At 34.9% G+C, this 115,343-nt stretch carries 105 protein-coding genes and 4 pseudogenes (1 of these 109 running past the window's edge); 63 read left to right on the top strand and 46 right to left on the bottom strand.

Features of this window, described 5'->3' with window-relative positions; translation table 11 throughout:
- The first annotated feature begins 210 nt into the window (after window positions 1-210).
- From GHD00_RS05780 to GHD00_RS05810, 6 genes are all read left to right on the top strand, one after another.
- Entirely contained in the window at window positions 211-549 is a 339-nt protein-coding gene (locus tag GHD00_RS05780) for a hypothetical protein (RefSeq protein WP_163537212.1), read from the top strand.
- Window positions 550-1,109: 560 nt separating this feature from the next.
- A complete protein-coding gene (locus GHD00_RS05785) occupies window positions 1,110-1,841 on the top strand; it encodes a hypothetical protein (protein ID WP_163537213.1) in 732 nt (243 codons plus the stop codon).
- A gap of 602 nt (window positions 1,842-2,443) precedes the next feature.
- On the top strand, window positions 2,444-2,938 hold the full coding sequence (locus GHD00_RS05795) for a hypothetical protein (RefSeq protein ID WP_163537215.1): 495 nt from the start codon (window positions 2,444-2,446) through the stop codon (window positions 2,936-2,938).
- A gap of 193 nt (window positions 2,939-3,131) precedes the next feature.
- A complete protein-coding gene (locus tag GHD00_RS05800; protein WP_163537216.1) occupies window positions 3,132-3,458 on the top strand; it encodes a hypothetical protein in 327 nt (108 codons plus the stop codon).
- Between the two features lie 363 nt (window positions 3,459-3,821).
- A complete protein-coding gene (locus GHD00_RS05805) occupies window positions 3,822-4,256 on the top strand; it encodes a CBS domain-containing protein (RefSeq protein WP_163537217.1) in 435 nt (144 codons plus the stop codon).
- 205 nt (window positions 4,257-4,461) lie between these two features.
- Entirely contained in the window at window positions 4,462-5,739 is a 1,278-nt protein-coding gene (locus GHD00_RS05810) for an MFS transporter (RefSeq protein WP_163537218.1), read from the top strand.
- 188 nt (window positions 5,740-5,927) lie between these two features.
- Here GHD00_RS05810 and GHD00_RS05815 read toward each other — a convergent pair.
- Together GHD00_RS05815 and GHD00_RS05820 are read right to left on the bottom strand one after the other, a co-directional pair.
- A protein-coding gene (locus GHD00_RS05815) for an IS1182 family transposase (protein ID WP_163537401.1) occupies window positions 5,928-7,285 on the bottom strand; the annotation gives its coding sequence in 2 pieces (ribosomal slippage) (window positions 5,928-6,730 and window positions 6,730-7,285; 1,359 coding nt in all).
- A gap of 203 nt (window positions 7,286-7,488) precedes the next feature.
- Entirely contained in the window at window positions 7,489-7,671 is a 183-nt protein-coding gene (locus tag GHD00_RS05820; protein ID WP_163537219.1) for a helix-turn-helix domain-containing protein, read from the bottom strand.
- Window positions 7,672-8,060: 389 nt separating this feature from the next.
- Between GHD00_RS05820 and GHD00_RS05825 the strand changes: the two genes are divergently transcribed.
- From GHD00_RS05825 to GHD00_RS05840, 4 genes are all read left to right on the top strand, one after another.
- On the top strand, window positions 8,061-9,521 hold the full coding sequence (locus tag GHD00_RS05825; RefSeq protein WP_163537220.1) for a SulP family inorganic anion transporter: 1,461 nt from the start codon (window positions 8,061-8,063) through the stop codon (window positions 9,519-9,521).
- A 37-nt stretch (window positions 9,522-9,558) separates the two neighbouring features.
- The gene (locus GHD00_RS05830) at window positions 9,559-9,975 is read left to right on the top strand and encodes a universal stress protein (protein ID WP_163537221.1); all 417 of its coding nucleotides are present in this window, start codon (window positions 9,559-9,561) and stop codon (window positions 9,973-9,975) included.
- A 120-nt stretch (window positions 9,976-10,095) separates the two neighbouring features.
- The gene (locus tag GHD00_RS05835) at window positions 10,096-10,518 is read left to right on the top strand and encodes a DUF1641 domain-containing protein (RefSeq protein ID WP_163537222.1); all 423 of its coding nucleotides are present in this window, start codon (window positions 10,096-10,098) and stop codon (window positions 10,516-10,518) included.
- Between the two features lie 34 nt (window positions 10,519-10,552).
- A complete protein-coding gene (locus GHD00_RS05840; protein WP_163537223.1) occupies window positions 10,553-11,734 on the top strand; it encodes an NAD(P)/FAD-dependent oxidoreductase in 1,182 nt (393 codons plus the stop codon).
- A 71-nt stretch (window positions 11,735-11,805) separates the two neighbouring features.
- Here GHD00_RS05840 and helD read toward each other — a convergent pair whose 3' ends face one another.
- A complete protein-coding gene (gene helD, locus GHD00_RS05845; protein ID WP_163537224.1) occupies window positions 11,806-14,097 on the bottom strand; it encodes an RNA polymerase recycling motor HelD in 2,292 nt (763 codons plus the stop codon).
- Window positions 14,098-14,260: 163 nt separating this feature from the next.
- On the opposite strand from helD, the gene GHD00_RS05850 reads away from it, so the two are divergent.
- The 7 genes and pseudogenes from GHD00_RS05850 to GHD00_RS05880 all read left to right on the top strand — a co-directional run.
- Entirely contained in the window at window positions 14,261-14,458 is a 198-nt protein-coding gene (locus GHD00_RS05850; protein WP_163537225.1) for a helix-turn-helix domain-containing protein, read from the top strand.
- 5 nt (window positions 14,459-14,463) lie between these two features.
- Window positions 14,464-15,081 (top strand): class I SAM-dependent methyltransferase, encoded by a 618-nt coding sequence (locus GHD00_RS05855; RefSeq protein WP_163537226.1) that lies wholly within the window; start codon window positions 14,464-14,466, stop codon window positions 15,079-15,081.
- Window positions 15,082-15,680: 599 nt separating this feature from the next.
- Window positions 15,681-16,727: pseudogene (locus GHD00_RS05860) on the top strand (SulP family inorganic anion transporter).
- Between the two features lie 17 nt (window positions 16,728-16,744).
- Window positions 16,745-17,164: a universal stress protein gene (locus tag GHD00_RS05865; protein ID WP_163537227.1), complete on the top strand. Its 420-nt coding sequence runs from the start codon at window positions 16,745-16,747 to the stop codon at window positions 17,162-17,164.
- Window positions 17,165-18,041: 877 nt separating this feature from the next.
- Window positions 18,042-18,254, top strand: coding sequence for an RNA polymerase epsilon subunit (locus GHD00_RS05870; protein WP_163537228.1), 213 nt, complete (start codon window positions 18,042-18,044; stop codon window positions 18,252-18,254).
- Entirely contained in the window at window positions 18,251-19,921 is a 1,671-nt protein-coding gene (gene rnjA, locus GHD00_RS05875) for a ribonuclease J1 (RefSeq protein ID WP_163537229.1), read from the top strand. The genes GHD00_RS05870 and rnjA overlap by 4 nt, the downstream gene beginning before the upstream one ends.
- Before the next feature lie 261 nt (window positions 19,922-20,182).
- Window positions 20,183-20,440: pseudogene (locus tag GHD00_RS05880) on the top strand (IS110 family transposase); the annotation flags it as partial.
- Here GHD00_RS05880 and GHD00_RS05885 read toward each other — a convergent pair.
- Window positions 20,439-20,951: pseudogene (locus tag GHD00_RS05885) on the bottom strand (IS110 family transposase); the annotation flags it as partial. The pseudogenes GHD00_RS05880 and GHD00_RS05885 sit on opposite strands and share 2 nt — an antisense overlap.
- Window positions 20,952-21,294: 343 nt before the next feature.
- A complete protein-coding gene (locus GHD00_RS21405) occupies window positions 21,295-21,669 on the bottom strand; it encodes an excalibur calcium-binding domain-containing protein (protein WP_481810377.1) in 375 nt (124 codons plus the stop codon).
- Window positions 21,670-21,845: 176 nt separating this feature from the next.
- Between GHD00_RS21405 and GHD00_RS05895 the strand changes: the two genes are divergently transcribed.
- The 6 genes from GHD00_RS05895 to xerS all read left to right on the top strand — a co-directional run bounded on the left by GHD00_RS05895 (window position 21,846) and on the right by xerS (window position 28,130).
- Window positions 21,846-22,376 carry a GNAT family N-acetyltransferase gene (locus GHD00_RS05895; RefSeq protein ID WP_205600718.1) on the top strand — a complete coding sequence of 177 codons (531 nt, stop codon included), beginning with the start codon at window positions 21,846-21,848 and terminating at the stop codon, window positions 22,374-22,376.
- A 1,014-nt stretch (window positions 22,377-23,390) separates the two neighbouring features.
- A complete protein-coding gene (gene xerA / locus GHD00_RS05900) occupies window positions 23,391-24,284 on the top strand; it encodes a site-specific tyrosine recombinase/integron integrase (RefSeq protein ID WP_163537230.1) in 894 nt (297 codons plus the stop codon).
- Window positions 24,285-24,289: 5 nt separating this feature from the next.
- The gene (gene xerA / locus GHD00_RS05905; RefSeq protein WP_163537231.1) at window positions 24,290-25,120 is read left to right on the top strand and encodes a site-specific tyrosine recombinase/integron integrase; all 831 of its coding nucleotides are present in this window, start codon (window positions 24,290-24,292) and stop codon (window positions 25,118-25,120) included.
- An 18-nt stretch (window positions 25,121-25,138) separates the two neighbouring features.
- Window positions 25,139-26,020 carry a tyrosine-type recombinase/integrase gene (locus GHD00_RS05910; protein WP_163537232.1) on the top strand — a complete coding sequence of 294 codons (882 nt, stop codon included), beginning with the start codon at window positions 25,139-25,141 and terminating at the stop codon, window positions 26,018-26,020.
- A 12-nt stretch (window positions 26,021-26,032) separates the two neighbouring features.
- Window positions 26,033-26,872, top strand: coding sequence for a tyrosine-type recombinase/integrase (locus GHD00_RS05915; RefSeq protein ID WP_240468612.1), 840 nt, complete (start codon window positions 26,033-26,035; stop codon window positions 26,870-26,872).
- A 94-nt stretch (window positions 26,873-26,966) separates the two neighbouring features.
- A complete protein-coding gene (gene xerS / locus GHD00_RS05920; RefSeq protein ID WP_163537233.1) occupies window positions 26,967-28,130 on the top strand; it encodes a tyrosine recombinase XerS in 1,164 nt (387 codons plus the stop codon).
- A 237-nt stretch (window positions 28,131-28,367) separates the two neighbouring features.
- Here xerS and GHD00_RS05925 read toward each other — a convergent pair whose 3' ends face one another.
- From GHD00_RS05925 to GHD00_RS05995, 15 genes are all read right to left on the bottom strand, one after another.
- Entirely contained in the window at window positions 28,368-28,718 is a 351-nt protein-coding gene (locus GHD00_RS05925) for a hypothetical protein (protein ID WP_163537234.1), read from the bottom strand.
- Between the two features lie 116 nt (window positions 28,719-28,834).
- Window positions 28,835-29,770, bottom strand: coding sequence for a HEPN domain-containing protein (locus GHD00_RS05930; RefSeq protein ID WP_163537235.1), 936 nt, complete (start codon window positions 29,768-29,770; stop codon window positions 28,835-28,837).
- Window positions 29,771-29,912: 142 nt separating this feature from the next.
- Window positions 29,913-30,299 carry a hypothetical protein gene (locus GHD00_RS05935; RefSeq protein WP_163537236.1) on the bottom strand — a complete coding sequence of 129 codons (387 nt, stop codon included), beginning with the start codon at window positions 30,297-30,299 and terminating at the stop codon, window positions 29,913-29,915.
- Window positions 30,300-30,544: 245 nt separating this feature from the next.
- Complete coding sequence (locus tag GHD00_RS05940) at window positions 30,545-30,712, bottom strand: aspartyl-phosphate phosphatase Spo0E family protein (protein WP_163537237.1); 168 nt, start codon at window positions 30,710-30,712, stop codon at window positions 30,545-30,547.
- Between the two features lie 89 nt (window positions 30,713-30,801).
- Window positions 30,802-31,815: a DNA (cytosine-5-)-methyltransferase gene (gene dcm / locus GHD00_RS05945; protein ID WP_163537238.1), complete on the bottom strand. Its 1,014-nt coding sequence runs from the start codon at window positions 31,813-31,815 to the stop codon at window positions 30,802-30,804.
- A gap of 178 nt (window positions 31,816-31,993) precedes the next feature.
- On the bottom strand, window positions 31,994-32,320 hold the full coding sequence (locus GHD00_RS05950; protein WP_163537239.1) for a hypothetical protein: 327 nt from the start codon (window positions 32,318-32,320) through the stop codon (window positions 31,994-31,996).
- A gap of 79 nt (window positions 32,321-32,399) precedes the next feature.
- Window positions 32,400-32,672 carry a hypothetical protein gene (locus GHD00_RS05955; RefSeq protein WP_163537240.1) on the bottom strand — a complete coding sequence of 91 codons (273 nt, stop codon included), beginning with the start codon at window positions 32,670-32,672 and terminating at the stop codon, window positions 32,400-32,402.
- A gap of 203 nt (window positions 32,673-32,875) precedes the next feature.
- Complete coding sequence (locus tag GHD00_RS05960) at window positions 32,876-33,040, bottom strand: DUF3797 domain-containing protein (protein WP_163537241.1); 165 nt, start codon at window positions 33,038-33,040, stop codon at window positions 32,876-32,878.
- A 245-nt stretch (window positions 33,041-33,285) separates the two neighbouring features.
- Window positions 33,286-34,152, bottom strand: a complete 867-nt coding sequence (locus tag GHD00_RS05965) for a hypothetical protein (protein ID WP_163537242.1) — start codon at window positions 34,150-34,152, stop codon at window positions 33,286-33,288.
- Window positions 34,153-34,793: 641 nt separating this feature from the next.
- A complete protein-coding gene (locus GHD00_RS21410) occupies window positions 34,794-34,925 on the bottom strand; it encodes a Spo0E family sporulation regulatory protein-aspartic acid phosphatase (protein ID WP_481810378.1) in 132 nt (43 codons plus the stop codon).
- Between the two features lie 369 nt (window positions 34,926-35,294).
- Window positions 35,295-35,534: a hypothetical protein gene (locus tag GHD00_RS05975; protein WP_205600711.1), complete on the bottom strand. Its 240-nt coding sequence runs from the start codon at window positions 35,532-35,534 to the stop codon at window positions 35,295-35,297.
- Window positions 35,521-36,111 carry a thermonuclease family protein gene (locus GHD00_RS05980; RefSeq protein ID WP_163537245.1) on the bottom strand — a complete coding sequence of 197 codons (591 nt, stop codon included), beginning with the start codon at window positions 36,109-36,111 and terminating at the stop codon, window positions 35,521-35,523. Before GHD00_RS05980 ends, GHD00_RS05975 begins: the two co-directional genes overlap by 14 nt.
- Window positions 36,104-36,430, bottom strand: a complete 327-nt coding sequence (locus tag GHD00_RS05985; protein WP_163537246.1) for a hypothetical protein — start codon at window positions 36,428-36,430, stop codon at window positions 36,104-36,106. The genes GHD00_RS05980 and GHD00_RS05985 overlap by 8 nt, the downstream gene beginning before the upstream one ends.
- A gap of 611 nt (window positions 36,431-37,041) precedes the next feature.
- Window positions 37,042-37,443 carry a phosphoribosylaminoimidazole synthetase gene (locus GHD00_RS05990; RefSeq protein WP_163537247.1) on the bottom strand — a complete coding sequence of 134 codons (402 nt, stop codon included), beginning with the start codon at window positions 37,441-37,443 and terminating at the stop codon, window positions 37,042-37,044.
- Between the two features lie 13 nt (window positions 37,444-37,456).
- Window positions 37,457-44,491 (bottom strand): DNRLRE domain-containing protein, encoded by a 7,035-nt coding sequence (locus tag GHD00_RS05995; RefSeq protein ID WP_163537248.1) that lies wholly within the window; start codon window positions 44,489-44,491, stop codon window positions 37,457-37,459.
- A 544-nt stretch (window positions 44,492-45,035) separates the two neighbouring features.
- Here GHD00_RS05995 and GHD00_RS06000 point away from each other — a divergent pair.
- Together GHD00_RS06000 and GHD00_RS06005 are read left to right on the top strand one after the other, a co-directional pair.
- Complete coding sequence (locus GHD00_RS06000) at window positions 45,036-46,172, top strand: hypothetical protein (protein ID WP_163537249.1); 1,137 nt, start codon at window positions 45,036-45,038, stop codon at window positions 46,170-46,172.
- An 11-nt stretch (window positions 46,173-46,183) separates the two neighbouring features.
- Window positions 46,184-46,930, top strand: coding sequence for a hypothetical protein (locus tag GHD00_RS06005; protein ID WP_163537250.1), 747 nt, complete (start codon window positions 46,184-46,186; stop codon window positions 46,928-46,930).
- Window positions 46,931-46,945: 15 nt separating this feature from the next.
- Here GHD00_RS06005 and GHD00_RS06010 read toward each other — a convergent pair whose 3' ends face one another.
- The 7 genes from GHD00_RS06010 to GHD00_RS06040 all read right to left on the bottom strand — a co-directional run bounded on the left by GHD00_RS06010 (window position 46,946) and on the right by GHD00_RS06040 (window position 57,473).
- Window positions 46,946-47,506 (bottom strand): hypothetical protein, encoded by a 561-nt coding sequence (locus tag GHD00_RS06010; protein WP_163537251.1) that lies wholly within the window; start codon window positions 47,504-47,506, stop codon window positions 46,946-46,948.
- 149 nt (window positions 47,507-47,655) lie between these two features.
- Window positions 47,656-49,827 carry a peptidoglycan DD-metalloendopeptidase family protein gene (locus tag GHD00_RS06015; protein ID WP_163537252.1) on the bottom strand — a complete coding sequence of 724 codons (2,172 nt, stop codon included), beginning with the start codon at window positions 49,825-49,827 and terminating at the stop codon, window positions 47,656-47,658.
- On the bottom strand, window positions 49,827-53,717 hold the full coding sequence (locus GHD00_RS06020; RefSeq protein ID WP_163537253.1) for a TrbL/VirB6 family protein: 3,891 nt from the start codon (window positions 53,715-53,717) through the stop codon (window positions 49,827-49,829). The genes GHD00_RS06015 and GHD00_RS06020 overlap by 1 nt, the downstream gene beginning before the upstream one ends.
- Window positions 53,718-53,722: 5 nt before the next feature.
- The gene (locus GHD00_RS06025) at window positions 53,723-55,849 is read right to left on the bottom strand and encodes a VirB4 family type IV secretion system protein (protein WP_163537254.1); all 2,127 of its coding nucleotides are present in this window, start codon (window positions 55,847-55,849) and stop codon (window positions 53,723-53,725) included.
- On the bottom strand, window positions 55,761-56,708 hold the full coding sequence (locus tag GHD00_RS06030; RefSeq protein ID WP_163537255.1) for a hypothetical protein: 948 nt from the start codon (window positions 56,706-56,708) through the stop codon (window positions 55,761-55,763). Before GHD00_RS06030 ends, GHD00_RS06025 begins: the two co-directional genes overlap by 89 nt.
- 15 nt (window positions 56,709-56,723) lie before the next feature.
- Window positions 56,724-57,044: a PrgI family mobile element protein gene (locus GHD00_RS06035; protein WP_163537256.1), complete on the bottom strand. Its 321-nt coding sequence runs from the start codon at window positions 57,042-57,044 to the stop codon at window positions 56,724-56,726.
- 66 nt (window positions 57,045-57,110) lie between these two features.
- Entirely contained in the window at window positions 57,111-57,473 is a 363-nt protein-coding gene (locus GHD00_RS06040) for a hypothetical protein (RefSeq protein ID WP_163537257.1), read from the bottom strand.
- Between the two features lie 571 nt (window positions 57,474-58,044).
- On the opposite strand from GHD00_RS06040, the gene GHD00_RS06045 reads away from it, so the two are divergent.
- The 5 genes from GHD00_RS06045 to GHD00_RS06065 all read left to right on the top strand — a co-directional run bounded on the left by GHD00_RS06045 (window position 58,045) and on the right by GHD00_RS06065 (window position 60,868).
- Window positions 58,045-58,545 (top strand): HIT family protein, encoded by a 501-nt coding sequence (locus GHD00_RS06045; protein WP_240468613.1) that lies wholly within the window; start codon window positions 58,045-58,047, stop codon window positions 58,543-58,545.
- Between the two features lie 299 nt (window positions 58,546-58,844).
- Window positions 58,845-59,087, top strand: a complete 243-nt coding sequence (locus tag GHD00_RS06050) for an NUDIX hydrolase (protein ID WP_240468615.1) — start codon at window positions 58,845-58,847, stop codon at window positions 59,085-59,087.
- Between the two features lie 42 nt (window positions 59,088-59,129).
- A complete protein-coding gene (locus GHD00_RS06055) occupies window positions 59,130-59,642 on the top strand; it encodes a DUF2199 domain-containing protein (RefSeq protein WP_163537258.1) in 513 nt (170 codons plus the stop codon).
- A 151-nt stretch (window positions 59,643-59,793) separates the two neighbouring features.
- Entirely contained in the window at window positions 59,794-60,129 is a 336-nt protein-coding gene (locus GHD00_RS06060; protein WP_163537259.1) for a hypothetical protein, read from the top strand.
- 220 nt (window positions 60,130-60,349) lie between these two features.
- Entirely contained in the window at window positions 60,350-60,868 is a 519-nt protein-coding gene (locus GHD00_RS06065; protein WP_163537260.1) for a hypothetical protein, read from the top strand.
- 237 nt (window positions 60,869-61,105) lie between these two features.
- Here the strand turns inward: GHD00_RS06065 and GHD00_RS06070 are convergent, their stop codons facing one another.
- From GHD00_RS06070 to GHD00_RS06085, 4 genes are all read right to left on the bottom strand, one after another.
- A complete protein-coding gene (locus GHD00_RS06070; RefSeq protein WP_163537261.1) occupies window positions 61,106-62,368 on the bottom strand; it encodes a DUF3854 domain-containing protein in 1,263 nt (420 codons plus the stop codon).
- A 12-nt stretch (window positions 62,369-62,380) separates the two neighbouring features.
- Window positions 62,381-62,758, bottom strand: coding sequence for a DUF4258 domain-containing protein (locus tag GHD00_RS06075; RefSeq protein WP_240468616.1), 378 nt, complete (start codon window positions 62,756-62,758; stop codon window positions 62,381-62,383).
- A gap of 190 nt (window positions 62,759-62,948) precedes the next feature.
- Entirely contained in the window at window positions 62,949-64,520 is a 1,572-nt protein-coding gene (locus GHD00_RS06080) for a hypothetical protein (protein ID WP_163537262.1), read from the bottom strand.
- A complete protein-coding gene (locus GHD00_RS06085; RefSeq protein ID WP_163537263.1) occupies window positions 64,489-64,731 on the bottom strand; it encodes a helix-turn-helix domain-containing protein in 243 nt (80 codons plus the stop codon). The genes GHD00_RS06080 and GHD00_RS06085 overlap by 32 nt, the downstream gene beginning before the upstream one ends.
- Before the next feature lie 411 nt (window positions 64,732-65,142).
- Here GHD00_RS06085 and GHD00_RS06090 point away from each other — a divergent pair, with 411 nt between their 5' ends.
- The 7 genes and pseudogenes from GHD00_RS06090 to GHD00_RS06120 all read left to right on the top strand — a co-directional run bounded on the left by GHD00_RS06090 (window position 65,143) and on the right by GHD00_RS06120 (window position 72,879).
- Window positions 65,143-66,114, top strand: coding sequence for a Rad52/Rad22 family DNA repair protein (locus tag GHD00_RS06090; protein ID WP_163537264.1), 972 nt, complete (start codon window positions 65,143-65,145; stop codon window positions 66,112-66,114).
- 105 nt (window positions 66,115-66,219) lie between these two features.
- Entirely contained in the window at window positions 66,220-67,335 is a 1,116-nt protein-coding gene (dnaN, locus tag GHD00_RS06095) for a DNA polymerase III subunit beta (protein ID WP_163537265.1), read from the top strand.
- 64 nt (window positions 67,336-67,399) lie between these two features.
- Window positions 67,400-67,729 carry a hypothetical protein gene (locus GHD00_RS06100; RefSeq protein WP_163537266.1) on the top strand — a complete coding sequence of 110 codons (330 nt, stop codon included), beginning with the start codon at window positions 67,400-67,402 and terminating at the stop codon, window positions 67,727-67,729.
- Between the two features lie 12 nt (window positions 67,730-67,741).
- On the top strand, window positions 67,742-68,026 hold the full coding sequence (locus GHD00_RS06105; RefSeq protein ID WP_163537267.1) for a hypothetical protein: 285 nt from the start codon (window positions 67,742-67,744) through the stop codon (window positions 68,024-68,026).
- Window positions 68,027-69,304: 1,278 nt separating this feature from the next.
- Window positions 69,305-70,985 (top strand): annotated as a pseudogene (gene ltrA, locus GHD00_RS06110) (group II intron reverse transcriptase/maturase).
- 254 nt (window positions 70,986-71,239) lie between these two features.
- Window positions 71,240-72,013, top strand: coding sequence for a Mov34/MPN/PAD-1 family protein (locus GHD00_RS06115; protein WP_240468628.1), 774 nt, complete (start codon window positions 71,240-71,242; stop codon window positions 72,011-72,013).
- Window positions 72,010-72,879, top strand: a complete 870-nt coding sequence (locus tag GHD00_RS06120) for a ThiF family adenylyltransferase (protein ID WP_163537269.1) — start codon at window positions 72,010-72,012, stop codon at window positions 72,877-72,879. The genes GHD00_RS06115 and GHD00_RS06120 overlap by 4 nt, the downstream gene beginning before the upstream one ends.
- 1,421 nt (window positions 72,880-74,300) lie before the next feature.
- Here GHD00_RS06120 and GHD00_RS06125 read toward each other — a convergent pair.
- The 12 genes from GHD00_RS06125 to GHD00_RS06175 form a co-directional block, all read right to left on the bottom strand.
- The gene (locus GHD00_RS06125) at window positions 74,301-74,888 is read right to left on the bottom strand and encodes a hypothetical protein (protein ID WP_163537270.1); all 588 of its coding nucleotides are present in this window, start codon (window positions 74,886-74,888) and stop codon (window positions 74,301-74,303) included.
- Between the two features lie 15 nt (window positions 74,889-74,903).
- Window positions 74,904-75,491: a matrixin family metalloprotease gene (locus GHD00_RS06130; RefSeq protein WP_163537271.1), complete on the bottom strand. Its 588-nt coding sequence runs from the start codon at window positions 75,489-75,491 to the stop codon at window positions 74,904-74,906.
- A gap of 504 nt (window positions 75,492-75,995) precedes the next feature.
- Window positions 75,996-76,229: a hypothetical protein gene (locus tag GHD00_RS06135; protein ID WP_163537272.1), complete on the bottom strand. Its 234-nt coding sequence runs from the start codon at window positions 76,227-76,229 to the stop codon at window positions 75,996-75,998.
- A 279-nt stretch (window positions 76,230-76,508) separates the two neighbouring features.
- The gene (locus GHD00_RS06140; protein WP_163537273.1) at window positions 76,509-76,898 is read right to left on the bottom strand and encodes a hypothetical protein; all 390 of its coding nucleotides are present in this window, start codon (window positions 76,896-76,898) and stop codon (window positions 76,509-76,511) included.
- An 877-nt stretch (window positions 76,899-77,775) separates the two neighbouring features.
- Complete coding sequence (locus GHD00_RS06145; protein ID WP_163537274.1) at window positions 77,776-78,639, bottom strand: hypothetical protein; 864 nt, start codon at window positions 78,637-78,639, stop codon at window positions 77,776-77,778.
- Complete coding sequence (locus tag GHD00_RS06150) at window positions 78,636-79,343, bottom strand: hypothetical protein (RefSeq protein WP_163537275.1); 708 nt, start codon at window positions 79,341-79,343, stop codon at window positions 78,636-78,638. Before GHD00_RS06150 ends, GHD00_RS06145 begins: the two co-directional genes overlap by 4 nt.
- 1 nt (window position 79,344) lies before the next feature.
- Window positions 79,345-79,947 (bottom strand): hypothetical protein, encoded by a 603-nt coding sequence (locus GHD00_RS06155; protein ID WP_163537276.1) that lies wholly within the window; start codon window positions 79,945-79,947, stop codon window positions 79,345-79,347.
- A 111-nt stretch (window positions 79,948-80,058) separates the two neighbouring features.
- Entirely contained in the window at window positions 80,059-80,949 is an 891-nt protein-coding gene (locus GHD00_RS06160) for a tyrosine-type recombinase/integrase (protein WP_163537277.1), read from the bottom strand.
- A 301-nt stretch (window positions 80,950-81,250) separates the two neighbouring features.
- Window positions 81,251-81,373, bottom strand: a complete 123-nt coding sequence (locus GHD00_RS21230; protein WP_276208255.1) for a hypothetical protein — start codon at window positions 81,371-81,373, stop codon at window positions 81,251-81,253.
- A gap of 91 nt (window positions 81,374-81,464) precedes the next feature.
- Window positions 81,465-82,406, bottom strand: a complete 942-nt coding sequence (locus GHD00_RS06165; RefSeq protein ID WP_163537278.1) for a hypothetical protein — start codon at window positions 82,404-82,406, stop codon at window positions 81,465-81,467.
- A gap of 675 nt (window positions 82,407-83,081) precedes the next feature.
- Window positions 83,082-84,398: an FtsZ/tubulin family protein gene (locus GHD00_RS06170; RefSeq protein ID WP_163537279.1), complete on the bottom strand. Its 1,317-nt coding sequence runs from the start codon at window positions 84,396-84,398 to the stop codon at window positions 83,082-83,084.
- A gap of 20 nt (window positions 84,399-84,418) precedes the next feature.
- Window positions 84,419-84,736: a hypothetical protein gene (locus GHD00_RS06175; protein ID WP_163537280.1), complete on the bottom strand. Its 318-nt coding sequence runs from the start codon at window positions 84,734-84,736 to the stop codon at window positions 84,419-84,421.
- 1,255 nt (window positions 84,737-85,991) lie between these two features.
- Here GHD00_RS06175 and GHD00_RS06180 point away from each other — a divergent pair.
- The 5 genes from GHD00_RS06180 (at window position 85,992) to GHD00_RS06200 (ending at window position 94,020) form a co-directional block, all read left to right on the top strand.
- Window positions 85,992-87,308 carry a replication-relaxation family protein gene (locus tag GHD00_RS06180; protein ID WP_163537281.1) on the top strand — a complete coding sequence of 439 codons (1,317 nt, stop codon included), beginning with the start codon at window positions 85,992-85,994 and terminating at the stop codon, window positions 87,306-87,308.
- Entirely contained in the window at window positions 87,308-90,172 is a 2,865-nt protein-coding gene (locus GHD00_RS06185; RefSeq protein WP_163537282.1) for a type IV secretory system conjugative DNA transfer family protein, read from the top strand. Before GHD00_RS06180 ends, GHD00_RS06185 begins: the two co-directional genes overlap by 1 nt.
- A 181-nt stretch (window positions 90,173-90,353) precedes the next feature.
- Complete coding sequence (locus GHD00_RS06190; RefSeq protein ID WP_163537283.1) at window positions 90,354-91,247, top strand: hypothetical protein; 894 nt, start codon at window positions 90,354-90,356, stop codon at window positions 91,245-91,247.
- Window positions 91,247-92,221, top strand: coding sequence for a replication-relaxation family protein (locus tag GHD00_RS06195; protein WP_240468617.1), 975 nt, complete (start codon window positions 91,247-91,249; stop codon window positions 92,219-92,221). The genes GHD00_RS06190 and GHD00_RS06195 overlap by 1 nt, the downstream gene beginning before the upstream one ends.
- 365 nt (window positions 92,222-92,586) lie before the next feature.
- Window positions 92,587-94,020, top strand: a complete 1,434-nt coding sequence (locus GHD00_RS06200) for a hypothetical protein (protein ID WP_163537285.1) — start codon at window positions 92,587-92,589, stop codon at window positions 94,018-94,020.
- Between the two features lie 437 nt (window positions 94,021-94,457).
- Here the strand turns inward: GHD00_RS06200 and GHD00_RS06205 are convergent, their stop codons facing one another.
- Complete coding sequence (locus tag GHD00_RS06205; protein WP_163537286.1) at window positions 94,458-95,462, bottom strand: amidase domain-containing protein; 1,005 nt, start codon at window positions 95,460-95,462, stop codon at window positions 94,458-94,460.
- A gap of 358 nt (window positions 95,463-95,820) precedes the next feature.
- Between GHD00_RS06205 and GHD00_RS06210 the strand changes: the two genes are divergently transcribed.
- The 19 genes from GHD00_RS06210 to GHD00_RS06300 all read left to right on the top strand — a co-directional run bounded on the left by GHD00_RS06210 (window position 95,821) and on the right by GHD00_RS06300 (window position 112,229).
- Window positions 95,821-96,222, top strand: coding sequence for a PH domain-containing protein (locus GHD00_RS06210; RefSeq protein WP_163537287.1), 402 nt, complete (start codon window positions 95,821-95,823; stop codon window positions 96,220-96,222).
- Between the two features lie 179 nt (window positions 96,223-96,401).
- The gene (locus tag GHD00_RS06215; protein ID WP_163537288.1) at window positions 96,402-97,634 is read left to right on the top strand and encodes an S-layer homology domain-containing protein; all 1,233 of its coding nucleotides are present in this window, start codon (window positions 96,402-96,404) and stop codon (window positions 97,632-97,634) included.
- A gap of 202 nt (window positions 97,635-97,836) precedes the next feature.
- Entirely contained in the window at window positions 97,837-98,082 is a 246-nt protein-coding gene (locus GHD00_RS06220) for a hypothetical protein (RefSeq protein WP_163537289.1), read from the top strand.
- Window positions 98,083-98,887: 805 nt separating this feature from the next.
- Entirely contained in the window at window positions 98,888-100,423 is a 1,536-nt protein-coding gene (locus GHD00_RS06225) for a hypothetical protein (protein ID WP_163537290.1), read from the top strand.
- Window positions 100,424-101,166: 743 nt separating this feature from the next.
- The gene (locus tag GHD00_RS06230) at window positions 101,167-102,714 is read left to right on the top strand and encodes a hypothetical protein (RefSeq protein WP_163537291.1); all 1,548 of its coding nucleotides are present in this window, start codon (window positions 101,167-101,169) and stop codon (window positions 102,712-102,714) included.
- Window positions 102,715-102,725: 11 nt separating this feature from the next.
- Window positions 102,726-103,496: a hypothetical protein gene (locus GHD00_RS06235; RefSeq protein ID WP_163537292.1), complete on the top strand. Its 771-nt coding sequence runs from the start codon at window positions 102,726-102,728 to the stop codon at window positions 103,494-103,496.
- Between the two features lie 28 nt (window positions 103,497-103,524).
- On the top strand, window positions 103,525-104,715 hold the full coding sequence (locus tag GHD00_RS06240; RefSeq protein WP_163537293.1) for a CpaE/TadZ family protein: 1,191 nt from the start codon (window positions 103,525-103,527) through the stop codon (window positions 104,713-104,715).
- Complete coding sequence (locus GHD00_RS06245) at window positions 104,709-106,220, top strand: ATPase, T2SS/T4P/T4SS family (protein WP_163537294.1); 1,512 nt, start codon at window positions 104,709-104,711, stop codon at window positions 106,218-106,220. The genes GHD00_RS06240 and GHD00_RS06245 overlap by 7 nt, the downstream gene beginning before the upstream one ends.
- Before the next feature lie 2 nt (window positions 106,221-106,222).
- A complete protein-coding gene (locus tag GHD00_RS06250) occupies window positions 106,223-107,203 on the top strand; it encodes a hypothetical protein (protein ID WP_163537295.1) in 981 nt (326 codons plus the stop codon).
- A gap of 12 nt (window positions 107,204-107,215) precedes the next feature.
- Window positions 107,216-108,121, top strand: coding sequence for a hypothetical protein (locus tag GHD00_RS06255; protein WP_163537296.1), 906 nt, complete (start codon window positions 107,216-107,218; stop codon window positions 108,119-108,121).
- A gap of 16 nt (window positions 108,122-108,137) precedes the next feature.
- On the top strand, window positions 108,138-108,284 hold the full coding sequence (locus tag GHD00_RS06260; RefSeq protein WP_163537297.1) for a hypothetical protein: 147 nt from the start codon (window positions 108,138-108,140) through the stop codon (window positions 108,282-108,284).
- A 1-nt stretch (window position 108,285) separates the two neighbouring features.
- Window positions 108,286-108,423: a hypothetical protein gene (locus GHD00_RS06265; protein ID WP_163537298.1), complete on the top strand. Its 138-nt coding sequence runs from the start codon at window positions 108,286-108,288 to the stop codon at window positions 108,421-108,423.
- Between the two features lie 17 nt (window positions 108,424-108,440).
- Window positions 108,441-108,593, top strand: a complete 153-nt coding sequence (locus GHD00_RS06270; protein WP_163537299.1) for a hypothetical protein — start codon at window positions 108,441-108,443, stop codon at window positions 108,591-108,593.
- Between the two features lie 96 nt (window positions 108,594-108,689).
- Window positions 108,690-108,860: a hypothetical protein gene (locus tag GHD00_RS06275; RefSeq protein ID WP_163537300.1), complete on the top strand. Its 171-nt coding sequence runs from the start codon at window positions 108,690-108,692 to the stop codon at window positions 108,858-108,860.
- Between the two features lie 56 nt (window positions 108,861-108,916).
- On the top strand, window positions 108,917-109,087 hold the full coding sequence (locus GHD00_RS06280; RefSeq protein ID WP_163537301.1) for a hypothetical protein: 171 nt from the start codon (window positions 108,917-108,919) through the stop codon (window positions 109,085-109,087).
- Window positions 109,088-109,160: 73 nt separating this feature from the next.
- Window positions 109,161-109,538: a hypothetical protein gene (locus GHD00_RS06285; RefSeq protein WP_163537302.1), complete on the top strand. Its 378-nt coding sequence runs from the start codon at window positions 109,161-109,163 to the stop codon at window positions 109,536-109,538.
- A 21-nt stretch (window positions 109,539-109,559) separates the two neighbouring features.
- Window positions 109,560-110,066, top strand: coding sequence for a peptidase M23 (locus GHD00_RS06290; protein ID WP_163537303.1), 507 nt, complete (start codon window positions 109,560-109,562; stop codon window positions 110,064-110,066).
- 309 nt (window positions 110,067-110,375) lie between these two features.
- Window positions 110,376-111,119, top strand: a complete 744-nt coding sequence (locus GHD00_RS06295; protein ID WP_163537304.1) for a DUF4145 domain-containing protein — start codon at window positions 110,376-110,378, stop codon at window positions 111,117-111,119.
- Window positions 111,120-111,278: 159 nt separating this feature from the next.
- The gene (locus GHD00_RS06300) at window positions 111,279-112,229 is read left to right on the top strand and encodes a hypothetical protein (RefSeq protein WP_163537305.1); all 951 of its coding nucleotides are present in this window, start codon (window positions 111,279-111,281) and stop codon (window positions 112,227-112,229) included.
- 682 nt (window positions 112,230-112,911) lie between these two features.
- On the opposite strand, the gene GHD00_RS06305 is transcribed toward GHD00_RS06300, so the two are convergent.
- Together GHD00_RS06305 and GHD00_RS06310 are read right to left on the bottom strand one after the other, a co-directional pair.
- Complete coding sequence (locus tag GHD00_RS06305; protein WP_163537306.1) at window positions 112,912-114,171, bottom strand: sensor histidine kinase; 1,260 nt, start codon at window positions 114,169-114,171, stop codon at window positions 112,912-112,914.
- The gene (locus tag GHD00_RS06310) at window positions 114,171-114,851 is read right to left on the bottom strand and encodes a response regulator transcription factor (RefSeq protein ID WP_163537307.1); all 681 of its coding nucleotides are present in this window, start codon (window positions 114,849-114,851) and stop codon (window positions 114,171-114,173) included. The genes GHD00_RS06305 and GHD00_RS06310 overlap by 1 nt, the downstream gene beginning before the upstream one ends.
- A gap of 189 nt (window positions 114,852-115,040) precedes the next feature.
- On the opposite strand from GHD00_RS06310, the gene GHD00_RS06315 reads away from it, so the two are divergent.
- Window positions 115,041-115,310, top strand: coding sequence for a hypothetical protein (locus GHD00_RS06315; RefSeq protein WP_163537308.1), 270 nt, complete (start codon window positions 115,041-115,043; stop codon window positions 115,308-115,310).
- A gap of 32 nt (window positions 115,311-115,342) precedes the next feature.
- Window position 115,343, top strand: a 1-nt sliver of a protein-coding gene (locus GHD00_RS06320) for a hypothetical protein (RefSeq protein WP_163537309.1). 929 nt of this gene lie beyond the right edge of the window; only 1 of the gene's 930 nt is visible here; its start codon straddles the right edge of the window (only 1 of its three bases is visible, at window position 115,343); the stop codon falls past the right edge of the window.

Consider the following 115,343-nt stretch of genomic DNA (forward strand, 5'->3'; position numbering starts at 1 on the left):
TTCATTTTTATGAATATGTACTCTAAATAGCTTGTATGTCTATATTTAATCAACTAACTGGAGCAAGAGTTTAACAAGAAGATTGTCAATCGTGGCAATCTTTTTCTTTTAAATTTAAAAAGGCTTATTGGAATATTATGTTAAAATCAAAGTAATGAAAATCTTGTGGGAAATGGCAGGATTGTGGAATAAGGAAAAGGGGGGAGTAACTTGAAAAAAGTTATCATAGGACTGGTAATAATACTTATTATTATATTTGCATACGAGTACCAAAAACCAGTAATGACCAGCGGTGAAATAATAGAAAAAGGGGTGGCTTGTTTAAATGATACAAAAAATTATTATAAAGAATCGCACAATGGTACTATCGCTATAGAGCATATTAAATCAGTGACTACATCAATCGATGACAAGAGTGGCTATTTCAATGAAGTGACTAATAAACGTGAGTTGAGTGTAAAATTCAAGTTTGATGGCGGAGGAGAACCAACAGTAAAAATGATTGCTTATAATGGGAAATGTTTAGGTATTACAGGTCCATTGCATTAAATATTTCTCTTCTGCTAACGGGAGCAGATGTTAAACAAGACATATCGTAAAAGGTGATTAGATTGAAAAAGAACATAGCATTTAATATTGTTGCAAACCACATTAACAAGTGGGATGCTTGGGGACTGTTATCAGGTGGGGCTCCATTAGACGAATATATTATAGAAACTCGTTGATGCTTTGCCACAAATAAAAAGTCAAATGGATTTAGCTAATACAATTAAAGTTGTATTTGAAAGCATTTGGAAAAGAACATAATCTTGAAAACTGCATTAAGGTTGCAGAGGATATTTGGGTTGAACTAAAGCGAGAAGAAGATAGTACCTTCTTCAATTAAAGGGAGCGTTTCTTCAAAAAGAAGAAGCGCTTTTTTACTACTTCCCACCGTTAACAGGAGAATAATGTTAAAATAGTATTGTTGAAAATGGATTTTGTTCAAGTAAAGAAGCAGTAATATGGAATTAGGTGTTTTTTTAGGTATATAGTTGACGGGATTGAAACCTTTATAAAGTTTTTCCGTCTAAACTAATAAAGAGTGTTTATACAGGGGGGCTATTCTTTTGCATAAGATTTCTGCATTGATTTTAATTTCAATCATTCTAATTATTTCTGGATGTGAACAAAACCAATCTAAACCTAAAGACTTTGAAGTGAAAGATGAAGATATTCAAGTGCAATTCGATGGAATTATTGACGGAATAAATGTTAAATACGATGAAGAAGCAAAGGCGTTATGGGTATTAAATTCATTTAAGTGGAATGATGACAAACTTACCTTCAATGCTAATTTCCGTTCAGAAACGATTAAACCAACAGAACTAAAGTTTATCGACTCTGTTGTATTTTTAAGTTTAGAAGGTCTATACCCTTCTAAACCAATAGGGAATGGTGCTGATGGAGGGATTGCGCATAAATCAATAAACGATAATATTCCAAATATTATTCCAATTAAATGTGAGGAAGCACAAAAAGGTCATTGTTCTTTTCAATTTGAAGTAAATTTGGAAAAAATACCCCGTAAGACTGAAGAGCAATATTTAGATGACTTATCTTTAAGAATTGGTTGGGTGCAAATTTTTAAAGATGAAGAAAATCAAATAAAATATTACCAATGGTCACAGGCTGATAATAGAAATGTAAAACCAGAAGTAGTTGGTTTTAAGGAAACATACGAAAAAATCTCAGGTGAATTTTTATCTTATAAGCCACTAGAAGAAAGCGAGACTACTGATTTAAATGAATTCAATAATTTTGATTATATTGAATGGATTAAGAAAAACATTTTTAGATAAACCACCGACAATCAGAGTTTTTTGCTAATTCTAAGGGTTCTTGTTCCACTAACGGGATGCGAATTCACAACAAGGTAAAATGGGATCAGTTGCTGCTGTTCTTTTTTTGTAAAGTGTAGGATTATTCAATAAGGACTACCTCAAGTTCTGAATTAAACGGAAAAGTATATTTGATACGATTGTACTTAGGTAGGTGACAAAATAATGAACAGAACAGATAAATTTGTCCTAATATTAATAGTGTTTGTTGGTTTATTTGTAGAAGATAAGGTTTCAAGTCTTTTGAATTACCATTGGAGTTTAAGTATATTGATTGCCATTCCAGTAGTTGTAATACTGATGGCGATATACAATAAAACAAAACAAGATGATAACAATGAAAGTTAGCGAAATTCACTAACGGAGTGCGTTGATTCAATATGAAGTGAAGTTATTTTTTTATTTGCAAATTGGGAACAAACTAAGGGGAGTGATAGAAGAAATAGTAATTAGGCAGTTTTCTTGAATAAAGATAAGTTTAAGGATGAGTAATATTGAAAGTAAATAAAGAAAATGAATAATCTCTTTATTATTTGAAAAATTAAATAAAGAGGTGAAGTACATTGAAAAAATATCTTATTGTAATGATTGGTATAGTTTCTATCTTTAATGCTTATCCACATAATACCATTGCTAAAGAATCTAAACTCTCTCCTGATTGTAAATATAAAACTGAACAAAAGTATAATCAATTTGTCGATAATGTTTTCGATGACGTATTAACTACTTACGAGTATTTGAATAAGGAAAATGACGATAGCAATAAATTCTATTTTACTTTAGAAGAACTATTCAATGTGCAAATTTTAGTAGGAAGTAATGAAAGCGTTGATAGTTTGAAGCAATTTTTCACTGGTGGGAGTACAGGAGAACGTCGACTATACTTAATCAATGGTGAACCTAAATATTCCTATTTATTGTACAAAGATACATCACATAACAACGTAATGATAAAACTAAAAAAATTAGATGGCGAATGGGTAGAAGTTGATAAAAAAGTTAAGAAAGGGAAGAAAATTGAATTAACCCAGCCAAGATGCTATCAAGATTATAACTAAATTTATCAAGTTAAATGTTTTTAGTGCTTCTTACAACAACGATGATATTGTGAAATAATGCACTTAAAGTAAAGGGAGGCTTTAACACAACTACGGAGATCGTCATTTGACGGTCTTTTTCAGTTAAATGGCAGTTATGTTGAAGAAGGTTATATTGAATTTTATGGTAAAATAACTGGAGGGAGGGGTTACTTTGTGGAGTTGTCGTCTTTTTCTTATTTCATTAGTTATTGGTGTTATGGGAGTTTCAATTTCTCCAATGTTTGACACTGTTATGGTGACGGAGAATTATAATTTAACTCAGCATAGACTGGGTTTTCCCATGCCTATAATTGAACAACATACCTGGTTAACTCCTATGGAGGATGCTTTCCCTTTCGAATTAGGGTTAGTCAATCCCCAAGAACATCCAACAGAGATACTGTTTATAAATTATGTCTTATCAATAGCAATAGTTACAGTAATAATTTATATCTTTTTATTAGCCATAAAACTTATAAGGAAATCAAAAAAAGTTTAACTTGGGTATTGTTGTGTTAACGGGAGCTTTAGTTGAAGAAGGAATGATTTTAAAAGGCTTCCTTTGTTGCGCAGTACAACGATACTGTTCAATAAAAAAAAGAAATTCAATAATCGGGTGCAATCTTATAAGAATGGGGTTGCGTTATATTTATGTTTTTTGCCATATTGTGTAGAAAAAAATACCAACGTGATAAGAATAATTTTGTTAGCTAATTTATTCCGTGAATCTGTATTCTATAGGATTATACGATGACTATTATAGCAATTTAAGTATTATAAATTTTTAGTAATGTTCTTCAGAAAAAACTTCCAAAAATAAAAATAAAAAAAAGCGATAACCTATTTTTGAGGAGGTTATATTATGCAACAACAACTAAGAGAGATTATGACATCAAATGTGTTTACTGTTAATGAATCTCAATCTGTACAAGAGGCGGCTGCATTAATGAGTCAACACAATGTTGGTGCGATTCCTGTGGTTAACAATAGTGGACAAATGACAGGGATAGTAACAGATCGTGATATTACACTTCGAACAACTGCTAAAGGTGGGGCTGCACAAACTCCTGTGTCACAGGTGATGAGTTCCCAAAATATGATTCAAGGGACACCAGAGATGGATGTACACCAAGCAGTTCAATTGTTAGCAGAAAAACAAGTTCGTAGGCTTCCGGTAGTGGAGAACGGACAAATTGTTGGAATGGTGGCGTTAGGGGACTTAGCTGCAAACCACCAGTTTGAGCATGAAGCGGAACAAGCATTGGCAAATATTTCAACTCCAGCTAAGCCACAATAGTTCTATATTAAAATAGGGTTGTCCTACATTTTGTAGGACAACCCTTCTTTTTGTGTTTTAAAAGTTAAAACCAAATAATTTTTTTAATTACATAATAATGTTATATTTCTATGTGTGTAAAAATGCCTCTTCTCAATAAATAAATCCCCATATTTCTCTAATTTTTTTATAAATATATTATTTCAACAAAGGTGGTGTTACTAAGATGAAAAAGGCTAAGGTTTTTCAACAATTTTACTATGGTTGGGTTATTGTTTTTATAGCCGGATTGGGAGTCTTTTTTTCAGGACCTGGACAAACGTATTCTAATTCTCAATTTATTGATCAATATATAAGAGATTTTGGATGGTCAAGGTCACAAGTGTCTGGTTTATATTCTGCAGCAACATTAGTTGCGGGTTTAATAATGGTCTTTGTAGGTCGGTTTATTGATCGCTTCGGCCAACGTACTATGATGGTAACTGTTGGGTCATTATTTGGTTTCGCTTGTTTTTTTAACAGTATAGTCTCCAGTTTGTGGATGCTTGCAATTGGATTCTTCCTAGTTAGACTATTAGGACAAGGGAGTATGTCTCTTATTCCCAATACACTTGTTGTACAATGGTTTGTAAAGAAACGCGGGATAGCATTTAGTATTATGACATTAGGTAGTTTTGCTAGTGCTATGTCGTTCCCGTTAATTAACACTTGGTTAATTGGAGAATGGGGTTGGCAATTTGCTTGGAGGTTTTGGGGTATTTTATTGCTTGTTTTATTTGTTCCAATTGCTTTTTTTGGTGTTAGAAATAAGCCAGAATTTATGGGATTAGAGCCTGATGGCTTTTCAAAAAAAAAAAACAATAGACCTAAGCTGATAATGGGTAGTAAGATCATAACATCAGATGAGGATTGGACCTTGAGAGAAGCGATGAGAACCAAAACATTTTGGGCTATTTTGATTTGTGTTGGGATACCAGCAATGATTAATACAGGAATTACCTTTCATATCATTTCAATTCTTGGGACAAATGAACTTTCTCCGGAAATTGCTGCAATGGTATTAAGTTTAATGGCTGTAGTTGGGATACCGATGTCTCTTATCTCTGGATATCTGACAGAAAAAGTAAAAACAAATTACTTATTATTAGGTATATTTATAATTGAATTTGTTCTTTTATTAATGTTACTAGTGACCAATAATTTACTTGTGGCTATTATATTTGGAACACTTTGGGGAGTAGCCAATGGTTTTGAACGTATTGCATTAAATGTCATTTGGCCAAATTACTTTGGGCGAAAATATATTGGTAGTATTAATGGATTTGGAGTAACTATGGGAGTGCTTGGTTCTGCATTTGGCCCATTACCTTTTGGGGTTGGTTTTGATATCTTCCATAGCTATACACCTATTCTGCTAATCGCATTAATATTTCCTTTGATTGGGATTGTATGCTCTTTAATTGCTAAGAAGCCAGATAAAACTCAATTACCTCAAATAGGATAATAATTAACTTGGTTATTAAAAAAGAGGTTCCGTTATAAGGAAAAACAGATTACTAACAGTAAAAAACGTAGAGGATCCTCTACGCAGCTTGTAGAGAAAGTGGGTGTTTTTTCTCTACAAGCTTTTTTTATTGGTAAAGAGATTTAGTTTAGTTTGGTTATTTTTCTTAGAAATAGACTCCCACACACCTAACTAATCCTAGCTAGGTGTGTGGCAATCTTCTTCATGTTCTGGCAGACTGCGGTGAGTAAGACCTGCTCACTCGCATTTGGTAATCCGCGCAACCTGCAATAGCGAAGCGCATGCAGCTGTTTCGAATCTGCAAAGCTTCGCTCAATCTTTTCTTTTCGATATTTGTAGAGCATTTTGCCAGAGGGGGAAAGGCGGTTCTGACGGACCTTCTCCTTATGTTCCTCCCAAACATGCCGGGTTACCACCTTTTGATGATTCCTCGACCTGGTGCACTGATCCAATAATGGACATGTTGCACACTTCTTGGGATTGGACTTATATTCTCGGTAACCTTCTCGAGTAGTGGTGGAATAAGTTAACGTGTCACCGTTGGGACATACATATAAATCATCTTTTGGATTATACTTAAACTTCCATTTTGGGAACAAACCTTTTGTAGGATGGTATCTTCTATGAGCAATCACACCAAATATTCCACGGTCGGACAACCCTTTACAGATAGGGACTGTTAAGTAACCAGAGTCCAATGCGACAGCCTCTACATCGAAGCCGAATCGCTTTATCTGATGATCCAACCGATTAAGATAAGTGACAGAATCATGGACATTTCCCGGGGTGACGAAGGCATCCGTAATTATATTGTATTTCCTATCAGTGGTTCGGTGGTCCAAGTAACAAAACATTTCCTGTTTTCGGTCGCGGGACATAAAACCGCTGTCTGGATCAGTAGTACTTTTGCGGACTGTTTTTTTATTTATCACGTCCTCTCTTTCCTTTAATGGCTTTTTTCCGTATCGTGCCTATCTTTCTCAATTGCTTGGTTGAGGTCGTGTATGTAACCTTTGGTTTCTACCTCAACTTCTTCTCTGGTGAATTTATGTTTCTTCGCATTAGGCTTTAGGTGAGTAGAATCTGTGAAGAGGGCCCTGCCTCCAACCATTCTGTAGTTGATCGCTTGGAGCAGGATTTCATCAAAAATCTCCTGGAAAATGTCCGTATCGTTAAATCTTTTGCGGCGGTTCCAACTAATTGTTGTGTGGTCGGGAACTGGATCTGATAATCTCAATCCCAAAAACCACCGGTAAGCTACATTCAACTGTATTTCCTTCTCCAGTTGGCGTTCGGAACGAATGCCATAAAAATATCCGATAAACATCATTTTGAAGAGTACCAAAGGATCCAAGGAGGGACGACCGTTATCCTCACTGTAGTAGGGTTTTACCTTCTCCAAAATGAAAGTGAAATCGATATATTTATCAATTTTACGAAGTAAATGATCTTGGGGCACTAAGTCTTCAAGGCAAACAAATTCGACTTCATTTTGCGTGTTATCTCTTGTATGAAACACCTTAATCACCACCCATGATTATTACTCTTATTATAACAAATTAGAGTGGTGAATTGGTAAAGTTATCCTACAAAAAACAAGGCTGTCGAGGGTTTCTCGACAGCCTGCGTAGAGGATCCTCTACGTTTTTTAGGCGTATTCTTTCATTCGATGATGTTAAATAATAGAAGTTAATAAACTCCCCAATTCAGAATTAGAAACTTTTTTTACTATAATCTCTCTCCATTTTTTAGTCGTTCGATGAATTCATTTAAATCGTCTTTTTTAACCCGCCAATGTCTCCCTATTTTAAATCCAGGAATCTTTCCTTCTTGTACTAGCTTATATGTTGTCATTTCACTTAACTGCAAGTATTCTGCAACTTGTGAAACCGTCATTATTTCTTTTTCCATATTTGTTGCCCCCCAATTTATCAATTATATGTATCATACCATATAACATTGAGTTTTTATAAAAATACACAAATAAATATAGATAATTATAAAGTATTATACTCAAATATACTTTTTACACCTTTTTGTTAAAACAAGTACCATTTTAGAGAAAAACAGAGAATGTTTGAGTAAAAGACAAATGTTCGCGTTTCCATTGGGTTTTGGATTTTAGAATAGATATGATATTATTCGTTTTGTTGATGATGGGATTAGCTTTTGTTAGAGAAAAGGGGGAATTATATATTTACAATCATGGGGATGGTTGCGAGTTTTTATTTCTCTAACAAAAGTTAATATATAAAAAATAATGTATAAAACTTAATATAAAAATTGGAGAGGTGAAAAATTTGAATTTACAAAATATAAAGGAAACATGGTTTGGTAATGTTCGTGGTGATGTGCTAGCTGGTATAGTTGTAGCATTAGCTCTTATTCCTGAGGCAATTGCATTCTCAATTATAGCTGGTGTAGACCCAATGGTTGGACTATACGCATCGTTTTGTATTGCAGTTGTTATCGCGTTAGTAGGTGGAAGACCAGGGATGATATCAGGAGCAACTGGTGCTATGGCCTTGCTCATGATTACATTGGTTGCAGATCACGGTCTTCAATATCTATTAGCAGCTACAATTTTAACAGGCATCATACAAATATTATTTGGTGTATTTAAGCTTGCGAGTGTGATGAAGTTTGTTCCTAGATCTGTAATGGTAGGATTCGTCAATGCCCTTGCTATATTGATTTTCACTTCACAGTTACAACACTTTGAGGGTGAAGGATGGATAATGTATGCCCTTGTTGGCTTAACTCTTGCTATCATTTATTTATTTCCAAGAATAACTAAAGCTGTTCCCTCTACTCTTGTTGCTATTATTGTAGTAACAGCTGTTACGATTTTTGGTAACATCGGTATAAGAACAGTCGGAGATTTAGGTGAATTAACACAACAGTTACCTGTTTTCTTAATTCCATCTATCCCTTTAAACTTTGAAACGCTGATGATTATTTTCCCTTATTCCTTAGCACTAGCAATTGTAGGTTTACTAGAGTCTCTATTAACATCTAACATTGTTGACGATATGACAGATACTGAGAGTGATAAAAACAAAGAAAGTCGCGGTCAAGGTATTGCTAATGTCGTAACAGGTTTCTTTGGTGGTATGGCTGGTTGTGCAATGATTGGTCAATCGGTTATCAACGTTAAATCAGGAGGAAATGGTAGATTATCTTCCCTTGTTGCAGGTGTTTTCCTAATGTTTTTAATTATTGTTTTAGGTGGAGTTGTTGTTCAAATTCCTATGGCAGCATTAGCGGGAGTTATGATTATGGTATCAATTGGTACTTTTGATTGGTCATCTTTAAAAAGTCTTCACAAGGTACCGAGAACGGATGCAGCGGTTATGATTGTTACGGTTCTCACAGTGGTTCTAACGCATGATTTATCTAAAGGTGTACTTGCTGGAGTGTTACTAAGTGCGATTTTCTTTGCTGCTAAAATCTCTAAAGTAAAAGTAACTCAAATTGTTGCTCTAGAAGGCAAGAAGAAAGTATACAAGGTTCATGGTCAGATCTTTTTTGCATCCGTCAATGATTTACTTGAGAAATTTAATTTTAACGATTCAATTAAAGAAGTGGAAATTGACTTATCTAGTGCTCACCTTTGGGATGATTCAGCAATTGGAGCATTAGATAAAATTGAGATGAAATTTGAACAAAATAATATTGAAGTTCATTATTCTGGGTTGAATGAAGAGAGTAAGCATTTGAAAAAACGAATTGGTGGATTATCTAAGGCATCAGGTCATTAAAATAAATAATAATAGTTACTACTATGAGGTGAAGTACTTGTTTAAAAAAATCTTATTGGCAACGGATGGTTCAGAACACTCCATTCGTTCCGCAGATCATGCAATAAAGCTTGCAGAAAATTTTAATGGAACAGTTGAAGCTGTTTATGTTGTGGACAGTCAAAAGTCGAAGGAAGATGTGTTACACAGTGTAGATAAGTATGAAGTAAAACGTGAAAGAAATGAGAAAATAGAAGTAGTGAAAGATTTGCTCGACCAATCCGGTGTAGAGTACAATACTAATATTTTACATGGAGAACCAGGACCTACAATTGTTGAGTATGCAAACAAGAATAACTTTGATTGTGTTGTAGTAGGTAGCCGTGGTTTAAACAACTTACAAACTATGATATTAGGTAGTGTAAGCCATAAAGTAGCGAAGCGAGTAAATTGTCCAGTTTTAATCGTAAAGTAATTGCGCTCTAGAAATAGTTAAATGTTTTACTAAAAAGTCTTTGCGTAATTTTAAGAAGGATAGGGTTAAGCTACCCTATCCTTTTTACATAAAATAATTTTTCAAAAGGAGGAAAAGGTTATGTCAGATTCCATTCAACAAGAAATAGAAAAACAAACTAGAGCTTCTGAACATGAATTGCTTGAACAACTCTTAGATCCCAAGGTGCAGGAGTCATTATCAATATTAGTCAAAGAGCTTCCTAAATTAACTGAATTACTAACACTTCTCTCTGATTCTTATGACACGGTTAAATCGCTTGCTACTGATGAGGTGCTAAAGAGTGACACAGTTGAAGCTATTACAGAAATGATAGAGCCTATTAAGTCTTCTGTGAAAAATGTTGCAGCTACTGCTATTGAAGCAAAAGATGAGGCTGAAGAGAGTACAGAAGTGATAGGTATTTTTGGACTTCTAAGAATTTTAAAAGATCCAGAAGCACAAAAGCTATTCCGGTTCGTTAATGCTTACCTTAAAGTTGCAGCAGAACGTAACAATCAATAGAGCTCTTTATTTCGAAAAGAATGGAGGAGAAAGTATGTCAAAAAAAATTGTTGTTTTAGGTGGAGGTTATGGAGGACTTCTTGCTGCTTTATCTGTTCGAGAACATTTAAGTAATGATAAAGCGGAAGTTACATTAGTTAATCAGACACCAACACACCAAATAATAACAGAACTGCATCGTTTAGCAGCTGGAAATGTTACTGAGCAAGCTGTAGCTATGCCATTAGAAAAACTAACAAAAGGGAAAGAAATTACACTAAGGGTTGCTACAGTAAAGTCTTTTTCTGTTGATAACAAAGAAGTAGTACTTAGTGATGGTTCTTACCTTACATATGATGCATTAGTAGTTGCTTTAGGTAGTAAGACAGCATATTTTGGTATTTCAGGTCTTGAAGAAAATAGTCTCGTTTTAAAATCAGCTAAGGAAGCAAATAAAATTAAAAATCATGTGGAAGAGCGCATTCGTGAGTATGCTAATACGAGACAGCCAGAAGATGCTACAATATTAATTGGTGGTGGAGGATTAACCGGTGTGGAATTAGTTGGGGAACTTGCTGATGAATTACCGACAATGGCCAAAAAGTATGGTGTTAATCCTACTGAAATAAAACTATTATTAGTAGAAGCCGGTCCTAAGATTCTCGCTATGTTATCAGATGAATTAATTCAGCGAGCTACTGAAAGTTTAGAGGCTCGAGGAGTTCAATTTTTAACTGGACTCCCTGTAACAAATGTAGAAGGTAATGTTGTAAATTTAAAAGATGGACAACAGATTAAAACAAACACTTTTGTTTGGACTGGCGGAGTTCAAGGAAACCCATTAGTAGGGGAATCTGGTCTTGAAGTTAATCGAGGTCGTGCTACAGTTAATCAATATTTACAGTCTACATCGCATGAAGATGTATTTGTTGCTGGTGATAGTGCTGTCTATTTTAAACTTGGTGATGAAAGACCACAACCGCCAACGGCACAAATTGCTTGGCAAATGGGAGAATTAATAGGACATAATTTATATGCATACCTTGAGGGGAAAGATTTTGAAAAATTCAGCCTTATAAATTCAGGAACTCTTGCAAGTCTTGGAAGAAAGGATGCAGTTGCGACTGTTGGGGCCAATGGTACCCAATTAAAAGGAACGCCAGCCTCTTTGATGAAAGAAGCAAGTAATGTAAGGTACTTATCACATATTAAAGGGTTATTTAGTTTGGCCTATTAAATATATATTGTTTATTAAAAAGGAGTAAATTCCAATTTGGTATTTACTCCTTTTTAATCATTTAGATGAATTTACTTCAAAGATTTAACCTTTAAATCCGTTTCGTTTAACTGAAAACCCTTAAGGTTGTTTCCGATTAAATCAAGACAATGCATCCCTCTGGTCATTGCAACATATAACAATTTTAATTCTGTTTCATTATTTTCAAATTCCTCATCAAAAGAAACGATTGTTACAGCATCGAATTCCAGTCCTTTTGCTAAATAAGATGGAACAATAATCACATTTTTTTCTATTTCATCATTTTCTTTAAGATACTGTACTTCCACCCCGGTGCGTTTTTTTAACCCTTTATAAATCCATTTACATTCTTTTTCTGTCTTACCTAAAACCGCTATGGAAGAGTAACCTTGATTCTGGTACGACTCTATTTTCTGTATTAGTTGCTCACAAGTTTCTTCTTTTGTATTTGTTTGAGTGAAAGTTGGAGTTTCTCCATGACGAACTACTGGTTCTGCAGTTGGTAATTTATTATTAAGTTTTTCTAGTAAGCCATTTGCTAGGTTCATTATTTCAATCGTTGTCCTATAGCTTTTTTGAAGAGTTAAATAGTTTGCTTTAGGAAGGGCAGATTTTATAATGGTTTTCCAGTTATTCGTACCACGGTAGGCATGAATTCCTTGAGATAAATCCCCTAAAATTGTAAAAAGTTGTGTTCCTGTAGCCTTACTTAAAGCTCTTATTTGAAAAAGGCTATAGTCTTGCCCCTCATCTATTACGATATATTTCATTTTTAAATTGTCTTCAATACCGTAAATGTATGACTGGAGATAAAGTAAAGCTGCTAAGTCTTCTACTTCATACATGTTTTGGCTAAGTAGTTCAGTAGAGTGCTGTATGATTGAATTAACATCATGATCAGTAAGGTCTTCACCCGCATATTTTTTTAATAACTTTTCATCGGTTAAGAGAGCTTTATAATAGTCAGTAGCCTTTTTCTTCGGAAACAATTTAATATAGTCGTTCACAATACGATTGGTTTGATTTTTGACTTCTTTTGATCGAATTTCTTTATTGTCTATTAACTTGGCTGCTTTCTTTCGTCTTGTTTCTGGGTCCTTATATTTATAAACAATTCGATCATATTTTTCTTCAAATTGTTCCTCGATCTTTTCTAAAATATCTTTTTTTCTTTTTTTGAAATTATCCTTTAATAATTGATTTATTTTTTCCTTTCTTTTATTAAATGGTAAATAATTATAATCCTTAATAAATAATTTTTTTATTTTCTTTGAACTATAGAAGCGAAATTTGCCGATAAAAAGTTCTTGGTCGGGAACGTAGTGATTTCGGATATCCTTTAAATACCTTTTTAATATGGTTTCAAACAGTTTGGATCCTTTAAACGTTGAAATCCATTGAATGGTCTTTTTGTTTTCTGTGTTAGGGTCTATCAATTGTTTTAGCTTTTTATCCGAATCTGCTATCTTCAATTTCTTACCTAAACAAGCGATAACATAGTCAACAAATGTTGTCTGGTTAATTCTCTCAACACCTAATTCTGGTAAAGATTCAGAAATATAATTTATAAACATTTTGTTTGGAGCTAGGATCATCAGTTGTTCCGGTGAAATTTTATCTGTATAGTTATAAATAAAATAAGATAGTCGATGCAGAGCGATGGTGGTTTTACCACTTCCTGCTACACCTTGAACAATTATGGGCTTTTGTAAATTTGCGCGGATAACTTGGTTTTGCTCTTCTTGAATGGTAGCAACTATATCATTTAGTCGATTATCTGCTTTCTCGGAAAGAGACTTTTGTAATAGCTCATCTCTTGTTGTAATATCAATGTCTCTTATTTCATTCAAGGCTCCTTCCTCGATTATGTATTGTCGTTTTAGGTCTAGACTTCCGCTATGCTCACCATCTTCAGCTTGGTAAGACACCTCTCCGAGTCTACCTTCATAATAAATATTAGCAACAGGAGATCTCCAGTCAACAATGATTGGCTCCTGGTTATCTTTACGATAAAGAGATACTTTTCCAATATAATATTTTTCCGTATGATTGGTTCCATACCGTGTAAAATCAACCCTACCAAAATACGGTTTATCTTTTACTTTTTCTAAATTTCTTCTATCCCCCTGAACCATTTCTAATAGTCGCGCATTCGTTAGAATATTAATATAACTTAAACTACTATCTAAATAATCTAAATTAACAAATGCATCCTTAATGTTATCTTGGTAGCTCGCTTGGGATAATTCAGCTACTTCCAGAATCGATTGTATATAATCCTTTGTGTATTCTAATCGTTCTTTTTCGTCAAGATAGTCTGGGTGATTATTTGGTGAATTCAAAAATGTTACTCCTCTCTTTTTTATTCCCTATAAGGTGAAAAATTTGATTAATGATTAACATTCAACTGTATTTAGTATAATTAATTATAATATACTATAAATAGATTAAATATTCACTTATATGGTATAATTAATTTGTATTTAAATAAAAGAGGTGGATTCAGTGCATAAAGACATAGAAATTTTGACGATTGCACAAATTCCTGAATATCTACAAGTCAACGAAGTTACTATATATAAATATGTTAAAGAAGGAACCTTACCAGCGTTTAAGATTGCTAGACAATGGCGGATTAAAAGAGAAGACTTATATCAATTTATCGAGCATCAAAAGAGTGCTAAATTTATGAATAAGCGGTGAATAAAGTGCTAAAGGATACAGGAGAAAGAGTTATACCAGAGAAAATGAAAATAACAAATGAGTTGTTAATAGAACATATTGCAAGGTACCATTTTGCGGTCAATTATGCCAATGGTAGAGTGTTAGATTTTGCGAGTGGATCGGGGTACGGTACTCATATAACTGCAAAGAAGTGTAAAAAAAGAGTTAGTGAGGTAATTGGCGTAGACATTGATTTAGAGGTCGTTGAATATGCTCGGAAGACATACTATCACCCTCTTACCACCTATCTCCAAGAAGATGTAACAGATCCGAATTTACCAAAAAAATTAGGTCAATTTGATACAATTTTAAGCTTTGAAACAATAGAGCATGTGGAAGAAGAAGAGCAATTTTTATCAAATATATATAATCTGTTAAAGCCTGGAGGTAAGTTAGTATTATCCACTCCATTTGGACAAGGGCGGGGAAAACCATGTGGGTCACCTTTTCATGTCCATCAGTTAACAGAAGAAGAGTTTAATAATTTATTCAATGAATATTCAGAGACTCATTTTTACTACCAAAAAGGTGCTTTAATAGAACCTGCGGGGGTAGAGACAAATGGCAATAAACCACTTGGACTCGTAGTTTGCCAAAAATAATAAAACAGTAAAGGGATTGGGTTATCGGTGAAGTTATATACAATCTGTAAACGATGCAGTGGCGAAGGTAAAATTAAAAGGAAATTTTTAATGTTACATTATAAGTCAAAATGTCCAGATTGTAAGGGTAAGGGAAGCGTGAGGAATTATTATGAGTATATAAATAAATATAAATGATTGTATTTTAAAATTGATACGCTCCCAAATATTTTTCTTCCCGAAAAGGTCACTTATAAGAGTGATCTTTTCATACATATTAATGTCGCATTATCGAACGGGTTTGGGGTTGGTAGTTACAATACTTTGTTAGGAAATATAGATAGTTAAAGGGGACAAGGAGACTTGTCCCTTTTTCTGTTCTAAAAGAATTAATTTTTAATTAATTATAATTAGTTATAGAATATGATATTTTGTTGTATTCAATTATAAAATATAATAAAATTTAAATACCTCCTAATTTTCTCTTTGTAGAATTCACTCGTAGATGTGGTCTACTTCTCTATACTTTTATATAGAATAGATAGTAGCCATTAATTTACAGTATTCTTCCTTTCCATTTAGAGAAAATAATACTAAATGTGAAGGGAGGATGATTTTAATTGAATCAACTAACTTATGGACATACGTGGTTCGGTAATATTAAAGGGGATATATTATCTGGATTAGTAGTAGCGCTCGCCTTGATACCAGAAGCAATTGCCTTTTCAATTATTGCCGGTGTCGATCCTATGGTCGGTTTGTATGCATCTTTTATGATAGCTGTAACAATTGCATTTGTAGGTGGACGACCTGGAATGATTTCAGGAGCTACTGGGGCCATGGCGTTATTGTTTATAGATTTAGTAGCAGGGTACGGTCTAGAATATTTATTAGCAGCATCAATATTAACCGGAATTATTCAAATTCTGTTTGGTATATTTAAACTTGCTAGGTACATGAAATTCATCCCTCGTTCAGTAATGGTAGGGTTTGTAAACGCATTAGCTATAATGATCTTTACATCTCAACTGCAACACTTTGAAGGGGAAACATGGAATATGTATGTGTTAGTCGCGATAACGTTAGCGATTATTTACTTATTCCCTTATGTATCTAAGACGATTCCAGCTACTTTAGTTGCAATTGTCGTACATAGTAGTACAAATTCCAATGGCGGCGTTAGCTGGAGTTATGATAATGGTTGCAATTAGTACATTTGATTGGAATTCATTACGGACAATACTCTTAGTTCCGAAAAGTGATGCAGTTGTTATGGTTGTAACCGTGTTATCAGTAGTTTTAACACACAACCTAGCAATAGGTGTTTTTACTGGAATACTTTTAAGCTCAATCTTTTTTATTTCAAAAATTTCACACGTACGATTAGAAACGTCAATAAATGGAAATAAACGGTTTTATAAGATTAAAGGTGAACTTTTTTTGCATCTGTAACAGAGCTTCTAACTAAGTTTGATTATGAAGAAGAAGTCAAAGAGATAGAAATTAATCTAAGCCTTTCTCACATTTGGGATGATTCCGGAGTTGTTGCAGTTGAAAAAATTGTCTCCAAGTTCGAGGAGAATGGAAAACATGTAGAAGTAACAGGTATGAATGAGGATAGTACTGAGTTGATTAGGAAATTAGCAAATAAATTGGGATCACATTAACAAAGGGAGGTAACACCATGTATCAAAAAATTTTACTTGCCACAGATGGTTCAGAACACTCAAAAAGGGCTGCGGAAAATGCATTTCATATTGCACAGTGTAGTTCAGGGTCTCAACTTGAGGTTGTATATGTAGTAGGTGCCGATAAGGCGAAATCAGATGTACTGAATAACTGGAATTCTGTAGACTTAAATGATTCACGAAAAGAGCAACTAGGTGAAGCAGAGCGGCTATCTAAGGAAACTGGAATTGATTATCAAGTTAAAGTTTTACATGGTGATCCTGGTCCTTCTATTGTAGACTATGCGAATAAAAATAACTTTGATGTTGTTATTCTTGGTAGTCGTGGCCTTAATGGATTACAAGAATTTGTATTAGGAAGTGTTAGTCATAAGGTTGCGAAACGGGCTAACTGTCCTGTGCTTATTGTGAAATAAAAGTTCTAAACAGCCTCTTATTGATAATTGTGTCTGTTTGTTCTGGGGGAATTAATATAGATGTTACAAGAAAAATCCCCCTCATAATGAGGGGGAAAACCTCAACCTCTTTCCTAATTAGGTATATTATAACCTTGGAGGTTTTCTAAAAAACCTCTTTAAGGGAGACTATTAGTTCCCTTTATAAAATGTTCAAATTAAAAGATAGGATTAAGTTATTGCGTATGTTAACACTCTTATTCTGGTTACTTTTTTCGCAAAATAGTAAAACATAAATAATTGGATTCTAAAATAAAAATCATAATTGACATAAGGATAGTTCAATTCAATTTTAGACTTAGTTTAATTCATTTATCAACACCAACAGCCTTTAAGCCCCCTTTAGTATAACCTCACAGGAATATTCATGTACTGAACATACTTCATTGTTTAAAAATCCAAAATTCCTCAACGTAGACGAGCTATGTCGATTACCATTTTTAATTACTATTAAGAATTTTTTGATTTCCAACACCCAATTATAAAAAAATATAGATCATTGTAATAAATTATATTTAAATTAATAATATTAACACATTTTTATTTTAAAGTTGACCAATTAATACTATACTATAAGTAATGAGGATTGGATCGGTTAAATGTTTTATTTTTTTCTTTAGTTTACAGAAAGGAGCTATCAGAAAATAATGTTAAAACGTTTAAGGAAAAAAATTAAGAAACGTTGGAAAGAATTATTAGGTCGTAATAAGCGTATTCCGAGTGCTTATAAAGATAATTATCGCTAATCCTACCACAAATGACAAACTAAATTATTTGATAAACTTTAATGCTATTTTTAACAAAACAACAACTTATACAACAAGTTAGGAGAATTTTTATGAAGAAAATGCTACATCAGGAGTTTCCAAAAAAAGTTCCTGTTCGAGAACGCACAACAAGCTTTTATTATGAAGCTGCTTCAGAAAGGCAAGTACGAAGAAAATTCACAACTCGCAAACTCAATATTGAACACATCCAGCAATTAAATGAGGCTCATCTGGGATATGAAAAAGAATCTGAAGGATTCGCCATGGAGATGCTTAAACGATGAAATTTGTGAAAAATGATGAAACTGCAGTTTTTGCCTTAGGTGGAATGGGTGAAATTGGTAAAAATATGTATGCTGTGCAGTTTCAAGATGAAATAGTGCTTATAGATGCTGGGATTAAATTTCCTGAAGATGAGTTACTTGGAATAGATTATGTAATTCCTGATTACACTTACCTAGTGCAAAATCAAGATAAAATAAAAGGTTTATTTATTACTCATGGTCACGAGGACCATATTGGAGGTATCCCATACCTCTTAAGAGAAATCAACATCCCGATTTATGCTGGAAAACTTGCGATTGAACTTATTAAAAGTAAATTAGATGAACATGGTCTTTTACGAAATGCGGAACTTCACACTTATTATGAGGACGACGTTATAAAATTTCGTAAAACATCAGTTGCATTTTTTAAAACAACACATAGCACCCCTGACTCATACGGTATAAGTGTAAAAACTCCACCAGGTAATGTCGTTCATACTGGAGATTTTAAATTCGATTTTACACCTGTTGGTGAACCAGCCAATCTAGCTAAAATGGCTGAGATTGGTAAAGAGGGAGTACTGTGTTTATTATCAGATAGTACAAATAGTGAAGTTCCTGTATTTACACTGTCTGAACGAGTGGTAGGCGAAAGTATTAACGACATTTTTACTCGCGATGATACAGGGAGATTAATTTTTGCAACCTTTGCATCAAACATTTATCGACTTCAACAAGTTGTAGAGGCTGCGGTAAAACATAACCGAAAAGTAGCTGTGTTTGGTAGGAGCATGGAAAAATCTATTACAATTGGACAAGAATTAGGTTATATTAGTGCACCCAAAGATACGTTTATTGATCACCAGCAAATAAATCGTCTCCCTGCGCATGAGGTAACAATTCTATGTACAGGATCCCAAGGTGAGCCAATGGCTGCACTTTCTAGAATAGCTAACGGTACACACCGACAGATCCAAACTATTCCTGGCGATACTGTTGTGTTCTCTTCCTCACCTATTCCTGGGAACAAGGTTAGTGTGAGCAGGATTATCGATAAACTTTACCGAGCAGGAGCAGAGGTAATACACGGTCCTTTAAATGATATTCACACATCAGGTCATGGTGGACAACAAGAACAAAAGCTGATGTTACGATTAATGAACCCGAAATTCTTCATGCCAATTCATGGGGAATATCGAATGTTAAAAGAGCATACTAAACTAGCCGGGTTGTGTGATATTGATCCCGGTAATTGTTTTATAATGGATAACGGTGATGTACTTGCCCTCGGAACAGATAACGCATCTATTGCAGGCAAAATACCATCAGGATCCATCTATGTAGATGGAAGTGGTATAGGTGATATAGGAAATATCGTGTTAAGAGATAGAAGAATCCTATCTCAACAAGGGTTAGTAATGGTTGTGGTAAGTATTAACATGAGGGAATTTAAGATTGCCTCAGGCCCCGACATTATTTCAAGAGGTTTTGTATATATGAGAGAATCTGGTGATCTTATAAATGAGGCTCAGAAAATCGTCTCTGCACATCTAGAAAAAGTAATGGAAAGACGTACAACACAGTGGTCTGAAATTAAAAATGAAATTACAGATACAATCGCACCTTTCTTATATCACAAAACAAAACGTAAGCCGATGATTTTACCGATTATAATGGAAATTTAACGAGAACCCCGGTAACCATCTGTTGAACCCTATAGAGTAGACACTTTAAAAAGGTCTGCCCTATGGGGTTCTTTTAAGTATCATACCTCAACAGAGGTCAGGAGTTATAAGGAAGAGTCAAAAGATATAACGGCAGAAGGATAGGCTTTTACAGAGGTCGAAATTGATGTAATACTGGATGATGATATGAAAGTAACCAGCTAATAGTTTGTCAACATTTTTCAATAAAAAAACCAAAATTAATGTGATATACTAAATTTGGTAACGGGAATGTATGTACAAACAAAGCTACAATTCCAAGCAGTGCTTGATCAGGAGTTTTCTCAATACAGAGGTGTGTTTGGTGACTTATATTCCGTTGTATCATTGCTCACTCTTAAAGAGTTTCCATCATCTGAAGATATATTAAATGCTGGTGAAAGTCATTTAACTAACAAGATTGTAGAGTACTGTACCAGTCGTTCCGAAAAGTGGGCAAAAGAAAAAGCTATTAAACTGAAAGATGCGGCAGCACGAAATCAGCCTTCAACTTTGATAGATGCTCTTTATATTGAAGAAGCAAGTGAATATACATACCAAGGCTTAGAATGTGACTTTGATAGAGTGCCTCATGTTGTCTTGTTAGGTTACGTAGGTTTAGTAACTGGATTCCACGCTTTTTATAAGGATCTAATTCCTCTTTATAGTACAACTCACAGAGGTGAACGGCATCTATTGCATCCGTCTTTACTTTACGCAAACTTGAACTTTTCGCTTTATAAGCTATCAGTGGATTTACGATAATCAACAAATATTGAAACTGTTCTAGATGTTGAACGACAGGTATGTGATAATGACCTGTAGCTTCAAGCACCACAGGTGGTTTTTGCCCAGTGTGATTCTCAACCTCTCTAAGAAATTTAACTAATAACTCAAGACCGTCAAGGTCGTGTGTAATACTAAAACTCTTACGATAAGGCATTCCTTTTTCTAAATACGCTTGGACCTGGCTTTCCCCTTTTGATACATCCAGACCTATGACTGGATTCATAGAATATCTCCTCCCAAATAAATTTTGCCGGTACCCCTAATCCTTCTTGTATTTTCATAGCTTCGCTTGTTATACGAGATCTAGGTCCCAACCAGCCTCAAACAGGTTTATACAAGTAGGGGGCGAACTGTTTACTTTACGGGGTCAATACCCCACCGGTGCGGACGTTCTGCCCTGGCTACCGTAATGATAAAACCTAAAAAAATAAGGTCAACCAGTAATTTCTGGCTAACCTTATAATACGAAGGGGGCGATAGTTTAATAAAATCAGAAAAATACCTGTATCACTGATTACTTGGTAATCTAAGATACAGGCTTTAATTCTGTCTTGTTTTAATGAATTCTATGGTAAACTCTCACAAGCTACACCATTACCATCACCATCTAAACGGTGAGGATCATCTTTTGGACCACCAGCTGCTTCAAAAAACGCTTGTGCATCATCATGTGTATCAAAATCACTGCAGTTACGATCTTCTCCACGTGGATCGTAAGGTCCATCATAACTAGACGAAACATCATTAGAAGTGTCCTCTTCTTGTTGTTCCTCTTGGCTCTGTTCATCTTTTGGTTCTTCATAATAGAAACCATCTGATTGAACGTATCCTTCAATACTCCAAATACCAATACCGGCATTTGCAGCTCTTGTTTGTGCTTTTACAAATGCATCATAATGCGTATAAGGTGGATCATAAACGTATGCTAAACCCTCAAACAGCTAGTTAGTAGCTGGGCAATCTTACTGCGTTAACGGGTGCGTTGGTCTAAGAAGGATTAACGCTTTGTGGAATTATTGTATTAAAAAATCAGGATGGTTTAACAGCTCATTAGAAGAATTATCTCTTAATGAAGCGAATTTTTAAATAGTGTTTTAAATTGAAAGTGGGGATTATCATATTATTTCAAAATGGAAATTTAAAAGTTCGAAATTTAAAAGAAAAAGATAATTACCTGTTAGCAAAATGGCTTTCAAACCCGTCGGTTCTTGAGTTTTATGAAGGAAGGGATAATCCTTTTGATCTAGATAAAGTTAATAAAGTTTTTTATACTCCTAAAGATGATAAAGTTAAATGTATTGTAGAATTTGATGGTAATGAAATTGGATATATTCAATTCTATCAGTTAAATGATGAAACAAAAAAAGAATATGGGTACTTTAACGAAAAGGTTTATGGCACAGACCAATTTATTGGTGAAGTAGAATATTGGAATAAAGGAATTGGAACATTACTTGTTACAACTATGGTCAAATATTTAATCGAACATGAAAAAGCAGACCGAGTAGTTATGGACCCTCAAACAAGAAATACAAGGGCTATTAAATGTTATGAGAAATCTGGTTTTAAAAAAGTGAAAATACTCCCAAATCGTGAGCTTCACGAGGGGAAATATCAAGATTGTTGGTTGATTGAGTATCATAAATGAATATCTCTTCTTCAAGTAAAGGGGGCGCATGACAAGTTCTGTTATAAGCGCTTTTTAGCGTGAAAATACAGGAAGTTTACTAGAACAGCTTCAACTTTACAACGGAAGATTGGAATGATGGAACCAAGTTTCCTGAAACAATCCCATCAAGACTCCTGCGTGCGTCATGAATGACAGTTCATGGGGTTCGAAGCACAGGTAGAGTCGGCAGAAGGAAGACTAGAGCCATTCCAGTGGAAAAGGTATGTTAATCTGATATGCCGGATGGCTGAAAAACTAGATATGGTGAGAATGTCCCACTCAAAAGGAACTGACAAACTTCCGAATTTAAGGGTCTAAAGTTAGAACATAGTGTAATGCTATGTCCCACCATACGGTGGGGCGAGTGGTGTAGAGTAAAACGGCTCCTTCTGAAATACGCTATACCGAACAATGGCGGTATCAAGCTCGCAGGCTTAAGGTAGGGGCAAGACTGAAGAATCTCCTAAGGGGAGTGGAGGAACAGCCCCTTTTTCGTAGTGCGAGCTCTCAATAAGGAGACTTTAACAAAATATATAAAGATGTAAAAGAACTTACCAAGTTTGAGAACAAATTTTATAAAAAATAGCTGAAGATTTTTGGTGTGCTTTTTCTCTTATTAGTGACTTTACTTTTTTTACCCATATACCTCTCAACCCTTACAACACCTTTGAAGGTTGTAAGGGTTATTTACGATTTTTAGGAAAAATTTAGAAAAGGAATTTTATGGTGGATATTATAACTCATGGTACAGATATCCTTATACCACAAGTTTATTTACAAACTATTTAAGTTTTTCGAAAAGTGTTACCGTTCCTTTTGGTTTTTAACCAAATAATATTGTCTCTACATGGCTTTTTCTTTTCAATAATAGGTTAATAATCAACCAGATTATTAAAAAATTAATCTTTGAAGATGGAGGTATAAAAAGGAAATATCAGTTAACACTTATTAAAAATAATATATTCAAAGATTATAGAAAAGGAGAGAACATAGATGAATTCGTCAAAATACTATTGGAAAAGTACTAATGAATTTATTCCGAAGGGAGCTAGAAATATACTGAATGAATATCTATTAAGTTTAAAACTAGAAAATAAAGCAGAAGCAACCATTAAAAAATATCGAAGGATATTAGAGCGATTTCTTCAAGAGTGTACCGTTCCTTTAGAAACAATAACTTCAGAGGATGTTTTACATTGGTTAAACCAATTCTCATTGGATAAAAAGCCAAAAACAGTGGATATTGTCCTTTCTTCCTTATCATCGTTTTTTAAATTCTGTCTTGCTGAGGATTATATCAATACGATGGTGATAAAAAAACGTTGGCGTCCCAAGATACCACAATCATTACCTCGATATCTCAGTGAACAAGAATTTGCACGTGTTAAGTTAGCCGCAGAAAAGTTACCCATTCGGGACCGCGCTCTAGTTCTTTTTTTATTTTCTTCGGGCTGTCGCAGCTCAGAGGTTTCACAAATAAAAATGAAAGATATTGATTTGCACCGGCGTACAGCTGAAGTAAAAGGAAAAGGGAAAAAAATTCGACATGTTCATTTCTCGGAAGAGTGTGCATGTGTATTAAGAGACTATCTACAATCTCGATCAGCTGAATCAACAGAACCGTTATTTATGAATAAGTTTGGACAATCGCTTCAAAAATCAGGAATCTACAAAATCACAACAGAATTAGGGAAAAAAGCAGGTCTTAAGCAATCTTTATATCCGCACTGTTGTCGTCATACCTTTGCAACCAATATGTTATCCAAAGGAGCAGACCTCGAATTTATCGCGGACGAAATGGGACATGCGGATTTAAATACGACACGTGTCTATGCCCGTATACCAAGCGAAGACATGATGTTAGCATATCAAAATAAAATGGGGTGATAGGAATGAATACGAAAATGGAACAATCTTTCTTTCAAGATCATCAAGCTCGTTTTAGTTCTGAAACCATTCGGGTTTACCGAATCGCACTAAGTCAATTCTTTACCTTTTGTGATAAGCACTATGACAGTGTCAAAGCAACGGATGTCCGTGTCTGGCTCGCTTCGCTGGAAGAAAAAGGACTGAAGCCACGCACGGTTCACTTAAAACTATCTGCCCTAAAATCATTCTATCATTATTGTATGGAAGAAAATAAACTTCAAAAAAATCCAACACTTACCGTAAATACACCGCAAATTGATGATTCCCTCCCATATTATCTCAGTAAACGACAAGTCACGCTGCTTCAGGAACTTACGAGAGAAAATGTAAGAGACAGGGCCATCATCGAGGCATTATATGCAACGGGGGTAAGGATAAGCGAGTTGCTCAATATCAAGTTGGAGGATGTGAAATGGGAGACCAGACAAATCTGGATACGAGAAGGAAAAGGAAATAAGGAACGCTTTGTATTATTCACCTATGAATGTGCGGTACGGCTGAAAGCCTATCTGGAAGAAAGAGAGGTGGATAGCGAGTTTCTGTTTTGTAGACAACGAGGAGGACCCTTACATCGTGATTTTATCGAGAAACAATTCCGGGATTTTTCTGAATTATTAGGTTTTAAAGTAACACCACATACCTTGCGTCATACATTTGCTGCTCATTTGGCAGAAAAAAACATGCCGCAAAGTTATATTCAGGAATTACTTGGACACGTCAATATCAACAGCACACGCATTTATACCCGTCTGATGGAACATGCACGGAAGAAATTATATGACCAATATCAATAAAGGGAAGGTGTGGGGGATATGGAAAAATATTGGGAGTTAACAAAGGTACTACCGAACACAACCAATCAGGAAATGATAGAAGAATATTTACTTAGTTTGAAACTATTGAATCGAAGTGAAGGAACCGTGATTCAATATCGTCGTTTTTTAGAACAGTTTTTTAATGATGTCTCCGAATCGTTTGCAACGATGTCTCCGAATACCATTCAACAGTGGTTTGAAAACCATCAAGCACAGGTGAAAGAGCCAACGTTAAAGATGCGATTAAGTATTCTGTCTTCTTTTTATACATTTTGTGTTCAAGAAGGCTATATCGATCGCTCTCCGATAAAAACTCGTTGGTTTCCTCGCTTGCCTCAATCCGTTCCTAAATATCTAGAAAAAGAAGGGATTGCGAAAACACGGAAACAATCCGAAAAAACCACTCTTCGAAATCGTGTCTTAATTGAATTGTTTTTAAGTTCTGGATGTCGTGTTGGCGAGATATACACATTAAATAAGGAAGACATTGATATCGAAAATCGGATTGCCCATGTGATTGGGAAAGGAAGGAAAATTCGTCAAGTACATTTTTCGGAAAAATGTGCGGTTCTCCTCGAACGATATCTAAACAATCATCCCACTAAAAAAAATGCTCTATTCTTGAGTCATTTTGGAGAACGGCTGAGTATTCGGTCCATGCAATACATTGTAGAAAAGATTGGAGAAGAAGCAGGGCTTGATACGCGTTTACACCCTCACCGTTTTCGACATACCTTTGCAACGGAGCTATTAGCCAAAGGAGCGGACCTTGCGTTTATAAGCGATGAATTGGGTCATACCAGTATAAATACCACGCAAATTTATGCCAGACTACCGAAACGGGAGATTATTAGCCTTTATCGAAAATATATGGGGTGAAGGAGGAATATTATGACAAACTCACGTAATATGGTACAATCCTTTGTAGATGATTATTCGTTTCGATTACACCCCAAAACCATCGCCCTTTATCAAAAAGCCGTGAAACAATTACTGACGTATTGTCATAAAGCATTTGATACGATTACAGCAAGGGACATTCGTCACTGGTTGGTTCATTTAGAAACCAGAGGGTATCATCCATCGACAAGAAACACCCGACTGGCTGGGATCACCTTATTTTATCGTTACTGCCAAGAGGAAGGGGCACTTATGGAGAATCCTACGAGATCGGTTCCCCCTTCCAAAGTGGATGAAAAATTACCGTATTATTTAACGACTAATCAATTAGAACAATTACGAAAGCTCGTGGAAAGGAAGGGGCAAGATCGAGTCATCATGGAGATGTTATATGCGACTGGGGTACGAGTGGGAGAATTGGCCGCTATGAAAAAAGAAGATGTGAATTGGTCTGAACGCTCGATTCATATCCCAAAAGGAAAACGTAAGAAGGCACGAATTGTTTTATTTACACGCCATTGCAAGGAGATCCTCGAAGCCTATTTAGCGGAACGAACGGATGATCTTTCCGCTCTTTTTGTCAACCCGTATGGGACGAAACCCATCGCCATTCGTACCATCCAATCTCGATTTACATCGTACATGGAGCAACTGGATTTCTCCCTTACTCCGCACACCTTACGGCATACGTTTGCGGCCCATTTGGCACAAAAAGGAATGCCTTTGGAATGTATTCAGGTATTGTTGGGCCATGAGGAACCCAAGCAAACGCAGTATTATGCACGGCTATATGACCATGCACGAAAACAGCTGTATGATGAGTGGATGTAACCCGTTCCTTTAAGGAATAGGGAGTTTACGTTAAAATTGTATTTAACGCAAACTTATTAGATTGATAATTTACTAGAATAAAAGGATGATTTTCATGCCTAAACAATCACGAGAAAAAATTATATACGAAAAACGATTGGATTCCCTTCTCCCCCAGCTACCTGATTATGTGCAAGAATACATTGCAAACAAAAGACGAAAAACATACGCTGCAGCAACTTTACTTGGCTATACGCATGAATTCATTAAATTTTTTACTTGGCTTCAACAAGAAGGCGTTATAGACGTGGATACTATTCATCAGATCCCTTATACTACCCTGGAATCTTTACGAAAAGATACAGTGGAATATTATATCGAATTTCTACAAAACGAAGACATAAGGACGGAATCAGAACGTAAAAAGGATCCGGAAAATGCACAAATGAAAATACGTTCTAAATCTGCAGTAGATCGTAATATTAATGCTTTAAAATCCCTTTTTAAGTATCTCACACAGGAAACAGAGGATGAAGAAGGAGAATGTTACTTTTACCGCAATGTATTTTCTAAGATCACCACAAATAAAGCTAAAGAAACTGCTAATCGGCGAGCAAAAAAAATCAATGCTAGTATTCTTAATGGAGATGAAATTAGAGAGTTTATAGACTTTCTTAAACATGAATACCAGGAAACACTGGACGGTCGAAAAAAACAAGATTTTATTAAACGTAAAGAACGTGATGTGGCCATTATCAGTTTACTATTAGGTACAGGGATACGGGTTAGTGAAGTTGCCACTATTACTCTAGAGGATATCGATTTTAAAGAAATGCAAGTAGATATTATTCGTAAAGGCGATAAAGATGATACCGTTGATATTCTGCCCTCTTCCCTAAAGGATTTGGAGGAATATCTACGAGTTAGAAAAGAGAAATTCCATGTACCAGATGGTGAACAATATGTGTTTGTTACTAAATACCAGGGAAAACACCGACCTATATCAGTACGAACCATTCAAAACATGGTGATTAAATATACAAAAGCATTCAAATCACAGGGGATGTTTCAAACAGGGAAAGGTTTAAGTCCACATAAACTCCGTCATACGTTTGCTACAGATTGGATTAAAAATGGCGGAGAATTAGTGATGCTACGAGATCAATTGGGGCACAGTGATATCTCTACTACGTCTCTCTATACCAACCTTTCAACGGAACAAAGAAAAGAAATTATGAGTGAAATGGATAAATCACGGCAAGACAAAAGGGAAAGTTAATATTACTTTCCTCTTGTCTCTCTCCTTCACCACTTTCTCTACAACAAAAATCCAATTGGTGTATCCACAGCTTCCGAGGTATTTGGCATTTTGAAATGATATTATATTTTTTGCATACAAATAACCCCACGATATACAACTAATGAATAAAAATCTGTATATTATGAGGTTTTTTTTAATACTGTCTTTTTTAACATAAGACTTCCATTAGTTTTAATAATAACTTCAATACCTTAATTAATAATCTTTAAATGTCTTGACAAACGATATTCCATTAGCTACAGAGAAAAAAATGAAAAACAGAAAAGCAAAAATCATAACTATGATAAGAAGATTAATAACAATTGGAGGTATTTTCCCCCTAAGTTTGTCAATTGAAAATAGACATACAAAGACCAAAACTGTTATTCCTAAAAATATAATCATTATAACCAAAAATGACATTGCTACTTGCATTAAATTAACACCATTAAGAGCACTAAAAATAGCAAATAATGAAACTCCTGAAATTGTAAAAAGGTTGGATACCGTATCAAATTTTTTCAATGCTGAATTTTCCATAAATTCTTCTATAATTTTTTTTAACATAATATTACCCCCTTAAGTAAACTCTACTACGTTTTATAAGGGGGGGCTATTATAAGTACAACTTTTATTTTAATTATTGACTTCCGCTACCTAAATACCCTCTAATAATGATGATGTTAACATTTCTTTAAATCAGCCATTAGTTTTGGCTCCTTCAGTGATAGTTTTATAACAGATTTTAAAGTATTGTGAATAACTACCGAGACAAGCCTAGGATTTTTTAAGGTTTGTAATTTACCATTGAAATCCGTATTATTTCCATGAGCAATATCACTTCTATATTGGTATAGTAATGAGATTACCTTTTCATATTTTACATCCCCAAAGAATTCAGAAAAATTAACCTGCTCTTCAAAAAGATTATTATTTAATAAATTTAACTTGTTTTTTATTTGATGTGTAATTGACACTTTTTCGCTCCTATGGGTCAACAAAGTTTCCAAAATAGTAAACATACCTAAAGTATAAAAAGGTGACCGACTTGGGATTTCCCTTAAATGTCTGTAATCATCAACAGCCTTTTTAATTTCTCCATACTTTTCTCCATCAAGATTCTCCAATAAATAGTAAATCTCTTGAATTTCACTTATGTCTTGAGTACTCAAATTTTTCTCCTTATGCACACCAGTGTTTTCTGAAAGAAAATTTTGGTATGCAAACTGTTGAAATGTTCTTCCCACAATTGGCAAGTTCTCAAACAAAACATATAAATCACATTTTGCAATTAGTAATGCCATCTGAATGCTAAATTTAGCCTGTGACTCATCATGCTCGATCACAAAGTATTTCCAGTCATCATAATTGTCAGAAGGAGTATAATCGACATGGCCATCTATCAATCTAGCTATAGATTCAAATTTCGTCTTATAATAAGTTTCATGACCCGAATCCTTTACGAATCTCCTTATAATTTCTATTTGATCAATACTTGGTTTTTTAAAAAAATAACCTGGTACAATTTCCACTTCAGTAATTCCTTCTGGTAAATTAATAATATCTCCTAAAAATATAAATCCTTTTGGTTTTTTATCTATGTTTTCTACGTAATTCATAGTATATTTTCCTCCTGTTTATTAAGTTTATAACATAACTAACAACAAAAGAAATTGCAATTGTTTTAGTATATCTTAAATGCCATATACAGCTGCCGAAAAACGTGAATGGAATTATGGTGGAAGAGAAAGTTGGTACTAATCAACCAATTTTCTTTTGTTGGATTGATTTTTTGTACTTTTGAACTTTAGCAGCAGGGATCAATTTATGCTTTTGGTTGATCCATACAAGCTCATAAGTTGATGGATCAATAAAATAATGCGGATGAGTCCGTTCATATTCCCATAAATCCTTAGCAAGCTGTTCCTGGCCACCATCTTTGTTATCTATTTGATAGGTTTTAAACAGGAAAGCATTGCCTTCCTGATCCATCTTGTAAATAGAATATTTACGTAACCCCTGATCACTCTTCCTTGTTTGGTTCACTATTAGTAAACTACCAATTTGAATATAATCGCCCTTCATGATAGTTTTCTCTCTCATCACTTTTGCTAACCACCAAATATTTTCTTTCGTTGCTTTAACCAACGTCCCTCTCTCCTTTTGGTATTTTTTCTAAGTAGCATAAATAATGTTTATTTAATAAACAGAATCAAAAAAACGCCCCGAGAATAAAATTAGATGACTCTAATTCATTCTACAGGACGTTTGTTTCATGCAATATGCGACTCCTTTTATCTATTTTATTACTTTATTCATAAGTTTGATACCTCTATTATATAGTAAAGACCCTTTTAATTGTAGTAATATCTTATAACAACTAAACATACAATCTACGAGATTTTTTGAAAATCTTTTATTAAAATGTCTAGCTGTTTACTATATGCAATAGTCGTGTCAGCATTTAATCCATCTCGCATACCAATACGGATTAATTCATTGCGCATGTACTCAATGCGTTCTGATAAACGCTCTTGGTCTGTATATTTCTGTTCATCCATCTTTATATCCTCCTATAAGCTATACCATAGCAAATTAAATTACGTGTGAAAATAGGAAAAAGTTAGCATTTATATTCCTCTACATTGCATTAGCAGATAAACTGCAACTGACCTCTTTTACCAAAGACCATATCTTGTGATGGCTCTGCAAATTCTTCCTCTTGTAATGCTTTAAATATGGCTTCTAGTACATCTACCACAATACTATTACCCGCTAACCGATAGAGTGTCGCATTTCTTTTCCCCTTTTTGGACGGGAAAGCTTGTAATGCTGCTTCAAAATCTCCATCGCTAAATCCCATTAATCGCCAACATTCTCTTTCTGTTAAATAACGGTATTGCGGTGCATCCTTTTTACGAATAATTCCTGCATTTGGACAACGATCTTGCCTTTCTGTTATGGTCCAGCAGCTATCATCAATAACATCTAACCGTCTTTTATAAGTATCTGTTTCCTTAACGGGATTAAATTCCTCAATTTTATTCAACATTGATGGTACTGTAATCATATATTGAGAAGCGGTCACATCACTCTCTAAAAACTCACGAATATGACGCATCGGCTTTTTAACTAACTTAGTAAAGTCGAAAGCTTTATCCCCTAAAATACTGACCGTAAACACTCTTTCACGCTTTTGTGGAATTCCAAAATCTGTTGCTTTTAACACGTCAAAAGAATTTGTATAACCTAAGTCATTCATACGTGTTAAATACTTGTTGAAATTATGGATCATATCTTTATCCAAAACACCTGTGACGTTTTCCCATATCACGTACTTTGGTTTCCATTTCCCCATGTTTTCAATAATTCGTAGGGTTTCCCACATCAATGAGCTTCGGGTTTTATCTTCATCATTGCCACCTAATCTTTTCCCCGACCGACTGAAATCCTGACAAGGCGAACCATGTACCAAAATGTCTGGTTGTAAGGTATAACCTACAACGGTTTGCTGTTTATAGCGATTGTCATATAAAGCGTTATACGCTCTTACCGCTTGTTCATTAATCTCTACATAATCAATGGCTTTGTGATCGATCCCTAGATTCACTAATGCTTTCCTCGGGGCACCAATGCCACCAAATAATTCTAATGTTTTAATCATGGTATCCTCTCCTTTGATATACAAAAAGAGAGAAGAAACAATAAAGTTTCTTCCCTCTCGCTTTTGTTGAGTTTATATTATCCTCTCGAGTTTACTTATATAATTTTTCGTCCTACAAAAGGATACTTTGTCCTCACCACATCTTCTTCATGAAAATGATTTATATTTAATATTTTATTTACACGTCAAAATGGAGTCGACGACGAACGACATATCGACCTTGGCATAGTAGCTTGATGATCGCCGGATCACCAAACGCTTGTCCAGTGCAGTCAAACATCGAAGGTACATTTTCTATCCCGTCTAATGATGCATGGATAAGGATTTCTCGTACTTCTTTTTCATCCATTGCTTTCAACAACCAAAAATCATCTTGATGGTCTATGTCTCCATCTACATGGTGTAATAAAATGCGATTATCCTTCTCATGTCTCTTCTTATTCTCTGTTATTCGTCGATAAGTCCTTTTAATGCTTCTTTTTTGTCTTTTAGTAAATATTTGCATCTTCTTCTCTCCTAGTATATGGTATTGTATGGTATTGCTCCATTTTTGTTTATTCCATACCTTTAAATGCACTTCATCTTTAAAATAAAGACAATTGATCGAAGTCGGTTAAAGTAATTTGATCATCCTCTTGATTTTTGCCTTTTCCAGCTTCTTTATTCTTCACCAATAATGGTTTCTCTTTACTTTTTTGATTCTGATAAGCTTGACAATTCTTCATTGTTTCGGGATCAGATTGAGCATACACACATTTATGTGCTTTTCTTCCCATATCACAAATAGAGAAATTACCACAACACCCAAACGGTTTTTTAAACCCCATTTTTGTAAACCCTACACGCTGCTTGGTCATCTTTGTTCCTCCGTTTAACTTTTTTAGATCAGCTCTTCCCTCAAAGTAGCATTGATATCATCTATTGATCGACTAAAGATTGATCTTTTCATTAAAGTCCTCACTATCTACGCAGGTATCCTCTAACTTACATAGCAATTGGTATAAATCATGTAGCAATTTTTCCTCATTCATTTACAACGTCTCCTTCATGTTTTGTGAAATTACTCTGGGATTTTGATTGTTTTTTGGAAACCACACTCACAGGTGCGAGTAAATTGATCCTCCGTAATATTAATAGAACCTGTTCCATTACCCACGAACTGATTACCGCAATCCGGGCAATAAAGATATTGTTCCATTAATTGAAAAACCTTTTCGGCATACATGTACCTCATCCTTTCCTGAAATTTTTTGAACAAAACAAAAAAAGCGACCTTTGGAAAGGACCTATTGTCACTCATAAAAGAGTGCATAAATCCGACCAAAAGTCGCTTGCGTTTTGTGAAATCCCGCTAACCTAAAAAGGTTGCTTAAATAAAATCTAAAAGATTACATTTTTATTATACATGTTTAGCGATGAAAATAAAAGACGAATACAGTTATTGCACTATATTCGTCACATCCTTCCACTCTATTTTGTTTTGCAACTACGCCTTATTACCCTCTTATTCCGACGCCCATTACGTAATTTAATGTTTCGTTGTATATCTATATTAGTGATTTCCATATCTGGTGTCGGCTGTTGCTTCAGCTTTTCCTCTATATTATTAAGTTGCTTTTGCAACTCAAAAGTACCATTCTTTTGATCCTGTCGTTCTTCCATTGAAATATCTAAAGCTATTTCATTTAATATTCTAATTACATGTAGGTATTTTTTTCGTTTATAAAAATTAGGGAAAAACCACTCATTTAAAATAGAATGTAAGAACAGGTTCCCAATTAATATAATAGAAATGACAATCCATATCATTACTAGGTAATAACCTACGGTGAATGATAATGAATCATTATTAATAAACATAACCGAATCATAAATTTTATTTATGGAATACATGAACAAAGAAATCATCATAGCGTTAATTACAGTTCCTAATAAGGTAGAGTAGAATGGTTTTACTAAGTTATTCGCTTCATCTTTTAATTCTGAAATAAGGATACAATATTGATTTGATTGATTAATTTTTTTATTAGTTAACCAATATCGAATATCAAACTGTAAACTTATCGCTTTATTAGGACTTACATGGAATTGATACTTACGAATTCTATCCCACCCTGTAATGAGAAAAAATGCGCTAACACAAAATAAAATAATGATGATTTGAAATTCCATGGACATGGTAACCACGTTATTGTTAATAGATCGCAAAATAAGGAAAATTGCAACCCCCATTAAAAGAGGATAAAGAAATACAATGACCTTATCTTTTTTAGTATATGGCCCTTTATAATCGGATTTTGATAGAAATTCGTTCTTGAAACTTTCTACTAAATTCATCATATATCCCCTCTCTCTTATTTTATAAACAAAAAGGAGATACCTAGTATGTGGCATCTCACTTTTGCCTTGTATTAAGACCTATATCAAACTTAAAACATGTGATACATTCATTATTTATTCTTCCTATAACTCTATTACTTCTTCTAGATCACAAAGACGAGAATCCATGGCTATATTAATATCATCCGGATACTCCTTTTTCTATTAACTTTTGTTGTATCTCTTCTTGTTTTGATTTAGTTAACATGCAAATAAAAGTTGTTCTGTTCACCATAATACCTCCTGTTTTTTCTGTTATTGCTCAAGCATAAACAAGTCTATTTGTTCCACCTTTTCTTCGTCCTTTTTTATGGGACGAATTAGTTCGACTGGCAATATGATATGTGGTAATTCATTTATTAAACTCTTCAAATCACGTTTACATCCATGTGACCCACTCCTTTTCTCCATTTTGGACACAAAAAAACGCCCTATGGAAAGGATTTTCTTCATACCATTCCTAAATGGTATATTTTCATCCAGTCCCATAGGACGCTATTGTGTAGTAATTCCCGCTAACCGTAAAAGGTTGCCATTAAAATAAAACATAAAATGATACAACCTTATTGTAGTACAACTTATCGTATTTTTCCAGTTATCTAGTTATTTTTCGTGAGCTTGTGATAATAGTCTATCTTTACATCTAATTCTTTACTCAATGCAATAGTAGAAGGATTTGTTAGTCCTTTCTTCATACCCAATAATAATAATTGTCCTCGCATTTCCTCAATTCGTTCTCTTAAAAGATAGACATTTTCATGACCTGGTTCGACCCCCTACCCCCCTATAAAAACAAAGTAAGCTAATAGCAGCGTATATATAATCCATAATAGATGATTCATTCCTTTGGATATGTTCCATTTTTCATCCATTTGGTAAATAGGAAAAAGAATAGCGATGCCTGGTATGTGAAGAACGTGAAATTTTATAACTATAGATGAAGTCTCTAGTTGTAAGATATACAGTAATCCAATACCGATGAATAAGGAAAAGATATAGGCTGAAAATAACCATAAAACACGAAAAAAATTTGTTGAAATGACCGCTTCTGCTCAGGATTTTGCGATAACATCATAGTAGCTAGAACCTTTGCACCTCCCTTATGGTTGAAATGTGTCTAGCCCCAATTCCATGACTTTATGGATAACATGCTGGACATCTAACCCTTGCAAATCTTCTATATAGTTTGTCATTGTTTCGAGGGATAAGTTCGTCATTTGAGATCGATTAATATTTTCTGAAAAACCATTTCCTTCCCCCACATAACCATCTATAGAATGAATACCTATTTTAGCGGATCGTGCTGCATCTTCTAATGTTTGATACTTACTTAGATACATATTTATAATCATCGAATACATAAGCAACCCTTGCTACGCCAGCTTGCAACAAAGCACTTTGTACGTTGATCCCTTCCTGATTATAAAGATGACCTAATAGACGATCATATTTATCGAATAATGCAAGCGGATCTAATTCCACATAAATCTTACCGTCAGATAGCAAATGTTCCGTAAGTGCTTTCGCTTCTTCCCCATAAGGTTCGTTTTGTCCTTTAGTTATTTCGGGTGTATTAATGGCCAAAAAACGAACAGGCAACGTTCCACCATTTGCGGACACGATATTCTTTATTTTTTCTTTTACCTGTTCACTTTCTATATTGCTATAATCAAGATTACGGATGGAAATCGTATCTCCATCCGTAATCGAATCAACTTCCGCAACTGTCATAGTCTTCACCTTTTCACTTTCCCCGTCCTCGACCATTTCTTCTGTTACGGATGCTCGTGTCTCTACATGATTGGAATCCTGGGAAGGTGGTGCATAATCTTTAAATGATTTTTTCTCTATGGCAGAGCAAGCGGCTGCAGTAATAATAAAGAATAAAAAAACCATCATTACAATAAATTTAAGCATGATTAACTGTCTCCTTTTCTTTTAGAGTTTGTTCCAAAACTTTCATTTCCAAATAATTTAAATCTTCCTTAGTCACTTCTTCTGCAAATATCAAGATTTCTAAGACTGGAATAGGTGCACATGAAGATAGAACGTTCTTATTCTGTAGATCTTGTATTATATGTTGAATAGAGAAATCATTTTGATTTTCCATAATATAATGAACTACAATACTTTTCCATTTAGGATATACACGATCTAAGGATGTTTCTTTTCTTGAATTAATATCGTTTTCTGCCAAATGATGGATGATAGATTTACGTATTATTGGGGTATTCATACTCACACTCCTATTCACATTAAAAAAACCCAAACCAAAAAATGACAGGATTCTGCCACCTTTTTCGGTTTGGGTTTTTCCCAATTAATATTTGCATATATATTACATTATAGCATAATTTCAACTATTTTCCTATGTGCTTTACAATCAATTCATGCCAAATCTGTAAAGTAACAGTAAAGTGTTCAGACGATTTTGATTGATTTTTATCTATCTACATTAGAAACAGTATGCAAAGTGCTAGACATCGACATTTAGAAGTTGTGAATGTTTTTTAGGCATGGAAAAAAAGAAGGTATTGCTTATGTAAATGAGGATGATGATATCTCAATATTTTTATATGGATAGCATGAGAAAAAAGAGGAAAGTAGGTTAGTCATTTAGAATGGATGTACGTCAGGATATTTTGGTAGAACTTTATAGGAGGATTACAAGGTTGACATATAAGTTCATAGATACAATGTGATTCGTTACTGGGTAGCCCCCACATACAAAAAAGAAACCTTGAAGGGCATAGTGCCAATCAAGGTAAAAATTGTTGTTTTAAATTTTTTTACTTCTCTTTATAAGGATTATCAAATACTATTATTAGAAATAGAGGATACTGGTTTTTACCATTTACTAAACTCATCAATTTCTTTCTTACGTTTCAAAAAAATTCGTACTGCAGTATCTTCTCTTTCAATCAAATCGTCATGATGCGAATGGACTTCAACCAACTCTCTATATCCCCAAATTCCAATAAGATTCTCTTCATAGCCAAAAAACTTAAAATACCATTCTAGAGGTAACAATGAATCTGTTATCTCAAATAGCTCTGCAGGGTACCAAGAAGGTAAATTTTCATTTGTTCCTAATAAAAGATAACTCAATACTCCCTTATAAAGATGTTGACCATAAACGGTGTAACTCTCACCAATTTTAACCGAGTATCTTGTTTCTACTGAATTTCCAAGTGCTCTAGTATTATTAGAAAGTTTATCTCCACTATTAGCAATACATTTGATTTTCATTTAATCACCTTTTTTATTTAATTTTAATATCATCAATTTCCCCAGTTTTAGGATTGTATTCATAGTGAACTTCAACCTCATTTACATTCCTGGCTTTTTTAAGCCAACCTTCAGAAGCAGGCCATCTTGGGTCTGTATTTCTACCCTCTAGTGTCGTTCCTACACCAGGTTTAGACGCAACTTCTTCCGTTGCAAGTTCTTCTTTAAGGTTATTTGGTTGGTGTCCCCCTCTTGAGTGACCTCTTCCTGCAACTTTCGGAGGAGTTTTTTCTTTAACCTTACCCTTAGTACTTTGGTTAACTAGATTCACACCTGTTTTTCCAGCTTTAAAAGCTTTGTTGAATCCACCTGTAAGTACAGTCATGGCTGCTTCCTCCGCTAAATATTCACCTGCAGCTGACCAACCACCTTCTTGATAGGCATTATAAAATTCAAGAGTTGTCATTGCGCCACCGATGACTTGAATCCAGAAATGTCCAGTTGGATCTATATTCATCACTGGATTATTTCCCGCATAAGCATACACATTATGAGAAAGTACTTTTCCAGTTGACCCACCATAATTGTCCGCATTGAGGAACCGTCCCCACTCTGGATTATAATACCTAGCATTCAGGTAATACAATCCTGTTTCACTATCATAACGATATCCTCTATATCGGTAAGGGTTCTTTTCACCAACTGTATCAGCTTCAGTACCAGTTATCTCAACCAGTTGACCCCAAGTATCATACGTATAGGAAACAACCTGTTCTCCATGTTGATCGATTAATCCAGTAATATCCCCTTGATAATTACGAATGTAATAGTATTCTTCCCCATTTAAGTTCATGCTAATCAGTTGATCACCGGTATCGTAGGTGTAATAGATCTCATCTGTTCCATCTGTTTCGTACGTAACGGAATCTCCGTTCAGATGATAGGTTGTTGTCACACCATTAACCGTCTTCTCCGTTCGAATCCCATCTTCATTATACTTATAAGATGTGGTTAAAGAGCCATCATTACTTGTAATTCCTTCGAGACGGTCTCCGAATGTCCAATCAAACGTCCAGCCATTATATGATGTTGGATTCCCAATCGCATCATAGGTAATGTCCTTCCCATTAAAGTTGGTTAGCTTATCCTTCCAATTCGAGTCTCCATAGGTGTAGGAGATGGTATCGGTCGGTGTTCCTAAATTATTAGATGGATCTGTAAGCGAATGTTCTTCTTTTTGGAGAAGGTTTCCACCGTCATCATAAGTATAAGCAATGGATTGGTTTAAAATCTCATTATCTTCCCGAATGAGTTCATCCAGTTCATTGTAATGATAGGTGACAGTTTCTCCACCAGTAGTGATCGTTTCAATGTTTCCATTTACGTCATAGGTGTAAGAAATCGTATCTCCATTATTCGTTAATGATTCTACCAAAGAGGTCGATGATCCATTTGCGCCAGGCTTATAGGTCATTGTTGTTTCATATGCAGCCTGTCCCGTATCAATAGTTTTCGCAATGGAACGTCCCAATTTGTCGTAACGATAATGAACGTTATTCACACGGCCTTGTTGGTAAATCTCTGAAATCATTTCATCGGATAATGCTACATCCGAATAAGTGAATTGTTCCATATGGCCATTTAAATGATATTTTCCATGTTTACTATTCCCTATTGCCGTATCACCTGATGAAAAGTCTTTAAAGTCACTGATAGATGACGTGTACGTAGTATCATCTAAATGAAGGGTTACATTTAGACTCGTACCGTCGTACTCCCAAGTTAGCGCACCAAAATACCATTGGTTTTCCGCCAGTGTTTCCGTTGTTTTTAATAACGTATAGACGGAATCACTACCCGTTTTACGATAAGTGATTTTTACAGATTTATCTGCGTCTATGACAACGTTAAAGATTTCTCCACTGGACCCTTCATTAGCAAAAATATGGTTGGAATGTGTGCCAAGGTCTTTCGAATTAAACCAACCAGACATAGTTCCAGCATTTTTATCCAGGTCTAAATTATATAAATTTTCAGCAGACTCTGATGTCGATAAAGTGAATGGTGAATCATAGTGCTTTTTCTCTAATTGGACGTTATCAAATCGAATGATATCTTGATCTTTAACGCTCGTTCTTACAACTGCCCGAATTTTTTCCGTACCTTCAGGTACGGTAAACGTATGGGCAATTTTTTTCCAATCATTTTCTTCAACGGTTTTCGTTTCAACTTTATAGAGTATTCGATCTCCATTTCCATCATACGCTAATATGGATAGTTTTGGTTGAGAATCACCGATTCTTTTGGCATAAGCACTCAAGGTATATGCTGTATCAGAGGTTAATGCAGAAGACAAGTTATACTCTTGATAGGCAACTGAGTTCGTTTCACTACCGTCTGTTAAACCATCTGAATCATAATTTTCAATACTTGAACTACCATCAACCCCATCTTGAACGACACGCCATTCTCCAGTGGATCCACTCCAATCACTAAGTGTCCATCCACTCTCCTCATCTTCAAAGGAAGGATTATCCGGAATGAGGTTTGTTGTTTGTTCAAAAGCTGCTAATACAGGTTTTCCTTTTTCATCTTTTTCAAACACAGCATTCTCATTTGTTGGAAGTGTACCTTGTGACCCCTTTAAATCCCCAGTTAATGGGAAATATTCCGTGCTTGGGATATTTACTAATCTTGCAAACGAAATATTGTTTGTACGATTATCTTTATTGTGATCATAGGTTGTTTGATAATCATTACTGTTAATGCCTTCTATGATTTTACTAACATTGTTATTGGAATCAAATTCATAGCTCGTCGTATTGCCATTACTTTGTTTGATTTCACTTAATCGGTTAGAAAGGTCATATTCGTAGCGATAGGTTATATCATTAACGAGATCCTCATGGAAACCAATCAGACCACTAGCATTATAATGGTTTTTATACTTGGTAACTCCATTAAACTCGGTACTAATTAACCGATCAAGGTCATCGTATTTGTAGCCAACCGTTTGATTATTCGCATATGTCGTATTTTCTAGTTTTCCAGTGTGAAAGACATTACCGGAACTGTCCGTATATTTTTCATACTGATGCGTAGTGATATTTTCTGTCCCAACGTTTACGCCTGTCTTGTTACCAAAGACATCATAGTCAAACGAATATTGAACAGATGTCCCTCCATCTGCATGATGTTCCACTGTTTTTAATTGATCGTTTTCATACGTATAATCATTGGCTGTCGTAACATTTGTTGTTCCGTCATCTTCTACTTTTACTTTAGAAGTATTGGTTAAACGCCCGACCTCATCATAAGAATGAGTGGTTTTGTTTCCTTTCTCATCTATGACCTCATCTAATTCATCTTGTGCTTCATCCCATACATATGAGATGGATTGGCCATTTGGTTTTATGATGGAATCGACATAATTACCACTTTCTGTATAAGATGCGGAAGATTCAATAAATAATGAACTATTCCCAACCTTTGCTGTTTTAGGATTACCATAACTATCATACGAAAAGCTGTAGATGACGTTTGTTGCTGTTGTCGCATCTAGCAGGTTATGATTGTCATCGTAGTTATTGGTGAATTTACCACCTTTTGGATCAATGGTTTTGATAAGGTCATTATTTGAATCATAGTCAAACGTTGATTCCTCATCTGCTAAATCCTTTGTTGAGATGACGTTTCCTTCCGAATCATACTGATAACTGGTACTAAACGGCTCTTTATATAGTTGTAATCCATCAAAATATGCTTCGTTTTCATTATAATAATATTCCACGTAAAAATTAATAGATTGATAGTCACTATCTGCAATAACAACATCTGAAAGATATTGCCACATAGAAGAATCTTCATTAAATTTAATACGTTCCCATTGCCAGGAACCATCTAATCTTTTAATTCCAAGTTCTAAAGAAAACGATCGTTCTGATAAAGGAACGGAATCTCCTTTTGCCCATCCACCTAGGATCAATGTATCTCCTTTTTGGCCAGAAACGTTAACCGTTTGGTAAAGGTTTTTCCTTTTGTTTTGTTCTCCCGTGACTCTAAACGATTGGTTATCTAAGGAGTCAGGATTATCAGTTGTAAATAATGTATCGACAGTTTCCATATCATTATTTTTGTTCCAAAAGGTTGGTGTATCTGTTCCATATCGGAAATCTGCATTTTCAATAATGTTGTACCGGTTAGGTATGGTTCCGACCTCAACCTGCAAGGCATCAAAATATGCGATTCCTGTCTCTTCGATGACTGCTGGTCTAATATAAACAGTATTAGATGTCGAATCTTCGGGTAGCGTAAACGTTAGAGATTGTCGGTCCCAATTATTCGTACCAGAAACATAGTCTGAATATCGAGAAACCCAGTCCCCTGACGCATCCTTAAACGTGACAAATAAACCAGCACCTTTTCCGTTCTCTTTTGAAATATTTTTTGTTTGGATAAAACTAGAAAACGTATAGGTCTTTCCTTTAGCCAACGAAAGTTCCTGATGATAATAGCTTCGACTAGAAGTATTCGATTTATCAATTTTTAAAGACTGCTTTCCTGAGTAACTTTCTTCTGTCGAAAAGCTATGATTTGCTTCAGAACCTGACCAGCCAGCTGCAACCCAATAATCGTTAATTTCGGCATTATGATTTTTTAGATAGTTTAATACTGTTCTTTGAAGCTTGGATTGACTAGATAAATGGTTTTTGGTATTCCCTTCTTCCATAAATTTGAAGTACTGGGCATCTCCCTTATCATTTTGAACGCTCACGGTATTGCCATAGTCATTGAATTGATAAATAGTTTCCCGATCTTTAAAATCCGTAAAAGTGGTTTGATTATAACCATAATCAACAGACAGTTCTTGACCCATTGTTCCATCACTGTGTTTTTCTTGGATGGATTTTACCCGGTACGGGCTAACATCGTAATAGTTATAGGACATTTGATAACCACTTGGATTCGTCACCCGTTGCAAGTTGTTCTTAGAGTCAAATGTAAACGTGGATTCCTTGTTATCTGGATAGGTAATCGTTAATCCACTAGAAGAATAACCATATGAAATAGTTTTTCCACTAGGATCTATGATTTCACTTAATTTATTATTCGAATCATAGTTTAAAACGGTTTTTCGACCAGCTCCATCGATGACTTCGGTCAACAAATCATTGGTATAATTCAACTTTTGTTGGTTCCCATTGTTATCCGTAATAAACCTTAAATCCCCATTGGAATTAAAACTTAAAGTATTATCTTTTTTATCCGTTATAACGTATCGCTCATCGGTGGAATTTGAATCTACCTTCAGTGTTAAATTCAATCCCGCGTCATCTTCATACGTGTTGGTATCATCCGTTTCTTCGAAATAATGAACGGTTCCGTCTTCATCTGTAAACAAGTAATAAGATGTACCATCAATATCTTTTGGCACAACTTTTTGACTTAAATTCAAGCGAAATCCAGGTCCATATCCGATGTCATCATTACGGTCGTTACTATTATATACATGGTTAATCGATACAGGCATACGATTTCCACTCATACTAATATCATTATGAACAAATATAAGATTTCCATTATAGTCATTGACATAACCGGTACCTGCTCGTCCAACATCTTGAGAATGGTATGACCAATAATTTTCAAGCCCCGAATTATTTACATAATCTAATGTCACTATTGGACGGAATTCTTCGTAAGTGGAAGATGTATCCGATGAAAAGAATTCGGTATAACCCGAATTTTCATCTTTATTTTTCAACATTAGTCCATAATTATTTCCAGAAGCATACCACTCTTTCGCGATTTCAGTTATATCCCACCCAAAGGGTGTTCCTGCATCGCCATTAATGATTTGATAGTCTACGACACTTGTTCCATCAAATGCGGGCTGCGTATTCCAAGTAATCGTATTCGTATCCCAATTTTCAGTTACCTTTTGAACGTTAGCTTGGGCATTTGTAGTGTTATCCGAATAAAGGCTGGATTTGAGAAAAGCACCAGTAATAAATTCACTAGTACTAAGGGTTGGTAAATCGAACGAGATATATGTTCGGTTTCGCCCGGAAGATGATCCATAACCCACTTTATTTATAACACTTGTTATATAGTTTTCATCAGGATAATTTTCCGAGACATGATTATCATAGATTTTTGTCGAATCTACAGATGTACTTAATGATGGATCGATTGTAATAGGAAACACTCGTTCATCATCGTTAATCCAATCGTGGCTTGGAGTAACTGTTAGGATGTAATCATCTTCATTCGATTGAAGATCAATTAAAATATCATTACTCGTTTCACCTGTCTGATCGAACATGTATGGTGCATCCATTTTAAATATTATTTGATCCGAATCATCACTATCTTTAAAAACAATCGATTGGTCATCCTGTAGATAAGGAACTAGATTCTCTGTTTGAATCGAGTAAGTATAGGTGGGATGGTCCACTTTATCATGGACAATCATGTTTTCTTTGACGCCTTCTGCTAAAATATCATAGGAAAGGTCCGTGTTTGGAAAAATATCTTGAAAATCAACAACGGACTTAATGTTTGTCAATGTTTTTTTCTGTTCATTTTCATCCAAGCCATCCAAACTGTCCTTTGCTCTTATAGCAGCTGATGAATGCTGAAGTCCATCTATTGTCCATGCAACTTCATATTTACCTTGCTTAACATCAACTATATTTCCATCATCAGTATCTTTCGCAATTCTAGCTTTAAAATTATTATCTTTATTTTCTAAAACTGCTTTTCCATTGTCATTTTCAGTTTCATATAACGTATTATTTATATCTTTCCATTTCCCATTTTCTTTATAGTGAACGGCAGTTGGATAAATAGTTGCCTCATATGTACTATCTTCTTTTAAAAAATGTTTTGCATTTTTCCCTCTTTTTTCTACCAATTCTCCTACAATTTTAGTTTTCTCTTCTTTTATATTGTCCATTGGTGGATCAACATAAGTTGAGTCATCTGTGGAGAATACCTGTAAGGGGGAAAATTGAAAAATAAATAATAAACATAAAATGATTGCAGTAAACGATTGAATTCTTTTCACAAAAAAGTCCTCCTATTTTTTTATTAATTTAAAACCAAGACAAAAACATAGAATTCCATCTACCAACCCCCGTTTCAGGATTCAAATCAAGATACGTGTGCCATTGTACCTAACTATCGACAATATTTCACTGACCAATAGTTTCCAAGGACCCATAACCACCTGTCTAAACAGTTATCTAAGGTCTTTTAATATTTATTGATACTCCTTTGAATATTGCTACGTAGGGTTAGTAATTAGATATTTAAAAAAGTTCTGTTGAAAAAAGATTGATAGATATGAATAATTACATTTCAAGAGGAAGACGGGGTTATCTTAATATGTTAAGTACAGTGAAGTATCTTATAATAAAAGAAAAAATTATATATTAACCCCTGCCCTATTTTAAAAATGGGTTATTCTTGTTTGAATTAGACTATACAGTTATTTTATTTAAAGGTACAAAATAATTTTTAATATCTTAGTATCGCTTTTGATATTTTCAGTGTACTATATGGTTTATTCATGGTATAATTGCTATACAGTAGATTGGGAGTGATGACGTATGAATACATTTCTACATTTAATCGATGGTTATTTAAATTATCAACGCGGAAAAGCTGCAGGATTTTGGGGACTAATAGGTTTTATATTAGTTATTGTAGTAGCATTAAATGGAGTACAGGTATTTCGTTTTTTTGAATTTATTGGGGTCATTGACTTTTTATATAATATTGGTGTCTTTCGTGAAGGCGACTATTTTTATGTATCTGGTGCTCGTTTAGCTTTATTTATCCTAATGTTATTAGGATTGTTTCTTGCCGGAACCATCATATTTGGATTTTTATTAATGATAGCACCTGTTATAAGTCCTGTTTTACTTTTTTTGATTGTTATTTTAGCTGCTCCACTTGCGTTGCTTATTGCCATTCCTGCAATTATTGTAGAATGGGTAGGAGATATGTATTTAAAATTTACTGATCCAGCTGCATATAAAGAGAAAAAGAGATTGCAGATTAATAAGCCAGTTATAGAAAGCATGCGTTATGGTCTTTTTCATAAAGAGCAAAAAAAGTCTCGAAGAAAAAAAAACATGTTGAATGTATCTAACCATACTAAAAGTGATAAAGTAGATAATAAGATTTCATACGAAGAAGCTTATCAGCGCGTCAATCGTTTACCTACGATTGGAGATGAAAATTTTGTGGTTGGAGTTGGTTACGATAGAAAAATTTATATGATCTTACCTGGTCCTATAGATGCTTATCAGTTTGGATGGACAGAACCAGGAGAAGTTAGATGTGAAGAAATAGATGTAAGAATTAAATATAATAAAGACAAACTTGAAAAAGATTGGGACATTAATTTGGATAATAATAATCCTGACAAATATTTCTTTGAGGTTCAAAAAAAACATTTTAATGAGTTTGAGTTTTTTTTAGACTTAAATAATATAAATGCTTTTAAAAATAAATTTTTATCTTACGTAAGAAATAATACTTTTTTTAAAGATAACTATGTCAAAAAAACACAAAAAATCCATTTTTCCTCCAAGAATCATTTATTGGAGATATTATATAATGCTAAGGACGATGATGAGTACAATAACGCACTTGAAGACTTAAACAAACATACGTTACCAAATGAAGATATAGTGAAAATGTTAATGGGAGATAATTCCATACAGGAAAGCAATGGATAAAGGAGTATACAATGATAGATAATGCTTGGGAAAAATCAGCCTTATTGGGTAGCATAAAAGGGCAACTAACAGAAAGGATGACCGTTAAAGAATGGGATGACCTTGCTGATAAGTACGGATATCCTTCTTCTGCTCGTTTAATCTATGTATTTGGATCATGGAATAAAGTGAAGATTGCATTAGGATATAAAGGGAATCGAGACTCTTTTTCAAAATCAGAATTAATCCATATAGCCAAGGAACATGCCCATGCTTTTACAAGCAAACGACAATGGAATGCATATGCACAAGCAAATGACCTACCAACTGATGTAACCTACATTCATCTGTTTGGATCTTGGAATAAAGCAAAGGAAGCCATCTCCTTACCACTAACTAAAACGACAAATATACCGACTTATACGAAAGATGATATTAAAAAGATTATTCAAAAACACAAAAAGCATATAACTTCTCGTGCAGGTTGGGATCAATATGCCAAAAAAATGAATCTTCCCACGTACAAAACTATTCGAAAACATTACGATTGGGAAAAAGTATTAGCATTAGCGGATAAACCTGTTCGATACCGATATACGGAAGAACAGCTTCGGGAAATAGTGGAGAAAGAGAAAGAAGTGTTTTCTCAATCATCTTTGCAAAAATGGAACCAGTTTGCTAAAGAACATGGTTACCCTACTTCTAGTGTGTTTTTAAGGCGTTACGGTACATGGATAAAAGCAAAGGACCATTTTTTAAAACAAAAGCACTCTCCTTAAAAATTGGAGAGTGCTTTATTCGTTTTCATGCTTTTCTATTGATTCCATAACATCTAATACGGATGTCTCAATGACATGTATAGCATGTGTGGCATCCTCTTCACGATGATGCCCCCCTTTTATGGCTTGAAAAGAAATTTCCATCTCTACTTCTAACCCATCTTCATATTGGAATACAACATCTACCGTATTAGTTTCTGTTCCGAATTCACCTTTATGTGCTTTATATCCAATAGCACTTAACGTCTTGTTTCGAGTTATAGCATTCATCATGTTCTTTACAACTTCTTCTTTGTCGGTATTATCGAAGGAAAATAAATCCTTTGAAAATTGTTCAACTAAAAAAGATTCTATAAAAAAATCAACTTCATCTAACATAGCTGTTGCAACCATATATTGAACCGTGTTCCTTTTCGTATGATATTTACTCAAAGGATTTTCTTGTTGTATATTTAAATAGTTGTCTTCAATTTGATGCTTATCTGTAAATTCATAAATACTCTCTTCTATGTTTTTTAGCCTATCAATATCTTGTTCTATGTCTTGAAAAGTATCATTCACGTCAACCTTTTCCATTCCATCACCCTGTAAGTATAAAAAAAAGACTGACCCTATGAATATAAATAAGATCACAATAATATAAATAAAGCTTTTTCTACTCATGATTAAACGGGAATATACTGTCGGCTATGAACAGCATATTCCCTCTCTCCCTTCCATTTATTTTAAAAAGGAACATAAAGGATGGGGTCCATTTTGTTCGATTTAGCATTATTCCACGAGGGTGAATGTACTTCAAAGTGTAAATGAGCTCCAAACGACTTACCTGTATTCCCCATGTATCCTAAAAACTCCCCTTTGCTTACCGTGTCTCCTACATTTACTGCACGATTTTTCATATGAGCATACACTGTTTCAAACGTCGTTCCTTCTATTTGATGTGTTATAATAACCCAGTTACCATAGCTTGATGATCTGTCGGATAAGCGGACTACACCAGAAGCGGATGCTACTATGGGGACATCATGACTTCTGCCATTTTTCCCAATGTCTATACCATTATGAAAACTTCCTCCATTAAAAGCACGATAACCAAAAGTAGAAGTGACACTGCCTGTTGCTGGTCGCATAAACGCTCCATCAGATACAGGAGGAACATCGTCCATATCAGGTAAATATGTCGCTTGATTTTTATATCTTTCTGCCCTTTCCAGTACTTCGTTCACATACCAATTAGCATGGTTATAATTAAATATAGCTTTTCTCGGATCTTCATTATATCCACTAGATGCAAGGTAATTAGCAGCAGTATGAATCGCATCTTCTGTGTCCCATGGATCTGCAATGCCATCTCCATTCGCATCTACACCATATCCACCACCATTACTAATAACGGTAGGATCAGTTATATCAATAGTGTACGTATCGACAAGACCGCCTCCAACATCATATTTCCATCCAGACCATGTTGCCGGTAAAAATTGCATCGGTCCAATGGCACCTGCCCAAGATATCATACTATCAATGGAATTGAACCTTGTTTCTTGAAAGTGAACAGACGCTAAAACATACCAATCCACCCCATACTTCGCTTCCGCCTCTCTGTAAAATGTCATGAATTCTGGAACAATACCTTCTCCTGGTTGAATAATTCCTTGAAACCCAGAAAAGTTATTACGAAACGCAGGGTCATTTTGCACTAGCCAATTAGTATAATTACTTTCTCCGTCTACAAAAGCAAAGTTCGCATCTACTAACATTTTATCCGTTTTGGAGTAACCAATGGAATTTAAAATATTATCCAATGTAGTGTAATCTTCTCTTTCCTCTGTATCTACTTCAAAACGTTGATGTCGCGTTGCTGTTCGTATTATCACTTCAATTTCTCGAGTCCTTTCCTCTGTTACGGTATCATGTAAGGTAATTTCTTCTTCTCTGTAATCCATAAAAGGAACTTTCATACAACAAACAGTTTTAGGAACATCCACGTAATAGGTTTCTTCCACTTGGACCTCATACGTTTCTGTAATAATAAACGGCCATTGTGGAATAAATTTAATCCTTTCCCTTTCTTCTGTTACCCATCGAGTTCTTTTTTCTCTAACAGTCACTTCGTATTCTATATCCCTATAATTGGTAAAAGGGATTTCGATTGTTTCCGTTCTTTTTATGGGCACTTCTACTTCGTAAGATTCTGTTTCATAATCAACCGTTTCTTCTATTTCCCAATTAGTGGTATAAGGTGTATACGTAAAGTGCTTAGAGCCATTCCAATAGTCAACAGATGTAACCTTTGAAACCCAATTATCCTCTCGAACAGGTTCTGAATAAGGTTCGCAATCACCATCACGACAAACTTGTGTTTTCGTTTCAGTCCATTCATTAAATTCATCGTACATAAATTCTGGTGCTAGCGATGTCGACATTTGGTCAATGACGTCGTATACATCAACACCTTCTTGCATGCTTTCTATTTGTATAACAGAGGCAATTAACTCATTCGGTACACGATATTGTTTTTCAAATGAATTGTTCATGTTCACTGTACTATTTGCTTTTTCTTCAATATATTTCTGAATAGATCGTTCGTCTTCGGTCATTTCCTCATCTCCAAAACTAAAAAAGAAGGTAAACAGGAGAGAAAGGATAATGACAAGAACAATAACACCTGCAGCAATTAATAAGGTGGGAACTCCAATAGATGATACGCCAACGGCCAATACCTTCAATAAAACAGTAACACCTTTAGCAGCTGCTTTGGCTGCTAGTTTGGCGCCTTTTTTTAGTGCTTTTTTTGCTAGCTTTTTCCCTTGCTTCTTGACTTGATGTTTCGCTACGTCCTTCACAACCGAACGATTTTTTGGTTCCTGTTGTTGATTAGGAGATGGTAGTGGCATTACACACTACCTCCCAATCCCTTGTAACGCATTTTTTCCATTTTACGTCGTGATTTTGCTCTTTTATTTTCTTTATTGGGTATCAAATCATCTGCTGTTGTAGAGGTATGGTAATCTACTTGTTGTTTTTGTTCATTTGTAGTAAGACGATCTTTCACCCATCGTTTATTCTTGACTGTATATCCAGTCTCACGGACTTCGTTCGGTTGTAATCGGGCATCCCCATTTCCATAAGGAGAAATACGATAGTCTTCTCCAGTATTTTTGTCGGTCCCTACCATATAGCTAGTATCCCTTGTTACAACCATTCGGACATTTTGTGTTCGCTTAACCACTTGCTCTTGTTCAAACGAACCTTGATCTACCGCTTGATTTAATGGTGGTGCTTCATGAACAATTGGTTTTGTCTTTCCTCGATTATGATTTGCTACTAATCGATTTGGGTTGACCCTTACACTTCTATTCGTCGGAACAGCATTCCCACCTGTATCATATTTGAAAGCTTGGGATGATTGGGATAGCTGACCATTCTCTATGGTCATATCTTGATAGACAACATCTTTTTTCTTTAGTCCACTATCTCCAGACCCATAACGGGATACTATTCTAGTTTGCCCCGCATGATCTTTCACTTGGAGATGAGATTGATCACGTGTGGTCACCATTTGTACTGCACCTGGTGATACTTGTTTATTTCCAAACTCGTCGTCTGTTTTTTGTGCCATTTGCTCAATCTCAGCAACTTCTTTTACTTCAGATGATTGACGAACAGCCGGATTATAAGGATTATGTTTTGCTCCAACTTGAGCCATTTTTTGATAGCCGCCTGCTCCGGTTACGATACCACCCGCATAAGCCAGTCCGTGTGTAACAGCTTGTTGTTTATCTAAAACATTTTTTGGAGTGTGTGATAGGAATCTATCTTGTATTCCTTTAAATACCCCTTTTGTACCACTCCCTAATGCTTGCAAACTAGTTTCACCTTGATGTTTAGCAGAATGGTAGGCACCAGAACCATCTACTTTGATCCCTTTTAATGAGCTAGCAATTTTAGTGTCCATAACAAAGTTACCAGCACCTTTTACTCCGTCCCCTACCACACCTAGAGTGGCCCCATAAGTTCCAGTAGCGGTTCCAACTAAGGCTCTTGCTCCACTTGCAGCAGCACGTCCCATTGTACTATCCCCAAATACATTATTAGGCATTACACGAGAAGGCAATTCTATCGAAGTTGGCATTTTTTTAGATACGTCTGTATGGTTTTGAGCATATATTTGGCCCTCTTTTTCCTGCCATGCTTTAGATATTTGCTCATCATTGTCAATACCACTATCAGTTTGATCTTTAAAAAACTGTTTTTTTGCCTCTGCAGTTTTTACCGTTGCTAACTGGGAAGCAATATAGTCATTATTCGCTGTTTTCCCAAAGTTGCTTACTATTTTACCTACTTTCACTCCTTTTGTTGCTTGTTGTGCTTGTACCAAATAGGACTGTTTTTCAGGTTGATGATTGACGTCATATTCTTTACCGATATCTTGATCTGTCTTTAAAGCATTAGTTTGATAGTCTTTCACAAATTGTTGTTTATCATTGTGATCTAAGGTTGTTGCAACTTGATTTGCAAAACCTTCTTTGGAAATTGACGCTTGATCAATATCCTTCCCTTGCGCTTTACTCATATTGTTTGCAACTTGATTGGAAGCTTGTGCAAATTCCTGACGCTTGCCCTGTACTTCTTTGTCCCAAGCAACATCAATATCCTCTTTGGTACTGTTAGGATTCTGCACTTTATAGTTACGTTCAAAGTCAGCTTTATTCGCCGTTGCCCATCTATCCGTTAATTGCTCCGTTGATGCGTCCGCAAGCTGTTTCGCATTCGGTTGATCTTCTCCTGGTTTGGCATTTTGCAATGCACCCATATATAACTGTTTATTTCCACTATGTTTTTTGTCATACATTGCTTCTATTTCATCACGAGAAGCATCTGGATTAAATTTACTACGATAATCTTTTACAAATGCTTCTTTGTCTTGTTCATGCGCAGCATTGGCTACGTTATTTGCATAGTCTTCTTTGGATATATAAGCCCTGTTTAAATCCAGCCCATTACTCATTTCTTCTGCAGTATTTTTAGCCAGTTGTCCAAACTGATTTTGTTTATTAGTAACTTCTTTATCCCATGCTTTTTGTTTGTTAGACTCATGTTGTTTTTTATCCTCTTTAGATGCATTAGCGGGAACTGGATTATTTTGGTCGTAATCTTGCATAAATTGTTCTTTATTATCTTTCGCCCATTGTTCAGTCATAGATTCCTGTGTTTGATCTGCTAACGACTGGGCGTTAGCATATTTACCATCATTCTTTCGCATCGCCCCTACATAACCTTTTGCTTTTTCAAGATTTTCTGCCTTTTTAGCGGAATATTCTTGATTCCACATATTTTGAAGGGTTTCATCATCCGCGTCTGTAAAGGCTTCACGGTTACGTTTCATGAAATCTTCTTTATTTTCTTCTCCCCATTTTTCCGTTTTGGATTCTGCCAAGGAGTCAGCTAGTTTTTCATCTGCTAGATCCTTCGATTTAAAGGAATTTTTAAAGTTGTCTGCAAACTTTCCACTGGATTTTTTACCGAGTGCCGATAAACCTTCTACTCCTGCTGCACCTACTCTACCTGCTACACCAGATACAGCTCCACCAACACCATATCCTAGCGTAGAACCAGCTATTGCCCCACCTGGTCCCATTGCTGAACCAGCAATCGACCCAGCTGCTCCAAAGACGGCTTTCCCCATCTTGTTTGTTATTTCACCGGGTTTTAGCATACGCTCAGCACGAGTCGTGGTACCAATGTCAGTTCCTGTATTGGCCCCAACCGTTTTCTTTACTTCTGGATCAGCATCGTTTCCATCTGAACTGTCAGCAGAACCGTCTTTTCCTTTTTGAGTACCGTTGTAAGCACCTTTTAGTGTACCCATGACCGATTTGTCGGTAAAGGCTCCTTTTGCAGCCCCATACACACCTGCTAAGGCTCCCATTCCCATCATGGCACCAGCTTTACTCATAGTAGTGGTCATACCACCACCCATACCCAATAAAGAACGGATGGCTTCGGATGTTGGAATAAAAATGATGAATAGAATGGTGTTCGTGATAAAATCACTCTCACCGGATAGCGTAATTAAACTAATCATCCAAAAAAGTGAGGCATGTACAGACTGAACCATAACCGTACCCACAAACTCCTTAAACCAAGCCATGGTGATTTGTTTCGTTTGTGGAATCAGGTATAAAGCTAGCATTAGAGGTCCGGTTATCATTAAGATTAATAGACTAATCTTACGCATTAAATAATAAAAGTTAGCCCATACAGTTAGACCTAGTAATACTAAGCCAATTAATAAGAAACCTATGACACCGTTACTAGATGATATTTCTGATAGTTCCATCAATTCATCCCATGTAGTGGGCATTTCAAAGAAACCTTCTGAATCTGCTTTAAAAGCATTCACAATAGTGTAATTGATCCCAAAAACGATGGTGTATAAGGTACTTAAGTTAAAAAACAAAATTGCAACAATCGCTAAGTCTTTCATAAAAGCAAAGACAAAGGTACGGTTAGCAGGGTTAATCCCAGCGGAACCAATCTTCATTCCACCAAAGACTATCCCTATTAATATCCCCGTTACGGCCATTGCTACAAAGACATTCATACCTGGTTGATAAATATCAAATATCTCTTCACGAGTGAAAATACCATAGGCTAATTCCGTATCGCCATCTCTCCCATATATCCATCCATGAATACCTCGTAGATTACTAAACGGAGCGACAATCCATTCAAACATACTTCGAAATATTACTTCTATGATATCCATTACTTTATCTGTCAATTACATCACCACCGTTCTTGCTGACGTTGCATTTCTTTTCTTTGTAGCATTTGTTCTAACACTGCTTGATTCGATTCAATAAATGTTAACTCTTCTTCACTCGGATTCGTTTGTAGGTAGACGGAACTCTTACCAACTCGTAAAATTCCCTCGCCCTTGTCTGGATTTCCGAATAAAATATCTAATTCTCCTTCAGAAAGATCGAAATTCTCTCGTACTTTCTTTTCATCAATCTTATTCTGTTGCATAAACAAAATAGAAAAAGTAGCTTGCAAAATCCCCCTTGCTTTTGGATTTTCTAGTATTCTCACAAAATCCTGGGAAGCCCAACATAGCCCGCAATTGCGTTTTCGAGCACGTCTTGCTACTTTCTCAAAAAATGTAACGGTTTGATCGTTATCAATAAACTGCCATAATTCATCGCAATAAATATATTTTTTCTTGGTGGCATTGTCCGAGTTTTTGGCGAAATATTCCCATAAATAGTTTAGAATGACATGATAGGCGATAGGTCTCAAGAAGCCTTCTTCCATTTGACTAATATTAAAGTTTACTAATCTAGCACTATTCAAATCTTGTGGATTCCCTTTACCAAGAAAAGTCTGGCCATCAAAAATAGGCTTTGATCCATCACGTAAAAAGGGACGGATAGCAGCGATTAACCGTTCTGCTTTTCTTTCTTTTTTATAGTGTTTAATAAGATAATGATATATATCAGATATCGTTGGTTCCGGCTTTCTCACCTTTGACTGAATCAATTCTCCATCAATTACTTGTGCCTTTTCTTGATATAATGAGTCAGGGTGTGAGGTCATTTGTAATTGTTCCTCAAAAACGTATTTCATCGCTTCTTCCGTATAATTTCGTTCAAACACATCTAACCCATCATCTTCCCCATTTTTTCCTCGAATGATGATATCAAAAAAGTTTAATATTTCATTTTGTTTTTCTTTAAGGGGAACAAAACGAATATATTGCTTTCCATTTTTCTCAACAATCTCTCGCTTATCTTCATCATCCAGCCAATCCATTTCTTCATCTTCTTGAGTTAAAGGGATATCTGTTGGACTAATGGCACATGGATTGATGCATATTTTTTCTTCTTCACTGATATTGAGATTAATACCGCCCAATCGTTGGGTAAGTTTTGTCATCTCCCCTTCTGGGTCAATAATGGTGGACCATACATTGGCTCCGCTTGTTTCCCTTGCGATTTTTAATTTCATCGCTAAGGATTTACCCGAACCTGGAATGCCTGTAATCCCCATATTATAATTTTCTGGTCGGAATTCTTCTGTCCCAAAACTATTCATAAATTCCAATTGTCCGGTGATTTTATTGATCCCAATGGGAACACCACCTATGTATTTACCACTTCCGCTAATAAACGGGGCAAATGTTCCTAATGAACGACGATCTAAGTTTCGCAATGAATCATTCAAAAGGTTCGTTCCAATTGGCAAGGAACTCTTATAGCCTTTCTTCACTCGACTCCATGACGGTGCCAGCTTAATAAAACGAGAGGACATTTCATCTTCTAACATTTCACTATAACTATCTAATTCTTTTTCTGATTGAGCATAAAGCGTTCCTAAAGTCGAAACATTATACCAATCGTTTTCAGAAAATTGAATTTCAGCCATTAACTGCTCTGTATCAAATATTTTCGTTTGAAAATCTTGTTCTTGATCGATATTACCTCTTTTACGTTGGAAGGCTAAACTAGATTGAAGGGTAGTTAATTGCTTTTGTAATGCTCTCATGGCATCTGATTTTTTCACTTTATGAACATCAACCACAACATCCATTTCTCCACTATTCGTGAGGGAATATAGCCAGTTGGTTTGTAACTTTCGCGGGTAGCCATCCCTAGGTATATACATTGGTCGAAAATAGGTTTTCGTTCCTAAAGATTGTTTCAGTACACCATAATCTTCTGCATTGATGGTCATGCCATCGGGAGATATTAGATCCCATATGGTTGGTTTATCATATAATTGAGTATGTAGCTCTTCTTCCTGATTTGTTTCTTCTTTCTCTTCTTTAGCTTGCTCTTTCTTCTGTATTTTTATTTTCTTTATTTTCTTCTGCTGCAGCTTCTTGGAGTTTTTTATCTTCTCCCATAGCTTCATTCTCGATTCCCTCCTTCACAAGTTCGATAAAAGCATCTTCCTGGTCTGCTGTTACATAAAGGGAGGTCATTTCTTGATCGACCATATCTCTGAATCGATTTTTAACTGCTTTACGTCGGTTGAAAGTGTAATATAAAAGTTCACCTAACCCTTCACTTGTAAGTAAGTCTACTTTCATACGTGCTTTTCTAAGTTGCTGTTTTGCCGTGTTATATCGTCTGAAGAGTTCAGCAAATGCCTTCTCAACGATTTTTTGTTCTAATTCTTCTGTATTTTCCGCTGTAATATCGGATGCTTTCACCTGGTGTGTCCATACAATATACCGTTTCGTTTCAAAACGTGGCTGTTCCTGTTGCCATCTCACGAGATCATTCACCATACTCTGCCCATACTCCAAAGCATTCTTCGATAGATCCTCTGCAATTTCCATATTTTTTTGCATTTCTTGAATGGGTTCGGTCAAATCAATATATCTATTCTGTAAGTAAAATTGCACATGATAATCAATCTGAGCTAACCAATTTTCGAAATCAGCATCAATGGCATTTTGTTCATGATCACTCAGTAAGAAGTAGTTCACGGGGTCAACCTCTGCTATTAAGACAAAGCGATTGTCTTTGTAGCGCAACATGTGATTATCTATTTCTTTTACTTCACTTAGAAATTCTCGAAATGTTTTGGGTTCTTCATCCGGTTGAATAAGGTGTTTATTTTGTTTTTTACTTTTGCCCTTTACATTTTGCTTTGCCAGCTTATCAGGGTTTGGTTCCTTCCAGGGAAGAATCGGCTTTTTCTCCATCACTCGAGCAAAAATATAAATCGCAATACCGAATGCTCCCATTATTAGTACATCTGACATTTATTTTCCTCCTTATTATTTTGATCCTTTCCTCCACACTCCTATTTCATTTTTATAATTTAATTTGATTAGTAAATAATGATCATAATAGAGGTTATATTTTTGTTTTTTCCTAAAAGCGAGCAAAAGTATAATGGTGGCTACTGGAAGACCTGCAAAAAAGCTCATAAAAAAGCCAATTATCCAATGGGGTGCTAGTTGAAATACAGTTGGTACGTAAGCGTATATTGTAAAGGCTCCTGCCACTAGATAAATTAGCTGTCGAGGGCTCATGATACCTAGAATAGTTTTTTGCTCACTGGACATATCGATTGGTACAGTTACTTTTTTGGACATCTTTTGATCCCTTCTTTCTTTATAAGTGAACCCCTCTCGTTAAAGAGGGGTTCATGGTATTCTTGTCTATGCTCCAAAGCCAGCAATCCAGCCAGCAATGTCATAAGCTTTCATAATGACCCATCCACCTACGAATGACATAGCAATACCAATAAATCCTTGTGTCCTTCCTTGTGGATTCCCTTGCGCTCCAGATAACTTTGCACCGGCAAAGATTAAACAGCCGATGATCCAGAAACCTCCCAGTGCCATGATAAAATAAACAAGGGAACTTAAGTCATCATAAATACCACTATTTTCGATGTTTCCATCGGGAGTAATCCCTGCTTTTTCCCAAGCAGCATAGGTTTCATCTGGACCTACCAATAACCCCAATGAAAACACAGTAGCCATCATAATGAATGGCGGGATCCATGTTTTTAGCTTCATTTTGTTTGCCCTCCTCTATAATTCATAAAATTTCATGGGAATAAAAAAACCCGAAAAAATCACGAAATACACGCACGTATGGCGTGTTCATGATCTTTTCGGGTCTTTCCCGGTGAATTTATGAAATTTTTTCTAATCATAGCTTATACAATTTTCACCATAAATGCAAGTCATTTTTTTCCTAATATAACGAATATATGTAATCAGAAAATGATCTTTTTATACTTTTTCTAAAAATGATTTAACCATCCCAATTGTTAAGTGACAATAAAGTTGCTTAACAAACGCCAGTCATGCTATTTAACAATCGGGCCAGATTGTGGAGGAACATACCTCTTCATATATGGATATTTATGTTAAAATCGAATGAGATTGTGAAAAGATATACTTAAACTCTAACGGGATGCAAGAGTTAAACAAGACAAACTTTGCTATTGATGGTCTTTTCTTTTTTGATAAGTTATTAGAATATTATGTTAATATAAAATGTAAAGATATTAAGTTAAACGCAGTTATTATATGAAGGTTTTACATATAAAGAACCTATAACTTTGCATAGGGGGGGAAGAATTTGAAACTTAGACAAATGGCTGGTGAAATGAATGTATATTCGCATAAACCTGAAGGGTACGAGTGTCCATTTTGTCGTATTGTTTCAGGTATTGAGAAAAATAATAAAGGAACGAAACAAATAGACATTATCTATCAAAATAAATATGTGACTGCATTTATTGCAAGTAAATGGTGGCCAAACAACAAAGGGCATGTTCTTGTAGTTCCTAATGAACATTTCGAAAACATATATGAACTTACTTCAGAAATGGCTGCTGAAATTCATCGTGCTGCTCAAATGACAGCGTTTGCTATGAAAAATACTTATGAGTGTGATGGTGTTTCTACTCGACAACATAATGAGCCTGCTGGAAATCAAGACGTGTGGCATTATCATCTTCACGTTTATCCGAGGTACGAAAACGATAATCTCTATCTAACGAAAGGTTCTTATACTGAACCAGATGAACGTCCTTTCTATGCAGAAAAGTTGCGTTCGTGGATACAAGAGAATGTTTAATGTCATTATTCGAAGAGTGGTAAATTTACAGGGAGTTGCCAATTAAATGCAGCTCCTTTTCCTTATTGTAATAAATAGCCGAATAGTGAAACAAAACCAAACAATAGTAAGAGGAGGGTTGGTTTGAATTCCATTAAAAAGCATATGGTTATGTCACAAGAAATAAAAATGGCAAAAAGCAAGTGTTGGTTTTTCAACATCCAATAGCTGAAGCTGGAATCCAAATACCTAAAGGTACAGTAAAAAATGGAGAAGATACATTTAATGCAGTTATTAGGTAGATTAAAGAAGAAACTGGATTGAGAAATTTTTCTGTTGATCATTTAATTGCTGAAGACTTTTGGGAGAACGATGATGGTAAGATACATAATCGATTTTTTTATAAGTTAACTGTTAACGATGTCGAAGATAAATGGGATTATCAGCCGACTGGTGGAGGCGAAGAAGAAGGTCTAACTTTCCATTACTTTTGGATTTCTTCTGAAAATGAAGTTGAACTTATTCGAGGACATGGAGATTATTTAAACCTTATCTTCAACTAAAGGGTTGCGAAAATAGAAAAATGAACTATTATGGAGGGCGAAATGACAAATATCAAGGGATACACTTGTAGTTGCTGCGGAGAATATCACGAAGAACTTCCTACGAGTTACGGGAATCCAGCACCAGTTTATTATTATTCTGTTGCAGACGGAGAACGTCAGGATAGATTTGAACTAGATGAAGACTTATGTATTATGGATAAACAACACTTTTTTATTCGTGGTTGTATAGAAATCCCAATAATCGGAACAGAGGAACACCTAATATGGGGTGTATGGGTATCTTTAAGCGAAGCTAATTTTAATAAAACAAAAGAACTTTGGGATAAACAAGAATTATTGGAACCAATGTACGGTTGGTTATCTACTGCTTTGCCCTGTTATCCAGATACCGTGAATTTAAAAACGAGGGTACAACCTAGACCCAATGGAATTAGACCTTATATTGAACTCGAACCAACAGACCATCCTTTGGCAGTTGAATATAGAAATGGAATTACAATTGAGCGCGTACAAGAGATAGCTGAAGAGTTATGTGTGAATAAAGATAATTAATAATTAAATTTAGCTTGTTATTAAACTATTGGATGCGTTTCTAGAACAAGCAGGAACGCTTATTTTATTAGTAAATGAATAAGGGTTGTTAAATTTTACTTGAGTAAGTAGAGAATGCTTTTTGTTATGATAGTTCATGAGGTGAATTAATTTGAAACTACCGAAATGTAAAGAATGTGGTCATCAATTTGGTTGGAAGGAAATGATAATTTCGCAATGGCGTAACGGTGGGTTAAAAGAAGTACAATGTAAGATTTGCCATACAAAGTTTACTATAAAAAATTCATTATTTCTTTACTTACTCCTTTTTATGGGACCTATTGTAATATCACATTTAGTGTTAAATAAACATTTCATCACGAATGATGTATCATTAACTCCTAAGAGTTTATTAATGGAACTAACACCATTATTAATTATTTTTATAATGATTTCTCTTATCTTACCTTATATTGCGAAATTAGGAACGCCTATAAAAAATCAATAACTGATATATTACTGTAAACATATTGATAAAATTTGTGAGAATAGGTTTGTTTCTTTAGCGAAGAATGGCAACTCCCTATTGTGCTAAAAGAGCAGTAAGATGGATTTTCAACAAACGGGTGGCGTTACTTGAATAACGGTAATGCTCGTTCTTTTGCAGAAAAAGCTGGAACAGATGGGATTATAATTGACATATTAAGTAAACGGGATTGGGTGAAATTATGGATGAACGAAAAATACTGTTACAGCAAAAAATTAAAGTTAACAAACAAAAAGGTCAGAGAAAAATATTAGTGGATATGCTACCAAAAGATTTGTCCCATGTGATAGAAAATTCCGATTTAATCACTTCCCCAGAATTAGAAAAAGTCTTAAATTCAGTTCATGAGAGATGGAACAATGAATTACATACACACGATTTTATTATTAACTATGAGAATCACAGAAAGGAGTTTAGTTGGGGACAAGAAGTAATACAGTTCGTACAGGGAATAACCATTGCTGAAGAGCAGGTTTATTTATTTTTAGGTATATCTGATAGCCCCATATTTCTTGTAGACGGAAATTGGGTAATAAAGAACTTTAGAGTTCTTTGGCAAAGCATAAACTATGAGGATGTATGGATTATAGGTCAAGATTTCAATTATGGCGTACTTGTTTCATGTTATGGAGGCTATTTAGAACATGACCCAAACCCTAAAGAAATTTTTTATGCAATTACTAAATGGAATGATGACTAGAGTTTATTCAGCTAAAGGGGGCTATTAGGGAATAAAACCTAGAATTTTAAACGACTTTATTATTATTATTTTTTAAGTTTGGTGAAGTGTTTTTTATCAAAGATTAAACAAATTTTTTTTAACTCCGTCCTTATTTTGGACGGGGTGATGCGTGTTTACGGTTTTAAAATTAAATATAATATCATTATTGTCATTCTACACCAATATAAAAAGAAGCCCTCAACCACGTTAGAGGACTTAAAACAATGATTTAAACTGAGGAATTTTATGTTGAAGTAAAAGGTCGTCTATTCCAACTCCGTCTTCCTCATTCCAAATGACCATATTTACATGGTATTTTTTTTGTTGTAACGTTTTGATGCAGTACATCAAATGCTTTCTTACATGCACGTTGCTCACTACATCCGCATCAAAACACATATTGACTTCTTCTACTCCCATGGCTTCTAGTACTGGTAATACAAGCTGCCAAGCATTAATTCCTGGTAATGCAATAAATGTATTGCCATACATTTGCATTTCTTCAGGCTCTAATAACTCTTGCAACAAATCGGCAGCAATATCACATTTTAAAGCTCCTTCCGACAACCATATTTTCTTTCTCTTTAACGTTTCCCCTTCTTTCCATTCTTCTAACTGTTTAGACGGAATGGATACATGGACAGGTGCTGGGTCGCCACTGCTTGTTCCTTTCTCCCTATTAGCGGAGGAAAGCCAGTAATAACGATTTCCTTTTTTTAATGTTACCCAACCAAGAAAATTGTCTTCTTGAAATACGGTTATCGTTTGTTTCAAATCCATCTCTTGTTCGAGAATGATCTCCCCATCATATAAGATTTGTACAAGGTTTGGTTGTTCCTTCACTACCGCTCGCAACCCTTGTTTATGTTCCTTCACATGAGCTACATTTGGCGGGTTATCAATACGATATTGAAAACCAACAATTTGCTTTTTTTCGTTTCGATATGGAATTAAAATACCATCACGCCCCGCAATACTCCAGAATGCACCGTATTTACCGTTTGCTTTGAAAAACCCCGGTACTCCTTTTAAAGGCACATTTACTTCCTCTTGTATCTCTTTTACAATGTTCCACGGCTTATTTGGAAAAGAACGATATTGCCTTCTTTCTATCTGATCATCGTTTAACCTTCTTTTAGCCGATGTAAGATGGCCAAAATGATCATCGGTCAAGGCTAATTTATCTAACATCACTGTATACACTTCATGTAATTGACCTGCAGCAAGTTTCTTTTCACTTCTCGCTTTTACCTCTTGTGATTTTATTTTGCGACGCTTTTTATCTCCATTTAGAAAATGAAGATATGAAGGTAAAGCAGAATTTTTACTAAAAGGGCGGTCACTACTCGTACGAATACAGGCAACCATTTCCCCATCTTTATGTTGCATACACCCTCCTACGTGCCCACAAATCGGGCAGGAAATGCGATAAAATTCAAACCAACCCTTGATTTTCGTTGCACGCATATCTTTACTCATCTTATCCTCTCCTTAACTAATACAATTCTTGAATCGTCTTTTGTCTAATGGTGGCATAACGGTCTTAATAACGAACTGATAACGACCATCTTCTCCTACGACAATAACGATAGGATTGTGATGGGTATCCTTTCCTTCGATCACATAAATTTCGTTCGGTCTTTTTAATTGCGGATGAAACCCTTGTTGTATTTCTACAATTTCACCGGTCATAATTGCACTGATGATATCGCTTTTGGTATATCCTCGTTTCTTCAACCGCCCTTGCTTGTGAGCCTTCTTAGTTTTAATCACGATAGGCTTAACATGATCCGATAATCGAATATAGCCAATGCCCATCATTAAGGTTTTTTTCATCTCTTTTAATTTCATTTTATAGTGTTGATTCATTCCCTTTCCCTCCTTTAGTAAATAAAAAAAGTGGCCTTTAGGAAGGATGTCGTGTCACTCCAAAAAGAGTGCAGATAACCTGATCCTAAAGACCACTTTGTGTTTTAAAAACCCGCTAACCGTTAAAGGTTGCTACTTAAAAGTAAAAGAATTCAATATAATGTAACTATATATGATCAATCTAGAATTTTCAAGTAAACGAACGGATAAGATCTTTCACTCTTGTTAGCATAGAGGAGTATGCATGTTGCTCCATTTTATTGGATTTCACCTGTTCAAAAAGGTCTTGAAAAGGTTGCTCTAATTTTCGCTTGGCTTTCCTATCCTCGATTAGCGGTTTTGTTTGATAGTAATTATTGTCAATTTCTTCACTAAGATTAGGAATGCAGGTTAGTAAAGGAATATCCAATTTTGTAGCTAGTTCTTTCTCTCTTACTTTTTCCCCTTTTTTCATCACAATCAACTGCACATTGAGATCAAACGATTTCTTGAGTTGTTCAATATATCTTTTCCATGCCAACATACGAGCATAGTTTCCATTTACCATCACCCACAATTCATCTACTTGATGTAAAGCAGATAACGAGTATGATTCCATTTCTCCAGAAGGAAAATCTAAGAAAACACAATCATATTTTTTGATAGAATGAATTGCTTCTTCAATAAAAAATAGATCTGCCCCAAGTTCCCAATTCGTTTCATTAAAGACAGTTACATCATGTTTAGCTAACGGATACCAACTGACACCTCGGTAGTACCAATTAATTGGTTTATATTCCGGTTTTTCCACTGTCCTTTCTAAATAAGACTTCCATCCATCTGGTACTTCCGTTACTCGCTGTAAAATGGTTTGGATTTCTTGATGAGATTTCATACATTCCATTACGGCAGTTGGTATACGGTGATATCCAAAATAGATACCTAAATTCATGGCCAATGTCGTGACACCATTTTGCGCTACTGGAGACCACATTCCAATTGTTTTATTCCGATCATAAATATAATCAGAAAGCCCTCCCTTACGATATTCATTCGTAACTTGCAGCACAGTATCTCGATCAATTTTCCCTTCTTCTCTTAAAGAGTTCGCTTCATTAGAACTATTATCACTATCTTTAGAACCAGGTGAGGTTGATGCGGTTGCTTCTCTTTGGTTAATATCTTTTTTCGATTGATCAGTATTTGGTGCTACAGACTTCTCAGACTCTTCTTTTAGAATGTCTTTTTCTTCTTCTTTCTTCTCTTGTATATCCGTTATTGTTTCTTTCTCCTCAGCCTTCGTGTTGCAGTTCTTTGTATCAGTATTTGACTCTTTTGTTTGTTTTCCCTCCACTTTTTGTTTTGGATTGGGGGTATTCTTATGTTTTTGGGTATGGTTTTTCGGTGTGTTATCCATCACTGACGGATTTATCAAGTTTTTGGCCATAGACCACTTATGTAAGGATGTTAGAGATCGGAAAACTTTAATATGCTTTGATAAAGCGTAAGACTCCTGTTCATTTGGATTAATATAATAGATCTCTCCTTTATCATCCGGCAAGGTTTTTACGTCTTCCCAATAATACATATCCATGACTAATATAAAGTCGTTCTCTTTTTCCATCATTTGCGTGACAGCTTTCCTGTCTGTTAACCATTCCTGTTCCACTCTATCTTGATCGCTTTCTGTAAAAATACTGTTTATTAACTTTTTTAGTTTATCGCTCCCCCACTCTTGCTCTTGAAAGATCTTATCCGAGATAGCTAAAAATATCTTTTGCATATAATTCCTTCTCCCGTCGTAAAAAATCATTCACTCTTTTTCGTAGTGGTTGCGTGACCGGGGTTTTATAATTTTCAATTTGACCGAGATAACTAACCGATATCCCCAAATCTTTTGCAAATTGATACTGACTTTTGTTTAACCGTTTTCGTAATAAAATGATTCGTTCATGGTCATTTTCGATATAAACCATATCTTCTAAAGAGTTCATCCTATCCTTCCTTTCACAAAAAAAACCACCAACAAATGACTCTCCATGCATGGAAAGTCTTCTGTTAGCGGTTGTCGCTTTACATATATATGGGTTGTTTAAAGTAATAGTATGTTGCGGATATTATATCATAGATTTTGTGATTTAATAAAGGGTTGCTATTTTTTTCTCATTTTTATTGAGAAACAAATGGAAATCCTCTATACTGAAGGTGTATTCTTTTCATTTTGAACTTTTTGGCAACCTTTAACGGTTAGCGGGTATTATATAACAGATTAAAGAGCCTTTGAGGTTCATGGTTTATACGTACTTTATGGATATACGTATAACATGATACTTCAAGGGCTCTTTTTTTGTTACACAAAAAATTCTTGATGAGAGGATACAACATCATACTAAGGAGGTTATATCATGTCAAAATCATGGGGAGAGATCATGGAAGCATTACAAAAACCGTTTCGTGATGAAGAAATGGAGTGGCGACCACAACATGCAATCCAAAGAAATCAAGGGTATAAACTACTGGTGTTACCTTATGTGCAAGGTCATGCGATCCAAACACGTTTAGATGAAGTTCTTGGTCCAAACTGGTCGGATGATTACGAATCCATTCAAGTAAACGGAAAAGAAGCTTTCCGAGGTAAACTGTCTATTAAAGTGGATGGCGAATGGGTTACCCGAACGGATGCAGCAGAAGTTTCTAACATTGAGTCAGTTAAGGGTGGTCATACGAATGCCTTTAAACGAGTTGCTGTGAAATTTGGCATTGGAAGGTACTTATATAACGTTGACCCTGTTTGGGTTCCACTCTTAGATAAAGGAGATATCCGTGTAAATGGTTGTTTTAAAATCAACGGAAAAGAGTGTTATCTCCAGGGAGGATTTCAACGTCCAAGCTTACAAGGAACAAAAGCTATGATACCTAGTCATTCTCATAAGCAGCAACAAACCAATCAGCCTAATGGCCATCCGGATCCATCTCCTAACCAAACATCTTACACCGAACAAGATGTTACGACAGACCAATGGAAATGGATTCGAAAGACAGAAACGCTATTGGAGCTTAAAGATGACTATATTATACGAATCTTTAACAAAGCTAACCAATCCGCTTTTCAGAGTGTCCAACAAATTCGTCAAGAAGCCAATGCAAAGCAGTTGCGTGCATATTGTTTGGTATTACAACCCGTACGCACTTTAGCATTACTTCCTAAAAAATTTACGAATTGTTCATTAGAAGAAGTGCTGACGTTTGCTCAAACCTATAAACCAGAGGTACACGTTACAGATATTTACTCTTTATTTTTCCAATTATCTAAAGAGGATTTAGAGCAAATTATTGATTTAACAAAAAGAGCACATATACAGAGACAAACTGCTTAATTTTCCAAGCAGTTATCAGAGGTAGACACAAGAAGGAGTTTAAAAAATTAATCTCCTGTTTGTGTCTTTTTTTATAACCAAAATAGAACTAGGAGGAATTATGAGATGAAATTTACTGTAAATAACAACACATTGCTTGAGGCATTAAATAAGGTATCCAAGGTAGTAACAAACAAGGGGAATGTTCCCGTTTTATCAAACATTTATTGTGAGGTAAATGAGACAGAGTTAACGTTAATTGGGTCTAACTCGCAAGAATCGATTACTCACCGATTACCTGTTGATGACGATGCTATATCGGTTTCTACCATTGGCTCTACCCTACTACCTAAGAAAACTGTGGACATTGTAAAAAAAGTAAAAAAGGATATCACTTTTTCACTAGAGGATAATTGTCTTGAAATTAAATCAGGAAAAAGCAAGTTTAACTTGAACACTATGGATCCAGAAGAGTTCCCTAAAATTCCTGAAGTGAGTATGGATAAGCCAACGATAACTTTTCAAGGGGGCGAATTTAAGACATTTATCATACGCACCGCATTTGCAGCTGCGAAAAGCGAATCACGTCCCGTTCTTCAAGGGGTACAATATCGTGTAGAAGATAATTGTCTTTTCTTAAATTCGACAGATAGTCATCGATTGGCCCAAGTACAATATCAAACAAATGAAACAGAGGATATGAGTATTATCGTTCCAGCTAATGCATTAGATGTAGCTTTAAAAATATTTGATGACAAAGAAACAGTCGAAATATTTATGAAAGATGACATATCCCTCCACATGAAAAACGGTGATACGATATTTACTACGCGTCTACTGGATGGTAACTATCCAGACGTCAACAGATTAATACCAGAGGATTTTAAGACGGTCATAAAAATGAATCGAAAAGAAATGTTAGAAGGATTAGAACTGGTGGGTGAAATAACAGAAGGTGACCAATCCATTACCAAGCTTCACATTAATGGAGTGGCCTCTTTCCAGGCACATGGATCTCAGCGAGGAAATGGAAAAATTGATATTCCATACCTCGAATTAGAGGGAGAAGATGATTTTACACTTTCTTTCTCTATTCCATATGCTGTAGAGGCTTTAAAAGCAATGGAAGCGGATGTCGTGGAAGCGAAATTCGTTGATCCCATGAAACCTTTTTTATTAACACCAAAAGAAACGACTGATATAGAAGAATTACAATTAATTCTTCCTGTGAGAACGATATAAGCCCAAAAAGAGTGTATAATTCCAGGAATTATGCACTCTCCTTTTTTCTTAGGAGGATAAAAATATGAAATTTAACTTTGATACATTTAGTCAATTGCTACATGAAAACAAATCAGAGGTTAAAAGAGATCAAACAGGCTTGTACAACGTCATTAGTGTCATTTGGAGCTTACGCGATATTGAAGATATCAATTTCGATGCTTTTTCCTCTGATGATGTGTTACAAGCTTTAGAAACATTCCAAGATGCCCCGATGCACTATTTAGTTATGAACGAAAGCTTATTGCTAGACCCTCAAAATCCTTTTGTCAAATATTATGAAATGGAAGGTACGGTGGCAAAAGTGCATCAAGCAAAGCGAATGTACCCATTAGACGATGATGATTTCATTTAAGGAGGTAATAACATGCTAGAAATAGAGGAATTTGAATATGACTCGCTAATGCATTCTATATCCAATCTAGCAACTATAAAAGCACTTTATGATTTAGGCTGTGATATACCATCATTACCAGTAATCGATTTTTACGATGATGTTCAGAATGGACGAATGCAAGCTTTTGAAATTTTAGAAGCAGGAAGGAACGAATACCTTTCCAGAGATAGATCGATTGGAGCAATTAGAACACCTACACTTACTGTTCTTTGCCGCTCCGTTTGGGTCGGATTATGGATTTCGCGTAGCAGATAAAGTCGACTCACAAGCTTCATTATTTAAAAAGCTAGAACATCAAGAGTTTGATGACGATCTGTTACTACCAACGAACCAAACGTTTGAAGATCGATTTGCTATATAAAAAGGAGTCTATCAAATGAAAGAATTATGTGAGGTTTGTAAAAAGAGCCTTTTACAAAGCTGTGTGACTTTGCAGAAGGTAGTGGGATTATAACAAGTCAACCATATATACATGAATTACCGAAGACTTGTGACAAGAAAATGTGTGATTCGTGTGCAGTCCAGTTATGGCACAGTGGAGATGTATGCCCAGGACACGCCAAAGAGATCTATAAGAGGATTCAAAAAGCCTTTCAACTATAAAACAAACTTTAGGAGGAATGAAAGATGAAAGATGCAAAGCAAACAGATATTTTTGGACGTGCGACACGTTCTTAACTGAAAAGGTTAAGCATTAGTCTTATTTGACTAAGAGAACTATTATTCCAAGAAGTCAAATGATTGGGTAACGCCATGAAGGGCTTCCTCTGATACTCCGATATGCATAAGGTAAGTAAAATACCAAGTGTTTAATAGCTCGGTGAAGGCGGCTGAGCGATACCGTAACAGCAGTTTAGGCTGACGAAAGTTCTCTAGAGGTAGAGAATGTATCCTATAGGTCGGGAGTCTATATAAACCTATGAACAGAATGTTCACAACGCTATTTTTCAAGCTAGAACTGACGAATTTCCGAATGTACGGGTCTATAAAATAACTGAATAGAAAGTGTTTAGTGTCCCAATTAGGGAAGTGATCGTGGATGAGTAAGAATGTCCGATATGAAAATCCATAATGTGTTATAGGCACATTCAAAATCACAGGCTCAAAGGAAAGTTCTAAGGGTTTATTTGCAGATAGGAATAATGGAACGTGGTAAACCTACTACATGGAGATTTTTACTGTCATTGAAATGGTATAAGGAAAATCATTAATGATATTAGTTAATGATATAACTTATTTTAAGTAGGTGAAGGTGGTGGCACAGTACCGTAGAAACGTTGTAACTAACGTGGAGGGATAGCCACTAGTCTAGCAGAAGATTAACCCATCAATACTAGAATTTCTTAACAATGTTATAAGGTTCTGGTGAGACTAAAAGAAGTTCTTCTCCTAGAAAGGAGAGACTGACTTATAACAATCGCGAAGAAAAAGAGTAAATTAAGACACAATGAATATTATACTGTCCAAGATACTTTGGACACATTATATAAAAGAAGTCTTAATAACAACAATTTTTATAACCTTATAGAGATAATGAAAAGTGAAGAAAACATTAGACTAGCTTATAGAAACATCAAAAGTAATAAAGGTAGTAAAACAGCGGGAACCGACGGCCTTACCATTAAGGACATTCAAGAGATGAATATTGATAGTGTCATTAGCAGTATTCAAGAAATGTTCGTATGGTACAAACCTAAAACGGTTAGAAGAACTTATATTCCTAAACCTAATGGTGATGAGAGACCGCTTGGTATACCGACAATTTGGGACCGACTATTTCAACAATGCATTCTACAAATCCTAGAACCTGTTTGTGAAGCAAAATTTCATAATCACAGCTATGGTTTCAGACCCAATCGAAACACACACCATGCAATAGCACGTATGAACACTCTAAAATAGAAAGAAGTTATACTGCGTTGACATGGATATAAAAGGTTTCTTTGACAATGTTAATCATAGCAAATTGCTGAAACAAATTTGGAACCTTGGAATAAAGGACAAAGCACTAATCTCTATTATTTTTCGTTTATTAAAAGCGGAAATCGAAGGCGAAGGAATTCCCAACAAAGGAACACCCCAAGGTGGTATCCTTAGTCCCCTACTCTCTAACATCGTATTAAACGAATTAGATTGGTGGATAAGTGACCAATGGGAAACCTTTAAAACATCCTTCCCTTTCAAAACAGAGAAAAACAAATTTGTACCTTTAAAGAAAACCAACTTAAAAGAATGCTTTATTGTTAGATATGCAGATGACTTTAAAATTATCTGTTCAAGCTTTCCGGATGCTAAAAGAATGTATTACGCTACACAAAACTTCTTAGAAAAACGACTAGGACTTCAAATAAGTCCTGAAAAGTCTAAGGTTATCAACCTCAAGAAACAAAGTAGCGAATTTCTCGGCATTAAAATCAAAGCCTTACCGAAAGGTAAAAAGCATATAGCGAAGTCGGCTATGACCGAAAAAGCTAAGGATAATGCTAAGGCTAAGATTAAAAATGAGATCATCAAAATTCAAAAGTGTCCTAAAGCTGAAACAGTCTGGAACTTCAACTCTGTTGTAATACAAAACTATTACAAAATTGCTACCAATATTACACTAGATCTAAAGGAGATAAACTTCCCATTAAGAGTCTCAACTTATAATAGACTTAAAGAAAATATTGCAGAAGCTAAATTTGAGAATATGAACAAAACACTACAAAAACGATATAAGAGTTACAAACCAACACTTGCGAAGATACAAAACACAGTATTGGTTCCCATTTATGCCCAAAAGCACAAATCGGGCATGAACTTCTCTCAAGATATAAGTAACTATACTGTACTTGGGAGAAAAAAGATTCATGACAAACTCAGAAACGTTGATAGAACAGTGTTAGCTCTCCTAACAAAAGAGTATATTAGAGGAACAAGTATTGAGTATAACGACAACCGTATTTCGAAATTCATAGCTCAAAATGGAAAATGTGCAATTACAGGTATTCCACTAGCTATTAATGAAATACACTGTCATCATAAAAAGCCAAGAGAATTCGGCGGTAATGATAAATACCATAACCTAATAATTGTTCATAAAGATATACACAAGTTGATACACTCAACTAATAAAGAGAAGGTCAAAGCTCAAATCAAAAGCTATAGTCTAAATAAAAAGCAAACTCTGAAGTTCAACAACTTGAGAGTTAAGGCACACAGAAAAGCAATATAAGGTTGTGGGTTAATAAGAACTAGATGGGGCGCCGTATGCAGTGAAAGCTGCACGTACGGTGTTAGACGGGGGAAAAGCTGGAGATAACTTCAAAGGCTTACCTATCGTCACTTTTCGGTATCGAAGATGAATATGCAAAGAAAAAAGAGGAAGAACGTAAAAGAAAAGAAAAAGAGCAACAAGAGTTGATAAAAAAACAGAAGGAAGCGACCAAGTCTAACCCAAGTTCCAAAAAGGAGCCATTCAAGTTGGAAATGGATACTCGTATTTATTTCTATAACAATGAATACCAGGTGTCTGATTTCTTCACAGATGAAGAAGTGGAGCTTGGATTGCCTTCCAAAAAAGACGGAGAATTAGAGTATAAGCCTATTTCTGAAGCTGATATCAAAAGCAGACTATCAAAAGAAATACCGGTATTACAAGTTGGTGCAGACCTTATTCACAAAACTTATAAAAATACGCCAAATGTTTTGGTCGTTACCATCAAGGCTAAGAAAAAAGGAAATTGTTCACAGGAGAAAGAGTCTAAAGAAGGCTCTTTTTCTACTTCTATTCAAAAAATCCCTTTTTCCATTGTTCAAGAGTTTCTCGGGATTGCAAAATATTTCTCGGATTACTACTCCACCGAAGTTCATGGCGATATCTATTTTGATACACATGAGGAGACATTTTCTCTTCACATCCCTACCCAACACGCACATACATTTTGGGTAGAACCCAGGGAAAGTGATGAAGAAATTCTCACGAGAATGATGGAAAATCGAGATGAAATGAAAGTAATGGAGATTCATTCACATCATGTCATGCCAGCTGTACCATCTGATCAAGATGATGAAAGTGAAGTTTTTCCGATACTTTATACTATTGTAGGAAGAATCAATCAATTTTTTCCGGACATAAGCGTTCGTACTTATGATATGAAGAATCAGCAGCATATCAAGATTAACCCATTTTCCGTTTTTGAAAACCCTCTATATACGTATCCTACTAACGATTCCTTGGATGCCGTGGAGGTGATTTCATGATTGATCTTCTACGATATAAAAAATATCTACCCTATCGATCCGTATACCCTTTTATCATTGTAATAGGTACAGGTGGTACAGGTGGTTATCTTGTGCAACATATCGCACAAATGATGTCCACTTTTAACGTGCAAGGCCAGCTACTTGTCGCAGACCCTGATATTGTGGAAGAGAAAAACTTAAAAAATCAATTATTCACGAAGAGAGATATTGGTAAAAAGAAAGCAAATGTCCTAGCTGACCGCTATCGTAGAGCGTATCAAATACCTATTCGCAGTTATAGTGAAGGCTATATCGAGGACGTGGAGTCATTAAAGAATCTCTTCAACTTAGATTATCTAGGTGTTGGAATCCATTCCTATCATACCTTGTACCTTCCTGTTATTATCGGTGCAGTTGATAATAATTTTACTAGACAAGTTATACACCAATTTTTTGAAAGTACAAGCAGATGTTTATACATCGATGTAGGAAATGAATCCGCTACTGTTCCTTCTGATTACCCAGAAAGGCGGAAAGAAGAATGGACACAGCAAGAGCGCCAAGCTTATGATGAATCAGGTTGGATTGGTCAAGTGATATGTGGCTTGAAATTCGATGGTGAAACGATCCTTCCACCAGTGGGAGAAGTGTTTCCTGATGTCTTAGCTGACAAAGACGATATAGCACCATCGCAAATTAGTTGCTCCGATTTAACGGCTAGCGACCCACAACGTGTTTTAACAAATAAGATGGCTTCTATGAGTGTTTTACCTTATCTCAATAGTTTTATGGAGGAAGGTGTATTATATCACTCTATAACGTTTTTTAACGCCCAAAAAGGCTATATAAATAGTCAAGAGATACCTAATAAGCGAGAAGAATAATTCTTCTCGCTTTACTAATAGTAGAAGAGGTATTCCTGTGCATCTAACAAATCAAGAAAAAATAAGACTACTAGATAGGTATATCGTAAGAATATTGAAGGACAACGGCATACAGGTGCTTGTTTATCGGAGTAGCACAACCAACTCGATTTAACTTAAATTCGATTATGGTGTATGCCATTCTATGCGAATAAGCGATCATAAAGGAAAAAAACAGTATGCTTATCGTTATCATATTAGATTAGATTTAGATCAATCTTCTATTTTCTACAGAAATGGATATCCTTGCTATAATGCTTGTGTAGCAGATACTAAGCTAATTGATACTTGCTGAGGGGGGTACTTTTACTCCTGTAACCCTTGGTCTTTGTAAAGCTCGAGTTCGACAGTAAATAGGTACAAATCTAAAATCCTGTGATAGAGAGGCTTTATTTATTCAAGGATTCTAAGATGTAGTGCCTGTTTTCTCACTTCTTTTTCATAGGCTATCAATTTATTATTTAAAATGCATAATTTTAATAATTATTTTGCGTGAACAAAAGATAGAGGATCACACATATTAGACTTACTAAATGTGTGATCCTTTTATCTATTTAACAAATGTTAGCAATAGGTAAGCCTTTTGAAGTCATCTCCAGATTTTCACCTGTTTCGTGCCGAACGTGCTAGTATCCCAGCATCCAGCGGTCCATCTTCCGATGTATAATAGATTATAAGTTCTTCGTTACTTTTAGACGTGAGATGTTTCTACCTTTACGATGTACAAGTCGATGAATGTCTTTATGAAGAATGCTGCAAGTTTGTGAAAAATAGTAATGTTTATTTGGAGGTATTTTAAGGGGGAAAATTCAATAATTAGATGAATCAGACGCTACTAGTTTTTTCTAATTATTTATACAAGACTTTTACACGACAATAATAGTTTTCCATTAAGGACGCAAAAATGGAGTAAGGGTCATAAAAAATATAGATATTCACCGAGTTCCATTGTTCCACTGTATTTAAGAAGGGAACCTATCAATTTACGTCTTTTGATATGTCCCTTATATGAGCTCTCTTAGTTTACTGTAAATACTATAAAACTGAATACAGTTATCTAGGATTTAAAGAAACAAAAAAACGGATAACTTTACATTGAATACTATAAAGTCATCCGATATGACTAGTTAAGATAACTGCTTTTTTCTGCTGAGACCCCATTTAGGAGGAATTTGGCATGGGAAAAATAAAAATCGAAGTAACGCTTAATGTAAGGGATTCTTACACATTGGTACAGCAAAATTAACAAAAGGAGATTTAAGAATCACTTTCCCGCAATAATACGATAATTAAAAAGGCGGTAGATCAATAAAAAATAAACTGTGAAGTGAGAGTCTATGCACTCTCACTTACACAGTTTATAGTCTTACCTAGTGATTTCTTTATTCTCCTAAAGCTTGATTTAGTTTTGTGAGAAACTCATTTCGAGGTAAATTATTATCTTCAAAGATATTTTTGTATTTTTTTACATTAGTAACAGCTCGCATCTTATTTTCTTTTTCTTCAAAAATATTTGGTTGTATTCCATCATAGTAATGAGGCTTTCCTTGGGCTGCGTTAAAAAGAAAGAATACGTAAGAATCTTCAGCGTTAACATTTGATTTAAGAGGTTTGGACTTACCTTTGTAATTTCCTCCCTGTACCGATACAAAAATCTGTTCTCCTTGTTGAACATCTCCTTTTAGTACTTGGGTTACATTCACTTTATATTCGGTACCTGGAATAACCTCTGCACTTTCTTCTTTTGGATTTTGCGGATCCCTTCTTAGATTAACACCTCTTCCGTCATCCTCAACAGTACCCTTAACTATTACAGGGGAAGTAGCAAGTTTTTCAATATTAGAAGCAACTGCTTCAGATTCGGTTACATGTACTGAATTTGTATATAATGAGAATAATCCATAAGCTAACATTACAAACAACAAGACAAACAAGGCGGGATACATAAAACGTTGAACTTTCATTATCATTTTAAAGTCCTCCTTCTATGGATACAATGAATTTATACCAGCTAAATCATCACTTGTTGGAGCAGAAATGGCATCAACATAAGGATCACGCATAACCGCATAATAATCACTATGCCCTAATCCCAAAAAATGACCATGTTCATGCATAGCAACAGTAATGCGATCGCTATCATCATAGGTACCAGAAGTGCCAGGTTGTCCAAGTGATGTTTCATTTAATCCTGCATCGGCGCTACTTATGTAGTCTGATGTACCGAAATTTTTACAGTAAACAAAAGCCCTTCCAAGCGTATTCGAATTTTCTTGAAAAACTCCAAATGTATTAGGGGTTGATAAATTATAATCATAAGACATGTTAATCTTACTTGTAGCGTTATTCCATTTAACAACTGATTCAGCATGTATATTTCTCCAATCAGAAGACGTATCTGAAGTATACTTATATTCAACACTTGTTGGATTTTCCCAAACGCACCCCATATCTCCATCATCATTGTATGCATATGCCGTATAAACGCCAATATTCATGATGATAAGAAAGGATAGAACAGACAAATAAAATATACGTTTCACTTTTAGACTCATGTAAAATATTGTTTGCATAGGTCATACCTCCACATATTTTTGATAGCGGTTCCAAAAATAATATAAACTTAGGTATCAATGACAAAATTAGTGCTTATGTAATAAAAACACCTCCTCAAAATATAAGTTTTTGGAAATTAATCGAACTTTATATCTATCATTCTACCATTTAATCCATATTTTACAATAGATTAGAGAAAGGAAACTAATTACTTCTTAATGTATATACCTGAGCACATTTAACTAAGGCTTGATCAAGAACAGGATGAACCTCTTATTTTACCAACGAAATATTTCCATTGAATAATCGATCAGCAATACGAATTGTGATACAATAAACACTATATAGATTTAATTTTATTTTATAGCCAACCTATGAAGGAAGGCGAACTAAATATAAAGCACATTTCTTTGAAGTGATTATCACCTTGCGGTGAAAGCTTCATTTGAAAGAAGTGTGCTTTTTTTGCGCTTTAAAAATATTTTATAAGGAGAGATTAAGCTTTAGATGCTAATGACAGACTATGAATCACCTAAATAATCTCTTTTGAAATCAGTAAAAACCTTAATTATAGGCTTTAATTCTTCTAAATTCATACTAGGGTACTTTTCAGATAGAATAGAAATAATATTCCCTAAATCACTAGATAATTCGTGGTAAATGTCATTATCGGTACACTCTAATTCTTTTAAATTTCCCAATCTATTATTTAATTCTTTAGCGTATGCTTGTATTATTTTCTCCTCCTTTTCCAAACTAATGTCTCCTTTACATAAGTTATATATACCTTTCTTTTATTCACGTTAATACTATTGTTTGTATTTTGATCGGAAATACCAGGAAATTTCACAACTAACTTTATTTGATTTATGTAGGAAAGTCCATCAAAGATGCTCTTTTCACCCAATACGGCTAACCATCTATAAAAATTATAGTTTTTTCACCTTCTCTAAAATTTTTCATCTCTGTTATTACGTTTGATTCGGTTGTTCCTGTATTTAATTTAACTCTTGCTACCCGTTACTGAAACAAGATTATCTTGATTTAAGTTCTTTTCCAGTTATAATTTCAAATAAAACTTCTGAATTTTCCTTTGATAAACGAACATAATAGTCATTACTTTGGTTGATGATTTCTAACATATCTCCACTTGGTGTAACCCAAATATCATAATTATTTAATCGGTAATGTGGAAGAGGCATATCCCTGTGTGTATCTGTATCCCAATTAACATTGTTAAAGATATCAATTATCATACGCACTTTATCTTCGTCTTCAACCTCATTTATTAATTGGAAATCATCGTTATTTTCTACACGTTCCTTAACAGTAAGGGTTGAGTCGCTATTAAAATCAACTACATCCTGTTGATTACATCCCACAACACCCAATATTAAGAATACAATGAACATACACTTCTTCATATAAAATTACCCCCTTTTTATATTAGACGGATTCAATAACAAAACGGTTTCATCTGTTCTTGTACTAAACTGCTTCTTATATATAGTATCCGTTTCAAAATATTGATATGATGCACCCTTTATCATTGTTTACATGTAACCATAGATAAGCGTCTAAGGACTTACTTGGAGTCTCTATGGGCATCATTGGTCTTGAAATGAATAAAGACAACGAATACCACGCTTGCCATCTTTTTGATTTACTTGTGCGCCACCTAAAATGTAAGGTGAAAACCTCGCCACCCTTGACTTTGTTTGCGGTCGTGGTTATGAGTCCTTTGGACGGATGGCAAAAATTTCAGCCTTTTTGGCTCCATCCGCACAGACAGCGTACCACGACCGATCACTTCTTAGCTTTCAATGGTCGGGACCCTGCACCCAACCACCGAAAGCTAAGAAGTGGCACGTCAGTCAAGAGCAAAGCAGCTATGCTGTGGCTTTATTAAGCAATACCTAACAAGTGGATCTAGCCATGTCATATGTGGCTCTATTTTATGGAATTGCTGACTCAAAAAGGGCAAAGGTGGATCAAATATTCATGAAAGGCTGCAGCCGTTGTTTCATCAGGCATGCAAGCCTATCATACCTATCCCTCCAAGCAAAGTCCTATCTTTGTTTACGTAGAAAACTATAATTACTTACTAAATATAATAAGTAAACAAAGTTAGAAAATAGGCTGTTTTTGTTTCGTTATTTACTATGAATACGGTCAAAAATCATACTACATATAAATGCGGTTTCCTGACTCGACCCCTATAGGGAGAGACACTAAAGTGATCTCTCCTCTTTTATTTATGCAACTTACCAAAAGAACTACTCTTAATGAAAATTTGTGGTTTCACTCTTGTACCATCACATAAAAGTTTTCAACAGACGCAAAACTCGCATGAATATGATCTCGATTCACATTATTACGTTCCATTACCATTGCAATCATAATCTGAGCAATCATTTGACGTTCATGTTCCAATATATCGTTACTTACATACATGCGAATAATATACTCTGTTGTATCTTCCCTCGGTACACGTATAATGGTTACTTCCCCTGCTTGTGGTTCTCTGTCCTCGATAGAAGACCAATACCCTAGTAACCATGTTTCTGCATTCTGTGATAAGTGGTCTGCAGCTAAATAATGTTGTGGAGTAATAAATTCATAGGTTCCTATATTGGCCAATAATCCCGTGTCCAATACTGGCTCCTCATCTAAATGGCGTTTTTCCCTTTCATCTAAAAAAGCTTGTTTTGCCCCTAGATAAGCAACATCTAATCCTATTTGTTTCAAGAGCGGTCTAATATTTTCATATTTTGTAACCATATCCATAATGAATATATGCATTTCCTCTGTGGTAATAATTTCTTCTAACTCTTCTCCTGTTAAATTATAAATAATATCTGGAATTTGCTCCGTTATAAATCCATGATGCTGCTTTAACCATTCATCCTTCATTACTCCTATTTCTTCATTATTTAAAAACTCCTGGACTATAAAATATCCATTGAAATACTGAGACTTGGTAATGCTGAACAAGGATTCTTCTAATTGTTCTAATTCCTTTTCTAAGATGATTTCTCCTAGCTTATTGAAGTAAAACTGGAACATGATAATAAACTCTCTATTAAAATCATCATTATTTTGAAAATGGGATTCTAACTTATTGTGTGTGTATTCCATTAGTTCACTTTTGGTTATAATGCTCATTGATTTTGCAACTCCTTTTCATCTAGTATCCCTTTTTGTTCTTCTTCAAAAGAAGGCGACGGACCATCATCATGAAATTTCCACGAACCGTCTTCATACTTAATGGTGCTAATATAATATAATTCATCATCTCCATCTCTAACCAACCGATAATAATACCCCTCTTGTCGATTTTCCGTGAACCCTATATCCGTAATTAAATATTCACCTCCTTTTCTCCCCTTTTCTTCAAACATGCTTTGCAATGTATTAAACACAACCGTTGCTTGCTCTAGGTTATCTGGGAACTGTTCTTTCATTTGAGTTGATCCATGGTTTTGTACAAAACGGAAATACGTTTGAGCATCAATCTCTCCATTTTGAAATAGGAATATAACTTTACTAGCATATTTGGCAAATTCTTCAGGATCTGTGAAGGCGTCTGTCTCCTCTACCTCTAAATCTGTTATCACTTTTTTGGTTTCTACTTGGTTTGCTGCAGCTGCTTCTTCTAATATCTCTTTTGCAGGTTCATTTGTCTCTTGAATAGATGTTCCTTTCTTATATCCTTCCCTAACTTTATTACTTCTTCCTGATTCTTGGACTTGTTCAGACTTCTCATTACTCATCATTTTTTCAGTGTTTTCTACTACAGCATCAGAACAACCTATCAAAAAAATAGGGATGACTATACCAGCACCACATATCCTTTGCCACCTTTTCATCTCAGACTTCACTCCCTACCTTGTTATAACTAAACATTCCTTTTTCTTCTAAAGACATATAATTAACTAATTCTGCACTGTCTAAAGCAGTTAATAGCGGAACATTTCTTTGACACAGCGTTACAATGTCAGGAATATTAATATCCTTGTTCGCAATGTATACATACTGATTTATGGTTTGACTAAAGGAATGAGCTAATGTTTGTAAATGTTCGCGATTCGTAGATGTAGATATACCGATAGACTCTATTTTTCGCTTTCCGAATAGGTTAATCGTTAATATAACGGCATGGTAATTGAGATATTGATTACCAAAGTATTTTTGAAAGATTTTATTCGCATTATGATCATGCCACTCATTTACCATCTGCGCATGATCTGGATTCAATAATGGAATTTTAATTTGGTTTTTTTTCGGCTCTACGATAACTTCTTTGTTCAGACGGTGTTGATGTAGATAGTTAAATAGATAGTAGCTTTTATGCATGTCAAATGGACAGGTTAATACAGGATTCTCTGATCTAATTAATCCCATTTCTCCTTCACTTATTAAACAAGCAATGAGCAAGTTCTGTAACGCTGTTTTTTTTCTTTTTATTTTCAACCCTTTCTACACTCCTTTACATAACAAAAAATCCCCCAAACCAAAAAGAACGGACTTCTGCCGTTTCTTCGATTTGGGGGATTCCCACTGACATATTTAATCATTCTTGATTTATTCTACTACTTTTCCAATGTCTGTTTCAAGTTCTTTTTTTACTTTAACCAAATTACTCTCAATAAGGTTACTAATATTTGTCTTATTAGTACCAAATAAGTATGCCAACTGTTCCACTGTATATTGTCTTGTTTTGTATAGATATAAAATGTAAGAGGTACGAGCAGCGGTTAATGTTAATCCATCTAAAGAAGGGTATTTTTGTCTTATTTTTTTCATCGCATTATTTACATTATTATGATGGATTTGGCCGTATTCCGTATCACCAACCAAACGTCTGCGATAGAAAACATATGGAGTGGAATGAAATAATGATTGCTCATAATATAAATAAAATATTTGCGCATCTTTCCCTTTTAATTCAACCGTTCTCCTTTGTGTTTTCAACTTCCCAACTACATTAATTAGAATATATTCTTCATTTATCACGAAAACATCTTTTTTATGAAATAACATTTCAGATACTGTAATCCCTTTTAACATTAAAACGTAAATGGCTTTAATCGATAATTTCAGTTCATGATCAGACAAAATTAGAGGCTTGGCTTCTAATAAATTCATATATTCTAAAGCATTAGGATTAATCTCATTTTTTTCCCTTCTTACTTTAGCCATAGGATCAATCGGAATGTATTTATATCTCCATAAATAATCAAAAAAGTGTTTCAGAATGGAAATTATTTTATTTACTGTTGCATTGGAACATCTTTCTTTCTTTTGGTTTAAGAAACCGTAAATGTATTTTGTTCCAATCTCATATATTTCTAGTTCAGCTTTGGAGTGTTTATCAACATAGGAGAAAAATTGATGGATAATTTGATTATAGTAATCAATTGTTTCTTCACTTCTGTCATTGCGTCGAAGATATGTAGAAAAACCATATGGCATAGGTATTCACTCCATTCTTAATATCCATGTCATCCATACTATTATTTTACCATATCCCCTATTTTTTCTCCTATCCCATCAAAAAAAAATGTTTACAAAAGCCCCTATTCGATTTAAACTGTTTGTTGTTAACCAACTGATAACCTTTGTAAATATTTAGGTATACATGTACCTAAATTAATATCTGAAATACCAATTGATCACCAAGAAAGGTTAACTGATTCCAAGATATTGTCAACAAAAATTTTAAAATAATACTAAAAAAACTCCTAGCTATTTTCTTCATAGCTGGGAGTTTTCATTATCCATTCATAACCATATTGATAAAAGCAGTAAAGCCAATTAAAATACTCAAACCCATAATACCAATCGCAATATTATTAATAATTTTGGTTGCTCGATCACCTAATAAATACAAGACCATACCAATCACCTCTATAAACCATGATTTATATTCTATTATACTTATTAATCTATGAAAGTCAATATTTTCCTTTCATTACCGCTACACCTTATTATTCTCCCCTATTACTGTTGTCGTTCATCATTAATCGAGCTTGCTCTTGGTCAGGTAGTTGATTAACCTGTTGTATTTGCTCTTGTATTTGTTGTATAGCTTCTTTTTTTTGCGTTATCCTGTCATCAACCAACGCTTTTTTTTCTTTTAGTTCTTCTAATGCTTTAGAAAGATTTTGGCGTTCGTCTTTATACTTCTCTTCCTCTATAGAATTTTCTTTTGCTCGAGTTAATACTTCGTCTACCTTGATATCTTCTTCTTTACTTTTAAATAGTTGCGAAAAAAAACCTTGTGGTTCTTTCTTCTTCCCAACTGTATTTTTCAAGGAATAATCTAACATTCTATAATATTTTTCTTCCGTTACTTTTTGTTGGTTTTCCACTTTTTCTAATTGAATCCCTTGCATTTCTTTCTCTATAGTTAGACGTTCAACGTAAAGATTATTTAAAATATTTTCTTCATAAAACAATTTAGATTCCATTTTTTGCTGTACCATCATTGCCTTTAACATATCCATATCTTGTTTCTGATATAAAGTCATACCACTCTCAGCATTTTGGTCTTGGTTAGAAGCTTTTGATTGTCTTCCAACCGAAACGCGTGAGGTATTACCTAGTATATAACTAATATCTACCGTTGCTTTTTGAGTATGATCCATCAAAAGTAAAATCATATGTAGCTTAAAAACACTTTTAAAATCTAAACGATAAAATTTTCCATGTCTTTCCGGGTTTATATAATCGACCAGTTCCGTTCTAAAATAATTACGAATGGTGCTATCACTTCTCTTTATAATTTTACTAGCCTCTGTTGTACTATAAGATGTTTCAGGATGCATAGATAAAATTTGGTCCGTATATAACAAGTCATCTATGTGATGAATCGTAATTTCTTTTCTAACTGGATCGTCTTTGAATTCTTCTTCTAAAAGTTCTTTCATATTCACATCCATCTATCATCACCTCACTCTATTGTAGAAATCCACAATTTTATCATAATCGTAAAATCGCCAAGAATCAAGTTGTAGTCTAGCGTTACACCAACAAAAACGATACACAGCGGTAGCGTTTTGGCCAAAATGCGTAACTTAGCGCAAACGTAAGGTAACGCTTGACCCCAGACTAATTCAATCAACTTCTGTATAATCCAATAAACAGTTATTAACCGTTGATTATCGCTACTTACCGTATTCGCTTTACATCGGCTAACGCCTTTTAAAACAACACTTTTGCTGGCATTGTTTCGCAACGGAATGTAGCGCAATGTAATTCTGGTATGTCTAAAAATAAATTGGAATCGTGATACGCTATTTTACCATTTACAGAAAACTATACTAACGCAGCAAATGGGAAAGTTCGTTTTAATGAAAGCTTCTATCATATAACTAGATGTATGACTACGATTGCTTTTGAAGTCACCTTCGAACAGCTACTTTCCTTATTAATTGATAACCATATTAATTCTATTTTTCACTTTCACATTGCTCTTCTAACCAAGATTTTATATGTATTCGATATGATTGTAATCTAAAGAGGGGAAGAGAGGTGAGTGTTAATATTGGCAGTATTATCAATTACAAAAAGAGAGCCTAAAAGACTCCCTTTTTCTTTTCTGATTATTGATTGAATGGATTGAAACTCTTGCTTTTTTGGCTTTCGTTATCTTCCTCCGTACCTTCTAAATCAAACAACGCTGTCTTTTGTTCTTTTTTAGGTTTATCATCTTCAAAAGTGAGAGAAGCGAATTTTTCTTCAAACGGATTATGTGTATTTTTTATAGATTCACGTTCTTTTTCTATTTTATCTTTTTGATCAATTAGATCTAAAGCTCTTTTTGGCATGTCCAATCCAGCGAATAGAATAAAAGTATCAATTTTATTAGTTGGTTCATCTTTAATAAATTCAGAAAGAGGCTTTTCATCCGCGGTAGGAACATATTCTTCTAGTATATCCTTAATAGAAGATACAAATTCCATTGTATAAATTCGATTAGCAGATTTTTGATTTACAATAAAATTCACTGACGCTAGTTTTGCTGTTTTTAAGTTATAGTCTGACGATAAAATACCATTCTCTACACCTTCTTTAAAGCGGGGGATATAACTGGCCTTATTCGATACATCAAATGCATTTTCATCATAACTTACTTTTGAAATAGATAACACTCCACTTGTTTTTAACATCTTTAATAACTCGGATTGATCAAAATATTCGGAGCCTCGGTGTTTAAAAGAAGAGGTTACAATATTCATAGAATGTAAAGTATGCGCAACAAACATATTACTAAACTTCAAATAATCATCATCACTTTTATTTGGTTCTTCCTTAATAAATTCTTGATACAATTTTTGATTATCTACAAATATAATAGCACCTAAATGATCCTTAGTTTGATAGATTTTTTGTAGTCTTTTTAAGGCGTTACTAATAACATTATAACCTTCAGAATCACTAGGTAAGGTTAGAATTAGACCAACACGATCACCATATCCACTTTCAAATAGTAGGTTAAGACATGCAAGAATGGACCCTGTTCCAGTACCGCCACCAAGTCCTGCAACAATCCAAATAAAATCTCTATCTTCCATATATTGTTCAAGTGCTTTTTTTACCTTATCTTTATTTTTCACGAAAGCATCTTGTCCCATTTCAATATCTCGACCAGCACCCATTTCATAGCCATCTAAACCGACTAAATGGATATTTTGATTGCGTGTTTGTAGTTTACTATAATCATTTATATTCGTATTAATGAGTAACGCAGTGTATGGGTATTTGTTATTTTGAATACTAGTGCTTATATCTGCGCATGCTGCTGCAATAGATCCACCACCCATTCCTAAACCTATAAATCCGTATTTGATACCTAACTTTATATTTTGCATTTCATTCATTTGCTTCATTTCTTGATTTAACATTTGTACACTGTTCATTTCATCACCCCGATTAATATTTATAGATTGCTTTCATAGTATTGGATTAATTCTTGGCCAATATCTGATAAGTAGTACTGTTTTGATCGTCCCGTTTCTCTGATTTCTATCAAGGAAGCTCCTTCTAGCTTAGCTACATAATTATCAAGAGAAAAACGAGAATTAATTAATTTTGTGCTAGGGTATTGCTTCTGGAATATGGCATTTGCTTCTTCTTCTAATTGGTGTTTTACTAATCCTTCTTTACGTTTTATAGCAGCCAAAACAAATAGAGCATCTTTTTGAATATTTTGAATAATACGACCATAAACATCATGCTTTGTTAATTCGTTTTCCAAATGATTACACCACCTTCTTAATTATGCATCACATTTCTGCACTGTTACGACAGGTTATGTATTGAATTGAATATTGTGCGGCACTTATTGTGCATCTAATAGCATCACAATCATATATCCATAAATGAGTGTCCGCCGTATTTCAATCCATAATAAGATGCTTTTTTATAGCAGAAAATAAATTGTGCATCACATTTAATCCCTGTCATATCAGTTGTTATCTTTTCTGAATTCTACTGGGGAATTGAGAGGCGAATCGAATCGCATCACAGTTAACTATGAGTTCATTATACATAACGTTTATTGTTATATCAATGATTAATTGTGATGCACATTTATTAATCTAATATTAATAAGTGGAATCGTGAAACAATCAACCGTATATTTACTAGATAAAGGGGTGATAGAAAGAATTTTAATGCCGCACAATTTTGATATATTTACATCACTAAATAATTAGTTATAACAATATTTATCCCTTATAAGAAAAATGTGCATCACATTTAACGCCTTTTTTTATCTAGGTTTACTTCCAGCATAAAATCGTTTCATTTTGAGATGCGAATCGAATTGCATCTCAATATAAATGACTTCACAGAAATTGATGCACAATTATATGACCTATGCTGTTTGATGTTTTGATTTTGTGTGTTTACTTGGATAAGGGATTTAAGAAATGAATAAGAGGATAATACATGCTAAGAAACCGGTGAAAATAGATAGGTTACTTGTTGTATGCAGGAAATATATCCATGCAAACCTAGTTTTATCGACCTTATTTATGCATTTTTTTATTCAGAATTACAATAACACAAAACGTTGGCTATTCTACATATAGTTATACTTCCTGGTACCTTTAACACCCATATACCTAGATGTATAGGTGCTAGCCTATTGGAAAACCTATATATCTAATTACTTTTGCTATACGTAATTAAGGTATACAATGACTAGCTACTTCATACTATATCCACATACCCTTGATCTCTTGTTTAATGTTTTATGTTTTTCTATTATAAGAGGGATTTATTTTATACCTAAATCTTCTCTTATTTTCTACTCTTTCCCGTTGATTGTACCTGTATACTTTTATATTTTATTGCATGTTTATACATCCTTTTCTTTTTCATTTTTTATGTTATAATTATATTCAAAATTTTATAAACCAAAGGGAAACCCCCTAACAGAATCAGGTATTACGTCTACCTGTTTTTTGTTATGGGGGTTTTTTTGGTTTGGAAAGGAATGTGTTTATATGATTGATTCACCTTACTATTCCAAAACCACTTTTTATTCTTTTCAGAAAGTGAATAAGCAAAAAGGTTTAAATTTTAAAAACTATGAATTAATGGCTCTTCGCTTTCTTGCAAAACAAAAGTTGTTAACATCCAAACAATTCAGAAATATCTTGTTAAGCTTCGACTCAAGTTTAACCACTCAAGGGATGAGAAACAGGATAAATCGTTTGAAGGATGCTAATGTTCTTGGTATCAGAAAAGCACACACTTATGTAAAAAACGATTATCACAAAATATTTATAAAGCCTTTTGGTGTCAGAATCCTAGTTGAGCTAGATTTCCTTTCGGTAGATTGGCTAAAGAAAAATACCTATCAATATCGCGATATACGTTATCTTGATCATTTCCTATCGATCAAAGAATTAACGGTATCATCCTTTATCGCTAGCTACCGCTATGGACATAAAGCGGAATGTAATTCACCATATTATTACAAAGATAATGACATGAGCACACTGATGCCCGATCAAGTGATTCAAACCAATGATGCATTCATTAATTTAGAGATCGATAGCGGTTCAGAAACGCTGTCTACCGTTATGAATAAGTGTCATATGTATCTACAGCTGGCAAAATCGTATCGTGACAAACAATTCATTGTTTTATTTTCGACCATCGATCGTTCCATACCGCTATACAATAATTCAAGCATCGTGGGAAAACGAAGAATTAACAATATTAAAAAAGAGTTATCCAAAATTAGTGACTTTCATGAGCGAAACAATATGGATATTTATGTGTTTCCAGTTACCGAAAGCAAAACGTGGATAAACACCTATTTCTCACAATCAAAGGAACAATTGGATGTATGGATGAAGAAGGTTGCTGATACAGCTGCTCAAATGTTGGATGTAGATAATGACTTATTTTCTTATACGTTAGAACGTAAAAGGGCGGATCAATTATATCCTTCTTATTTGCCATCGTTTATCCAAAGCAATGATTTTTATCAATTGTATTCTCATAGCTTACATAGTCACAAAAATATGTTGATTGTACCAATGTTAGCTGGAAGAGTGAAAGACTATTATCGTGTAACCTATTTATCGGATCTACTATCATCTCAAAGTTTATTGGAAGCCGTTGATCGTATGTTAGTAGTTTATCCAAATGAAGAAGATCTTTTATCCGATGAAATAGGATATGCACTAACAGACCGCATTTACTTAACAGGATTAGATTTAATCATGAATATATCCGATGAGGTAACCAAAGATACATTGACGTATCAATATATATCTCCGTTCAATAAGAAGAGGGTGTCATTTAATTAATGAGTAAAAAAACGATACGACATTATGCGCCGATGGTCATTGCTAGTGGATTGCTTCTATTATCCTTGTGGTTAGCTATACGTGCGATTGCTAATTATTTATTTCTTATGATTGGTCAATTTCTAGATTATATCCCTACTTTTTTATTATTTGGCAACCCATTAAGACCTACTATATGGGGAATGATATTAACCACTATGGTGTTAATAAGCGCTTGGTTATTTTCTACCAAGCTTAAAACCTTTCAATTTATTGGATGGAGAATCTATATATTTTTCCAAACCTTTTTAGGTATTCTATTTTATTATGCATGGTTTTCTACTGCTCCAATCTATAACATTGTCATCCCATACATTATGGAGCGTATAGCACAGGTCAACGCAGAAAATGTATGGCAGCAAGTGTTAATTGGTAAACCTGAAAACTTACTTACCTTTTTTATGTTTTTTCCAAGTATTATATTAGCGCTAGTATGTATTTGGCTAAGTGGTCAATATTCTAAATATAGCGAGGACATTATTGAAAGGTTTAAAGAGTTTGAGTTTGTATCTCATCGATTGCAATCGTTCATCGATCAGAGTAACGAGAAGCACTGGCCAGATGTAGCATTGGGACCCAATTCTAAGTCTAAGGAATTGGTTACTCAGCCAGGTAAAGACCGTACGTTGAATAATATCATCGTCGGTTCTATTGGGACCGGGAAAACGGCAGCCCTCGTCTTACCAATTTTAAATCAGGATTTACATTGGATGACTAAATTTATTAATGACTTTCCTCATTTATATAATCGGGAGGATTACCATACAGAGGACGTAAAAGGAATGTATTTAAATGGAATATCGGTTATTGAGCCTTCCAACGATTTATGCCAGAAAACGTATAAGCTAGTCCAAGCTCATAATATACCTACTAAATCAGTTTTTTACATTGATCCTACAAACCCGAATACACCCAATATCAATCCGATGCAAGGTCCAGTTGACCAGGTAGCAGAAGCATTTGCTATGGTAATAGATGGTCTAGCCGAAGGGGGAGACGGTGGTAATTTCTTTTTCCAGCAAAGTGAACGAAACCACTTGAAGCATTATATTTATCTATTAAAATTACATGATCCAAACAAAGAAGTAACCTTTGATATGTTGTTAGATATGTATAATAACGCACAACTTGTACGAGATATGCATGTCCAATTAAAAGCTACATTTCCAGATCATATAGATGATATAGAAGATCGAGATGAACGTAATCATTGGAAAATTGTTCAACAAATTAATGAATGGTTTGATCTTAATTTACGACCGAAATTGAATCGACAAGGTCAACCGGAAATAGTAACGGAAGGTAATTATAGAGGTCAACCAGCGTATTTTGATGCAAAAGCAGAGTATGTACAAGGTCTTCGAAACATTCTTAATGATATTGGAGCAAATAAACTACTACGTCGAGTCCTGTTTGGGAAATCAGACTTTAATTTTGACAAGCACTTAGAATATGGAGGATGCCTCTTGGTGAATACTGCAAAAGGAGAGATGGGTAATTTATCTAATGTTTTAGGAAAGATTGTATTGCTTAGTTTGCAAAATGCGGTGTTTCGCAGAGAGCCAGCTGTATCTAATTTTCACCATATTCTTGTCGATGAGTTTCCTGACTATATATATCGGCCATTTAAAGAATTCCCTGCACAATCTCGTAAATATAAAGCAATAGTCACAGTCGTTAGTCAAACCGTGACACAGTTGGCTGACAAATATGGAGAAACTTATATGCATACGTTGCTAGGTACTTTACGACATAAAATGGTGTACGGGGATATACCCGAGTTTGACGCTCGATTATTTAGCGGTATTTTCGGGGATGAAAAACGTTATATAGAATCGCAAAATGAGCAATCTGTGTCTCCTTTACAGGAACAACCTATGTTACGCTCTGGTAGCATGTATACACCGGAAAAAGAAGTAGTGTTATCACCGAATGATATTATTTATCAAAAAGAATTTCAGGCAGCAGTAAAAATCGTGCAAAACAATCGTCCTATTGCAGCGGTACAAATCGATGCAAATTTTGTGCCAAGGGAAGAATTTGAAAAGGCTGTTGTACAAATTGAAGAGAATGCTGCCGAGGTATGGTGGAAGCAGCGAGAAGAGTATGTGGATTCCGCTACGATATTACCAGAAGGCGCTGAAATTGAAAAAGAAGAAGAAAATACCGAAAAACCTTCTTCTGAATCATCCAAAGAGGAAGGAGACATTGACTCGATGTCTGCTACCGATCAACCAACAGCACCGAATAATATTCAAAAGCAAGGGCAGGATCGTATCAGAAAGAGGGATTCTAATATTGTATTTCCATCTCCTTCTGCTGGATCACATTCCGCTCACACTAAACCTAGCTTGCAATCGCCTAAAGAAGAGGTATCCAGCAGTAGATATAGAACAGAGAAAGGGAAGGTAGCAACCGCTACGCATGATGATCATCAAGAGAGAGTGACTACGACAGCTACACCACATGTCAAAGATTCAAAGCCATTGATGCCATCATCTAATGATGAAAAAGAAAGTACTTCCAATAAAAGCGATATTTCACAAGCGGCAATCGATGAGGAAAAAAATGCAAAAGATGTTGGAAATGAGGCCTTATCCGCTGTATTAGGAACTAATGTTACGGACACTGCAAAGGAAGTTCCAGATCATGAAGATTCTAATCAACCCGAAATAAGTCAATTAGGACCATCCCAGCAACAATTAGTAAATGAATTGGAATCTAATTTTCAACAGCCAAAATCACGTCATCATTCACAACATCACAAGCATAAAAACTTACAAAACCGTTTGGAAAACCAACGAAAACATTTTAATCAATTTTAGATTATTCTTTTTTATTCCTTGTCACATTTTCACAAATCATGTATGATATGTATTAATAAAGGCATATATGAAATGGGAAATACCCAAACCGTAAAACGGCAAACGTCCGTTTTATTTCGGTTTGGGTATTTTTTTATGCCATTTTTTTACAACAAACACAAGAGGTTAAGGAGGAATTTTTATGGCGATAGAGTCATGGAAATCACAAGAGGAACTAGAGGAATTAGCAAGAAAGCATCGTACACAGGAAATTACGGAAGGGGTCATCCAATCGGTTGGTACTCGTAAATTACCAGTAACCGATGAAAATGGTAGAACAGAAACCAAAGAGGTAGAGGTTGCTTTCTTCATGCTTGAAGGAGGCATTATGGGATATTGCCCTGCGCATGAGTTTTCTGATCGCTCCTTCCGCTCGTTAGTCGGTTTCGTCGGTCAAATTAAAGAATTTGTCATAGATCGTATTGAGTTAGAAGAACGAATTGCCATTGTCAGTGTACGAAAAGCAGATGAAAGAAAAAGAGAGGCATTTTGGACGGAGTTAAAATCCCTAGAAGAACGTAATGAATTGCAAGATCATACCTTTGAAGGCATTATTAATGGGGTAAATCCTGATACAAATCGCATCTTTGTTCGTATTAATGGTGCTGATTGCTTTATGTCGCCTAGAGATTGGGCACATGGGCGTACTCGTGATCTACAGGAAGAAGCGGAACGTGGTAAAAAGATTGCAGTAAAAGTATTACGTATGGATGAAGAGCGCAACTTAATACAAGTTAGTCGTCGTCATGCGATGGACGATCCATTTGATAAATTGGAAGCTTTACGCAATATGGATGCTGTTGCAGGTAAAGTATCCGAAGTACACGCTATACATGGGATCTTTATACAATTAGATTTGGGACTAGAGGTAAAAGGAATAAAACCTCGTTATTTAGAAGAGCCTATCGCCGGTGATATTGTTACATGTAAAGTACGCACCATTGATCGAGAACGTCGTCATGCTAAAGTGGTCATTGTAGGGTATCCTCGTGGGAAGAAAAAAAGAAAAGACGCAGGATCGTTCCTTTTTAGCTAATGAGTATGGACCAACCGCTTCAACACCCTAACTCCCAAAAGGAGGATTATCAAGGTTTTTATACAAAGGATGGGGTGATTCCGGTATGGGATCATCCGCTCCTTACTGGTCATCACATCTTACCCACGAACTATCGACCAAAGGTAAAGCTCGATCAAGCTCTCTCATTAGTTTCCAATCGTCAAGTAAAAGAAGACGATATGACAGTCTTAAAAGTATTAGGAGATGCGATATGTGCAAACGAGGACCAATTACGTCGTTATTTAGAACCCATTATGACGCGCTCGCAAGTATCTAAACGGTTAGATACGTTTCGTAAACATGGTTTAGTTCAACGATGGAAAGTTCGTATTGCTAATGATGTTGAAGAAGAAATAAGGCCCCCCGCTCCATTTACGTTAGGTATAGCGGGTTACAAGCTTTTAAAGCATTATTACAATGACCAAGTCTTCATGGAACCAGATCGTTGGGATGTTTTAGGTATTCCCGGTATCCAACGCTATGTAGCGTTCAACGAGATTCGCTGTCGTTTCGTGGAAGCGAGGACGTTACAAAACTGGCAATGGAACGTACCTATTACCAATCAAGGACGTATTCGTTCCGCTGCAGCGGTAGCTACCGTTCAAACACCTCAAGGACCGCTACGTTTTATCATAGAACGAGCACAAATGAGTCAAAATTATATTGGCTATTTAAAAGACACTTTATTTCAATGGAAAGAAGTAGTCGAGCAGTATGCTACATTACCAAGCCGTTCATTTGAGGGACCGCTAAATTTTGTTGTCATTGTATATGCATCGACGGTAACCATGGCAGAGTATATTCAATCAGAACTATTGCTTGATACATTTCCATTCAATATATGGTTATGTGTGGAAGAAAAAATAGAGGATGAGGGTTTAGACCATGCTTTTTATCGACCTAGTTCCAATTCAATACAACATATGCATTTAGAATTTTTAAATCGACAATAGATTCAAAAAAGGATGAACGACACATGGAAGAATACTCCGTTTCTTTATTTACCCTTATCAACAAACTAGATACGGGTACCTTTCAACACTCCATTCGTGTAGCAGATTTACTATGCGAATGGGGGCTATCGTCCTTATCAATCAGGCATCTCTTCCTATCGTGCATTGGATGAAGGATTATAAGACAAATGGTATGATCCCATGTTATTAGATCATTTTATCGAATATATGACTGGTAATCAGGGCAGGAAACGCATTTTACATTCTATTTTTTCCTAGAAAGGTAGAATGTTTTTTTGTGGTTTGTTTTCTATGACATTTCATAATAGAATAGAAAGTAAGCTATAGGATGGAGGTTATCTTGTATGAGTAAACCGTACTATGATATTCCAACATACATGTATGAAGAAATAGATAAGCAAGTGACAGGTAATCTCCGTCAACTTGCACACCGTTATGTATTTGATGAAGAAGAGGACTTTACATCACAACTCTATCATTATATAGATACCATGTTTGAAAAGCACTTTCTAAACGACAATCAACTGCTTATTGATTCGACTAGCAGTTTTCATAAATTTCACCGACGTGTCCAAACCAATAAAAAAAATTGGGTAAAACAATTAAAAAAGGATATAGAGGAAGGGGATTCCTATATTCACCAAGATTGGTTGGCGTTAAAACGCTATTTTTCTTTACAAAAAGAGCAAATGAATACCCTGGAAGATAAAGATACTTTTATACAGCAGCAATTATCTAATATTGAGGAATGGGCAAAAGATAAATCGCAACGTCTTGCTGATTTTCCATATATTGAGTCTAAAAAACCTTTTCAGATCAAAAAAGCTTTAGATAATGATCTCATCTTATTAATCGCAAAAGTATTAAAAGATATTCCAAGCAATATGATTTCGCAACGAGCCAATATTTTGGTGGATAACCCTATTTTCACCGATGAAAAGACTCGTTTTCCTGTTCATCAAACGAGTTCATATCCCAATCAATCTAATACGATCACTAGATACCAGGATGATTACAATTATGAACAGGAAAAAATTGTTCGCTCCATTATGGAATTAGATGATAATGATACTTTATTTTTTAAAACAAACTTCCAGCTGGATGCCACCGATTCCCAAATCTTAGATTATGTGATTAATCATCGTGATGACAAACTATTCTATAAAGAAAGTATTGTGAATATTGATATGAGCGCTTTAGCAAAGCATATCTATCAACATAGAGGGAAAAAGCAGTATCGCTTATTAGAGAAAAGACTTCATAAATTCGCATTCTCTAGAATGGAAGGTTATACCGTAGGTGAAAACAACCGCACAACCTTTACGTTGAATTTCTTTGAGTATGTAAAGGTCGTACAAGAAGGAGAACGGGTTACTGCGCAAATACGTCTTTCTCAAACATTAAAAGATCAAATGATCAATAATCAGACGATCCGCATTTATAGTCACTATTTAGAAAACTTAGAAAATAACATCTCCAAACTATTAATCTATAATTTACAGAAAGAACGAATAGATGCTTACATCGACAAGCGGCAGCCACAGCATTATTATGATTTACAATTCTTTATTAGCCGTATACGATTTCGAGCACGTACCATGCAAAGCATTCTTAAAAAAGTTAGTCTGGCCTTAGATGAGTTCTTGGATCACGATATTCTCATCGAGTCCTATGAGCGAGATGGAGCAGGTTTCTATATTGACCTCAAGCCATTAACAAAAGCTGAAAAAGTCGATTATTTCTCAAAAAAGGACCGTTCCATCCACATCCTACCTTAATAACTTCTAAAATATGATTTGAAATAAAGTCATACATTTTTAAATACAGTTTTATCATTCTACCCCTTTGGATATTTGTCTAAAGGGGCTTTTCCTACCTTCATTAATGAAAATAAATCAATTGATAGAAGAAATAGATGCTATAGATTGTAAACCAGCTAATAGAAGTTCGTACTTAGTGTGTGAATAAGCATTTTGTTTTTTTTACATTTTCTCCATAATATCTGAACTACTTAGACATAAATGGATAGTTTTATTATTAAATATAGATAAGATAAAATTGAAGCAATATGATGATATTGGTGTTGGAATACATTTGGGTATTTGAGGTGAAGTTAAAAAGCAAGCGGGATTGTTATCCCGCCTTTTAAACTCCTTTTTGATATATGTTGTAGGGACTTAATTTAATTATTTCTTTATTCTTTTTTTAGTGGGAATTAATTATAAGTACCAACAAATTTAATTACTCTAAAATCATTTTCGGTTGAACTTATTGTATCAAAGTCATGATCGACCCTATTAGAGGTATGGCCACTATAGTAGAGTTTTCCATCTACTTTTTTAGTGACAATAATGGAATGATACCAATCTCCACTACTAGTATCTTTTAATTGGATGATATCCCCTACCTCAGCGTAACTAGACACTTGGTATCGATAGGAATAATTGTTTGCATTTAATCCTTTAGTATAAACCCAGTATTTATAAAAGTCATTAACACCTATGAATGACGAAGATTCCTTCCAGGCATCGACATAGTAATTTGTTCTCCACTCCTGGTATTTAATACTGTACCAATAATTGGTAGTACTTGTAATACCTGTTGAAGGACTAGAGTAATGTTGAGGTTTACCACCCGCTTCAGCAGCTTGCGAAACAAAATTTGTACAATCCTTAAAATGAGAATTATACTCAGGATTTCTCCCATCTCCCCATTCTCTTGCATATGCAGCAGCAGCAATACCATCATATACGTGACTTGCTGCAGAAAAATCGGATTCTCCATCTTGTTTTTTCTTTTGTTCTTTATTTAAAGCATTATTTTTATCTATATTCTCTTTCTTAATTTCTTGTAATGTTTTTTCCTTAGTTTCTGTATCTAATACAAATGAATCTATTTCACTATTTTCAAATTGTTCTTTTTCTAATTTATCGAGATAGGTTGCTGCATAGATTCTTATTTCATCACTATATAGATGTTGAGCCAATTCCTCATCATTCTCATATAATAGCTGTTCTGTTAAGTAATTTACATATTCATATGAACCAACATTAAAGGTTATGTCGTTCTCTTTCATGTAATCAATTAAAATTTCCTCAACTTCTCCTATCGTAGAGGGTCCTTTATTTTTCCCTTTACCCATTTCGTTACTCGCAGCAGAAATAGATGAAGTGAACATTAAAACTAATATTATTGAAAATGCTAAAACTTTCCTTATCATAGTATCACCTCTCCTAATTTTTTTTTGAATTTTATTACGCAATGTAATAGATTTATTCATTTTCATAGATGTGATTATTGTTAAATAAACGCTTCGGAGCATTCCACCTCCTTTCTAATTTTATCAATAGTCAATTATTACCCTGTTAATAGGTAAGAAATTAGTGGCCAATTATCACACCTTATTTATAAAACACTTAAAAAATAAAATAGTTACGGTAAAAATTGGATTATATGTTAAAAATTATAATCAAATGTCTGTTTGTATGATGTTGATTTTGCTATAATATAATTATTAATTTTTGGAATACGATCGAATAAAATGTAAATTTTTAAATCTTTAGTCTGAGGGGGATTATATGAAAAAAATTAGTATACTAATAATTATATTAGTTTTCGGATTAGGTCTGTTTATTTATTTAAGTCTTCAACCAAATGATTGGGTGGGTAAAAGTAAAGATGGAAAATGGACAGCTATTTATGAACAAGAAGGTATAAAGGACAGGTGGTTTGGAACGCTTCAATGGAGTGGTGAAGGAGAACCAATAATTACTTATAGGGAATTCAAAATAAATGGTGTCCATAGCGCTGGTGATGGTCAGCCTGGTTCCGAAAAACAAACTAGGTCTGAAAAAGTAGAATCAGAGATTGAGTTTGCAGCATTTGGAGAACAACCAGACAATAGTGATACTTTAGAACTTATCTTGCATTGGACTGAAGGCGATACAAAATTTGAGGAAGTTATCGTTTTACAACCTTAAGAAGGGATTTATTTTATTCATTTACGAGACTTAGAATTAAACGAAGGCGATCATAATTTATGTAGTTCCGTTTAGGTGGAAAAACATGTGAAATAGCATACTAATTAAAAGACCAAATCGCACTATATAACTAGAGATATATGTAGTTATGCATATTCATAGAGAGGAGAATATATATTATGAAGAAATTGCTTTTATCGATCTGTACCTTTTTATTAGCTATCTCGCTTTTACCTCAGGATGGAGAAGCAGCACAGAAATTTCCTGATGTGAATCAATATTCCGACCATATTTCAAGTTTGGTTGACGAGGGAATTATTAACGGTTATCCAGATGGGACGTTCAAACCAGAGGATGGCATATTAAGAATTCAAGCAGTCAATATGATTTTGCGTGAGATGGGTGTGGATGTTGAGAATAGTAATGCACCAGATCCAGAATTTAAAGATATATCTCCAGGGGATGGGGAATTTAAGGCTGTTGCTAAAGCAGTTGAATTAGGCTTTATCAAAGGAAAACCAGATGGTACGTTCGACCCTCGAGGTAATTTAACAAGAGGTCAAATGGCATCTATTCTAGTAAAAGCTTATGATCTTGAGGGCAATTATGAAGGAGATTTTACAGATATTAGTGATAGCCACTGGGCTCATGATATTGTATCTACTTTAGCAGCAAACGGGATCACAACTGGATATCAAGATGGCACTTTTCGTTCTAATCAAGAACTTTCAAGACAACATTTCGCTGTATTTTTGTCTAGAACGATTAATACACTTGATGGAAAGGTATTGGCAACGGTAACTGATGTAGTTGATGGGGATACGATTAGAATTAATTTGAACGGAAAAGAAGAAACAGTAAGATTGCTATTGGTTGATACACCGGAGACGGTTCACCCGACATTACCTGAACAGCCGTATGGAGCTGAAGCGTCTGTTTTTGCTAAAGAAACGCTAAGTGTTGGTAAGCAAATCCAGTTAGAATATGATGGTCCTGAACGTGATCATTATGATAGGTTGTTAGGTTATATTTGGGTAGATGGACAAATGTTTAATGAAATGCTGTTAGAAAAAGGTTTAGCTAGGTATGCTTATGTATATGATCCACCTTATACTTATGCTGATCAACTAAAGGCTGCAGAAACAGAAGCAAAAAATGCAAACTTAGGTATTTGGAGTATTGACGGATATGTAACCGATGATGGATTCAATGGTTCAGTAGATGATTCAAGTGATTCTGATAATGGAACTTATGACGGACCATACGACCCTAACGGTCCTGATGTTGATTGTGGCGATTTCGACACGCACGAAGAAGCACAAGCATTTTTTGAAGCAGCAGGAGGACCTGAATCAGATCCTCATAGATTAGATAGAGACGGAAACGGAATAGCTTGCGAAAGTTTACCATAGAGATACACCTTCACTATATGTGAGGGTTTTTTATATGCATTTCTTAATCTAATTCATCTCCTTTCCTTTTTTTAATTCATCCTCAACAAGTAGAATGATAACTCAAAATGATTGAATTAATGTAAAAACATTGTAAATAGAGAAGGAATATAAAAATGGTATCGAATGTATAAGTATATCAATTAAAAAGGGTGTGATCTTAATGAATGAGTTTGAAATTGTGGGTACATTATTACTTGATGACGAAGATTTCAATTTTCGTTTAATTAAAATCAGAGATAAGGTGATCGGAAAGGAAGTGGTTTATGACCAAGATGAAATTGAAAGAAAGTCGGAGGGAGAGATGAATGAAGCCGAAAAGTTTATTATGAAAAGGTTGCACTTTATTAGGTCTGGGGTGTATGACAAAAGAAGAGATAAACAATTAGGAGCTTTGGATAAAAAGTAGTTACTATTTTCGTTTTTTCGTCATTGTAATAAGTAAATTATTTTATAAAACAGCTATACCCAAACTTCAGCATACCTAACATCATTCCTTCTCTGTTCACAGAGGGGGTTTTTTTACAAAAAGCGTGTACTCTATTTTAGTTTTTTACAAAAAGCGTGTACTTTGCAATACCACCCGCTTATTTCACTATATTTTTCTATTATTTACCATTTTTTTGTCCTATTTTGCCAAATTAAAAAAAATTTTATATTTTTTTCGTTTTTTATTTTCCACTATTTAGGTAAACTTGACTGCACTTTTTTACAAAAAGCGTGTACCTTATTTTAGTTTTTTACAAAAAGCGTGTACTTTGATTTCGATTTTTACAAAAAGCGTGTACTTCTTATTTCCACCTGCGTTTGGCGGTCTCTTTTCATTTTATGTATTTATGGTATAATTCTAGAAAAAGAAAAAACTTCCACTTTTGGCGGAGTGGAAGTCGGCGTTTTTTCACATTGGCAAATAACAAAGTCTCTTTGATAGATTGGCGGTCTATCAGAGAAGAACCCTCTCTCTTAAACACTTAAACTAAAAAATGAAAGAATTTAAAAACTAAAACTCAAAACTAAATATTGACCCGTGTTACATATTCAAATGTAACCATGGTGCGGATGATTTGTTCATTCTCTAGCTCTTTTAAAAAGACATTTGAAAGGGCTCAGCTTTGTATTGCCTAAATATATACTTCTTTTTGTATTATAGCGGATTTTTTGCCTAATATCAAGTTTACGAGCGGTTATTTTACCTACAGAAAGGGGGGAGAAACGTGATCTTAAAAAATAATAGAGGGAACAACGGTCTTCATACAGAGGGCGTTATTATTCCCTATCGTGTATTTGAACAATTTTGCCAAATTGAAAAAGAATACCATTCCAAAAAAACCTATACGATCGTACAAAATGGTGAGCCACGAACACGGCAATTGCATCGCATTACAAGCAGCGACCTACAATGTTTAACCATTTTACATAAAGTCTGTACACCGAAAACTGGTGTCATAGCAAATGTAAAAAAACATAGTATCTTTAAAAAATTAGAAGAATACTTTGAAAAATCGATTGTCGCTTCTGAGTTTTATGCTAGTCTAGAAAAATTACTCTATCATGGCATCATACAAGCAACTTATGACAAAGATACAGACTTATACACATTTAAAATTACAGATTACATAGATGAAGAAGGAAAAACAGGCTTCTTAGGTGTTTTATCACCTGTTGTTTTTACAAAACCTTTTTATAATCTTAGTATTGGCCAAAAAAAATTATTTTATTCTTTGTCCATTCAAAGTGGTGGTCATTACCGTCCGTTACACCGTTCTTTTGTTGCAAAAGGGAAGCAGGATATTCAATATCGTTTAAAAGACTTTGTTCACAGACGTGACACTTATCATGTGAAACAGATGTTAGATGGCTTAACCAAAACCTCCTATAATGGAATACCTTTTTTGGAAAAAGTAACCTATAAGAAAAAAGGAAAGCAATATGTACAAGCTACATTTACATTACATAAAGAATGGGTTTATAAAGTGGAAAATAGAGACTATCACGATTTCATTGATCCAGTCGTTGTTTATCCTAAAAAGGCATCTTTTATTGAACGGATATTGCAGCAATTTGGATTAGGAGAGATTACGACCCTTGATTACCGCACAGAGTTTTTAAGAATGATCCGCTTTTTTCGGAACAAAGGTTACCGGATGGTACGGCACGCATTAGGAGAATTAAAATCATTTGTGCTTACAAATTATACATACCCAAAAAACATTATTGGTTTTATTAAATCTGTGTGCCGTTCTAATATAGAAGCAACTATCATGGACCTTGCGAAACAGAACAAAATAGTAAATTGGATTGCAGCTGGTACGAACGATCCGCTTGAAAAAGAAGAACGGGAGGCTTCCTTCCTTTCTGTTACAAGCAATTTTTCCATAAAGAAATTAAGACAAGCCTTTCGCAGTGCTCGCACAGCTTTACTTTCTAGATTTGCGATGCCTGTACGAAATCGTTCTTTAGATGACTATAAATCGATTCCAGCTCTCGATCATGTTCCTGGTATTGAAGTGGTACGACAAGCTGCACACCGTCGACATTGCGATATAGAAGGATATCGTCAGTTGGAAAAACAGTATCAACGTACACTCATTGATTGTTTGGTACAAGGACATGACACTAAACCGCATATAGAAACCTTATTGGAAGAGATAGAAAAGCTAGACGAATCACCATATGAGGCTACGACTCCTCACACTTTTCGACTCGAGTATTTTTTAATCGAGCATGGATATCTCCCTCCAGTAAGATGATAGCAACCCTCTTTTTTTTAAATGACCAAAAAGAGGGCTATTAGTCGTGGGTTCAAACAGTATACCTATTTCTCATACAACTGCTATGATCTTTTCTTTCTACATCCTTTGGCAAAAAGGGTGTTCTTTTAAAAGTATTATTCATATAAAAACAAAAATCATTTAGTGGATAATGTTTATATTGGGGAACATGTGAATATATACGCTCTGTTTTTGGTAAATTTTGTGTGTTTATTTCCCCTCTATATGTTGTGGATAAATTGTTTTGTTTTTCTCGTTTTTTCTGCTTCTATCTATTTGTTTTTATAATGGCATTTCATCCGCTTGGTTTTTGTTTTTGATCGTTGATATATATCCAAATCCTTTTATTATCAATGGGTTTGCTGATTTGTAATAGTTCTTAGTTTTTAATAGCATTTGTATATACTAGACTTTAAATGGGGAATGATTATCATATCCATTATTTTCATTTTTTTCAGTTGACGAACCATCCTACTTATGATAATGTTTTATCCATAGGTTGATTTTGTATTCTTTCCAAATTATTTGTGTAGCAAATCCCGCTAACCACAAAAAAGGAAATATATACAGATCCCATCCTGATCGGTAAGGATGGGATAACCTTCACTAAACAAATCCATAATTCAAACGGGAAACCCCCGAAAAGATCATGAACACGTTTTAGGAAACGTGTGCTTTGTGATTTTTTCGGGTTTTTTTTTGTTTTTTAGGAGTGTGAAACCATGAATCGCAAAATTTTATTAGCAGTGGGTGATCCAACCTATAGTCAGATCCTAACGGATTATATTCAAGTCGAAAGCGATGCCTTTCAACTATCAGCGCAAGAAGTGATGCATTATCAGTATATGGAGGAATTAATTGAAACAGAACAACCAGATATCTTAATCGTTCATGACTATTATCTTCCGAATACTATTCCTTTTGGAAAGGAAAGAGAAAAAGAGTGGTTAAATTATTTCGAATCACTTCGAACGCGTTATGATGATCAATTACGTATTGTGTTTCTATGTGAAAGAGAACGCCAAGACCCTTTTTTACGCCAATTAGTCAACGCCAATATATTAGATATTTTTGAAACCAACAAAATTAATATGGAGGAATTCATTGAACAATTAAAAGACCGTCCTCGTTATGCTAGAGTAGCCAAATTTAAAGCCAACACTTTATCACATCCCGCCAAGAGTGATGAAGATGCAGAAGATACATCTATGGATGAACAAGCTGCAGATGAAGAAATAGCAGACGACAAGGATGTTCAAGATTTAGAAAACGAACCGAAAGATACATCCAATCAACAAAAGAAAGAAAAACCAGTTGTTGAAAAAGTAGTTCAAAAAAAAGTAGTTAACAAACAAGTGGTGAAGCGTAGGTACAATGTACAGATAACAAATGAAGTGGAAAAAGTGGTCGGTGTACCGGTGGAGAAGAAGTTAATTTTAATAGGGAGTCCTTTTCCGAGAAGTGGTAGCACCTTTATTGCCCACCTATTAGCCGAAAGCTTACGTGATTTAGATGTACCTGTTACCTATATAGAAAGTCCATATAGTGTGCCTTACACCTTTGACCGTTTTTATGGACAAAAATACACATCGAATTATTACAGCAAATTTTATCAATTTACGAATGACTTAGATCCGGAACAAGATATTCAATTGAATTGGTCCGTTGAAGGGGTAGATATGATTAGCAAACATCCAAATAAGGAGTCCATTTATACGGAAAATGATATTCCCTTTGAGACATTTATGAAATTACTGTTATCCAACCAATCTACCGTCACGATTGTAGATGTTGGAACGGATTGGTTAATCGATGTGTATCGGGACCTAGTGGATATTGCAACGGATATTCATATGGTAATGGAGCCAGATATTAGCAATATGCAATACATAGACGATCCAGATAATCATCATATGGAATATTTTCGTGAGTTATTCCAGTTGCATAAAACCAAATTGATTGGCAATCGATTTAACCAAGACATTTTGAAGAATCCAGTCATGAAAGACTTATATAAAGATCAGTTTATAACAACCTTTCCAGCTTATCCATCTAGCTTGTTATTTCAAGCGCAATATGAAGGGGTGTTTGCTAAAAAGACTTTACAGCAATATGATAAGCGAACACAGAAGAAAAGAGGGAAGGCATTAATAGACAAACAATTAGAGCCCATATTAGATGGATTAGTGCCCAAAGAACTCACCAATCAAAAGCAAAGTTTCTTTAAAGGGTTATGGAACAAGAAAATCAGAGTAAGTAAGCAAACTTAGGAGGACGGTATATGTCACCAAAAGTAAAAATTATGGTAAGTGTGATATTAGCATTAATATTAATAGCTTTTATACCTATCTATGACCTATATATAAAAGGGAAAATCGATAGTGTAGAAGTAGCTGTAGTGAAGCCAGGAGTGGAAATTGCACCTACAGAAAAGATAACGAAAGATAAAATCACCGTTGAACGTAGGAGAAAGCAGGACTTAATTGATGAAGTCATATACCCAGACGATATCCCCTCCATTATTGGATACGATGCAGCAGATTTAATGGTGGGCAATGCGATGATTTCCTCGAAAATGATAGATTATGATGGGTTAATCCCAGATGAATCCAAAGGGGAATCTATTCGTCCTATTGTAGATGAAATGATATATGCCAAGCCAGGGAGTTTACGTAGAAAAGATACCGTTGATATGTATATCGTCAAAGGCAAAAAGGTTGATGGGGAATCCAATTCTTCCTCTCATCAAGTCGTTTCAAACCATGACTCAGGAAATAGTGATCCTATAAATACGGAAGAGATGGCTGAAGAAGAGAAAGCAGATTTGGGTTTATCGGATCCAATTTTAACTAATGTGAAAGTTGTGTATGCCAAAGATTCCTCTAACCAAGAGGTAACCAATACAGAAGGAAAAAGCACTTCTGAGTCAGATAGACTACATGCAACAGGTACCATTTCCAACCTAGAAGTTATTCTGAATGAAGAAGATTTTCAGCTTTTAATGGAACATGTTGTAACCAATAACGATCGATTATATATCACTTACAATTAAGTTTTTGTAGAAAGGGGGAGCAGGCTAAATGACAAAAATCGGCATTATCAGTAACAAAAGTAGTTATAAGGAATATTTTTCACAACAAGATCCTTCCTTTGAAGTAGAAATGCTTACTTCTTATAAAACCACACACACTATTGATCTATTATTTGTGGATGGAAGAGTGATACATCCAAGTGAATTAGAAGATATAAGGGAATATCATACAGACATCCCCATTTTCTATCAATTTTATGATATGAAAAGCGATCTATTAACACAGAATATTAAGCGAATTTGTATTGCGCAACAAATAGAAGCGATACACGAACGACTTACGGTGTCACAGGTGGTCGAGAAAATTCATCGTTACATCATGCAAGAATCATTCGGGGAAGAAAAACGAATTATTAGCTTTTTTGGAACCCATAGCGGTTCAGGAGTTAGTACTACTATTTTTAGTATTGCACAAGCGATTGGAAGACAAATAGAAGGAAAGGTATTAGTGTTAAGTCTCAATGCGTGGGACCCAGCAGACTATTTTCATATTTACGAAGGGGAGTATTTGAATGACTTAAAAGTCGAGCTAAAAATGGGACAGCTGACGTCAGACCGTTTAATAGAGTCTGTTACGGAAGTCGATAACTTCTTTCATCTAGCTGGAAATCGGGATATTAAATTACAGAGGTACTACACAGATGAAGAGATACAGCATCTATTACAGGTTGCAAAAGAGACATTTGATGTTGTTCTGGTCGACGGCGGAACGCATTTTGACACTGCTAATGCTATTCAATCCTATGTAAATAGCAATATACGATTTATCATAACGAATCAGGATGATAAGGGATATCGAGGTTATTTCCCTCACATCTTTCAACAACTCATCGAACCTTCGGGAGGAAAGAAATCAGATTTTCTTTTAATTATCAATCAGTATCGACCTGAAATGCAATTGATTAATGAAAAGGATTTAGAGGATGAATTAGAAATTCAACGTATTTCTACCATTCCTGATTTAGAGCCATTAGGTGCTATTGCGATTCGTCAAAAAAAATCTCTCTATCATTTAGCGGATATAGGTTATCGCAAAGAAATAGAAAGAATTGCTAAGGTCATCATCGCGGAAGCACAGTTAAGAGTAAAAGAAACAGTAGATACCATAGGGCAAGAGAAAAAACAAGGGATCTTAGGAAAATTATTTAATAGAAAGAGCCAGGAGGAAACAATATGGTGAATTCTACAAAACTTGCATTTCATGAAGCTATTGAGGACATTGAATCGAAACTACAACTGAAGAATAAAAAGCCTTATGACCCTTCGAAATGGTTAAGTAAGCAAGTAGAAACAGAAGGTCCCATTACGACAACTTTTGCTCGGAAGAAATCATTCGATAACATCTGTCAGACCGTTTATAAAAGCCTTAAAAGTGTCTTTAATGATGAGGATACTACCGATCAAAAGAAGGATGAATTCCAATTACAGTTACATCAAGCAGTTATCGGTAATGAACAGGCACGTCAATATTTCATTAATCAGATCACCAACATCTTAAGGAAGAACAATATAACCTCTGATGATTATCCACATTTCTATGATTCTTTATCAGAGGCTATCTTTCAAGAAGTATATGGGGTAAGTATTCTCCATAAATGGGAGAAGTACCCAGAAAGTGAAGCGGCTGTTATACGGGGAACCGAGCTTTGGATCGATATAAATGGGCAATTTGTTAAACAGACCGAGTCTTTTTCCAGTTTAGATGAAGTCAACCGTGTCACTCGTACTTTTATGAATCGAACCAAAGAAGCGGTTATCAACGAACAGTCACCAGAACTGGAAATCGAAAGGGAAGATGGCAGTCGTATTACCATGATTGTAAAACCACGTTCCAGGACCAATTATGTGATGTTTCGACGGTTTATTGTAAAGGATATATCGTTAGCCGAACAAGCAAGGCTAGGAACAATTCGGGACATAGATATTCCGCTTTTTCAAGCTTTATCCCGTACCATGCCAAATACGATTTTTGCAGGTCGTGTCCGTTCCGCTAAATCTACTTTTATGAAAAGTATGATTCGTGAGAGACCATCTGAGTTTGTAGTAGCAGCAATGGAGAAACACTTCGAATTACGCTTGTCAGATCAATTAAAGGACCGACTCGTATTTGAAATTCAAGCAAAAGAAGGCGATCTTCACCAAGCTTTACCCCGCCTTTTACGGATGGAGCATGATTATATCGTGATAGGGGAGATTCGTTCCCTTGAAACAGAAGCGTATTTACAAGCTTGTGAACGTGGAGAGCGTGGAGCCGCTACAACGTATCACTTAACGGATGTAGAACATGTAGTTCCACAAATTACTCGACACATACTAGATGAGTTTCCTAATCGTCAGTTTGATAACGAACAAGAGAGGGTGGCCCGTAATGTCGATTTGATCATTACCATGAGCACAGATAGAGATCGTCGAAGAAAACGAGTGATTGGTGTGACAGAGGTCGTATGGGACGAAGAACAAAGGGCTTATCGGACAGTGGATCTGATTCGTTATAGTTCCGTCACGAATCAATACTATTATTCTTCTTCTATTTCCAAGCGTTTATTACTTCTAATGGCTGAAGAAAATGAAGAAGAAACGAAAGCATTGGTGGAGCTTTTACGAGCAAGAGAAAATGAGTCCCCTATGAGTACGTATAAGCAAATACAAGACAACATTTTAGAATTGATATTAGGAGAAGAGTAAACATGAACGTATTTTATCAATGGTTTTTAGGGAATGGTATTTACTATTTACTGTATACCTGTTACGCCATCATTGTGTTACTTCTCTTGAAATGGATGATAGAGTTACCCGTTTCGGAAAAAGCAAGGCAATGGCGCTATCGTTTGCAAAAACGAAAAGGCAATCAATATGGGAAGGAACAAAAGAAAATTAATTCTCATCCAATAGCTCAACATATTGTTTTATTAATTAAGACAACAAGTACAGGGCGAGATAAGATGGATGTTACTTCATTCTTGGTTTTAAGTGGCTTTTTATTTATCGTTCCGTTTAGTTCTATCCTTCTCATGTATCATGATCTGTTCTTTGCATTATTTGCCGGATCCTTACTTGGGTTGATCCCTTATATGATTCTGCATATTCGATTACGAAAATTACGTTTTGTCGTAGGGGAGTCCTTCTTGAATCTTATACAAGACTTACATCAACAGTATAGTGCCAATCAACACAATATTCTTTATGCACTTCAAGAGACTCAGAAATACATTCGGGAAAAAGCATTAAAGCAAGTGATCATGAATTTATTATATGACTTACAAACTGCTCGAAATGAAAAAGAATTGCGTGAGGCCATTCAAATATTTGTTTATGCTGCGGGTACAAACTGGGCTAATCGATTAGGAAATATTATTTTGAAGGCTTATTTGAACAATGAAGATGTCTTGAGAGGGTTATTAAATTTGTCCAAGCAAATGGAAGATACCGAAGAAATGTTGGAAGAAGAAAAGTCACATGCATTAGACGCTGTATTAAATGGTTATTTAACACTCCCCGTTTGGGTAGGGGGCCTTCTGCTAGGTTATTACATGAGTGGTCCTCAAAGTTGGTGGGAACTGCAATTTGGACATGAATGGAGCTTAACAGCATTTATTTTAAGTAGCATTGGGGTCATTTTCTCTATCATGATATCCATGATTTTGAAACGTCCTAAAAATGACCTGTAAGGTGGTGGTAGTGTGTACGATGTATGGTTCTTCAAGTTTATTCATGTTCTGTTCTACGTGATAGGTATAACATTAGCTCTTACATCGAGTGGTCTTTTATATGCTGGTTTGTCTTCTCGTACCGAGCGGTTACAGCATCGCTTACGTATTAAGCAAAGTTGGCAAGCAAGTTCCAAAGAATTACAAGAAAATGCGAAGGCGTCCAAAACGGAACATCGGTTAAAATTAGCAGGTTATCCATTAGGCTTAAATGCTATCCGCTACTTATCTATTTATTATGGCTTATTTTTGTTTTTAGTACTGCAGTATGTAGCTCTTCCTATCGTTCAAACTGGAAGTTTTAATAGATGGATTGCGTTATTCATAATCATTTCAGCTATTGTCTTACATCCAAAGGTACCAAAATTACTATTTCATCAAATGACGAAGAGATTAATTGATTATCAAAAAGCCAAGAAAAACGCAGAAATCTTTCTATTATATGATCTTGTCACGATTGAACTAGAAACGATGAAGAACCACCGCGTTAATACTTATAACATGCTACAGGATTTAAAAAGTAGCTTTCGGATCATCGATCATGATTTAAATGAGTTATTGAGTGATTGGAATATTAAAAAAGGGCCCACAGCAGCATTAACCCAATTTGCCGATAACATTGGAACCAAAGAAGTTCGTTCATTGGTTGGGGTCTTAAAAACATTAGATCAATCGGATGTACAAACGGCTTTAGAATCTTTGCTTAGTATGCGAGATATGTTTGTTCGATCTCAAATTGAAAACTATCGAAGGCGACGAAAAGTAGTCACCGACTTAACTTCAATTCCTATAAAAATCACACACTTTATCATTCTTTTAAATGTGATTATCATCGCTGTGGTTATGACGTTAGGTTACTTAGATATGAATCAACTATAAAGAGAAGGAGATAAGGATGAATACCTCCATATCAAAATTTATGAAAATAGCGATAACAGTGATTGTGATTGGAGCCTTTGTTTTGGGGGCTATGTATGATGATATGAAAGATGTTTCGGATGTCATCGCCAATATTTTGCAACGATCTAATGGGGGTGGCTAGGATGAATAAATCAATCAGCACTTTTTTATTACTAGCTTTTACAGCTATTGTGATGTTTGGTTTAGTTGGTTACCTCTTTACTGAATTACAAGATACCAATCAAAACCATCAAAAGGTAATTCATGTAGAGATTGATTGAAACAAAGGAGAATGGTATTGAATACTACTTTATCGAAATTCATGAAGATCAGTATTACCGTTTTGACAATTGGATTATTATTATTTGGCTTTTTATATGACGTCATGGAAAGAGAAACAACAGAAATTCAAAACTATAATGACGATCATATGTTAGATGAGTTTAAATAATGAAGGATCTCCTTAAAAACACATCTATATGTTCCAAATAGGAGTTTTCCTTCTTTATTATAAATTAAATAAAAACTATTAGGAGGAGATTATTACATGAATACTACTCTAGCAAAGTTTTTAGGAATAGGGATTACAGCACTAACAATTGGTTTACTACTATTTGGATTTGGTTTTGGAATGGCTGAGAAAGAGACAGCTGAATACGAAACGGATATTGACGCTGTAAGTGATGATCTACCGGCTAGTACCACAAACACACCATAAAAAGCACTAAAATTGCTTTTTACTATAATTTATTTATCTTGAAGGAGGTGACTTGTATGAATACTACTTTAGCAAAGTTTTTAGGAATAGGAATTACAGCACTAACGATTGGTTTATTACTATTCGGATTTGGTTTTGGAATGGCTGAGAAGGAAGCAGGAGAATATGAAGATGATATAGATGCAGTGACTAATGATTTACCTGCTAGTACCACGAACACCCCATAAAGGAAAGAGTAGCAGTTGGATTTCCAACTGCTCTCTTCTAATTAAAAGGTAAAGCAGTAAAGGAGATGTTGTCATGTCGACTACTTTAGGCAAATGGCTCACGTTGTTTATCACATTAACGATCATGTTTACTCCCATTTTAGCTTATATTGATAGCATGCATCGGGAAGCGGTGGAGGTTGTGCTGCAAGAAGGAGCCAAAAAGGCAGCGATAGAAGGATATTTTACACCAGGCATTATAGATGATATGAAACAAGAGTTGGTGGATCGATATAACTTTGATGAGAGTACCATTAATATTACTGCAACAGATACATTACAACAAAGAGAAAATCACCTGGCAGCAACGATAGAAGTACCCAGAGGTCCAATTTTTCTATTTAATGTATTTAACAATGGGCCTGATACAATTAAAAAATCGACAACGATTATGAGTGAATATATTAACTAATAAGTAAGAGGGGATTCCAGTATGTCGGAAGCTTTACGCACGATTTTTTTAGTGATGCTATTCGTTGGTATCATGACTATTCAAATGAATATGGATGCAGATAAAACAACCGCTAGACAACTGAAAAACATTCTGGAGTTAGCGACACATGACGCTGCGCTTGCCCTTGATGAGTCACAGTTATCCGAAGGAAGAATCGTGTTTGATCAAGTGCAAGCGAAAGAATATTTGAAAGAAAGTATCACTCATAATATGAAGGTAGATAACGTATTAGGTGATCAGGAAATTTATCAACCAGCTGACGATAGTTATTATCATGATTCCTTATACATAACGGATATGATCTTTTTAGATGATCTAAATATTTCCTCTTTTCCTTACCATTACACCAATGCTTCATATGGTATAGATACTATCATCAACGGCCCGACCATTTTTGTGGTTGGATCGATTCAAAGTCCTCGTTATTTTGCCGGTAATGGGGTCTTGATCGAAAAAACGGTCATGTATGAATACTTCCAATATTAAATCCCTCTATATTCTTAAGAAAACTATTATGAGAAAACGGAAATGTGACGGAAGCGGACATGTATTAACAAGGCAAAATACTTCCCTCTTGTTAAGAAACAATAAAGTCGTTATATGTTATAAAGTTTTTAAAAAACTCCAGTCATGCTTTCAACAAACGGGCCAGATTGCTGAAGACCAAATAGCTTCCAGACACCTGTAATTTCTAAAGTTATCAGGTATCCTTATAGACAAACCAATCCCTATGAATGGGGAAATAGGAACAATTTCAAGTGGTTATATAATGAGTTTAAAATAGGGGGTATATAATTGAAAACTGAAGAGCTAAATGATATAAACTTGTTAAGGAAAAAGGTTTATTGTAGTAAATGTAATCGAAATACTAATCATGGGATTATATATAAACATAAAGAAGAGGAGTATATACCAGAAGGGAATTTTTACATTCTTGAGGAATACTACATAATAAAATGTATGGGATGTGAAAATGTTGCCTTTGCAAGTGACTATGAAGATAGTAATACAGCGCGCGGCTGGTACGATGAAGATTTAAATGATTGGATTGAGGTGGATTTACTAACCGTTTATCCAGAAAAACCAAAAAAGTCTAAAAGACTACCTTCTAGGCTTATAATGAAAAACTATGAATTTATACCGGGAGAAGTTAGAGGACTATATAAACAAATTTTAAATGCATATAAAGATGAATCTTATCTTCTTTGTGCAATTGGTTTAAGAATGGTCATTGAAGCAATCTGTAAAGACTTAAAAATTAAAACCGGTCTTGTTTATTCAGAAAAAGAAAAAAAGAAAATAAGAAGGGATAATATAGAGGGGAAAATCAATGGTTTAGCAGAGAAAGAGGTGATTTTGGATAAACAAGCTGATATCCTACACCAAATACGAAAATTAGGTAATAAATCTACACATGATTTTAAAGTCCCAAAGAAAAATATCCTTGATCAAGCCTTTTACATAATAGAAACTATATTTCACTTGGTATATGAAATTAGGAAATTCAATATATTACCAAATGAAAGTAAACACAAATGAATGAGGTCTAACAAACCTTAATTATTAAATGATAAGGTCTTATAATTCTGATGTTGAGTAAAATAGCGCATTAGGTATACGCCTAAAGCTCAAAAGGCGCTTTATCGGATGTTTGGTTGTTGATTGTATTATCACTTAAGAATGTAAGGGGATTATAAAATGGCAGAGAATTCTTTTCGCGTCGGATTACTTAAAAATGGACTGGATTTCATCCTTTCTTCTATAAGTTACCTTACAGAAGGGTTTGGTGATTCTGATTTAAAATATGGAGTTCTTCATTTATCAGCCGGGGTGGATTTGATTTTTAAACACAGATTATCAAAAGAACACTGGTCATTAATTTTTCAAGATATCCAGCAAGCAAACGGGGATAAATTGAAAACTGGTAGATTTAATAGTGTAGACTCAGCAACTTGTATAAAAAGGCTAGAAAATATTTGTAATGTTTCGTTTGCAGAAAAGGAGACCCAACAATTAAGAAAATTAAGAGAAACAAGAAATCAGTTGGAACATTTTTATACAACAGAAGATTCAAGACCTATCCAATCACGAGCAATTAAAGTAATGAATCTTATTTTGGATTTTGTAAATAAACAAATCGAAAGCGAGGACATTGACGGAGATATAAAAGACCTGCTAGAAACACTTCGTTATAGTTTACGTGAATTTGAAGACCTTGTTGATGAGCGAATGAAAAAGATTAAAAACCAGTTAGATACTTACAAGGATATTACAGCTGTTACTTTCTGTCCGGCATGTTACCAACAATCATTAGTTATTGATGATGGTCCTTTTTGTTTGTACTGTGGCAACAGAGGAAAAGGATCCGAAATAGCAACACATTATATTGAGGAAATTTTAGGAATCAATCAATATAGGGTTGTTAAAGATGGTGGGGAGTTTCCGCAGTATCTGTGCGAAGACTGCGGTGATGAGACCCTCGTATACACTTTGTCAGAATTCGAAGATACTGCTTGGATCTGTTTTTTATGTGGTATTAGCCATGATGAAGGACAGATTGGTCAGTGTATTTCATGTGGACAAGTATATGCAAAAAATGAAGAGGATATTGGCATGTGTGGAAATTGTATAGATAATAGGATTAGTTAGCCTACTGTAACGCCAATACTTTCTTATATTAACAGCACTAGATGGATTTTCAGCGATCTTGAGTATGGCTATTTTCTATAGATCTTACGCTTAATTATTGTTTCTTTAATAATAGCCCTAATACCGCAAAATAGGGCAAATTGATCTTCTCCAAACAGGCGTGACCATGTAATAATGATTTTGTATCCTTTTTGATGGTTCTGGCAAGGCTGAAGGATTAATATAAAAGGATATATGATTTGTAGTTTTATATTTATTTCTAGGAAAGTTCTTTTGTAATTCACGCGGGTATTACCAATTTTGTCACTTGTATCTATTCCCTTCTACAAAAAACTGTAATTCAATAGTTTAATATCTTTAGAATAAGAAAGAGTTTATGGAAGAAACCAATTTATAAAAAATATTAAAAAACGTACAAAGTCCCTAAAATATTGGTTTAATAGTGGTGTTGATAGTGTTGTTAACAAATAACTGGTAAAATTAAATACATCACTAATAAAGGGGTATTCGGATTATCGTGTAGAAAACAAATTTTATTTAACTGTAGCTTAGAATATCATAAGTCGGATTATAGTGTGGAAGATTCGGTTTAAGTTGAATCTTCCACTTTTTACTCCAAAACAAAGAAAGTTTGCTTTTAGGTACTACTTTAGATATTCTTTGCCCTAGAAGTTTTACGCTTTTACAATACTAGGGGAAGTTCAATATAAAATGTAGTATTTTCTTTTATAATGCTCTTGGCGTATATTTTACCTTTATGTTGATCAATGATTTCTTTGGCTATAGCTAAACCAAGACCGTAGCCTCCATATTTACGTGCACGGGATTCATCAGTACGGTAAAACCTGTCAAAGATCTTTTCTAGATGGTTTGCTGAAATGCCTTCACCGGTATTAGAAACCAATAAAACAATGTTATTATGATGCTTTTTAAGAGTAATGTTTATTAACCCATTTCCATTTGCATATTTTAAGGCATTATCCAGAAGTATCATCACAACCTGTTTGATTTGGTCGCTATTACCGCGAGTCACCAAGTTAGGCTCTATTTCATAATGAAGTGAAATGTTTTTCTCAAAGATTACACCTTCCATTGTTAGTATGACACTTTCAACCGCTTCACTTAGATTGAATTCCGAAAAAGTCGTAATTATTTCAGAATGGTCCACTTGAGTTAGATATAAAAGGTCATTTGTCAGCTTAGTCATTCTTTCAGATTCAGATTTGATATAGTGAAGCCATTTTATCTGATTCTTTATGGTATCTTGTTCATTGGATAAGAGGACATCCACATTGGTGTCTATAATGGAAAGAGGTGTTTTAATCTCATGGGAGGCATCGGCGATGAACTGCTTCTGTTTGTTAAAAGCTTCCTTGATTGGGTGAATGGCTCTATTTGCAAAAAATTTACTTGTAAAGAAAATAATAATAAGCATGAGCAATCCAACAACTAAAAATGTATATACTAAATTCATTATAATGGCTTGTTGAGATGTGATATCAAGAAATGTTATCATGTACCCTTCAGAAACAGGCTCCACGGTAAAAGCCCAATCGTTTTCATCCAACTTGAATTTGCCTGTGTCTTTGTTTTGAGTTAATGCTTCTTTTTTTGCACTTTCATAAAAATCAAGATCTACATCGAATATAGATGCAACATTTGTAATATTCCATTGTTTATCTGTCATTACAATAAATGAAACAGAATGCTCGGGGGAACGCGTAGAATGATCTATCTGTGAATCACCAAATTCGGGCCGTGTATGACCGGGGCTTCCATCGAGCTGGTGAAAGTGCTCTGAAATTCTATTTAGCTGCATGTCTATATCGGAATGCACGTTTTCATATGTGATGAAGTAAATAGACGCAAAGGAAATGAGCATCATAACTGAAATGATTACCAAATTCAGAATAAGAAATCGATTTCTTAGTTTCTTAAACACTATGACTTCACCTCCAAAACATACCCAACCCCTCTAATTGTCGTGATGGACACAGATGAATTTAGAAAAACCAATTTTTTTCTCAAAAAGGAAATATACACCTCAACGTTATTATACTCAACGTCAGAATCGTACCCCCAGAGCTTTTCAATAATCATTTCTTTAGATGTAATGGTGTTTTTCCTTAATATAAGTAGTTCTAATAATTCGCTTTCCTTTAATATAAGCTTTAGTTCCTTGCCGTTTTTTGATGATAACTTAAGATTTGTTGTATTTAATTGAATATCACCGAATATTAAAATATGATCCGGAGAAAGCTCACCTCTACGTCTTGTTGCCGATCTTATTCTTGCCAGCAACTCTTCTGTTGAGAAAGGTTTAGCCAAATAGTCATCGGCGCCGCTGTCCAAGCCTGTAACCTTGTCGGATATTCCTCCCTTAGCTGTCAGCAGAATAACAGGTGTTGAGATTCCTTCTTTTCTTATATGTTTCAATGCCGTGATACCGTCTATTTCTGGCAGCATAATATCCAATATGATAAGGTCGTATATACCGCTTAAAGCGTGATCCAGTCCCAAGCTGCCGTCATGAACAGCATCAACGGAATAGTTATTGTTCCTTAATATTTGTGTTAAAGCTTCTGAAAGATGATGTTCATCTTCTACGATTAATATTCTCATTTGACTACAATCCTTTCTATGCATTCAACTTTGCTGAGGAAGGCTTTTTTTTATGCCAATTATAGCACGCAAATCTTTAATGAACCTTAAATGAAGCTTGTTAATTTTATTTCAGATTCATTTAAGGTTTCACGTATAAAATGAAAAGCGTGAAAGAGAAACAAACAAAGAAAGGAGCTTAATATTAGGATGAATAAATTACAACACTCGAACAGTAATACTAGCAACTCTCTCGGAAAATCACGATGGGAGAAAGTCTTTAAGTTCTTCGGAATATGTGTTGTTTTGCTATTTGTTGGCTCTCTCCTCTTTATGCTACTCTTCGGCGGTGATGGTCAAAACGACGGCAATCACGGAGGTGGTGGGCATGGAATCGTCAGTGAAGAAGAGCAGGGTCATGGTAATGGTGAGCATGGCACTCGCAGTGGTGAGAGGGACCACGGTGGTGAGGGGCACTAAGAGACCATGAAAACAAAGAGGAGGATATCTCTA

It is taken from the genome of Gracilibacillus sp. YIM 98692 (assembly GCF_010993965.1).
Taxonomy (GTDB): Bacteria; Bacillota; Bacilli; order Bacillales; family Amphibacillaceae; genus Gracilibacillus.

Excerpts from the sequence above, each read along its gene's own strand:
- GHD00_RS06080 (WP_163537262.1), bottom strand. The coding sequence starts at position 64,520 with ATGCAAAAGATATTTTTAGCTATCTCGGATAAGATCTTTCAAGAGCAA.
- GHD00_RS06190 (WP_163537283.1), top strand. The coding sequence starts at position 90,354 with ATGGCGATAGAGTCATGGAAATCACAAGAGGAACTAGAGGAATTAGCA.
- GHD00_RS06180 (WP_163537281.1), top strand. The coding sequence starts at position 85,992 with ATGATTGATTCACCTTACTATTCCAAAACCACTTTTTATTCTTTTCAG.
- dnaN (WP_163537265.1), top strand. The coding sequence starts at position 66,220 with ATGAAATTTACTGTAAATAACAACACATTGCTTGAGGCATTAAATAAG.
- GHD00_RS06105 (WP_163537267.1), top strand. The coding sequence starts at position 67,742 with ATGCTAGAAATAGAGGAATTTGAATATGACTCGCTAATGCATTCTATA.
- GHD00_RS06130 (WP_163537271.1), bottom strand. The coding sequence starts at position 75,491 with ATGCAAACAATATTTTACATGAGTCTAAAAGTGAAACGTATATTTTAT.
- GHD00_RS06300 (WP_163537305.1), top strand. The coding sequence starts at position 111,279 with ATGGCAGAGAATTCTTTTCGCGTCGGATTACTTAAAAATGGACTGGAT.
- GHD00_RS06285 (WP_163537302.1), top strand. The coding sequence starts at position 109,161 with ATGTCGACTACTTTAGGCAAATGGCTCACGTTGTTTATCACATTAACG.
- GHD00_RS21230 (WP_276208255.1), bottom strand. The coding sequence starts at position 81,373 with ATGGTCTTGTATTTATTAGGTGATCGAGCAACCAAAATTATTAATAAT.
- GHD00_RS06145 (WP_163537274.1), bottom strand. The coding sequence starts at position 78,639 with ATGAGCATTATAACCAAAAGTGAACTAATGGAATACACACACAATAAG.
- GHD00_RS06010 (WP_163537251.1), bottom strand. The coding sequence starts at position 47,506 with ATGGAAAAGGTTGACGTGAATGATACTTTTCAAGACATAGAACAAGAT.
- GHD00_RS06215 (WP_163537288.1), top strand. The coding sequence starts at position 96,402 with ATGAAGAAATTGCTTTTATCGATCTGTACCTTTTTATTAGCTATCTCG.
- GHD00_RS06005 (WP_163537250.1), top strand. The coding sequence starts at position 46,184 with ATGATAGATAATGCTTGGGAAAAATCAGCCTTATTGGGTAGCATAAAA.
- GHD00_RS06250 (WP_163537295.1), top strand. The coding sequence starts at position 106,223 with ATGAACGTATTTTATCAATGGTTTTTAGGGAATGGTATTTACTATTTA.
- GHD00_RS05925 (WP_163537234.1), bottom strand. The coding sequence starts at position 28,718 with ATGTTAAAAAAAATTATAGAAGAATTTATGGAAAATTCAGCATTGAAA.
- GHD00_RS05865 (WP_163537227.1), top strand. The coding sequence starts at position 16,745 with ATGTATCAAAAAATTTTACTTGCCACAGATGGTTCAGAACACTCAAAA.
- GHD00_RS05950 (WP_163537239.1), bottom strand. The coding sequence starts at position 32,320 with ATGCAAATATTTACTAAAAGACAAAAAAGAAGCATTAAAAGGACTTAT.
- GHD00_RS06015 (WP_163537252.1), bottom strand. The coding sequence starts at position 49,827 with ATGCCACTACCATCTCCTAATCAACAACAGGAACCAAAAAATCGTTCG.
- GHD00_RS06290 (WP_163537303.1), top strand. The coding sequence starts at position 109,560 with ATGTCGGAAGCTTTACGCACGATTTTTTTAGTGATGCTATTCGTTGGT.
- GHD00_RS06065 (WP_163537260.1), top strand. The coding sequence starts at position 60,350 with ATGGATGAACGAAAAATACTGTTACAGCAAAAAATTAAAGTTAACAAA.
- GHD00_RS06055 (WP_163537258.1), top strand. The coding sequence starts at position 59,130 with ATGACAAATATCAAGGGATACACTTGTAGTTGCTGCGGAGAATATCAC.
- GHD00_RS05820 (WP_163537219.1), bottom strand. The coding sequence starts at position 7,671 with ATGGAAAAAGAAATAATGACGGTTTCACAAGTTGCAGAATACTTGCAG.
- xerA (WP_163537230.1), top strand. The coding sequence starts at position 23,391 with ATGAATTCGTCAAAATACTATTGGAAAAGTACTAATGAATTTATTCCG.
- GHD00_RS06275 (WP_163537300.1), top strand. The coding sequence starts at position 108,690 with ATGAATACTACTCTAGCAAAGTTTTTAGGAATAGGGATTACAGCACTA.
- GHD00_RS05960 (WP_163537241.1), bottom strand. The coding sequence starts at position 33,040 with ATGTATGCCGAAAAGGTTTTTCAATTAATGGAACAATATCTTTATTGC.
- GHD00_RS05910 (WP_163537232.1), top strand. The coding sequence starts at position 25,139 with ATGGAAAAATATTGGGAGTTAACAAAGGTACTACCGAACACAACCAAT.
- GHD00_RS06310 (WP_163537307.1), bottom strand. The coding sequence starts at position 114,851 with ATGAGAATATTAATCGTAGAAGATGAACATCATCTTTCAGAAGCTTTA.
- GHD00_RS05940 (WP_163537237.1), bottom strand. The coding sequence starts at position 30,712 with ATGGATGAACAGAAATATACAGACCAAGAGCGTTTATCAGAACGCATT.
- GHD00_RS05840 (WP_163537223.1), top strand. The coding sequence starts at position 10,553 with ATGTCAAAAAAAATTGTTGTTTTAGGTGGAGGTTATGGAGGACTTCTT.
- GHD00_RS05835 (WP_163537222.1), top strand. The coding sequence starts at position 10,096 with ATGTCAGATTCCATTCAACAAGAAATAGAAAAACAAACTAGAGCTTCT.
- GHD00_RS06075 (WP_240468616.1), bottom strand. The coding sequence starts at position 62,758 with ATGAATCAACACTATAAAATGAAATTAAAAGAGATGAAAAAAACCTTA.
- GHD00_RS06220 (WP_163537289.1), top strand. The coding sequence starts at position 97,837 with ATGAATGAGTTTGAAATTGTGGGTACATTATTACTTGATGACGAAGAT.
- rnjA (WP_163537229.1), top strand. The coding sequence starts at position 18,251 with ATGAAATTTGTGAAAAATGATGAAACTGCAGTTTTTGCCTTAGGTGGA.
- GHD00_RS06100 (WP_163537266.1), top strand. The coding sequence starts at position 67,400 with ATGAAATTTAACTTTGATACATTTAGTCAATTGCTACATGAAAACAAA.
- xerA (WP_163537231.1), top strand. The coding sequence starts at position 24,290 with ATGAATACGAAAATGGAACAATCTTTCTTTCAAGATCATCAAGCTCGT.
- GHD00_RS06035 (WP_163537256.1), bottom strand. The coding sequence starts at position 57,044 with ATGTCCAAAAAAGTAACTGTACCAATCGATATGTCCAGTGAGCAAAAA.
- xerS (WP_163537233.1), top strand. The coding sequence starts at position 26,967 with ATGCCTAAACAATCACGAGAAAAAATTATATACGAAAAACGATTGGAT.
- GHD00_RS06120 (WP_163537269.1), top strand. The coding sequence starts at position 72,010 with ATGATTGATCTTCTACGATATAAAAAATATCTACCCTATCGATCCGTA.
- GHD00_RS06210 (WP_163537287.1), top strand. The coding sequence starts at position 95,821 with ATGAAAAAAATTAGTATACTAATAATTATATTAGTTTTCGGATTAGGT.
- GHD00_RS06160 (WP_163537277.1), bottom strand. The coding sequence starts at position 80,949 with ATGCCATATGGTTTTTCTACATATCTTCGACGCAATGACAGAAGTGAA.
- GHD00_RS06240 (WP_163537293.1), top strand. The coding sequence starts at position 103,525 with ATGACAAAAATCGGCATTATCAGTAACAAAAGTAGTTATAAGGAATAT.
- GHD00_RS06025 (WP_163537254.1), bottom strand. The coding sequence starts at position 55,849 with ATGAAGCTATGGGAGAAGATAAAAAACTCCAAGAAGCTGCAGCAGAAG.
- GHD00_RS06260 (WP_163537297.1), top strand. The coding sequence starts at position 108,138 with ATGAATACCTCCATATCAAAATTTATGAAAATAGCGATAACAGTGATT.
- GHD00_RS06040 (WP_163537257.1), bottom strand. The coding sequence starts at position 57,473 with ATGAAGCTAAAAACATGGATCCCGCCATTCATTATGATGGCTACTGTG.
- GHD00_RS06150 (WP_163537275.1), bottom strand. The coding sequence starts at position 79,343 with ATGAAAAGGTGGCAAAGGATATGTGGTGCTGGTATAGTCATCCCTATT.
- GHD00_RS05975 (WP_205600711.1), bottom strand. The coding sequence starts at position 35,534 with ATGTATCTAAGTAAGTATCAAACATTAGAAGATGCAGCACGATCCGCT.
- GHD00_RS06245 (WP_163537294.1), top strand. The coding sequence starts at position 104,709 with ATGGTGAATTCTACAAAACTTGCATTTCATGAAGCTATTGAGGACATT.
- GHD00_RS06140 (WP_163537273.1), bottom strand. The coding sequence starts at position 76,898 with ATGAAGAAGTGTATGTTCATTGTATTCTTAATATTGGGTGTTGTGGGA.
- GHD00_RS06315 (WP_163537308.1), top strand. The coding sequence starts at position 115,041 with ATGAATAAATTACAACACTCGAACAGTAATACTAGCAACTCTCTCGGA.
- GHD00_RS06000 (WP_163537249.1), top strand. The coding sequence starts at position 45,036 with ATGAATACATTTCTACATTTAATCGATGGTTATTTAAATTATCAACGC.
- GHD00_RS06165 (WP_163537278.1), bottom strand. The coding sequence starts at position 82,406 with ATGAAAGAACTTTTAGAAGAAGAATTCAAAGACGATCCAGTTAGAAAA.
- GHD00_RS05980 (WP_163537245.1), bottom strand. The coding sequence starts at position 36,111 with ATGCTTAAATTTATTGTAATGATGGTTTTTTTATTCTTTATTATTACT.
- GHD00_RS05985 (WP_163537246.1), bottom strand. The coding sequence starts at position 36,430 with ATGAATACCCCAATAATACGTAAATCTATCATCCATCATTTGGCAGAA.
- GHD00_RS06085 (WP_163537263.1), bottom strand. The coding sequence starts at position 64,731 with ATGAACTCTTTAGAAGATATGGTTTATATCGAAAATGACCATGAACGA.
- GHD00_RS05870 (WP_163537228.1), top strand. The coding sequence starts at position 18,042 with ATGAAGAAAATGCTACATCAGGAGTTTCCAAAAAAAGTTCCTGTTCGA.
- GHD00_RS06280 (WP_163537301.1), top strand. The coding sequence starts at position 108,917 with ATGAATACTACTTTAGCAAAGTTTTTAGGAATAGGAATTACAGCACTA.
- GHD00_RS06235 (WP_163537292.1), top strand. The coding sequence starts at position 102,726 with ATGTCACCAAAAGTAAAAATTATGGTAAGTGTGATATTAGCATTAATA.
- GHD00_RS06070 (WP_163537261.1), bottom strand. The coding sequence starts at position 62,368 with ATGAGTAAAGATATGCGTGCAACGAAAATCAAGGGTTGGTTTGAATTT.
- GHD00_RS05930 (WP_163537235.1), bottom strand. The coding sequence starts at position 29,770 with ATGAATTACGTAGAAAACATAGATAAAAAACCAAAAGGATTTATATTT.
- GHD00_RS06115 (WP_240468628.1), top strand. The coding sequence starts at position 71,240 with ATGGATACTCGTATTTATTTCTATAACAATGAATACCAGGTGTCTGAT.
- GHD00_RS06195 (WP_240468617.1), top strand. The coding sequence starts at position 91,247 with ATGAGTATGGACCAACCGCTTCAACACCCTAACTCCCAAAAGGAGGAT.
- GHD00_RS05955 (WP_163537240.1), bottom strand. The coding sequence starts at position 32,672 with ATGACCAAGCAGCGTGTAGGGTTTACAAAAATGGGGTTTAAAAAACCG.
- GHD00_RS06170 (WP_163537279.1), bottom strand. The coding sequence starts at position 84,398 with ATGAACAGTGTACAAATGTTAAATCAAGAAATGAAGCAAATGAATGAA.
- GHD00_RS05990 (WP_163537247.1), bottom strand. The coding sequence starts at position 37,443 with ATGAAAATCAAATGTATTGCTAATAGTGGAGATAAACTTTCTAATAAT.
- GHD00_RS06125 (WP_163537270.1), bottom strand. The coding sequence starts at position 74,888 with ATGATAATGAAAGTTCAACGTTTTATGTATCCCGCCTTGTTTGTCTTG.
- GHD00_RS06185 (WP_163537282.1), top strand. The coding sequence starts at position 87,308 with ATGAGTAAAAAAACGATACGACATTATGCGCCGATGGTCATTGCTAGT.
- GHD00_RS06200 (WP_163537285.1), top strand. The coding sequence starts at position 92,587 with ATGAGTAAACCGTACTATGATATTCCAACATACATGTATGAAGAAATA.
- GHD00_RS05965 (WP_163537242.1), bottom strand. The coding sequence starts at position 34,152 with ATGAATTTAGTAGAAAGTTTCAAGAACGAATTTCTATCAAAATCCGAT.
- GHD00_RS06265 (WP_163537298.1), top strand. The coding sequence starts at position 108,286 with ATGAATAAATCAATCAGCACTTTTTTATTACTAGCTTTTACAGCTATT.
- GHD00_RS05915 (WP_240468612.1), top strand. The coding sequence starts at position 26,033 with ATGACAAACTCACGTAATATGGTACAATCCTTTGTAGATGATTATTCG.
- GHD00_RS05810 (WP_163537218.1), top strand. The coding sequence starts at position 4,462 with ATGAAAAAGGCTAAGGTTTTTCAACAATTTTACTATGGTTGGGTTATT.
- GHD00_RS06030 (WP_163537255.1), bottom strand. The coding sequence starts at position 56,708 with ATGTCAGATGTACTAATAATGGGAGCATTCGGTATTGCGATTTATATT.
- GHD00_RS06205 (WP_163537286.1), bottom strand. The coding sequence starts at position 95,462 with ATGATAAGGAAAGTTTTAGCATTTTCAATAATATTAGTTTTAATGTTC.
- dcm (WP_163537238.1), bottom strand. The coding sequence starts at position 31,815 with ATGATTAAAACATTAGAATTATTTGGTGGCATTGGTGCCCCGAGGAAA.
- GHD00_RS05805 (WP_163537217.1), top strand. The coding sequence starts at position 3,822 with ATGCAACAACAACTAAGAGAGATTATGACATCAAATGTGTTTACTGTT.
- GHD00_RS06230 (WP_163537291.1), top strand. The coding sequence starts at position 101,167 with ATGAATCGCAAAATTTTATTAGCAGTGGGTGATCCAACCTATAGTCAG.
- GHD00_RS06090 (WP_163537264.1), top strand. The coding sequence starts at position 65,143 with ATGTCAAAATCATGGGGAGAGATCATGGAAGCATTACAAAAACCGTTT.